Source organism: Mucilaginibacter sp. PAMC 26640, from assembly GCA_001596135.1.
GTDB lineage: Bacteria > Bacteroidota > Bacteroidia > Sphingobacteriales > Sphingobacteriaceae > Mucilaginibacter.
Genome location: CP014773.1, coordinates 57,672 through 173,014 on the forward strand (window position 1 = coordinate 57,672; position 115,343 = coordinate 173,014).

The 115,343-nt window shown below is 43.1% G+C and carries 110 protein-coding genes and 6 pseudogenes (1 of these 116 only partly in view); 34 read left to right on the top strand and 82 right to left on the bottom strand.

Annotation, left to right across the window (positions count from 1 at the left end; all coding sequences use genetic code 11):
* Positions 1–82: 82 nt before the first annotated feature.
* From A0256_00280 to A0256_00350, 15 genes are all read right to left on the bottom strand, one after another.
* A complete protein-coding gene (locus tag A0256_00280; protein ID AMR29961.1) occupies positions 83–847 on the bottom strand; it encodes a hypothetical protein in 765 nt (254 codons plus the stop codon).
* Between the two features lie 54 nt (positions 848–901).
* Positions 902–1,138: a hypothetical protein gene (locus tag A0256_00285; GenBank protein AMR29962.1), complete on the bottom strand. Its 237-nt coding sequence runs from the start codon at positions 1,136–1,138 to the stop codon at positions 902–904.
* A gap of 84 nt (positions 1,139–1,222) precedes the next feature.
* The gene (locus A0256_00290) at positions 1,223–2,326 is read right to left on the bottom strand and encodes a hypothetical protein (GenBank protein ID AMR29963.1); all 1,104 of its coding nucleotides are present in this window, start codon (positions 2,324–2,326) and stop codon (positions 1,223–1,225) included.
* A 7-nt stretch (positions 2,327–2,333) separates the two neighbouring features.
* Complete coding sequence (locus tag A0256_00295; GenBank protein AMR29964.1) at positions 2,334–2,552, bottom strand: hypothetical protein; 219 nt, start codon at positions 2,550–2,552, stop codon at positions 2,334–2,336.
* Positions 2,553–2,654: 102 nt separating this feature from the next.
* Positions 2,655–3,275, bottom strand: coding sequence for a conjugal transfer protein (locus A0256_00300; GenBank protein ID AMR29965.1), 621 nt, complete (start codon positions 3,273–3,275; stop codon positions 2,655–2,657).
* A 21-nt stretch (positions 3,276–3,296) separates the two neighbouring features.
* On the bottom strand, positions 3,297–4,496 hold the full coding sequence (locus tag A0256_00305) for a conjugal transfer protein TraJ (protein AMR29966.1): 1,200 nt from the start codon (positions 4,494–4,496) through the stop codon (positions 3,297–3,299).
* Between the two features lie 9 nt (positions 4,497–4,505).
* Positions 4,506–5,153 carry a hypothetical protein gene (locus A0256_00310; GenBank protein AMR34381.1) on the bottom strand — a complete coding sequence of 216 codons (648 nt, stop codon included), beginning with the start codon at positions 5,151–5,153 and terminating at the stop codon, positions 4,506–4,508.
* Positions 5,154–5,163: 10 nt separating this feature from the next.
* Complete coding sequence (locus tag A0256_00315; GenBank protein AMR29967.1) at positions 5,164–5,856, bottom strand: hypothetical protein; 693 nt, start codon at positions 5,854–5,856, stop codon at positions 5,164–5,166.
* Positions 5,843–6,526: a conjugal transfer protein TraI gene (locus A0256_00320; protein AMR29968.1), complete on the bottom strand. Its 684-nt coding sequence runs from the start codon at positions 6,524–6,526 to the stop codon at positions 5,843–5,845. Before A0256_00320 ends, A0256_00315 begins: the two co-directional genes overlap by 14 nt.
* A gap of 52 nt (positions 6,527–6,578) precedes the next feature.
* Complete coding sequence (locus A0256_00325; GenBank protein AMR29969.1) at positions 6,579–6,950, bottom strand: hypothetical protein; 372 nt, start codon at positions 6,948–6,950, stop codon at positions 6,579–6,581.
* An 11-nt stretch (positions 6,951–6,961) separates the two neighbouring features.
* Positions 6,962–9,415 (bottom strand): conjugal transfer protein TraG, encoded by a 2,454-nt coding sequence (locus A0256_00330; protein ID AMR29970.1) that lies wholly within the window; start codon positions 9,413–9,415, stop codon positions 6,962–6,964.
* Between the two features lie 2 nt (positions 9,416–9,417).
* Positions 9,418–9,732 (bottom strand): hypothetical protein, encoded by a 315-nt coding sequence (locus tag A0256_00335; GenBank protein ID AMR29971.1) that lies wholly within the window; start codon positions 9,730–9,732, stop codon positions 9,418–9,420.
* Entirely contained in the window at positions 9,732–10,148 is a 417-nt protein-coding gene (locus A0256_00340; protein AMR29972.1) for a hypothetical protein, read from the bottom strand. Before A0256_00340 ends, A0256_00335 begins: the two co-directional genes overlap by 1 nt.
* On the bottom strand, positions 10,148–10,492 hold the full coding sequence (locus A0256_00345; GenBank protein ID AMR29973.1) for a carbamoyl phosphate synthetase: 345 nt from the start codon (positions 10,490–10,492) through the stop codon (positions 10,148–10,150). Before A0256_00345 ends, A0256_00340 begins: the two co-directional genes overlap by 1 nt.
* Positions 10,493–10,504: 12 nt before the next feature.
* Entirely contained in the window at positions 10,505–11,071 is a 567-nt protein-coding gene (locus A0256_00350; protein AMR29974.1) for a hypothetical protein, read from the bottom strand.
* 216 nt (positions 11,072–11,287) lie between these two features.
* Here A0256_00350 and A0256_00355 point away from each other — a divergent pair, with 216 nt between their 5' ends.
* Positions 11,288–13,297, top strand: coding sequence for an ATPase (locus A0256_00355; protein AMR34382.1), 2,010 nt, complete (start codon positions 11,288–11,290; stop codon positions 13,295–13,297).
* Positions 13,298–13,348: 51 nt separating this feature from the next.
* Here the strand turns inward: A0256_00355 and A0256_00360 are convergent, their stop codons facing one another.
* The 3 genes from A0256_00360 to A0256_00370 all read right to left on the bottom strand — a co-directional run bounded on the left by A0256_00360 (position 13,349) and on the right by A0256_00370 (position 15,705).
* Positions 13,349–14,182, bottom strand: a complete 834-nt coding sequence (locus A0256_00360; protein AMR29975.1) for a hypothetical protein — start codon at positions 14,180–14,182, stop codon at positions 13,349–13,351.
* Positions 14,183–14,276: 94 nt separating this feature from the next.
* Entirely contained in the window at positions 14,277–15,428 is a 1,152-nt protein-coding gene (locus A0256_00365) for a hypothetical protein (GenBank protein ID AMR29976.1), read from the bottom strand.
* 94 nt (positions 15,429–15,522) lie between these two features.
* The gene (locus A0256_00370; protein AMR29977.1) at positions 15,523–15,705 is read right to left on the bottom strand and encodes a hypothetical protein; all 183 of its coding nucleotides are present in this window, start codon (positions 15,703–15,705) and stop codon (positions 15,523–15,525) included.
* Positions 15,706–15,827: 122 nt separating this feature from the next.
* Here A0256_00370 and A0256_00375 point away from each other — a divergent pair, with 122 nt between their 5' ends.
* Together A0256_00375 and A0256_00380 are read left to right on the top strand one after the other, a co-directional pair.
* On the top strand, positions 15,828–16,886 hold the full coding sequence (locus A0256_00375) for a hypothetical protein (GenBank protein ID AMR29978.1): 1,059 nt from the start codon (positions 15,828–15,830) through the stop codon (positions 16,884–16,886).
* The gene (locus A0256_00380; GenBank protein AMR29979.1) at positions 16,883–17,611 is read left to right on the top strand and encodes a hypothetical protein; all 729 of its coding nucleotides are present in this window, start codon (positions 16,883–16,885) and stop codon (positions 17,609–17,611) included. Before A0256_00375 ends, A0256_00380 begins: the two co-directional genes overlap by 4 nt.
* A 6-nt stretch (positions 17,612–17,617) precedes the next feature.
* On the opposite strand, the gene A0256_00385 is transcribed toward A0256_00380, so the two are convergent.
* Positions 17,618–20,599: a hypothetical protein gene (locus tag A0256_00385; GenBank protein ID AMR29980.1), complete on the bottom strand. Its 2,982-nt coding sequence runs from the start codon at positions 20,597–20,599 to the stop codon at positions 17,618–17,620.
* Between the two features lie 273 nt (positions 20,600–20,872).
* Between A0256_00385 and A0256_00390 the strand changes: the two genes are divergently transcribed.
* Positions 20,873–21,511, top strand: coding sequence for a hypothetical protein (locus tag A0256_00390; GenBank protein ID AMR29981.1), 639 nt, complete (start codon positions 20,873–20,875; stop codon positions 21,509–21,511).
* A complete protein-coding gene (locus A0256_00395; protein AMR29982.1) occupies positions 21,508–22,362 on the top strand; it encodes a hypothetical protein in 855 nt (284 codons plus the stop codon). Before A0256_00390 ends, A0256_00395 begins: the two co-directional genes overlap by 4 nt.
* An 81-nt stretch (positions 22,363–22,443) precedes the next feature.
* Here A0256_00395 and A0256_00400 read toward each other — a convergent pair whose 3' ends face one another.
* Positions 22,444–23,010: a hypothetical protein gene (locus A0256_00400; protein ID AMR29983.1), complete on the bottom strand. Its 567-nt coding sequence runs from the start codon at positions 23,008–23,010 to the stop codon at positions 22,444–22,446.
* A gap of 213 nt (positions 23,011–23,223) precedes the next feature.
* Between A0256_00400 and A0256_00405 the strand changes: the two genes are divergently transcribed.
* Both A0256_00405 and A0256_00410 read left to right on the top strand, forming a co-directional pair.
* The gene (locus A0256_00405; protein AMR29984.1) at positions 23,224–24,066 is read left to right on the top strand and encodes a hypothetical protein; all 843 of its coding nucleotides are present in this window, start codon (positions 23,224–23,226) and stop codon (positions 24,064–24,066) included.
* A 48-nt stretch (positions 24,067–24,114) separates the two neighbouring features.
* Entirely contained in the window at positions 24,115–26,817 is a 2,703-nt protein-coding gene (locus tag A0256_00410; protein AMR29985.1) for an ATPase, read from the top strand.
* On the opposite strand, the pseudogene A0256_00415 reads toward A0256_00410, so the two are convergent.
* Positions 26,809–27,893 (bottom strand): annotated as a pseudogene (locus A0256_00415) (AI-2E family transporter). The gene A0256_00410 and the pseudogene A0256_00415 sit on opposite strands and share 9 nt — an antisense overlap.
* Before the next feature lie 28 nt (positions 27,894–27,921).
* Positions 27,922–28,476, bottom strand: a complete 555-nt coding sequence (locus A0256_00420) for a hypothetical protein (protein AMR29986.1) — start codon at positions 28,474–28,476, stop codon at positions 27,922–27,924.
* A gap of 41 nt (positions 28,477–28,517) precedes the next feature.
* On the opposite strand from A0256_00420, the gene A0256_00425 reads away from it, so the two are divergent.
* From A0256_00425 to A0256_00465, 9 genes and pseudogenes are all read left to right on the top strand, one after another.
* Positions 28,518–29,024 carry a hypothetical protein gene (locus tag A0256_00425; GenBank protein ID AMR29987.1) on the top strand — a complete coding sequence of 169 codons (507 nt, stop codon included), beginning with the start codon at positions 28,518–28,520 and terminating at the stop codon, positions 29,022–29,024.
* A gap of 7 nt (positions 29,025–29,031) precedes the next feature.
* Positions 29,032–30,732, top strand: a complete 1,701-nt coding sequence (locus tag A0256_00430) for a haloacid dehalogenase (GenBank protein AMR29988.1) — start codon at positions 29,032–29,034, stop codon at positions 30,730–30,732.
* A gap of 38 nt (positions 30,733–30,770) precedes the next feature.
* Positions 30,771–33,297, top strand: a pseudogene (locus A0256_00435) (haloacid dehalogenase).
* Complete coding sequence (locus A0256_00440) at positions 33,294–34,406, top strand: nitroreductase (protein ID AMR29989.1); 1,113 nt, start codon at positions 33,294–33,296, stop codon at positions 34,404–34,406. Before A0256_00435 ends, A0256_00440 begins: the two are co-directional and overlap by 4 nt.
* 72 nt (positions 34,407–34,478) lie before the next feature.
* Positions 34,479–35,318: a phosphate ABC transporter substrate-binding protein gene (locus tag A0256_00445; GenBank protein ID AMR34383.1), complete on the top strand. Its 840-nt coding sequence runs from the start codon at positions 34,479–34,481 to the stop codon at positions 35,316–35,318.
* Positions 35,315–36,205 (top strand): phosphate ABC transporter permease subunit PstC, encoded by an 891-nt coding sequence (locus tag A0256_00450; GenBank protein AMR29990.1) that lies wholly within the window; start codon positions 35,315–35,317, stop codon positions 36,203–36,205. The genes A0256_00445 and A0256_00450 overlap by 4 nt, the downstream gene beginning before the upstream one ends.
* Positions 36,202–37,047, top strand: a complete 846-nt coding sequence (locus A0256_00455; protein ID AMR29991.1) for a phosphate ABC transporter, permease protein PstA — start codon at positions 36,202–36,204, stop codon at positions 37,045–37,047. Before A0256_00450 ends, A0256_00455 begins: the two co-directional genes overlap by 4 nt.
* Complete coding sequence (gene pstB / locus A0256_00460; protein ID AMR29992.1) at positions 37,040–37,801, top strand: phosphate ABC transporter ATP-binding protein; 762 nt, start codon at positions 37,040–37,042, stop codon at positions 37,799–37,801. The genes A0256_00455 and pstB overlap by 8 nt, the downstream gene beginning before the upstream one ends.
* A gap of 128 nt (positions 37,802–37,929) precedes the next feature.
* Complete coding sequence (locus tag A0256_00465) at positions 37,930–39,009, top strand: glycosidase (protein AMR29993.1); 1,080 nt, start codon at positions 37,930–37,932, stop codon at positions 39,007–39,009.
* Between the two features lie 6 nt (positions 39,010–39,015).
* Here A0256_00465 and A0256_00470 read toward each other — a convergent pair whose 3' ends face one another.
* From A0256_00470 to A0256_00495, 6 genes are read right to left on the bottom strand one after another with little or no spacing between them, the layout of a single operon-like run.
* Complete coding sequence (locus A0256_00470) at positions 39,016–40,236, bottom strand: multidrug ABC transporter substrate-binding protein (GenBank protein AMR29994.1); 1,221 nt, start codon at positions 40,234–40,236, stop codon at positions 39,016–39,018.
* A gap of 11 nt (positions 40,237–40,247) precedes the next feature.
* Entirely contained in the window at positions 40,248–40,991 is a 744-nt protein-coding gene (locus tag A0256_00475; GenBank protein ID AMR29995.1) for an ABC transporter ATP-binding protein, read from the bottom strand.
* Positions 40,988–42,256: an efflux transporter periplasmic adaptor subunit gene (locus A0256_00480; protein ID AMR29996.1), complete on the bottom strand. Its 1,269-nt coding sequence runs from the start codon at positions 42,254–42,256 to the stop codon at positions 40,988–40,990. The genes A0256_00475 and A0256_00480 overlap by 4 nt, the downstream gene beginning before the upstream one ends.
* Before the next feature lie 12 nt (positions 42,257–42,268).
* Positions 42,269–43,606: a transporter gene (locus A0256_00485; protein ID AMR29997.1), complete on the bottom strand. Its 1,338-nt coding sequence runs from the start codon at positions 43,604–43,606 to the stop codon at positions 42,269–42,271.
* On the bottom strand, positions 43,603–44,364 hold the full coding sequence (locus A0256_00490) for a hypothetical protein (protein ID AMR29998.1): 762 nt from the start codon (positions 44,362–44,364) through the stop codon (positions 43,603–43,605). The genes A0256_00485 and A0256_00490 overlap by 4 nt, the downstream gene beginning before the upstream one ends.
* Positions 44,365–46,065, bottom strand: a complete 1,701-nt coding sequence (locus tag A0256_00495; GenBank protein AMR29999.1) for an alpha-glucan family phosphorylase — start codon at positions 46,063–46,065, stop codon at positions 44,365–44,367. It lies immediately after the preceding gene.
* A gap of 692 nt (positions 46,066–46,757) precedes the next feature.
* Here A0256_00495 and A0256_00500 point away from each other — a divergent pair.
* Positions 46,758–47,725: pseudogene (locus A0256_00500) on the top strand (alcohol dehydrogenase).
* Between the two features lie 26 nt (positions 47,726–47,751).
* Here A0256_00500 and A0256_00505 read toward each other — a convergent pair.
* The 11 genes and pseudogenes from A0256_00505 to A0256_00555 all read right to left on the bottom strand — a co-directional run bounded on the left by A0256_00505 (position 47,752) and on the right by A0256_00555 (position 55,113).
* Positions 47,752–48,732 (bottom strand): annotated as a pseudogene (locus A0256_00505) (TIGR00374 family protein).
* Positions 48,733–49,150: 418 nt separating this feature from the next.
* The gene (locus tag A0256_00510; protein ID AMR30000.1) at positions 49,151–49,603 is read right to left on the bottom strand and encodes a pyridoxamine 5'-phosphate oxidase; all 453 of its coding nucleotides are present in this window, start codon (positions 49,601–49,603) and stop codon (positions 49,151–49,153) included.
* A gap of 36 nt (positions 49,604–49,639) precedes the next feature.
* Complete coding sequence (locus A0256_00515) at positions 49,640–50,161, bottom strand: disulfide bond formation protein DsbA (GenBank protein ID AMR30001.1); 522 nt, start codon at positions 50,159–50,161, stop codon at positions 49,640–49,642.
* 17 nt (positions 50,162–50,178) lie between these two features.
* Complete coding sequence (locus tag A0256_00520; protein AMR30002.1) at positions 50,179–50,598, bottom strand: hypothetical protein; 420 nt, start codon at positions 50,596–50,598, stop codon at positions 50,179–50,181.
* Positions 50,599–50,900: 302 nt separating this feature from the next.
* Entirely contained in the window at positions 50,901–51,284 is a 384-nt protein-coding gene (locus A0256_00525; GenBank protein ID AMR30003.1) for a hypothetical protein, read from the bottom strand.
* A complete protein-coding gene (locus A0256_00530) occupies positions 51,281–52,279 on the bottom strand; it encodes a mammalian cell entry protein (protein ID AMR30004.1) in 999 nt (332 codons plus the stop codon). The genes A0256_00525 and A0256_00530 overlap by 4 nt, the downstream gene beginning before the upstream one ends.
* A gap of 3 nt (positions 52,280–52,282) precedes the next feature.
* Positions 52,283–53,059, bottom strand: a complete 777-nt coding sequence (locus A0256_00535; GenBank protein AMR30005.1) for an ABC transporter ATP-binding protein — start codon at positions 53,057–53,059, stop codon at positions 52,283–52,285.
* A 5-nt stretch (positions 53,060–53,064) separates the two neighbouring features.
* Positions 53,065–53,835, bottom strand: coding sequence for an ABC transporter permease (locus A0256_00540; protein ID AMR30006.1), 771 nt, complete (start codon positions 53,833–53,835; stop codon positions 53,065–53,067).
* A 15-nt stretch (positions 53,836–53,850) separates the two neighbouring features.
* Positions 53,851–54,078 (bottom strand): hypothetical protein, encoded by a 228-nt coding sequence (locus A0256_00545; protein AMR30007.1) that lies wholly within the window; start codon positions 54,076–54,078, stop codon positions 53,851–53,853.
* 44 nt (positions 54,079–54,122) lie between these two features.
* Positions 54,123–54,386 carry a hypothetical protein gene (locus tag A0256_00550; GenBank protein ID AMR30008.1) on the bottom strand — a complete coding sequence of 88 codons (264 nt, stop codon included), beginning with the start codon at positions 54,384–54,386 and terminating at the stop codon, positions 54,123–54,125.
* A 67-nt stretch (positions 54,387–54,453) separates the two neighbouring features.
* Positions 54,454–55,113, bottom strand: a complete 660-nt coding sequence (locus A0256_00555; GenBank protein AMR30009.1) for an ornithine aminotransferase — start codon at positions 55,111–55,113, stop codon at positions 54,454–54,456.
* 237 nt (positions 55,114–55,350) lie between these two features.
* Between A0256_00555 and A0256_00560 the strand changes: the two genes are divergently transcribed.
* The gene (locus tag A0256_00560; protein ID AMR30010.1) at positions 55,351–55,659 is read left to right on the top strand and encodes a hypothetical protein; all 309 of its coding nucleotides are present in this window, start codon (positions 55,351–55,353) and stop codon (positions 55,657–55,659) included.
* A complete protein-coding gene (locus tag A0256_00565; GenBank protein AMR30011.1) occupies positions 55,656–56,054 on the top strand; it encodes a hypothetical protein in 399 nt (132 codons plus the stop codon). The genes A0256_00560 and A0256_00565 overlap by 4 nt, the downstream gene beginning before the upstream one ends.
* A 118-nt stretch (positions 56,055–56,172) precedes the next feature.
* Here A0256_00565 and A0256_00570 read toward each other — a convergent pair whose 3' ends face one another.
* Positions 56,173–56,415 (bottom strand): hypothetical protein, encoded by a 243-nt coding sequence (locus tag A0256_00570; protein ID AMR30012.1) that lies wholly within the window; start codon positions 56,413–56,415, stop codon positions 56,173–56,175.
* A 492-nt stretch (positions 56,416–56,907) separates the two neighbouring features.
* On the opposite strand from A0256_00570, the gene A0256_00575 reads away from it, so the two are divergent.
* Positions 56,908–57,450: an AraC family transcriptional regulator gene (locus A0256_00575; GenBank protein ID AMR30013.1), complete on the top strand. Its 543-nt coding sequence runs from the start codon at positions 56,908–56,910 to the stop codon at positions 57,448–57,450.
* Between the two features lie 274 nt (positions 57,451–57,724).
* Here the strand turns inward: A0256_00575 and A0256_00580 are convergent, their stop codons facing one another.
* The 5 genes from A0256_00580 to A0256_00600 all read right to left on the bottom strand — a co-directional run bounded on the left by A0256_00580 (position 57,725) and on the right by A0256_00600 (position 59,921).
* Entirely contained in the window at positions 57,725–58,102 is a 378-nt protein-coding gene (locus A0256_00580) for a hypothetical protein (protein ID AMR30014.1), read from the bottom strand.
* Between the two features lie 234 nt (positions 58,103–58,336).
* Complete coding sequence (locus A0256_00585; protein AMR30015.1) at positions 58,337–58,627, bottom strand: hypothetical protein; 291 nt, start codon at positions 58,625–58,627, stop codon at positions 58,337–58,339.
* Positions 58,628–58,732: 105 nt separating this feature from the next.
* A complete protein-coding gene (locus A0256_00590) occupies positions 58,733–58,960 on the bottom strand; it encodes a hypothetical protein (GenBank protein AMR30016.1) in 228 nt (75 codons plus the stop codon).
* A gap of 432 nt (positions 58,961–59,392) precedes the next feature.
* Positions 59,393–59,575 carry a hypothetical protein gene (locus A0256_00595; GenBank protein ID AMR30017.1) on the bottom strand — a complete coding sequence of 61 codons (183 nt, stop codon included), beginning with the start codon at positions 59,573–59,575 and terminating at the stop codon, positions 59,393–59,395.
* Positions 59,568–59,921 (bottom strand): cupin, encoded by a 354-nt coding sequence (locus tag A0256_00600; protein ID AMR30018.1) that lies wholly within the window; start codon positions 59,919–59,921, stop codon positions 59,568–59,570. The genes A0256_00595 and A0256_00600 overlap by 8 nt, the downstream gene beginning before the upstream one ends.
* Positions 59,922–60,378: 457 nt before the next feature.
* Between A0256_00600 and A0256_00605 the strand changes: the two genes are divergently transcribed.
* Positions 60,379–60,939, top strand: coding sequence for an AraC family transcriptional regulator (locus tag A0256_00605; protein AMR30019.1), 561 nt, complete (start codon positions 60,379–60,381; stop codon positions 60,937–60,939).
* Between the two features lie 86 nt (positions 60,940–61,025).
* Here A0256_00605 and A0256_00610 read toward each other — a convergent pair whose 3' ends face one another.
* From A0256_00610 to fumC, 20 genes and pseudogenes are all read right to left on the bottom strand, one after another.
* Positions 61,026–61,403, bottom strand: coding sequence for a hypothetical protein (locus A0256_00610; protein AMR30020.1), 378 nt, complete (start codon positions 61,401–61,403; stop codon positions 61,026–61,028).
* A 262-nt stretch (positions 61,404–61,665) separates the two neighbouring features.
* Positions 61,666–61,848, bottom strand: coding sequence for a hypothetical protein (locus A0256_00615; GenBank protein ID AMR30021.1), 183 nt, complete (start codon positions 61,846–61,848; stop codon positions 61,666–61,668).
* Between the two features lie 304 nt (positions 61,849–62,152).
* Positions 62,153–62,737 (bottom strand): hypothetical protein, encoded by a 585-nt coding sequence (locus tag A0256_00620; GenBank protein ID AMR30022.1) that lies wholly within the window; start codon positions 62,735–62,737, stop codon positions 62,153–62,155.
* A gap of 227 nt (positions 62,738–62,964) precedes the next feature.
* Positions 62,965–64,347 (bottom strand): succinate-semialdehyde dehydrogenase, encoded by a 1,383-nt coding sequence (locus A0256_00625; protein ID AMR30023.1) that lies wholly within the window; start codon positions 64,345–64,347, stop codon positions 62,965–62,967.
* Positions 64,348–64,440: 93 nt separating this feature from the next.
* Positions 64,441–64,791 carry a hypothetical protein gene (locus tag A0256_00630; protein AMR30024.1) on the bottom strand — a complete coding sequence of 117 codons (351 nt, stop codon included), beginning with the start codon at positions 64,789–64,791 and terminating at the stop codon, positions 64,441–64,443.
* Positions 64,792–65,177: 386 nt separating this feature from the next.
* Positions 65,178–65,378, bottom strand: a complete 201-nt coding sequence (locus tag A0256_00635; GenBank protein ID AMR34384.1) for a hypothetical protein — start codon at positions 65,376–65,378, stop codon at positions 65,178–65,180.
* A 72-nt stretch (positions 65,379–65,450) separates the two neighbouring features.
* A complete protein-coding gene (locus tag A0256_00640; GenBank protein AMR30025.1) occupies positions 65,451–65,714 on the bottom strand; it encodes a hypothetical protein in 264 nt (87 codons plus the stop codon).
* Positions 65,715–65,781: 67 nt separating this feature from the next.
* Positions 65,782–66,441: an ornithine aminotransferase gene (locus tag A0256_00645; protein ID AMR30026.1), complete on the bottom strand. Its 660-nt coding sequence runs from the start codon at positions 66,439–66,441 to the stop codon at positions 65,782–65,784.
* Positions 66,442–66,599: 158 nt separating this feature from the next.
* Positions 66,600–67,004, bottom strand: coding sequence for a hypothetical protein (locus tag A0256_00650; protein AMR30027.1), 405 nt, complete (start codon positions 67,002–67,004; stop codon positions 66,600–66,602).
* A 2-nt stretch (positions 67,005–67,006) separates the two neighbouring features.
* Complete coding sequence (locus A0256_00655; protein ID AMR30028.1) at positions 67,007–67,666, bottom strand: ornithine aminotransferase; 660 nt, start codon at positions 67,664–67,666, stop codon at positions 67,007–67,009.
* A gap of 13 nt (positions 67,667–67,679) precedes the next feature.
* Positions 67,680–68,075 carry a hypothetical protein gene (locus A0256_00660; protein ID AMR30029.1) on the bottom strand — a complete coding sequence of 132 codons (396 nt, stop codon included), beginning with the start codon at positions 68,073–68,075 and terminating at the stop codon, positions 67,680–67,682.
* Positions 68,076–68,097: 22 nt separating this feature from the next.
* On the bottom strand, positions 68,098–69,750 hold the full coding sequence (locus A0256_00665; GenBank protein AMR30030.1) for a hypothetical protein: 1,653 nt from the start codon (positions 69,748–69,750) through the stop codon (positions 68,098–68,100).
* Positions 69,751–69,755: 5 nt separating this feature from the next.
* A pseudogene (locus A0256_00670) lies at positions 69,756–71,347 on the bottom strand (oleate hydratase).
* A gap of 108 nt (positions 71,348–71,455) precedes the next feature.
* Positions 71,456–72,265, bottom strand: coding sequence for a hypothetical protein (locus A0256_00675; GenBank protein ID AMR30031.1), 810 nt, complete (start codon positions 72,263–72,265; stop codon positions 71,456–71,458).
* A gap of 12 nt (positions 72,266–72,277) precedes the next feature.
* On the bottom strand, positions 72,278–73,027 hold the full coding sequence (locus A0256_00680; protein ID AMR30032.1) for a fumarate reductase: 750 nt from the start codon (positions 73,025–73,027) through the stop codon (positions 72,278–72,280).
* 17 nt (positions 73,028–73,044) lie between these two features.
* Complete coding sequence (gene sdhA, locus A0256_00685) at positions 73,045–74,955, bottom strand: succinate dehydrogenase (GenBank protein ID AMR30033.1); 1,911 nt, start codon at positions 74,953–74,955, stop codon at positions 73,045–73,047.
* Between the two features lie 4 nt (positions 74,956–74,959).
* Positions 74,960–75,619, bottom strand: coding sequence for a succinate dehydrogenase (locus A0256_00690; protein ID AMR34385.1), 660 nt, complete (start codon positions 75,617–75,619; stop codon positions 74,960–74,962).
* Between the two features lie 44 nt (positions 75,620–75,663).
* Positions 75,664–77,094 (bottom strand): anion permease, encoded by a 1,431-nt coding sequence (locus A0256_00695; GenBank protein AMR30034.1) that lies wholly within the window; start codon positions 77,092–77,094, stop codon positions 75,664–75,666.
* A gap of 9 nt (positions 77,095–77,103) precedes the next feature.
* Positions 77,104–78,255, bottom strand: a complete 1,152-nt coding sequence (locus tag A0256_00700; protein AMR30035.1) for a porin — start codon at positions 78,253–78,255, stop codon at positions 77,104–77,106.
* A 33-nt stretch (positions 78,256–78,288) separates the two neighbouring features.
* Complete coding sequence (gene fumC / locus A0256_00705; protein ID AMR34386.1) at positions 78,289–79,683, bottom strand: class II fumarate hydratase; 1,395 nt, start codon at positions 79,681–79,683, stop codon at positions 78,289–78,291.
* Between the two features lie 170 nt (positions 79,684–79,853).
* Here fumC and A0256_00710 point away from each other — a divergent pair, with 170 nt between their 5' ends.
* The gene (locus A0256_00710; protein ID AMR30036.1) at positions 79,854–80,102 is read left to right on the top strand and encodes a hypothetical protein; all 249 of its coding nucleotides are present in this window, start codon (positions 79,854–79,856) and stop codon (positions 80,100–80,102) included.
* Between the two features lie 137 nt (positions 80,103–80,239).
* Positions 80,240–80,551 (top strand): hypothetical protein, encoded by a 312-nt coding sequence (locus tag A0256_00715; GenBank protein ID AMR30037.1) that lies wholly within the window; start codon positions 80,240–80,242, stop codon positions 80,549–80,551.
* 252 nt (positions 80,552–80,803) lie between these two features.
* On the opposite strand, the gene A0256_00720 is transcribed toward A0256_00715, so the two are convergent.
* A complete protein-coding gene (locus A0256_00720) occupies positions 80,804–81,067 on the bottom strand; it encodes a hypothetical protein (protein AMR30038.1) in 264 nt (87 codons plus the stop codon).
* Positions 81,068–81,757: 690 nt separating this feature from the next.
* On the opposite strand from A0256_00720, the gene A0256_00725 reads away from it, so the two are divergent.
* Positions 81,758–82,165: a hypothetical protein gene (locus A0256_00725; GenBank protein ID AMR30039.1), complete on the top strand. Its 408-nt coding sequence runs from the start codon at positions 81,758–81,760 to the stop codon at positions 82,163–82,165.
* 407 nt (positions 82,166–82,572) lie between these two features.
* Here the strand turns inward: A0256_00725 and A0256_00730 are convergent, their stop codons facing one another.
* Positions 82,573–83,097, bottom strand: coding sequence for a hypothetical protein (locus A0256_00730; GenBank protein ID AMR30040.1), 525 nt, complete (start codon positions 83,095–83,097; stop codon positions 82,573–82,575).
* A gap of 19 nt (positions 83,098–83,116) precedes the next feature.
* Positions 83,117–83,461, bottom strand: coding sequence for a hypothetical protein (locus A0256_00735; protein ID AMR30041.1), 345 nt, complete (start codon positions 83,459–83,461; stop codon positions 83,117–83,119).
* Between the two features lie 1,120 nt (positions 83,462–84,581).
* Between A0256_00735 and A0256_00740 the strand changes: the two genes are divergently transcribed.
* Together A0256_00740 and A0256_00745 are read left to right on the top strand one after the other, a co-directional pair.
* Positions 84,582–85,514 (top strand): hypothetical protein, encoded by a 933-nt coding sequence (locus A0256_00740; protein ID AMR30042.1) that lies wholly within the window; start codon positions 84,582–84,584, stop codon positions 85,512–85,514.
* Positions 85,515–86,716: 1,202 nt separating this feature from the next.
* Positions 86,717–87,379 (top strand): hypothetical protein, encoded by a 663-nt coding sequence (locus A0256_00745; protein ID AMR30043.1) that lies wholly within the window; start codon positions 86,717–86,719, stop codon positions 87,377–87,379.
* A gap of 432 nt (positions 87,380–87,811) precedes the next feature.
* Here A0256_00745 and A0256_00750 read toward each other — a convergent pair whose 3' ends face one another.
* A complete protein-coding gene (locus A0256_00750) occupies positions 87,812–88,915 on the bottom strand; it encodes a hypothetical protein (GenBank protein ID AMR30044.1) in 1,104 nt (367 codons plus the stop codon).
* A gap of 339 nt (positions 88,916–89,254) precedes the next feature.
* On the opposite strand from A0256_00750, the gene A0256_00755 reads away from it, so the two are divergent.
* From A0256_00755 to A0256_00770, 4 genes are all read left to right on the top strand, one after another.
* A complete protein-coding gene (locus A0256_00755; protein AMR30045.1) occupies positions 89,255–89,482 on the top strand; it encodes a hypothetical protein in 228 nt (75 codons plus the stop codon).
* 701 nt (positions 89,483–90,183) lie between these two features.
* Positions 90,184–94,359 (top strand): hypothetical protein, encoded by a 4,176-nt coding sequence (locus tag A0256_00760; protein ID AMR30046.1) that lies wholly within the window; start codon positions 90,184–90,186, stop codon positions 94,357–94,359.
* Between the two features lie 100 nt (positions 94,360–94,459).
* Positions 94,460–94,645 (top strand): hypothetical protein, encoded by a 186-nt coding sequence (locus tag A0256_00765; GenBank protein ID AMR30047.1) that lies wholly within the window; start codon positions 94,460–94,462, stop codon positions 94,643–94,645.
* A gap of 483 nt (positions 94,646–95,128) precedes the next feature.
* Positions 95,129–95,320, top strand: a complete 192-nt coding sequence (locus tag A0256_00770; protein ID AMR30048.1) for a hypothetical protein — start codon at positions 95,129–95,131, stop codon at positions 95,318–95,320.
* A gap of 297 nt (positions 95,321–95,617) precedes the next feature.
* Here A0256_00770 and A0256_00775 read toward each other — a convergent pair whose 3' ends face one another.
* Together A0256_00775 and A0256_00780 are read right to left on the bottom strand one after the other, a co-directional pair.
* The gene (locus A0256_00775; protein ID AMR30049.1) at positions 95,618–95,824 is read right to left on the bottom strand and encodes a hypothetical protein; all 207 of its coding nucleotides are present in this window, start codon (positions 95,822–95,824) and stop codon (positions 95,618–95,620) included.
* A 267-nt stretch (positions 95,825–96,091) separates the two neighbouring features.
* A complete protein-coding gene (locus A0256_00780) occupies positions 96,092–96,343 on the bottom strand; it encodes a hypothetical protein (GenBank protein AMR30050.1) in 252 nt (83 codons plus the stop codon).
* 72 nt (positions 96,344–96,415) lie between these two features.
* Here A0256_00780 and A0256_00785 point away from each other — a divergent pair, with 72 nt between their 5' ends.
* Positions 96,416–97,504, top strand: coding sequence for an undecaprenyl-phosphate alpha-N-acetylglucosaminyl 1-phosphate transferase (locus tag A0256_00785; GenBank protein AMR30051.1), 1,089 nt, complete (start codon positions 96,416–96,418; stop codon positions 97,502–97,504).
* A gap of 592 nt (positions 97,505–98,096) precedes the next feature.
* Here A0256_00785 and A0256_00790 read toward each other — a convergent pair.
* Positions 98,097–98,348, bottom strand: a complete 252-nt coding sequence (locus tag A0256_00790) for a hypothetical protein (GenBank protein AMR30052.1) — start codon at positions 98,346–98,348, stop codon at positions 98,097–98,099.
* A 158-nt stretch (positions 98,349–98,506) separates the two neighbouring features.
* Here A0256_00790 and A0256_00795 point away from each other — a divergent pair, with 158 nt between their 5' ends.
* Positions 98,507–99,763 carry a hypothetical protein gene (locus A0256_00795; GenBank protein ID AMR30053.1) on the top strand — a complete coding sequence of 419 codons (1,257 nt, stop codon included), beginning with the start codon at positions 98,507–98,509 and terminating at the stop codon, positions 99,761–99,763.
* Between the two features lie 496 nt (positions 99,764–100,259).
* Here the strand turns inward: A0256_00795 and A0256_00800 are convergent, their stop codons facing one another.
* The 4 genes and pseudogenes from A0256_00800 to A0256_00815 form a co-directional block, all read right to left on the bottom strand.
* Entirely contained in the window at positions 100,260–105,881 is a 5,622-nt protein-coding gene (locus A0256_00800; GenBank protein ID AMR30054.1) for a hypothetical protein, read from the bottom strand.
* A 671-nt stretch (positions 105,882–106,552) separates the two neighbouring features.
* A complete protein-coding gene (locus tag A0256_00805) occupies positions 106,553–107,647 on the bottom strand; it encodes a glycosyl transferase (protein ID AMR30055.1) in 1,095 nt (364 codons plus the stop codon).
* Positions 107,625–108,014: a two-component system response regulator gene (locus tag A0256_00810; protein ID AMR30056.1), complete on the bottom strand. Its 390-nt coding sequence runs from the start codon at positions 108,012–108,014 to the stop codon at positions 107,625–107,627. The genes A0256_00805 and A0256_00810 overlap by 23 nt, the downstream gene beginning before the upstream one ends.
* Positions 108,015–108,647: 633 nt before the next feature.
* Positions 108,648–109,200 (bottom strand): annotated as a pseudogene (locus A0256_00815) (hypothetical protein).
* 51 nt (positions 109,201–109,251) lie between these two features.
* On the opposite strand from A0256_00815, the gene A0256_00820 reads away from it, so the two are divergent.
* A complete protein-coding gene (locus A0256_00820) occupies positions 109,252–109,566 on the top strand; it encodes a hypothetical protein (protein AMR30057.1) in 315 nt (104 codons plus the stop codon).
* Between the two features lie 369 nt (positions 109,567–109,935).
* Here A0256_00820 and A0256_00825 read toward each other — a convergent pair whose 3' ends face one another.
* The 4 genes from A0256_00825 to A0256_00840 all read right to left on the bottom strand — a co-directional run bounded on the left by A0256_00825 (position 109,936) and on the right by A0256_00840 (position 113,951).
* A complete protein-coding gene (locus A0256_00825) occupies positions 109,936–110,850 on the bottom strand; it encodes an AraC family transcriptional regulator (protein ID AMR30058.1) in 915 nt (304 codons plus the stop codon).
* Between the two features lie 73 nt (positions 110,851–110,923).
* Positions 110,924–111,679, bottom strand: coding sequence for a short-chain dehydrogenase (locus tag A0256_00830; GenBank protein ID AMR30059.1), 756 nt, complete (start codon positions 111,677–111,679; stop codon positions 110,924–110,926).
* A gap of 657 nt (positions 111,680–112,336) precedes the next feature.
* On the bottom strand, positions 112,337–112,771 hold the full coding sequence (locus A0256_00835; protein AMR30060.1) for a bile acid 7-alpha-dehydratase: 435 nt from the start codon (positions 112,769–112,771) through the stop codon (positions 112,337–112,339).
* 142 nt (positions 112,772–112,913) lie between these two features.
* On the bottom strand, positions 112,914–113,951 hold the full coding sequence (locus A0256_00840; protein AMR30061.1) for an NADPH:quinone reductase: 1,038 nt from the start codon (positions 113,949–113,951) through the stop codon (positions 112,914–112,916).
* 122 nt (positions 113,952–114,073) lie between these two features.
* On the opposite strand from A0256_00840, the gene A0256_00845 reads away from it, so the two are divergent.
* Complete coding sequence (locus A0256_00845) at positions 114,074–114,415, top strand: HxlR family transcriptional regulator (protein ID AMR30062.1); 342 nt, start codon at positions 114,074–114,076, stop codon at positions 114,413–114,415.
* 125 nt (positions 114,416–114,540) lie between these two features.
* Here A0256_00845 and A0256_00850 read toward each other — a convergent pair whose 3' ends face one another.
* Together A0256_00850 and A0256_00855 are read right to left on the bottom strand one after the other, a co-directional pair.
* The gene (locus tag A0256_00850; GenBank protein AMR30063.1) at positions 114,541–115,113 is read right to left on the bottom strand and encodes a cyclic nucleotide-binding protein; all 573 of its coding nucleotides are present in this window, start codon (positions 115,111–115,113) and stop codon (positions 114,541–114,543) included.
* Between the two features lie 30 nt (positions 115,114–115,143).
* Positions 115,144–115,343, bottom strand: the 3' end of a protein-coding gene (locus tag A0256_00855; protein AMR30064.1) for a hypothetical protein. Its footprint extends 346 nt past the window's final position; 200 of the gene's 546 nt are visible here — the last part of the coding sequence; the start codon falls outside the window, past its right edge — the gene reads right to left on this strand; the stop codon is at positions 115,144–115,146.

Consider the following 115,343-nt stretch of genomic DNA (forward strand, 5'->3'; position numbering starts at 1 on the left):
ATTTCGAACAGTAGATAACTATTTATTATCTAATAGTCGATTAAGTAAAAAGGAGCCTGATCCGAGGCTCCTTTATCGCTTGTTAAACGCTGATTTTACGCTTGCTTACTTGCTTTTTTGCAGGAGCATCCTCCTTTTGCTGCTCGCCTTGCTTTTTACTGGTTGTTTGCTTCTGTTCAGGTTTTAACAATTCCTCGCGTTTGATCTTTTTCATTTGGTGGTCGTAGAGATCAACGGTTTTGAATTGCGGACTGGCGGCAATAAAATACTTTTTGTCTTCGCCGTTGCGCTCTACAGTGACCTGCTGGGCGTTGCCCTTTTTAAGGGAACGGAACAAGTTCTCAGTTCCTTCAGGGGTATTCAGCTCTTTAATGCCTTTGTCCTTGAGTACAGCATTCAGATCAAAGCCGTAGTTTTCATTGAAGCGCTTGATCTCTTTATTGCCGTTTTGCGTTTGGTTACCGTTATCGAGTTGCAACCAGGCATGGTAGCCTTCACCTTCTTTGGTATATAACTGTTTGTAAACGGCACGGCCTTCCATCAGGTTAAAGGCTTCTTTCGCGGTAACGCCATTGCCTTTATTGATATAGAATGTTTGGCTTTCTTCGTTCTCTTTACCTTTTTTCAGGGTAGAATCAAACTTGTTGAAGAAGTAGTTATCCAGGTTTTCGCCGCCTTTAAAGTGGAGTGTATAGTCCACCTTCTGCTGGTTAAACTCATGCTTGGCAGCCAGGGTAAACTCCGGAATTTTTTTGTTGATGTTCTTCTCTAAATCTGCGTTTACCTGTTCACCGAATCCAAGGTTCAACAAGGCTTTCTTTAAGAATTCTAAATTTTGCGTGTTCATGTTATTGAAATTTAATTGATTGAAAAAATTGATCTGTTTAGGATTGTCTTTGGCTTAGCAGGCCATAGCCGATTCATTATTAACCGTACATGGTACCGCCATGCTGCTGGGTAGTTGCTGGGCCAGCTGTTTAGCCAGGACCTGGCAAGCCATTTCTTTGGAAACATCCGCGTCAAATGCCCGGTAACTAATGTTCATCGTTCCTTGTTGATAAATGGCAGTATCATAATGGTGTAGCACTACCGGCGCTTTAGGCGCATTACGGTATAGAAAAAACCAGCAGTCAAGCACCAGTCCTTTAAAGCATTCCCGGCGTTAAATAGAGCACAGTGACCGGTCACTAACACCTTCCCGCAGGCGGTCTACCAGCTGTATTTATTTGTTGATCTTTAGCAGGACCGGGTATTGGTCGCTGAGCTTCACTTTTATTTTCTTGATCTTTTTGCTGAATAACCCTTTAGCAGCATTGACGCCGCCAGCCGCCGCCTGTGCGCCAAGGCTTTGATCCATACTTAGGAATTGCATACTCTGAATAGCATTGTCTGCACCGGAAGAAGCTGCATTACCCAATTCCGCCTCCGGGGCTGGGATGCCTGGCATGCCGTCGAGGCTGAACACCGTAAGATTGACCGGAATGATCTGTTTATCCAACCGAATATTTTGAACGATCAGTAACAGGCGCTGGTTGGAGACCTGACACACACCAAATAGCTCATGGCCTTTGGGCAGGAATTGATTTTTGAGGGTAACACTGTCGGTTAATTTTAATCGAACAGCTGCGCCGTCCTTAACTTTTTGCTTGCCGTCCACAATCGCTGGGATCGCCCGAAAAGCACTTTCGCTTTCTTTTTTTTGAGTGGCTTGGGCTTTAGCGATCTCTGGATTTTGGATAGCCTGGATCTTGGTCAGCATATTGGTCAATTGTCGCATCTCCGGATCTTCGCCGCTGGAGGATTTCATAGATCGCATCATTTTATGCAGTTTTTTAACCTCCGGGTCAGGGCCCTGGCTGGAATAGCTTGCCGTTTGCGGCTCGTTAAGTTGCCGGTTGAGCTGGGCCAGTTTTTCCTGGATCTTTGCGGACTGCTGATCGGCGTCAGTTACCGGCGCTATTAATTGGGCTACTTTGTTAGCCGTGTCGGTTTGTGCTATGGATTTCGGATCAAAGCCCATAGCCTGTACAAAGCTTTTACTGACCCCATCTTTGGTGACGGAAGTGTCTTTACCTGCTGATTGGTAAATATCCATCTTATCCTTTTGCTTTTTATCCGTGAACTGAGCCGATGGAAGTGCCATATCAATGCCGTGGTCGGCAATGGGAGTTGCTGATCTTCCTGCGTCTTTACCGCCACCCAGCGCCCAGAATGCCATCGTCAGGAACGGCAGGATCAATAAAGGTACCGCCAGGTAAAACTTGCGTTTCTTCAAGAACGCTTCGGTGTGTACCGGGGTAAGCCCGGTTTGCTGTTGATTTTCCATAATGAAATTATTTTAGGGTTATAGAATCTGTTTGCTGTAGTGGTTTCGGCTTTTCAGAAGGCGAACCGATATGGGTTGGCGGGTAATTTCTGCCGGGATCACTCATCGCCAATTTACCATAAGGCGCGATCAGGCAAACGATCAAGCCAGCGACTGTTAGGATGCAGAATACCGCCAGCAACCATTGTTGCTGTTTTTTTGAAAGATGGTTGATCCATTTGTTCAACACGGTAGCGAGCCCTGACTGCCAAATAATGATCTTAGAGGCAATTACATCGGCTAACGCATCCTTGACCGGGTCTGGTTTTTGCTGTGTTCCTGGACATGACTATTGATTTTGAATGGTGGTGTCACGATTAGCCATGATCTGCCAATGCTGGATCAGGAAGCCGTGAGGATTGTTGTCTGTCTGTAATTGAATATCCCTCACCTCGCCCTGGGTAACCAGTTTACGGTAAACGGTACCGCTGGATCGCACCAGTTTCTCGGTAGCATAGCAGGTAAATAAATAAGGGAATTGCTTTCCTTCCAAAGCGGTGCTGTCCACCTTGATCTCCTGCGATATATTAGCAGATATCAGGTTATTATAATAGCCGGATTCCTGGAGGTTATCGTATTGTCTTTTGGCAGATTCATCAGCCAAATAAAGTGCCTTGGATATATTGGCGTGTATAGCTTTATCGTCAGGGCTGAGGTCGAAGAAGTACTGATGAAAGGTTTTGATGTGATCACGTAATTCCACCGGTAAGTTACTGCTGCGGTCAGACGCCACGGCTTCTAATACTTTTCCATTATACAGGATATGAACACGGCTTTGCGCCTGGTTGATCACCTGATTGCTTTTGTAAATGCAGAAACACATCGTGAGCACGTTGCCGATGATCAGGAAAATACTGAATTGCCTGATATGCTTGAAGGCGGTGTCGATATTTTTGAGATGAGTAAACATGATTTTTGATTTTAGGGTGTTCTATTTGCCAGCCAGCTTTTGCTCCTGGTAATTATTTGATTTTGTATTATCACTTGCGCTGTTATAGCCTTCTTTGAAATTTGCAGGTGCGTTGAATATGTTCGCAACACCCTGCTGCATCCGACCGGCCGCAGAAGAACCAACCTGCATCGTTGAACTGGAAGCAGAGCTGACCATGGTATTAACCTTTTGAAGCAAGCCATTGCCGCCACCGGCATTAACGATATAGTTTGCCACACTTGGTACGGTGAAATACCCGATGATGCCGATAATCAGGAAGATCAAATAGGCGGTATCCGTTGAACTGAAGAAAGTATCTCCGGCATTTTGGACCTGAGAGATATCCAGCTTCAGCATGTTCTCCTGTACTTTTCCAATGATGGACCCGAATATATTCCCAACCGGAAGCCAGAGAAAAACATTGATGTATTTAGCCAGCCAGGTGGTCAGCGTATGCTGAAAGCCGTCGAAGACAGACAGGCCTAAAACGATCGGTCCGAGTATGGCCAGTACGATCAGGTAAAAAGTGCGGATAGTGTTGATACATAATGCCGCTGCTTCGTAACAGACCTGCAGGATCTCTGACATCCATTGTTTAATGCTGTTTCTGAAATTATAGGATTGCTTATCCATCCAAAACTTCATGCCTTGGTCAACGCTATCAAATATGCCCGTGTTTCCGCTGCCATCCGTGTCAAGAGGATGCGTGTATTTATACCAGCGTTCCTGGTCACCACTACCGCTTTCACCCACATACATTTGCCATGTTTCCGTCTTTTTTACCGCGTCTTCTTTGGCTTTTAAAAGTTTGACAATAGCGGCATCCGAGTTTTTGACCATCCCACCGGTCGCGCTTACGGTCGGCGACATCACGCCGTTGATGACCGCGATCACCGTCGGGAAAAGCATTATGCAAAGCCCTAAGGCGAATGGCCTGAGCAGCGGGTAAAAGTCTATGGCCTCAGCACTGGCGATCTGACGGTAGACCCTTGCCGCAATATACCATAGCGCTCCGAACCCGGCTATCGCCTGGCCTACACCGATCATTTGAGAACACATTGGCAGCATATCATTGTATACGCTGTCCAGTGTCCCTTGCAGGCCGTGAATATCGGTCGCGAAACCCTGGGCCCTGGAAAATAAAGGGAAAAGCATCCCTGTTACCGCGAGTGTCGCGGTGGTTATCATCGTCTTTTTCATAAAATTGAATTAGTTAGTTAGACCATAGAGCTGCTTAAGTGTTCGCGTGTCAGCGATAGATTTGCTTCGCTGTAGCGAAAGGGAAATACCCTGGTTGTTGAATGACCGTATAAATTGGAATTTATCTAAACTGGCGGCATAAATGCGGTCAATGGCTTTGATCCGGTCAGCATCAGACATCCGCAGTTTACCAGCAGTAATAATACTGGTCAGTTCTTCGATATGATCCAAACATTCCGACACTAATTTGCTGTATACATTACCCATGTAATTGAGCTCGCTGGTGCTGAAACTTCCGCTTTGCCTGAATTGGCTGTAGTTTCTTTTGTATTCTTCAAGCAGGCTCGCCTGAATAGAAATGATCTCCGCTACGCGACTATACTGCCTGATGCCAGGGCTAACGGCCATCAGCCCGTTCAGGTAAACACTGTGCAGATCGAAGTTGCCTTTAGAGATTGACGATATGGCACCATACCCTTGCTGATAGATCTGGTATCCTGTTTTCATATCTGATAATATGCTTTTCATCTGGGTCAGTTTTTCTATGTTCAGGAGCAGCTGCTGCAGTTCCTGTCCCTGTGCCCGGCAAATGGTTGGCCTGAAGGCCAATAAACCAATAAGACTGAAAATGATGATGATGCCCCAATGCTTTGTCATAAATGCTACATTAATAGATACCATAGATTCGTTTGGAAACCAGCGCCTGGTCCTTTTCCTGCTGACGGCTCAATGCCAGTACCTTTACCTGAGATGCAAAACGCGAGGCAAACTGGTAATTGGCCTTCATGGAAGCATGGATCTTCGTGATCAATGCTAACCGGTCCGCATCACTCATTTGCATTTTATGGTCGCTGATGATATTTTGCAGGGTGTTCAATTGCTGGTCGCAATCTTTTAAAATGGCGTTTCCAACAACTGACAGGTAGTTTTGCTCTGCCGGGGTTATCCCGTTTACCTGCTTAATTTCACTCGTTCTCTTCAAAATATCCTGCTGCCAGGCCAGGATGTCTTTGACCATCGGGTTGTTTTTCACTACTGGATCGGCAGTGCTCAAGCGGTCATAATAAGTGGTATGCAATCCGTTCTCTGACTTCAGATAACCGGAAATAGACCCTAACCCATTCGTTGCAATTCCGTAGCCTTTTTTAAGGTATCCCGAATAAACCTGCAAGGCAGCGATCTGTTGCAACAGGTATTTCTTCTGCGTTTTTTTCTGGGAGAACCATTCCGAGAAAGTTTGCGCATGGGCATCAACAGCCATACCTGAGCTGATCGCGGTAAAGAGAGAGAATACTAACAACGACCTGGCCCGTTGCCGGATGCCGGCAGCCCGCGCCTGTATATCTTTAATTGATCCCATAAAGCAATTGTGTTATTTTGGTATCGCCCAGATCTTTGCTTCGTTGCAGGCTGAGCATTTGGTTTTGGGTATTGAAGCGATGCAGGTCACTGAAGTTCTCATCCAGGTGATTCCCTGCCTTATTGATCAGTTCCAGTCGTTGTTCATCGGTCATTTGGGTTTTGCCCGGGTTGACCACCAACAAGATCTGGTCGAGATTCTCTACGCTGGCGGAAAGTATCCCCGAATAAACTTTTTGCATTTCCGACAGTTCAGCAGGGTTAAAATGTTTGTCCTGTTTGAGCAAGCTCCAAGCCCGGTTGTATTCTGCGACCAGGGCAATTTGTTTTACAGTAAGGTCTTTGATCCGCTGGTAATAAGTGATGGTGGCTTTTACCTTCCAAAGTTCATCATAGTAGCCACTGTACAGTTGCCGCTGTTGGCTGGTCCAGTCAGAGATCTCGGTCAGTCTTAAACGAGACAATTGGTTTTCCAAAACTTTCTGGGCATTTTGCAGCCAGATAGTTTGGTTCTGCATGCGCTGTACTTTCAGGTCGATCGCTTTAATGACCTTGGTTACGGTCATCTTGATCACTTCGCCGACAACGAACTGAGCATTTGCTTTTTCCGCGTTGAATGAAACCAGCACAATGGCCAGGCTCACTGGTAATGTTACTTTTAAAATTTTCATAGCATCTCCCTTTCCGCTATTAGCAGATTAATTTTTAATGGGTGAGTAATCTTTACTTAATTTTCCGGTACGTACCACCAAACGATATTGTACCTGCATCCGTGTTCAAATAGATTTGCTTTCCAAATTCGGATTCGGAAAGAAGCTGTTTCTCCTTATCGAAGGTGGCGGTCCAGGTCGTCTGCCCGAATTTTTTTGGTAGTATCTTGCCTTTCCTGATTAAATGGTAGCCAGACCGTTTTTCGATGTGGTAAATGCCGGCGCTCAGGTTATACGCTTCGATGATCAGCGTATCGCTGAGAATAGTGAATTCGTTTTTCGAGTCGGCTACGTAGACGCCCGAAACGGCAGTATCCGTCCGGTTGTTACACGCGATCGCCGAAAATGCTGCGGCAATCAGGAACAAGATCTTTATCGTTTTCATAATTCTCCGTTTTAGTTATTACTCTTTTGATTTTTGTGGACCAGAGCTGAAATTCCCTTTTCAATACTGCCATGTTGCTCGGTATATTCCTGCACCTGTACCCGTTCTTTCCCCTCGGTCGTGTAGGCGTAATATTCTTCCGGCGAGAGTTCGTTCTTAAACACTTTCATGACCTGGCCACCCAGGTCAATGTAAATCTCCCGGTTATCTTTATTCACCGACAATACCTGCTGTTTTCCCTTGTCTGACATGCCCAGCGTGTCCTGTAGCTTATCGAACTTGTTCATGTACTTGCGCATATCCATAAGGATCTTGATATCAGCGTTGTTAATAATGGCGTCCTTGATGATCGGGGAACTGATCAAATCATCCAGTTCCTGGGTGACCACGTTTGGCACACCATTGAACTTGCGCATCGTTTTAAAGGCATACTGGATAAACCCGGCCATTCCGGAATTGGCAATCGCTTTCCAGGCTTCATCAATGGTTAACACTTTTCTTACCCCTTTGAGCTTGCGCATCTTGGAAAGGAACATTTCCATAATGATCAGCGTGACAACGGGAAATAAGATAGGATGATCCTTGATCGAATCCAGTTCTATGACCACGAAACGCTGATCCAGCAGGTTTAAATTTTCCGAAGCGTTAAGCAGGTAGTCAAATTCTCCTCCTTTGTAGTAGGGACGCAAAACATAGAGAAAGTTATCGATGTCAAAGTCTTTGTCCTTTACGCGCTGTTCCTTCAGAATTTGTACATAGTGGCCCTGCAGGTAGTCATAAAAGGAATTAAAGCCCGGGAATATTTGTTTATTCTTAGCCAAATGCTCATAGTAACCCTGGAGCGCGTTGGACAGCGCTACATATTCACTCCGCATAAAACTTTCATTTTCCTGTTTCCAAAGCGTAACTAATAAGGCTTTAAGGCTTTCCTTTTTCTCAGTATCCAGTAGCTGGCCTTCGGGGAGATAAAAAGGATTGAAACGGATCGGATTGCTTTCCTCATACGTGAAATAATAACCGCCCATCAGGTCACATAAACCCTTATAGCTGCCACCGATATCTACGGTCACGCAATGGGCTCCCTGATCATATAAAGACCTTAAGATATGGTTGACCGTCATTGATTTTCCGCCGCCCGAAGTCCCGCAGACCAGCATACCCATATTAGAGGTGATGCCTTTATTACGCGGCGAATCAAACAGGTCGACAAAGACGGGCTTACCGGTCAAGCGGTCACAAAATCGAATACCTGTAGGTGGCGGATCACTTCGATAATTACTTTCTAAGTTCAAAAAGCAGGTAGCCTGTTCCAAGAACGTATCGAAGGTATCGTTTACTGGGAAGTCTGACGCATTGCCGGGTATGCCGGCCCACCAGATCTGCGCCGCACCGTCAGATTCCTGCTTGCTGCTCGCACCGATCTGCGCCATGGCAGAACCCACCATGTTCCTGATGTCCTGTAAGCTTTCAGCTTTGTCGGTCCAGGCCAGGACATTGAAATGCGCTTTGACCGGTAACCGCTGCTGGCTGATCGCTTCGTTCAGGAAGTCATTGGTGGCATCCCTGCCGATCGCGTTTTCACGACTATAGGCAGACAGAGACTGAAGCCGCAATTTTTTAGCTTCTAGTTCTTTGATCGTTTTGCCGGTATCCCCAATGAAAAAGTACTGGTTATACATATGGTTGCAATCCAGCAGTAAGTTAAGCTGCGCGGCAAAACCTATCGGGAATTTGGTTTTATCCGTGCTGTACTTATCATAAGTGATCCGGCTGCCGCATAGAGCCGGCAGGTCTTCTGCGTCCCCAAGCGTAAATAACTGGGCATGCTGGTCTCCGATCTGAAGCCTGTCTTTCAAATGAATATCCTTAAGCATAGGCTGTTCGCCCGGTTTTTGCAAAAAGCAATATTGTTCCAGTAGTCCGGCTTTATTTGTTGTACCGGACAGTTCGTCATTTCCAAGCTTTCTAAGCTTGATCAATCCGCTATCGCACAGGATGCGCTCGAATTGCCCCGTCTTTTCCATAAATTCCGGCAAAGCCCTTTCATTGGTCGTTTGCTTCGGGGTAACACTTTTGCGCATAATACCTGAAAAGCCGCTGTTGGCCTGCTTACGGTCTTCTGCTTTTTTTGTCAGCATCAGGTAGCAGGTATGATCCAGGTACGGGCGGTCTTTAAAGTGCCGGTCAGCTGCCGTAGTCAAAAAGTTCACCGGCAGTCCCTGCGCACCCGCATAGCTATTGCGGATAAAAATATCCTGCTTATGCACAATGCTGTGCTTAGGAAGCACTTTGGCTGCCCTGACCCAGGACTGGTGATAGGTTTCATAATCCTCATCCGATAAGGTGAATATTTCAGGCAATGAAACTTCGTAGGCAACAGTCAGGTCACCGTGAACCGAGACCATGCAATCGTGCTCCACTTTGTAAATGGGGAAAACCTGTTCCGCTTTGGTGAATACTGGCATAACTACTTTTTTAATCGGATAAATAATTTACGTGAATTGAATTTCAGGTAGCCGGGCAGATAGCGGATCGCCGATCGCTTCATTAAACCATACTGCCCGTACTTATGACTCAGCCTGAATACCTGGTAAAAAAGCCCCCCACCTAAAATAAAGATCACCAGGATACAGATGTAGACAGGGAGGCCGGATATATACATGATCGCGAAAAAGACCAGTAGGCCAACCAATCCTCCGGCCAGGTAACCGATATACTGGGCTTTCAAGCCTTTGAACTCGATGGGTTTATTTATTCCTTTATTGATCTGATAAACTGGCATTACTTAATCCCCTTTCCTTTTTTATGCTGACGGTTGTTTTGCTGTAATCCGATCAGCTGTTCAGATAATACTTGTACTCTTTTTTCTTTGGGAATAAATGTCTCGTCCGCCATATTATAGTGCCGGGCCAGCCCGATAGGGTCTAATTCCGTTAATGGTGGAATCACAACAATTTCAACATGCGTAGGCCGGTCTGAGATGTGGGTAGCACCCGTATAGATGTTTTTATTATGCTTGTCGAAAAGAATGTGGGTAGGTGTCTCTTCCCAAAAATCATCCATTGATATTTTATTCCAGGGTTCGGCTGTTTCGCGGAATTCATAGATCCTGGCATCAACCGTGAAAAGCGTCCCTGCGATTGTGAACTCAGGTAATCTCCTGGCCATGTTTTTTGTATCTCTCATAACGGGATGCATTAAACTCCAAAGAATGATTTAAGTACGGTTGCCACGACTACCAGGAAGATGCAGCTGCCAAACCAACTGGATGCGACCTTACTGGTATCGTGCTCGCCGTCGTTCCATTTTTTAAAAACCTTGATCGCACCGACCAGGCCGACGATTGCCCCGATAGCATACATGAGATTAGTGCCGGTATCGAAATAGCTTTTTACTTGGCTGGTGGCCTGATTAATGCCCGCATTACCGTCCTGGGCCATCGCTGCCTGCAAGGAAATTAATATCAGGGTAATTGAGGCGCTGATCATTCTTACCGCGGCAACTGCACGGTATTTTGCTGATTTAAAAAGTGTAGTTTTCATAGCTGTTTTTTTTTAATTTTCGTCTGTCCAATAGTTTGTTAAGTCAGTTTCATTAAGGGAAAAAGGAAATTCCGGCGCACCCTCAGTCATAAGGAAGTCATTGATCTGCTGCTGATAAGGTGTGCCACGCAAGGCAGAATACTTTTGTACGATGAGCCGAAAAAGCATCTCAAAATTCTCTTTGCTTTCACTGGATTCATTGATGACCCGGATCAGCGTTTTTACTTCTGAAACCATCTCGGAGAAGTTTCCGATCAGTCGGCTGTTCGTTTCCAGCGGAACTATCTTTTCTGTTGCTTGGTCGTCGAAATCTTCAGCAGGGCCAAAGTTCAGTTCTTCCTGTTTGATAAATTCCACAGCCTCTGGCTGCGCTTTGCCCATGATGTCGTAATCAGGGATTTGCAGATCTCCATTACTGGTGGCTTTTAATGCCGGTTGCTTTCCGGTGAGTTTGTAGATCGCGGTTTGAAATTCCGATCGGTAAAAGGTCAACCCTACATACAGGTAGTAAAGAATAACTAATGTTATGATGCTGACCGCGTAGGTGAACCAGGAAATTTGGTGAAGCATAATATTCAAGTTTTATCGGCAGCCCCATTGCTACCGGCGACAGGACAAAATTCAGGAAAGAGCTCCCCGAAATGCTCCGATATTATCCGACTCGGAGTGCAACTATTTTCATTTTTATTCTCATTAGTGATTTTTATCACTAATTATTATGCTGTTGATCAAGACATTAAAAGTCCTATTTCTCAATTTTGTCAAATTGAATCAGCGAATATGGATATGAGCACAATGCCCGAAGAAATGGGTGAAACTATGCACAAAGGAACAGATGCGCACATGGGAATGTCAGAGCACGACCACCATGCCATGATGATCAATGATTTTAAAAAGCGGTTTTATGTGGTACTGTCGTTAACAATTCCGATTATGCTACTATCAACGATGATACAGCATTTTATGGGGGTTAACTGGCAGTTTGAAGGCTCCTCTTATTTACTGTTTGTTTTATCTTCTATAGTTTTTGTTTATGGCGGCTGGCCGTTTTTAACGGGATTGGTTAGTGAAGTGAAGTCGGGAAATCCGGGAATGATGTTCCTGATCGGATTTGCTATAACTGTAGCCTACAGCTATAGCGTTGCGATCGTTTTTGGTCTGAAAGGGATGGATTTCTTTTGGGAACTGGCTACGCTTATCCTCATTATGCTTTTAGGCCATTGGATCGAAATGAGGTCCGTGATGGGCGCGTCAAATGAACTGGAATTATTGGTGAAATTAATGCCCGCTGATGCGCACCTGGTCATGCAGGACATGGTTCATGATGTAAAAACAGATACCCTAAAAGCAAATGACATCATTTTGATCAAGCCTGGCGAAAAGGTTGCAGCGGACGGTATTATCTTGGAAGGCGAGAGTTATTTGAATGAATCTATGCTTACGGGTGAGTCTAAGCCTGTACAGAAAGGGACTGGAGATAAAGTGATCGCCGGATCGATCAATGGAAACGGGTCTTTCAAAGTTACTGTAACACACGCGGCTAATGACTCTTATCTGGCACAGGTGGTTAAATTGGTAGATGATGCACAAAAGTCGAAATCTCCAACGCAGTTATTGGCTGATACCGCCGCTAAATGGTTAACTGTCATTGCGCTTGTAACCGGCATCGGCACATTTTTGTATTGGTATTTTACAGGTCAATCCTTAGCATTTGCCATGGAAAGAATGGTAACAGTAATTGTGATATGCTGCCCGCATGCGTTAGGTTTAGCGGTCCCCTTAGTGGTCGCCAAGTCAACTGCGTTGTCGGCTAAGCATGGCTTACTGATCAAAAACAGGACGGCATTTGAAAATTCAAGAAAGATAACAACAGTCGTATTTGATAAAACCGGTACGCTGACGGTTGGTAAATTTGAGGTGTCAAGAGTAGAATCCCTGCTTAAAGACTTTACCGAAAAGGATTTGATCCGCCTTGCTTCAGCATTGGAGCAAGCATCAGAGCATCCTATAGCGACAGGCATCCTGCAAAAAGCAAAAGACCTTAAACTCTCCATTCCGCCGGGAGAAAACTTTAAGGCGATAACCGGAAAAGGCGTTCAAGCGATAGTAGAAAGTAAAAATGTATCAGTAGTCAGTCCGGGTTATTTAAAAGAAAATAAGCTAATCTTGCCGGAAGGGTTTACTAATGATGACACAGAGACGGTAGTGTTTGTGCTGATAGATCAAAAACTGGCGGGATATATCGCCCTATCGGATGAGATCCGCCCTGAGTCAGCAGCAGCTATTGAAACTTTAAAAGAAATACATATCAAATCTATTCTGCTTACCGGTGATAATAACAAGGTAGCGGCCAGTGTATGTAAAACACTGGGTATGGATAGTTATATGGCCGAAGTATTGCCCCACCAAAAATTAGAAAAAATTAAAGCATTGCAAGCTCAAGGAGAGTTTGTAGCGATGACCGGGGACGGTGTCAATGATGCCCCCGCGCTGGCTCAGGCGGATATCGGCATTGCGGTGGGTTCAGGCAGTGATATCGCTGCCGAAACAGCCGGAATTGTCTTGGTAAATAGTAATCCCAAAGATATTGTTAGCCTCATCTTGTTTGGTAAAGCCACTCACCGTAAAATGGTTCAAAACCTTATTTGGGCTACAGGTTATAATGTGATAGCGCTGCCGTTAGCAGCGGGTGTTTTGTATAATCAGGGCATTGTTTTGAGCCCAGCTGTTGGAGCTGTGCTAATGACCGTAAGTACGGTAGTCGTCGCGATTAATGCTAGTTTTTTAAAAATCAAAACGATCTAACATTAAAGTCTTCGATTATTCCAAAGACTTTAATGTTCATGTAAACCCGGATCATTTCAACTTTTTTTGTATCCGTAACATAAGGGCTTCCTTCATTTCATCAATATAAACCGTTGGACTTGGACGCCCGCATAACCAATCATAAGTATCATAGAAATTGCCTAGGGATATGTTGAATGATCTTTCAATAAACTTCACTATGCTTTTCAGGTTCTTTTTACCGAACGCCTCTGTGGCATGCCAGCTATAGATCAGTTCGATAAGCGCGCACTTGGTCTGTTTCCAGTCAAAGTCCCGGAATTCTGAATCTATTTGCATGATCACATCTTTTTGATTGACTTTTTGAATAGATTGCTCCAAAAATTCCTGTAAAAGTTCACTGGCCAAGACTTGCGCCAGCTTATGGTCATGAGTAGTACTAAAGGTCGGGTCAAAGTCGATCACGCATTGATCCGGGTCAAGATGGACATCATAATTCCCACGTACAAAGTAATACTCATCCAGGTAGGTTGCTTGTGTTCGTACATACTGGTAGAACGATAGATTACTTTCAAAAAAATGGTGAAGTATCTTGATCTCGTTCGCAAAGTAATCTGTTACCACTTTACTGTCGCCGATCGGTTTCCTGATCTCAATATTGAGCAACGACTGGAAAAAGATCAGCTGTGATTTGAATTTGGGTTTGATTTGCTTGAAAAACAAAATCTCCTCAGCGGACGTACCCGGGTCGTTCAATTTACAATAGTCTTTTAATTTTCGGAGATACTTCAGGCAAACATGAATAGACCTTTCCAGTCTTTTGATCAAATGATCTTCTTCCAGTACCAATTCGTTAAGGTCTCTATTCAGGTCTGCATAAAGCCGGTCACTAAATTTAGTTATCATCGTATTCGTATTTGGTTATGAGCTTTGCCACCTGTTAGCCGAAACGGGTGTTGCAAACAAAGCCTGATGCGTATTATTTTTTCATAGTCGTCTATTAAGGAAAATAATTTTTATTTAAGTAATTGAGCATCTTTTGCAGGAAGTCGCGAACAACAGCAGCGGCAGACTGGTCAAGGCTATAGAATGCGCGTCCAAAGCTTTTATGAGAGATATGCTGCTGCTTCTTTGTGGTAAAATGTTCCGTAAAGAAGCGGGTGATCATCGCTACATTCTCCACCGGGAAGCAACCCGTCTTGGAAAATATCCTTATGAATAAAGCAAATTGAGGAACCGATAAATTAAGCGGGAATTTTACGGTTGTAGGTTTAGTTCTTTTTGCTTTGTTACCTGTCTGCTCCTGAAGCCAGGGTAAAATAAATATATCAGTTGAAGGTAGTTCTGGTTGTAATGCTTTTTCAGGACTGACAAAGATGCCTGAAAGCTCCCTGATCAGTCCATCAACATAAGTTTGCTTTTCTTGCTGACCAAACTGTTCGATCTTAGTTAAGACATGTTCCTGGAACCAATTATAGAAATGAAAGGAATTGAAGTTTTGCTGGTATAGCGCACGGGTGAGTCTTTCTGTAGTTGTAGCAGCGCCGAATAGCAACAATTGGTGCGTCATCCGTGTCAGATTCAGCGCTTGTTCAATTTGACGGTAAGAGATACCAGAAAATGATCCTTCTGCTATCACCTCATCAACAGACACTTCCACAACTTCAACCAATGATTTATCGGTAGCTTTATTATAGTTGCTCTGCAGGTCTGATTGAAATGTCTTTATATCCACAGCTAAAAGCTGACAGTGATAAACAGTAGCCTTGTGATCAACATCAAAATATTGATAAAACTGGCTACGGAGAAACTCCAGCACGTTTTCCATTGCTGCATTAACCTGACCGTAAGCATCCGTCAGAGCAGTTCTTAAATCTTCAGAAAGTAATGAGGCTTGCACATGCCTGCTCACCATATCGGAAAGCTGGATGATACCGGCCTGATGATACTGCACATATCGTTTGATGACCTGTTCTTTCGCGCTGCTTAATAATTCATGTGTCCACTTTTTCTTTAGGTCAGCGCATAAAATTTTGATATAAGCAACCTGTCCAGTTATTAGTTTTTGATAACTGGTTTCATCGGTTATACTACTTTCGGTAAGGATAGCAGCAACTGATTTTTCAAGTTCGATGATTTCGGATCTAAGCAAAACGCAAACAACTTGGTTAACAAATAGTTAATAATAAATCGCTGATTTCGGCATTAGTTGCGCGATTTTTTCGAAAATTCGTTAGTAGATATTTCTACGCGGTTAACTTTTGTGCAGTTAAATGCGTAACAGTTGTAAGTACTGTTATTGTAGTGTTTGTGGGATCTGTGCCAGTGGGTGGATCAGTTTCTCCATAGTAGTTTTTTGAGTTAGTTGAATCAAAATCACAAATAGTGGCGATATTTTTATTCAACTTTTTTGATTTCGGTGTTTTCATAACTAATGATTTTTGCTCAAAAATATTTCGGTATAAAAACATAAGGAACTTTGTTACGCTGAGACTGATTTGCTATATGTAGAAAGATGTGAATGATATTTATTTGACATTCTTAAAGTATAATGTTTAAAAAAAAGTCTATCGTTATAAGACATATACTCGTTTGGATATTATTTATAACCTACGAAGTTATATATGTAAAATTCGCTGCTGGGGTGACAGCAAGTGTCTTTCATGTCCTTATATTTTATATTTTAAATATTGGTCTTTTCTATTTTAACGCGAATGTTGTTCTTGATTTTGCATTTTTCAAAACGGCCAAGCCGTATTTAATATCAATATCCCTTACTTTATTGGAACTCTTTGGTTACCTCTTTTTTAAATTTATTTTAGATTATGTGGTATCATCCTCAACTGAATCCCTTCTGATGCAACTGAAAGAAGATGAGAAGTATGTACTAATCAATGTATGGAGAGGTATATATTTTATCGGGTTCAGTATCGCTTATTGGTCTATGCGTTACATGGTTCGCTTCAAAGAACGCAATCATCAGATGGAAAAGGAACAGTTGAAAAACACTGCTAGCACCTTAGAACTAGAAAATAAATTTATGTCGGTTGAAAATGCCTATCTGCAGAATCAGATCAGTCCGCATCTGTTATTCAATTCATTAAACTTTATTTATAACAAAGTTTATAAAGAATCTGCGGATGCGGGTAACAGCGTTGCGCGCTTAGCTGATCTGATGCGCTATTCGCTGGTGAGCGCTGACGATACACGAACCGTTTTATTAAGCAAGGAAGTCAAACAAATGGAGAATCTCATCGAACTTTGCCGCATGCGTTACAATAATCAGTTTTATCTGCGGTTGAAAAAAAAGGGAAAGCTTTCAACAGTGAGTATTATTCCATTGGTGCTGATCACACTGGTGGAAAACATCATGAAACACGGCGACCTGGGTGATAAAAAGCAGGCGGCATCTATTTCGCTGGAACTAGAGGAATCACGTTTACGCTTTCTTACATGCAATAAGATTCGCGATACCAACCTATATCCTAACACAGGCCTCGGGCTTAAAAATATTGAAAAGAGACTGAGCAACTATTACCCGGGCAGGTATAGTTTGTACACAAGTAAGAATGATGAAATATTTACGGTTAACTTAACTATTGATCTATGAATATCAGCTGCTATGTGATAGATGATGAGGCGGGGGCCATCGCGCTGCTATCCGATTATATTGAACGAACGCCGGGACTGGAACTGGTCGGTTCTTCACTTGACCCCTTGATTGCACTCGATGAACTGACCAGCGATAACGCGCCGGACATCACATTCATTGATGTAGACATGCGCTTGCTTTCCGGCCTTGATCTGGCGGGTATGGTAAACTTATATACTACAGTAGTTTTTACCACCGCCTTTCCGGAGTATGCCTTACAGGCTTTTGAAAAAGAGGCATTTGATTATTTATTAAAGCCGATCACCTATGACCGCTTTGCCAAATGTACGCAACATGCCAAACGGAAAATGAAACTTCCGGCTAAGCACGTATACCCTATACGGGAGGATTTTTTTACTATCAAAAGTGAGATCAAAGGGCGCATGGTCAAAGTTAAATTTGATGAGGTCCTTTATATTGAAGGCGCAGTAAACTATATCCAGATCCACACAACGGAAGGTAAGCACATGACCTACCTGACCATGAAAGAGATCGAGCATTATTTGCCAAAGCCTCTTTTTGTCCGTATCCACCGCTCTTTTTTGATTAACGTCAATTACGTGAAGGTCATCGAACGCAGCCAGGTAAAGATGGAAAATGGGGACTCGCTGATCATGGGCGACTATTACAAAAAGCGCTTTCTCGATCTGATGGATCATCATCTGGTTAAAACAGAACGTTGACCCATTTTAGGTTGATCGTTTATTCCGGCCTTTTACGGAAAGCAGGTATTTATGCAGCAGGTAATTACAGATCATTTCCTGCTTGCGTGACTCGTCGGTAAATATTCGGTTTAGGTGCATATGAATGATGCCGCGCAGGTAATCTAAATTTGTGTTATTTCCCATGTATCCCTTAAGGTTGCGTAAACTCTTGATAAAAGCGCTGGCCGCTTTTTTTGATCCACTGTAAAGTGTGTGATCATCCTGTTGAAAAGCAGCCATTATGCCGGAACTTAGTTCGCGGTACTTTTTATCAAGCTCTATTTTAAAGGGTTTATCACTGAATTCAGGTAAGAATTGCTGAAAGCTATTCCATGTAAAATTCATCTGTCCATCCAGGTCGGAGATAAACTGTTTAATGATTTCCTGAGTTGTATAAAGTGCGAAAGCGTGTGTGCTTAATACCGGTTTTATTTTCGCTTGCTTTAGATAATTAAGTACCAATTCGCTGCTGGCTCCAAAAAATGCCTCTGTGTTTTCAATGCCTCCCGCAACGTATCGTTCCAGCTCGCGGCTATAAACGTCTATTTGGAATTCCCGGATCACATGCTGCTGGATTCGGTCTTCCAGTTTTGTTTTAAAAGCCAGCAAAACATCGTTGAAGATGCCCGGATTCAGCTTCAGCCGCAAGCGGATATGTGGGGCATGATCTTCATAGCGGATAAAGAACCATTGCCTGATCCTGTCTTCACCATATCGCCTGTTTAGTAACGGCCTTAACCGTAATAAAAGGCGGTTAATACCGATTTTCGGTGCATATATTTTCAGATAAAGCCATTCGGAACCGGGCACATATTTGCGTTGCGTTTTAATCGTTGATCTCCGCTCAAAAGCTAATTTGGGTAACACTAGTGGCCTGTCGGGTAATAGGTAAGCATTGTATTGCTGAACAGCTGGCTGAACCAGGTACTCTTTAATAACCACCTCTTTTTTCTGCCGGATACAGGCGCAGAAAAACTCGATATCCCGCCGGCTTTCACTGTCGAATATCAATTCCTGATCACCTTCGGTAAGCGAGAAGTAACGGGGCAACCTGATCGTGTCTTTTAGTTTATTGAAAGCATTGGTCACCTGATTTTGATCGTTTTGCTGCAAGTCGCTTAGCCGGTTTTCGGAGATGATCCAGTTTGCCAGGCTCAATATGCTGTCCTTATATTCTACTCTCGGGTAAAAGTGAAGGTTCGGGAACAATTGCCGCAGGTCCAGTCCAAGACCTGACCGGCCATACTGATAAGACAGATCGGCTAAAAAGCGGAACAGCGGCAATTTGTTTAGTCCATGATTATAAGCTGAGGTCAAACGTGGTATAACGATCTTTCGATGCTTTTCAGAAAACAGGATCACCTGATGATCGACTATCCGTAAATACAGATCGGAAAGCCGGACCTGCTGCGCTTCAGGCAGGGTTGATGCTGCGGTGATCGGCATTTCATAATGGTAGAGATGTTCTCTACGATTGACATTATCAGTATGCGGATCGGCCAGGTGCAAAAGTTCTGCGAAGATCGCCTCGGGGTTCAGGTCTTCCAAATAGCGGGCCATTGATCTCGCAGCACCCGCTATTTTTTTATCAGCCACCGTGAACCGGCCCAATAAGGCCGGCGCGTTGATGCCGCCCGCATTTTCGATAAACACTTTATTTTCGGCCACACGAAACAGTACGGACATACCCAGCATTTGCTCTGGATCAGCCATACTTTTCAACCTATGCAGGTCAGTGTCCAGCAGGTTGATCACGGGAACATTTGATTTATCTCGCAGCCAGCATTCCATCAGTATGCCGTGCGCCGCAGACCAGGTTCCGCCTTCCCTTGGTTGACTTCTGTAGGGAATATGCAAGGTTTCCAGTAGCGGATTGTTTTTCTCGGTTTCCGGGAGCTGATATCCGATACCGGCTTCCGGGTCCAATGCCTGCAAAAGCGGCAGTGTCTGTCCCTCAAAATGCTGTTGGAAACTTTTGATAAATTGCGATATCGTTGCGGGTTGTAACGTTGTTGTTAAGCACGCCAGCGCAGCTATACCATCCCGAATCTTTTCCTGGCAATTTATGTCCGGGCCTTCACCAATTGCATCCTGCGTTAAAATAATACTGAGTTTGTCATTCGTGCTTACATTTTCTGGAAGCAGGGCGTTTATGTTTTGTTCTAAAAGAGCTATAGCGGATGGATCGATAGCCGCGTTGCGTTGATCTGTTTTAAGGTTCAACAAACTTGTTTTTGCAGGCCCGTCATCGAGCGCCGCTGTTAAGGTTATCAGGTGATCCTTTCCGGTAATTGGCAGTCGCCGGCAGTTAACCATTAATTGCGAATCGATCAGGAAAACGGCATAATCTTCGGCCTCTGCCGTTGTACATTCAGCCGACCGCATAATTTGTTCAACAATTTTTTGCCTTGTGCAGCCTGTATCGCTTATGGTAAGAAGGTCTTTCAGGACTTTTGAAAAGGCGATTGATTGTAATTGGAAATCCCGTTGCCTGCCTGTTTCATCCGGGCTGGTACGAAAGAATCGGTATTCGTCCAATATCCGATAGATGGAGGGATTAGCCTCATACTCCGCGTCTTTGTTGAGTTCGTTGTCCAGCAGGTGCTTTCCCAGCAAATGTTGAACTGTCATCGCCGGCCGGATATCAGCCTTAAATTTTGGAACTGACCGTTGCGTTTCGGCTTTAGCCGTCCATTCTACAAGGCTTATGGATGAAAACAAGCCGAACGGCGTTGGCCTAAAGCAATAGCGATTAATATATTTCTGTAAAGTATTGGCTTCTTTTGGTGATAGGCTTTCTGTTAGGAAATGCTGTTTTTCTAAGTTTGCATAAAATACAGGGGTAGCCACCCGTATCGCCGCCCTGAAAAAAATATCATCAAGAAAACTTTGTGGATCAGCCAAATAATCTGCCGGGCTTTTAACTGGCCTGCGTAAAAGTATTTGTTGAGCAAATGAATATACCATAATAAAATTTAGAATTGTAATGCAGTTAATTTTCGGTAATTTAGATGGAGGTAAACCAGTTAACCCATACTTAAAGTTTCATCCAGGTTTGTATTTTTTGATATAGTTAATCTATCAAAAACCGATTATCTATATTATATTTTACGAAAATTGCTTATGTTTTGTTGCTTTTGGAGAAACATATTATATTTTAAATTTTAGTATATTGTAAAATTATGAATAGATAATCGGATATATTCCGATTATCGTATTAAAGTTTTACATTTGATTATCATGGATATATTGCAATCATTAATGGATTCTTCTAATCAACCCATCACACATCAGTTACTGATGTCCTGGTTAAAAGATTACAAGCGTCCCAACGATAAGATTAACGCATTGAAGTCGGAAGGCATGATCTCCTCAATTAAGAAGGGGCTGTATATCGCCGGTCCTAAAGTGCGCGCTTCTCGTCCTGAAAGCGGCCTGCTTGCAAATCACATTTATGGGCCGAGTTATATCTCGCTGGAAACCGCATTATCTTATTATGGACTGATCCCTGAACGGGTATACGAGATCAGTTCCATGACTACCAAAGTTTCCCGTGAGTTTACTACCAACGTGGGCATTTTCACCTACACACATTTACCTTTACCGTATTACGCATTCGGACTGCGAATAGTTAAACTAGGCGAAAAGCAGAACGCGATGATCGCCTCGCCGGAAAAAGCACTTTGTGATAAGATCATCAGCACCTCTGGTTTACTGATCAGAAGTACGGTACAGGCGGGCATTTACCTGACACAAGACCTCCGGATGGAGGAATCAGCGCTGAAAGAGCTGGATACCAAAATAATGTCCGGCTGGCTGGATGCCGCGCCAAAAAAAGAAAGTTTAATAATGGTCATTAAAATGATGGAGAACTTATGATCAAGGAATGGTTAGAAGATTACAAACCGGCCAATCAACAGGAAGCCAAAGACGCCCTGCGGGAGATCATGCAGGATATCGCCTTGGCTGGGCTTTCCCGTACCGGCTTTTTTGAAAAGGCCGCTTTCTATGGTGGCACGGCGCTCCGGATATTTTATGGGCTTGACCGCTTTTCGGAAGACCTCGATTTTTCGCTGTTAGCAATAGACCCGGAATTTTCCCTAACCAAATACCAGGATGCCATTTTAAATGAGTTCAATGCTCTGGGTATGCAGGTAGCCATCCGGGAAAAGCAGAAAACAAATAAGGCAAGTATCGATTCTGCATTCCTGAAATCGGAAACCGTTTGGAAGGAATTGATCCTGGAGGGCATCGTACCGCAGAACGGCATGGGCCAGGTCGCCAATATTACCATCAAGATCGAAGTTGACCGTGAACCGCCATTAGGCTTTGAAACCGAAGAAAAGCTACTATTAAAGCCCTTTTCTTTTTACGTTAAATGTTTGACGCTGCCTAATCTCTTTGCAGGGAAAATGCATGCGCTCCTGTTCCGTAAATGGGGAACAAATGTAAAAGGCCGCGACTGGTATGATATGGAATGGTATATCCGCAAAGGTATACCGCTAAACCTGGCACATTTCGTAATCCGGGCGAAAGATAGCGGCGATTGGGATAATGATACGATCGATGAAGCGGAGTTCAGGCAATTGTTGAAGGAAAAAATTGATAAAGTAAAAATGGACTATGTTATCGCTGATATTCGCCGTTTTATCCGTGACCCGAAGGTCCTGGAAATTTGGTCTCCGCAGTATTTCCACGAACTGGTCAGCAAATTGAAGGTTACAGGTTAAGATCAGATCTCCAGGAAATCCACAAGAAAACTGAATAACAGGTCTGTGATCTCCGGCTTGATCTCTTTTCTGGCATTAGGATTAATGGTGACGTATATTTGACGCGCTGCATACGATGGTATACATGACCGGCAACGTTATCTTTCTTACCCTAATGCCGTAGGTATCTGCCTTGCTGTCAATTTCAAGCACAAAATCTTTATCGACCTTTTTTAAAGTCTCTTCAAAAGTGGACTTTAATTGTTCCTCAAATGAAGAGTAGACTTTGTTTTTTAAATTAGGTAACCTGAATTTGAAAGTGCTCATGGTTACGAACATCTTCTCCGGCAGGTTAAGTTCGATCCAGAAACTATCATAAAGCGAAGCGATATTCACCCAAACACCATTAAGTCCTTGTCCAAAACGATAGTTTTGGGTGATGTCCTTATAAATTCTAAACCAGGCCTTTTTACCGTTATCATAAAAGTTCTCGAGGTCATTAAAGGCCTGCTCCAGTTTATCCAACTGGTACTCTTCCAGGCCCGCTTTACCAAAGTTATAATCCTGGCTGTTTTTAAGGTTTTGCCGGTATGACTCGATATCCGCCATGATCAGGTCGACTTTACTTTTATAGGCGTTTATTTCAAGTTCCGTGAATCTATCTTCCATACACAAATCTATATTATTAAAGCTGAGGTCAGAGTGATAATGATGGAGCAAAAGCAGGAATTTGTGCTAATTCATCAAACTTTGACCAGCGTCACTAAATAGGATAACCGCCATCATTCTATGGTTCATAAATTTAAGAAATCTTTGTATCGGCATTTAGTCCGCCTACGGCAGATGTTACTATCAAGAAACTTAGAATAGAAAGAACCTACTATGGAAAAGATACTCGTTACCACCGATCAATCCGTCAATTCAAAAGCGGCTATCCGATTTGCCATTAAACTAGCTAAACAGCGGAAAGCGGAGCTCATTATAGTTTATGTCTATCACCTTTTAAAACCCTTTAACTGGACAGATCGCGCTTTTGAAAAGCATGGAGATAGCTTTAGGGAAAAAACCATGGCAGAGTTAACTTCCTTTATCGCCGACATTTATCATGAGATCCATGAAACCGAAATTCATCATCAGTTGGTATTGATCTCCAACATGGATGTGGTAGATGGCATCATGGAGTACGCAAATAAACATGCTTGCTCTTATATCTGTATCGCGACCCGCGGGGCAGGCATGTTAACCAAAATATTCGGCACACATACCGCTAAACTGATTACTCATTCTCCTATACCGGTGCTCTGCATACCAAGTGCATATCATTTAAAAGAAATAAAGCATGTTCTTTATGCCTCTGATCTGACGGACTACGAAAGCGAGTTGGCCAAAGTAGTTGCATTTGCAAGGCCGATCCATGCGAGCGTAGACCTGATGCATATATCTTATCCCTTTGAGTTTGCCTTTGATAAAGAATTGATGGAGGCGACATTAAAGAAAAAAGCAGACTACGATGTTACAATTGTTAAAAGGCAGAGAGATATTACCAACGCGTTGCTGGAGGATATAGATGATGCCATTAAAGTGAGTAAACCCTCTTTGTTAGTCTTATTTACCCACCAGTCAAGGTCTATGTTTGAAAAACTGTTTTATCCTTCAAATGCGGAGGAATATTCCTTTTATGGCAAAATACCGCTCCTTACCTTCAATAAAAATGAAAGTAATTAAATACGCCTCCTTGCAATCTCTTCATCTTTAGTAATAACACCCTTTCTAATGCTAATGAAATATCCGTTAGACCATCCTTATTCATTAGCGCCCGAAGCAGTAATCGCGCAGGTTCAATCCGACGCCGTTAAAGGCATCACCCAAAATGAAGCTGGAAAGCGCTCCAAAACCTATGGCCTCAATGCTTATAAGGTGCAAAAGCAAAAAAGTATTTGGTGGATCATGGTGATTCAGTTCAAAAGCCCTATCGTTTATTTACTGGTATTTGGCGCAGCTGTATCTCTTTATTTTAAAGATGTATTAGAGACTGTAGCCATACTGGTCGTCATTGTGATCAACGCTTTTATTGGCTTTTTCATGGAAATGCAAGCCAGGAGTTCCATGAATGCGTTAAAAAAAATGGATGTCATTCTGGCTGAAGTGATCCGCGATGGTAAAACAAGATCTGTCCCTTCCGAACAATTGGTGCCTGGCGATCTTGTACCGCTGGAAGCCGGAGATATTATCCCTGCTGATGGCCGTTTGGTAGCAGTGAACCGTTTGCAATGCGATGAGTCTTCCCTAACGGGAGAATCTCTCCCTTCCGATAAAACTATCGGGGAGTTGAGCGCAGATACGGTTGTTGGAGACCAGCACAATATGGTTTTCAAGGGAACTTCTGTTATCAACGGAAACGGAAAGATGGTGATCACCGGCATAGCAGCGCAGACTGAATTAGGCACGATCACTACCCTGGTGGAAAGTGCAGCTGATACCATTACTCCGTTGGATAAGAAGTTAAACAAATTAAGCCGTAAACTAATTTGGATCACATTAGGTATGACCGCCATCTTCGCGGTATCAGGTTTTATTCAGGATAAGCCACTTTTGACGATCATTGAAACCTCTATTGCCCTTGCCGTGGCTGCCATACCAGAGGGCTTGCCAATCGTGGCCACGGTAGCTTTATCTTATGGTATGTTATTAATGGCGCGACGAAACGCCATCGTGAAGAAACTTTCGGCAGTAGAAACACTGGGAAGTACGGGTGTGATCCTAACGGATAAAACCGGCACCTTGACAGAGAATAAAATTTTAGCGGACACTTTCGCTTTTCCCGATGAAAGTGTGAAAGTTCATATAGAAGATCATGAACTGAAATTTCCGGACGGGGCGATCAAATCAAGCGCTGAAAACTTTGATAAACTCTTATTGACAGGCATCTTATGTAATAATGCCGTGGTCAATGTCAATGAAACAAATAAAAGCAAACTAAAACTTTCGGGGGATCCGGTTGAAGTGGCCTTGCTCCAGCTTGGTATGGCCGCAGGGTTAGACACTTCAGCACTCCTGAAAAAGTATGTACGTATCGGCGAAGTACCCTTTAGTTCGGAGAGCATGATGATGGGCACGTTAAACCGAACACCTGACGAGGATTTTGTAGCCGCCAAAGGATCGGTGGAACATTTGCTGGAAAAATGCGGCAGGATACAATCCGGCGAACATATCAGGGAGATGGATAGCCATTCGAAAGAAGAGATATTACTCAAGTCAGAGCAAATGGCAGCTTCAGGATTGCGCATATTGGGGTTTGCTTACCGGTTGGAAAAAAAGCTGGATCAACGAGATTTTATGACTGATCTCATCTATATCGGTATGGCCGGATTCCTTGACCCGCCACGCATGGATATCAAAGGGGCGATTTTAGACTGCCGTAATGCTGGGATCAAAGTGGTCATGATCACGGGCGATCACCCACAAACAGCGTTGAACATTGCCCGAAAAGTTGGACTGATCGAACAAGATAACAAAAACGTGATCACCGGTATGGAGTTGCCGAAAAGCGGTCTGTTAACTAAAGCATGGCGGCAACGCATCCTGGATACCGCTGTCTTTGCGCGCGCATCACCCAAGCAAAAGCTGGAAATTGCAGATGTGTTCCAGCAGGACGGCTCCATCGTTGCCATGACCGGTGACGGGGTCAACGATGCACCGGCGTTAAAAAAAGCGGATGTGGGGATCGCGATGGGTATACGAGGAACCCAGGTAGCCAAGGAAACTGCCAGTATTATTTTAAAGGATGATTCATTTACTTCAATTGCCGAAGCCGTTGCGCATGGCCGAGAGATCTTTCAAAACATTCAAAAGTTTGTGGTTTACCTGGTATCCTGTAACCTGAGCGAGATCTTTATTGTAACTTTATTAGGCGTCGTCACACCTGCCGCTACTTTACTTCCCCTGCAAATCCTATTCCTGAATATGGTGACCGATATCTTCCCCGCGTTGGCGTTGGGCTTGGGGTCCGGCGATGATACCGTGATGCAGCGACCGCCCCGCGACCCTAACAAGAATATTATCACCAACGAGAATTGGCTGGTCATCGCGCTATATTCAACAGCCATGACGTCAGCAGTAATCCTTGCGGTGGTTTATTGTCGCGAGGTACTGCACACGGATGACCGGGTAAGTAACAATGTGGCTTTTATTACACTCACCTTCACGCAGCTGTTTCATGTATTTAACATGTCTTCTTCGGGGTCGGCTTTCTTTAAAAATGAGATCACCCGGAACAAATTTGTCTGGATCGCGCTATTTATTTGTAGCGGACTGACTTTAATGGTGTTTGCTGTTCCCGGGATGCGGCTTGTGTTGGGATTAGCGGTACTTCCAATCAAATTATGGATAACCGCAATAACCGTCAGTTTGTTTCCGTTATTCGTTATTCAGTGCTGGAAAGCTTTTCAAAAATATAGGCTGCATAAATCACTTTAAAACATCAAGCCGGTTTTTTGATGGTCGGTCATCTCCCAGCAATACGCCCCATTGTTGGTAACGTTTGGTATGATCAAACAATATTTTTAATAAAGATAGTACCGGCATAGCCAGGAACATGCCTGATATACCGGCCATGGTTCCGGCAACAATGATCCCGACGATAGAGACCAGTGGATTGATCTTGATCTGCGACCCAACGATACGTGGCATCAGGATATTGTTATCTAATAACTGTACAAAAGTGATTGCTGCCAATACGATCAGCACGTCGGTAATGCTTTCTGACGAGGCAAGCGTTAATAAGATACCGAGAATATTGCCGATCAACGCACCGAGGTATGGAATAAGGTTAAGGAAAGCAAAAATAATCCCGATCAGTAAAGCGTTTTGGATACCAAATACCCATAGAGACCCTGCAAGTAAAACGATGATATACGTAATCTGGATCAGCAAGCCAACCAGGTAGCTTTTAACCATTTTTTCGGTCTGCCGGACAGCTTCCTCTACATTTTGATACTCATCTTTTTTAAACCACATCAGCACGAATTTTAAAAAGAGGTTCCTGTAAAGCAGGATCAGGTAGATATAGATGGGCAATAAACCAATAAATATTACGATTCCGGACAATGAGCCCACTGCGCCGCTTAACAAGCCGCCAAGGGAACTGAATAATTTTTTGCTTTGTGTGTTGATAAATTTGAGCTGTTCCGCCGGTGAATAGCCAAATGAATTACTGATCCAGATACTTAAATTATCAAAATGCTTGGTTACAGTCCGCTGTATTTGCGGAAAATCAGCTATCAGTGCGCCTACCTGGCTGGAGAACAGCCAGATGATCAGTGCCAAAACAATGGTTAGCAATAGGATCGGCAACATAACGGCAATTGCTTCCGGAAATTTTAGCTTCCTAAAAAACCGAAAAACCGGTAATAGCATAAGGCTAAAAAAAATGCCATTAAAAGGGGCATAATGATTGTATTGCCGGTGACAATGATCGTACCTAAAACAAAAAGCCCCACTAATTCTATAGCACGTTTTACAGTTACAGGCAGGCGTTTAATTTCTGTGTTCATAATAAAATAGCCTCGTAGTTATATGAGCTTAATCGTTGTCTTTGCCATTTCCACCATTTGCAGGTAACACCGAGTTGTTTCCAATCTCGGTATGCCTGATCTGTCCTCCCAAATAACCTGTTCTGGCAATAAGTCCAAATCCTATGAGAGAAGCAACCAATGCGATTAAAGCAAGCGGCCTCACCAGCGAAGGGCTTTTCCAGGTCACAAAAATCCCGGCCATTGATATTACTCCGACGACGATCAAACCGACCAAAGATGTCAGCGCAGATTCAGCATGTTCTTCGATGGTATTTTTAGAAATTCCTTGTAAATGCTCGACGGTCTCTTCTGCGCCTTCACCGGTTGCATAAGCGATAACGGCTCCAATGGCAGAGATGATCAGAACATTATAAGCGGCGATTAATGTAGTGTTGTTTTTCTCCATATTCCATGGATCAAAACGAACCCTCCTAAAATAGAACCGAATATCGGCAGATGGGTGATCAGTAAATGGATGTGTGTTTGACTCATGATTTTTTATATCCAAGGTAGGTGCAAATAGCTGCACAAATGTGATGTAGATCAGGCATCTTAATGACATTGATCACTACATAGAACTCATAAAAGGTCGAGCTTTATAATATGAAAAACTCCCGTTATTTACTTGCCTTATTCGCCTTGTCCGTTATTATTAGTTGTAACCAGGGCAAAAAAGATCAAACCAAAATGATAGATAGTTTGACCTCGATGTCAGGTACCCGAAGACCAGATAAACAGTGTTTTGTCGCCCTTTTTGAAAAGGACAGTGCAAGCCTGACGCTTCATAATGCCCCGGGAGGGAAAGTCACCGGAGAATTGTATATCAAATACCATGACATCAAAGAAATGGCCCTGGAAAGCGATCTTAATATTGGCAAGATAGAGGGGGAGTTTAAAGGCGACACTTTATTTGCCAATTACAGGTTCACCAGCGGGACGATGAATAAAACAGTCTATTCTAACCCGATTGCGCTGCTCGCCGAAGGCGATTCCCTGACATTGGGTACAGGTGTGATTGTAAGCTATATGGGACGGTCCTCATTTGATAAAAAGGCACCGCTCGTATTTAGCAAAAGCAAGTTTCATTTTAAACCGGTTAGTTGCAAATAATTGGCTAATGAGATACCATACATTTGTGACAGACTATGACGGAACCATTGCTGAAAATGAACGGGTTTCCATAGCAACGATAGAAGCATTGAGCAGACTGAAAGCCACCGGCCGCAAGTTGATACTGGTGACCGGTCGCGAACTGGATCAACTCCAGTATGTATTTCCTGAGTTCGGAATATTCGATATGATCGTCGCGGAGAACGGGGCTTTGATCTACAGCCCGGCCAGTAAAAAGACGGCATTATTGGGAAACAGGCCTCCGGAGGCTTTCATTCGGTTATTACAGGATAAAAATATTCCTTTATCGGTCGGTCAGGTGATCGTAGCGACCTGGGAACCACACCAGGAAGTAGTGCTGGAAGCGATCAGAAATTTCGGCTTGGAATACCAGCTGATCTTTAACAAAGGTGCGATCATGATCCTGCCGCCGGGTATTAATAAGGCAACAGGTCTGCATGCGGCGCTTATTGAACTTAACCTTTCGGAACATAATACCGTAGCCGTGGGCGATGCGGAGAATGACAATGCTTTGCTCGAAGCGGCGGAATGCGCAGTGGCGGTAAACAACGCTTTACCGCTATTAAAGGAAAACGCGGATTGGGTCACCAATAACTCGCGCGGTGCGGGTGTAGTAGAACTGGTCGAAGAATTGTTAGCCGACGACCTGCTATCGTTGGATCCCAAATTAGCCCGCCATTTCCTGCCATTAGGTAAGAAATCCGACGGCACTGCATATGCAATTAGCCCTTACGGAAAAAATATTCTACTGGCAGGCACATCGGGTTGTGGTAAAACAACTTTTACCGCGGCGTTTGTGGAGCAGCTGATACTGAAGCAATATCAATTCTGCCTGATTGACCCAGAAGGCGACTACCAGGACCTGCCCGGCGCACTCACTATTGGTGACGGTAGCCAGCCGCCGCTAACAGATCATGTGATCAAGGTACTATCACAAACATCTGAAAACGCGATCGTTTGCTTTTTAGCGATACCATTGGGTGAACGTCCTGCCCATTTTAAAAGATTGTTAACCGAACTGGTCCAATTGCGCGAGTCGACAGGCCATCCGCATTTTATCATTATTGATGAAGCGCATCATTTGCTGCCAAAAGAAGATCGGGAGATCGTTAGTGCATTACCGGAAAAGGTTACCAATATCATGGCTATAACGACCAAGCCGGAACTACTTTCCAATGCTTTCCTGCAGCGCATTAATCTGGTTATAGCAATGGGAGATTGCCCGGAGCAAACGATGGAATCTTTTTCAGAGCTCACGAGTGCCGCTATTCAAATTTCGGATAACTTAATCCATCAAAGAAACGGTGCTTTGGTATGGCAAAAAGAACAAAAGCTGTCTTTTCCTATAACGGGCAATATACCGGCGAAATTTCTGATGCGCCATAAACGTAAATACGCGAGCGGTGATATGTATGCGAATAGCTTCTTTTTTACAGGGCCGAACCATAAACTCAATCTTAAGGCCAATAATCTGATGGTTTTTATACAAATGGCCACCGGCGTAGATGATGACACCTGGCTATATCATTTGCATCGCCACGATTATTCTAACTGGTTCCGCAATTCTATTAAAGACCCGCAGCTTTCCGACCATTCAAAATTGATCGAAAACGCTGGAAATGATCCTGGTTCATCGCGCAGGCATATATTCAAGCTGATCATGAATACTTACACTTCGCCGGCCTGATCTTTTCGTTCAATAATTAAACATATAATTTGAGATCCATGACCTTAGATAAATTAAATATAACAGGTCTCACCGATCTCGAAGTGAACGCGGCCAGGTTAAAATATGGCCCGAACAGCCTTTCGTTCAAAAAAGAAAATGGGTATATTGACGCCGTTAAAGGCCTGGCCAAAGAGCCGATGGTTCTTTTATTGTTGGTTACCTCGGGCATTTACTTTATCAGCGGAAAAACCGGCGACGGAATTTTTCTGGCTTCAGCTATCGTTGGTGGCCGGCATTTCCTTGTTCCAGGATTCCCGCAGCCGCAATGCCCTCGAAAAATTAAAAGATCTTAGTCAGCCTAATTGTAAGGTGATCAGGAACGGTGCCGTCAAAGAGATAAAAAGTGAAGAGATCGTAATTGGCGATAGCCTGTTGGTTGACGAAGGATCTTCTAATGCTGCCGATGGTACGATCATACATTCCAATGATTTCTCGGTCAATGAAAGTATTCTCACCGGCGAATCATTAGCAGTGTATAAAGACCTCTCGGTTGCCGAGCCTTTCGTATTTCATGGCACAACAGTTTCCAGCGGCTCAGCCGTAATCAGTGTAACAGCCATTGGCAACGGAACCCGACTGGGTAAGATTGGCAAAAGCCTGGAGTCAATCGTTGCCGAGCAAACCCCGCTGGAAAAACAGATCAACAATTTTGTAAAAAAAATGGTGATCGCCGGTGTGATCGTTTTTTTAATCGTTTGGGGTATCAATTACTTTCGCTCGTCAGATATTTTAGATAGCCTGATCAAAGCGCTTACGCTGGCCATGAGCATCCTGCCGGAAGAGATCCCGGTGGCGTTCACCACCTTTATGGCGCTCGGGGCCTGGCGGCTGATGAAGATGGGGATCGTGGTCAAACAGATGAAGACCGTTGAAACGTTAGGTAGCGCTTCGGTGATCTGTACGGATAAAACCGGTACGATCACGCAAAATAAGATGAGCCTGGCCAAAATTTACACCCTCCGGGATCATATTATAAGGGACGCTGCCGAAGAACTAGACAAATCCGAAAAGGAATTGATCAGCCTGGCCATGTGGGCAAGTGAGCCCATGCCGTTTGACCCAATGGAGATTGCGCTGCACAAGGCATACGCTAAGGCCGCTGCGGTAGATAAAAGACCTGATTATGAATTGATCCATGAATATCCCTTGAATGGACAGCCGCCAATGATGACCCATATTTTTGAAGATAAGTCAGGCCTGCGAATTATTGCAGCGAAGGGAGCCCCGGAAGCGCTGATAAAGGTTAGTGATCTTTATGGTATTGAAAAAGACCGCATAGAGACTGCACTCAAACAACTGGCTGAAGCCGGATACCGTATTTTAGCGGTTGGGCAGGCCATTTTTGAAGGAAATGATTTTCCGGCCACTCAACAGCAGTTCAAGTTTATGTTTAAGGGCCTGGTAGCCTTTTACGACCCGCCTAAAAAAAATATCTCTGCAGTTTTGAATGGGTTTTATCAAGCAGGCATCGCCGTGAAGGTTATTACGGGTGATAATGCGGAAACCACCAGGGCTATCGCCGGGGAAATTGGCCTGCATGGTTCCGGAGATGGAATAACCGGCGATGAACTGATGAAGTTGAGTGAACACGAACTGGGAGAAAAAGTAAAATCTGCCAGTATTTTCAGTCGTATGTTCCCGGATGCCAAGCTAAAGATCATCAATGCCTTAAAAGCTAAAAACGAGATTGTTGCCATGATTGGCGACGGGGTCAACGATGGCCCGGCATTAAAGGCAGCACATATCGGCATTGCCATGGGTCAGAAAGGCACCGAGATCGCTAAACAAGCGGCGTCATTGATCCTGTTGAAAGACGATCTTTCTACATTGGTAGATGCTGTAGCCATGGGCCGCCGGATCTATGCCAATCTTAAAAAAGCCATTCAATATATTATATCCATTCACATACCTATCGTATTAACCGTATTTCTTCCCCTCGCATTAGGCTGGATTTACCCCAATATCTTTTCGCCGGTGCATATCATTTTCCTGGAACTGATCATGGGGCCTACCTGTTCCATCATCTACGAGAATGAGCCTATGGAAAGGAACACGATGTTGCAAAAACCCCGCCCGTTCAGTTCTACTTTCTTTAACTGGAAGGAATTAACCACCAGTATCATCCAGGGATTAGTCATTACGGCCGGAACGCTGCTCACTTATCAATATGCTGTCGCCAAGGGCGCTGATGAGCAACTTACCCGCACAATGGTGTTTACCTGCCTGATCGCCGCCAATATTCTGCTTACGCTGGTGAACCGCTCGTTTTATTACTCACTTTTGACCACCATCAGGTATAAAAACAACCTGGTTTTATTGATCATAGGCATTACCGTGCTGATCTTAATATCGCTTATCTACTTCAAGACTTTAGCAAAGTTCTTTGGCTTCGAACAGTTGAGCATAATAGAACTGTCGTTAAGTGTCGGCGCTGGCTTCCTGTCGGTAATATGGTTTGAACTTTTTAAATGGAAGAAACGGTTCTCCGCCGGCCAGGCTAATAAAAATAAAACCACATCATGACCAGAAGAAAATTTTTTTATGTATTGGGAGGATCGGTAATTACATCAGGTGTGACGTATTATGCCTTCAGCGACAGGAGCAACTATGTGAGAGCTGATTTAAAGCCATTAACCGCTTTCACCAAGCGCTTAATGGCTGACGAGCGGCAGATATTACACCTTGCTTCCCTTGCACCAAGCGGCCATAACACACAGCCCTGGCTGATCAAATATCTGGAACCCTTTCATTGGATCATCTGCAATGATAAAAGCAAATGGTTGCCGGCCGTTGATCCAACGCAGCGGGAAACGATGTTATCTATCGGCGCATTTATTCAAAATTTAGAGTATGCTGCGGGCGACCTTGGCTATAAATGCCGATTCGATTTAATAGCCAATACCAATCAGGACGAAAAAGTAATGGAAATTAAACTGTTGCAGGCCGGAAAGCCAGTCAGGTACGAGTCCAAAAATATGATACACCGGCGTACAGTAAGATCAAATATACTTTCCGATGCATTAAAAACGGATCATATCAAACTATTGATCGATAACGAACCGGATCGTATTCACTTTATACCACGGACAACTAAAAATTATCAGTACCTGAACGAACAGACTATTGAAGCTAACAAGATCCAATCCTACCGTAACACCGCTCAAAAGGAACTGGCGGATTGGATCAGGTTTGCTAATAAAGATGCAGAAAAATACCGTGACGGCTTAACCCCTGGTAGTATGGAAATTGATGGCTTATCCGGTTGGGTGGTCCGAAATTTTTATGGCAGATCTAACGTAATGAACAAAAGTTTCAGAGATCAGACTATCGGCCAGGCAGAAAATCAGGTAGCCTCCTCTGCGGGCTGGTTCTTAATAACTAGTAAAGATGCTTCTGTCACCAATCTGATTGAAACAGGGAAGCGGATGCAAAGGCTCTTCCTCAAAGTTCGGGATAAGAATATTGCAATACACCCCATGACCCAGATACTGGAGGAGCCTGTTATTCAGCATAACCTAAATGCATCTATAGGTTTAACAGATCCGGTGCAATTTATATTACGAGCAGGGTATGTGAAGGATTACCCCGAACCTGTGTCTTTAAGGCGGCCGGTGGACTGGCTGATATATTAGGTGCATTGGCATTCAATAATTAACATCAAAAACATATAGCGATCCTATCTTAGCAAAATGATTAAATTCATAATGAAATACTTAACGTGTTTCTTTGTAGTCCTGATGGCTTCTTGTAGCAATGCCGGAAAATCAATTAAAGTTAAGGGCTCGGATACCGAGGTTAACTTAGCCGTAAGCCTTGCCGAAAATTTTTACAAGGTACATCAGGATTTCAGCGTGGCAATTTCCGGGGGCGGGTCTGGCTTAGGTATTGCATCGCTGCTCAACGGGCAAACCGATATTGCCAATTCATCGCGACCATTAAATGCCGAAGAGCTATCTCTGCTAAAGGTTAAAGGTGTACCTATCCGGACGATAATTTTTGCAGAAGACGCTACAGCCTTTATTGTTCACCGGGATTTTCCGCTGGATGTTATTGATATCGCAACGCTAACCAAAATTTTAAGCGGACAATTTAAATCCTGGAAACCGCTTACGGGGCAGGATATTCCTATCAGTATTTATGGGCGGCAAAGCAATTCAGGAACCCATTCTTTTATCAGCAAAAAGTTAAACATTCAATTTAGCCGGGATGCCAAGGAAATGAACGGTAATGCCCAGATCGTAGAAGGCATAAAGCACGACCGATCGGGCATTGGGTATGTTGGCGCGGGGTATATACTACACAATGCAAGGGAACAGCCTGTCAAAGTATTAAAGATCATGGTCAAAACCGGAAGTACTGCGATATCGCCTTTAGATGTAAAAGCAATTGCAGCGGGACTGTACTATTTTCAGCGGCCGCTTTACCAGTTCATTCCGGTTGCATCCTGGAACAAGGTGGCAGCATTTATTGCGTTTGAAAAAAGCCCGGCGGGGCAAAAGATCATCACTACAGCAGGTTACTACCTTATCCCTACAAAGCCATGAAGTTAGCATTCAGAGAGAAAACGGATCAGTTTGCCAGGTTACTTTTCGGGATGACCGGCCTCATGGTGATCGCAATACTGGCCGGGATATTCTTAATGCTGCTGTGGAATACGGTGGCGTTCTTTTTAAAAATAACACCCTGGGATTTTATCACTGGCACCCAGTGGGCTCCATCGGAAAACCCTGCTAACTATGGTATGCTGCCATTGCTGGTAAGTACCACGCTGGTCACTTTCGGGGCAATGTGCATTGCTATTCCTTTGGGTATTGGCACTGCCGCTTTCCTGTCAGACTATGCCGGCAATAAGCTGAAAAGCATTTTAAAACCGGCCATAGAGATGCTGGCATCCGTACCCTCTGTGGCAATAGGGTTTTTAGGTATTGTTGTGCTTGGGCCTGGTATTGCGGGCATAACCAGCCAGTCCAACGGACTAAACGCATTAAACGGGGCTGTTTTACTAGCCATTATGTCGCTGCCCACAATCATCACCATTACCCAGGACGCGCTGCAGGGAGTACCCAACGCTTATAAAGAAGCCAGCTACAGCGTTGGCGCCAACCGCTGGCAAACTTTGGTGCAGGTAACTATACCTGCTGCGGCCCCGGGCATACTTGCCGCTGTGATGCTGGGAGTTGGCCGTGCCATTGGTGAAACCATGACCGTGCTGATGGCCACGGGCAATGCCTCTGCATTTCCAAAAGGATTTTTCCATTCGGTACGTACCATGACGGCTACTATAGCGATAGAAATGGGTGAAGTACCCTATCAAACAACCCACTATTACGCACTGTTCGCTATTGCTGCCGTACTGTTTTTAATGACGCTGGTAGTTAATGTTGTAGGCGAACATTTTGTTAATAAATACCGCAAATACCAGGCTGTATGATCAAGAAAATAACACCGTTTGTGGAATGGGGTACGCTGTTGGTGAGTACAGGCCTGGTGTGCTTTTTTCTCGTGGCTATCCTGTGGGATCTGATCAGCAAAGGGGCCTCCTCTTTGTCCTGGGGATTCATCAGCACGTCACCTACCGATGGTATGACTAAAGGCGGCATTCTCCCTGCCATCATCGGCACTGTTCTACTTACTTTGATCACGGCGCTGATGGCAGCACCCTTTGGTATTTGCTGTGCCGTTTACCTGAATGAGTATGCTGCAGACAATTGGCTCACCCGGATCATCAGGGCTTCCATTCGTAATTTGGCCGGTGTACCATCAATTATATACGGCCTGTTCGGGTTAGCATTATTTGTACAGGGCCTGCATATGGGCACCTCGCTCCTCGCCGCAGGCTTAACGCTGGGTTTACTTTCACTGCCCTATATTATCATTACTACAGAAGAAGCTCTGCGTCGTATACCCAACCGCATGAGGGAGGCCGCTTTGGCAGTTGGGGCTACCAAATTTGAATCTATACGGGATGTGGTGCTGCCCTCTGCCGTACCTGGTATGCTAACCGGCCTGGTATTGACGCTCTCCCGGGCTGCCGGAGAAACTGCGCCTATACTTTTTACAGGCGTTGCTTTTTATATCAATAAGCCCGCGGGCTATTTAAACCAGGAGTTTATGACACTTCCTTATCACCTTTATATGCTATCCACTCAGCACCAGGCTATTGAGCAGGTAAGGCCTTTAGCTTATGGCACGGCGCTGGTATTGATCATCGTAGTGTTCTTTTTAAACCTAACCGCTTTTTACATCCGTTATCAGCATAGTAAGCATGAATAATGAAAATATCAAATTATCGGCAATAGAAGCAAACCTGTGGTTTGGCAGCAAGCAGGTACTAAAAAACGTTAACGTGGATTTCCCGGAAAAAAGAATTACCGCACTTATTGGCCCGTCGGGTTGTGGCAAAAGCACCCTGCTCAGATGCTTTAACCGGATGCACGATCTTGCGAACGAGGTTAGGATAACGGGGAAATTTCTATTAGGAGACCAGGATCTTTACAAGGGCCAGCTCTCTGCTACGGAAGTTCGCAGACGTATCGGCATGGTGTTTCAACAGGCTAATCCTTTCCCCAAAAGTATTTACGATAATATAAACTATGGTTTAAGGATCAACGATATCCCGAATGCAGAACGTGCTGAGATTATCGAAAATGCATTAAAGGAAAGTTATATCTGGGATGAGGTGAAAGATGACCTCCAAAAGCCAGCTACCAGGTTATCCGGGGGGCAGCAGCAGCGATTGTGTATTGCCCGGGCTGTAGCGCTGCGGCCCGATGTGATACTGATGGATGAACCATGTTCTGCGTTAGACCCCATCAGCACCGCAAAGATCGAAGAACTGATCCTAAAGCTCAAAAAAGACTACACCATCGTGATCGTTACCCACAATATGCAACAGGCGCAGCGCATTGCAGATAAAACTATTTTTATGTACCTGGGAGAAATTATTGAGACGGGTGATACGCGGCAAGTTTTTAACTCACCTGATCATGAACTAACAAAAAACTATGTGAAGGGGCATTTTGGATAACTTATCATTTGCCGTAATCAAGTACGCCATCCGAAACTTTGCTAACCTATTAGGGGGGCAAACTAATTTACTTAAATAACACTAATATACTGCACGCCATTCTTACTTTATATAGCCAACAATTCAGCATGACTGATTTTAAATTGCATCGCCTTGGAATCATCATGGCATCGGAGCCCGGAAACGAAATGGAAGCAGAAGGAGTTTTAAATCCGGCAGCTGTTCGCGGTCCGGATGGCGAATTATATTTATTTCCCAGGATGGTTGCGAAAGGGAACTATTCAAGGATCGGCATTTCAAAAGTGATATTTAATGAACTTGGCGATCCTATCGGTGTCAAAAGGCTGGGGCTTGCTTTAGAACCCCAGGCTGAATACGAGATGAGGCCCGGAGGTGGCGGCTGCGAAGATCCGCGGATCACCTATTTCGAGCCGTTGAAAGAGTATGTTATGACCTACACCGCTTTTTCCGCCAACGGCCCAAGAATTGCGCTGGCCACCTCTAAAGACCTTTTCCATTGGACACGTTTAGGCCTTGCTGATTTTGCCGACTACAAATACATTCAATTTAACAACGTCAACAATAAAGATGCCTGTATCTTCCCTAAAGCTATGATCAGTCCTCATGGTCATCCATCTATGATCATGCTGCACCGGCCACTTTTCCCTGGTACATCGCCGGAGGATATTATGCATGACCCTGTAGACAGGCGAATAAGGGATCATCATGAGTGTATATGGATCTCCTACAGCCATTTGCATAAAAAAGAAAATCGGGTACAAGGTCAATTAGAAGAGTTTGAATCTAATAGTCCGCTGGCATTACCAGAGGCGCCATGGGAAAAAATAAAAATAGGTGCCGGCACCCCTCCGGTTTTAACGAAATTTGGCTGGCTGCTGATCTACCACGGTGTTCACGTGACCCGAACGCTGTCCGACGATCCGCGTAACCTGGTATATTCGGCCGGCCTCATGATCCTTGATGTAGATCATCCCCAGCGGATACTTTACCGGTCTGCGCATCCGATCATCAGTCCCGAAACAGCTGACGAGCGTACCGGGCAGGTCGCCAACGTTATATTTCCTACGGGGATTGACAGGAGAGATGATCTGGGCATGCCGAACAGGTTTGATATTTACTACGGGATGGCCGATAATTGTATTGGCGTAGCCAGATTAACGCTCCCTGATGAACTTCCGAAAAGCTGACGTTTTTTATTCAAACCGTAACGCCTCGATAGGATCTAATCTTGAAGCCTTTAAGGCTGGGTAATACCCGAAAAATATCCCGGTGAGCGCACATACCAAAAAGGAAAGTATCACTGAGGATTGTGATACGACTGTGGGCCATTTGAGCGTCAGGCTTACCAGCCAGGTGGATAAAAAACCAAGCGCGACTCCAATAAAACCACCGGTAACACTGATCAGGATCGCTTCGATCAAAAATTGGAGCAATATATCTTTACCCCTGGCGCCAATAGACATGCGCAGGCCTATTTCGCGTGTACGCTCTGTTACGGATACATACATGATATTCATAATACCTATACCGCCGATTACAAGTGAAATACCTGCTACCACTGTCAGCAGTATGGTCAATAGGCCACTCGTTGAACTGAGCAGGTTGATGAGTTCAGCCTGGGTATGTACCACAAAGTCATTTTCCTCTGACGGTCTTAAACGATGAGATGCACGGATGGCCCGGGTGATCTGTGCTGTTGCGGAATCAGTCACCCCTTCGTTGGCCGCTGAAGCATAAATGCTCTGAAAGTAGATGGAGGCCAAGATCCTTTTTTGCACAGTGGTATAGGGCGAGAGCAGGATATCATCCTGGTCCTGCCCGAAAGTGTTCTGTCCCTTAGGGTTGAGTATGCCGATAACCTTGAAGGGTATTTTATGAAACCTGATAATTTTGCCGATCGGATTTTCGTCTTTTTGGAAAAGGTTATCGATGACGGTCTGGCCGATCAAACAAACTTTGGCAGCGGCCCTTACATCCTGCTCCGTGAATGTGATACCGTCTTTTATTGTCAGCATCCGTATATTCAGGTATTCGGGACTAACGCCCTGCATGGTCGTCGGCCAGTTGAGCGCTCCATTGATTGCCTGAGATTTTGAACTAACCCCGGGAGATATGGCGGTGATATAACTATCATTTCTGGACATGGCTGTAATATCCTTGGCGGTTAAGGTCTGATAGGTGGAACCAGCTATCCTAACCCCGCCCTGTAGGTTACTGGTGGGCAAAACGATGATCATGTTGGAGCCCATGCCTGATAATTGATCGTGTATGCTTTGTTTGGACCCCTCGCCAATCGCCACCATCGCGATAACGGAGGCCACACCGATGATGATACCCAGCATGGTTAAAAACGCCCGGAGCTTGTTTCTAAGCAAGGCCAAATAGGCTATCCGTAAGAGGTTAATTATATTCACTGTTTAAGCTGTTATTGGTTGGTGACCGGCAATGCCGCTAAAGTCTCTTTAGCCGACTCAGGCTTATCAATTTTTTTATCGCTCAATATGCTGCCATCCCGCAGCGTTATCGTGCGGCTGCTGAATGCCGCGATGTCAGGTTCGTGCGTAACAAAAACAATAGTCTTTCCCTGCTGGTTCAGATCCTGCATCAATGCCATAATCTCATAGGAGGTCCGGCTGTCCAGGTTACCCGTAGCCTCGTCGGCCAGGATCATGACCGGTTCATTGATCAGCGCCCTGGCGATCGCTACGCGCTGCTGCTGCCCCCCCGATAACTGGTTTGGGGTATGGTCAAACCTGTCGGCCAGCTTTACCGCTTCGAGGGCATGCATGGCTCTTTCGCGCCGGTCGCTGCTGTTTACCGAACTATTATATAAAAGCGGAAGCTCTACATTTTCTATTGCCGAAGTTCTGGGTAGGAGGTTATAGGATTGAAAGACAAAACCGATCTTACGGTTGCGCAATTGCGCCAGTTCATCACGGCTTTGCTGACTGATATCCACGCCATCCAGTAGATATGATCCGCGGGTCGATTGATCCAGGCAGCCTAAAATATTTAATAAAGTGGTTTTACCCGATCCGCTGGCGCCCATGATCGTCACAAACTCGCCCGCCTGAATATCGAACGTGATCCCCCGGAGCGCATGGACCGTTTCACTGCCCATCAAAAAATCCCGCTTGAGGTCTTTTATTTCTATTATTTTTTTGCTCATCTCGCCCGTCCCCCGCGTGCCGGCTGTTTAGGAAGGAAAGGGCTGCCACTGGTGGTCGTAGCTTTTGCCGCAGGCAATGCCCCGGAGGCTACAACACCGGTAACGACCAGATCGGCCAGGGTAAGTCCTGACAACACCTCCACCTGTGTGTTGTCATTTAAGCCGATTTTTATGTGTTTCAGCACCAGCTTTTTGCCCTTTAGAAGCCAGACTATTGCGGATGAGCCGGTAGTATCTGTGCCGACCTTAACCGCCGTTATGGCTGACGTTTTTGCACTACTGCTTTGCTGCCTGGCCTTGCTTTGATAACCCTCACTTCCGGTTAGCTGGTACTGTACTTTTAAAGCGGAGTCCGGCGTAAACATTAATGCTTTTGCAGGTATCAAAAGTGCGTGTTCCACTTCTTTGGTATAGATCACAATATTGGCCGTCATGCCCGGTTTCAGTTTCCGGTCATCATTAGCCGCGTTAATGATCGTGGTGTAAGTGACCACGTTTGCCGAAACCGAGGGCCGAAGCCGGATATCCTTAACGGTGCCGATAAACTGATCGTTGATAAATGCATCTACCGTAAATATGGACCTTTCTCCCGCTCTTACCTCTCCGATATCCGCTTCATCCACGTTCGCGTCTACTTCCATCTTGGTGATATCTTTGGCAATCACAAAAAGTGTCGGTGTACTAAAGCTTGCCGCAACCGTTTGGCCTATGTTCACATTCCGGTTCAGTACCACCCCGTCAATGGGTGAATAAATAGCCGTGTAGGAAAGGTTTTTTTTCGCCGACCGTACCTGGGCGGCTACGCTTTTAACCGCAGCTTTGGCCGAATTCAGGGTATTGAGCGCAATATCATGCTCCGCTTTACTGATGGCATCGGCTTTAAAAAGCTCATCTTGCCTGGCAAAATTATTTTCTGCATAGAGGCGCTGGCTTAAAGCACTCTGCAAATTGCCGTTGAACTGGTCTAAGGTGGCCTGTAATAGGGACCTGTCAAGTTCAGCCAATAACTCGCCTTTCCTGACCTGTGAATTAAAATCAACATACAGGGACTTGATGATCCCGGATACCTGTGAGCCCACTGTAACGGTATCGACCGGCTCTATTTTTCCCGTCGCGGTCACGCTTTGGGCGATATAACCATACACGGGATGTTCAGATTGGATTATGGCCGGTTTAACCGTTGTCCGGAGGAAAAAATACCAAACCAGCAAACCAGCCAGTAAGGCACATACGACGATCCCCCATATTTTATAATAACTTTTCATAGCTATAAATGCTTATAATGTAATAGGGATACCCCTGTAAAAATCATAAATCTTGCGGCTGAGTAACTGATTATACCTGGCCTGAATGAATGCCTGCTGGGCTTGTACAAATAGATTTTTTTGTAAAAGAAAATCGACCGTGTTAGTTGTACCCACTTTCAGCAACTCAGCGGCGATACGGTAGCTTTCCTTACCATACCGGTATTCTTCCTGTGCGGCGGTATACTGGCTGACGGCGTTCTGCATATTAATATGAGCGCGCTCCACGGACTGGGAGAGGACGATCTGCGTATTCGTCAGGTCGAGCCGGGCCTGGGCCACTGCGATCTTAGCCTCTTCTACCTGGGTTTTAACCATTCTTTTTGTAAATAGCGGTACGGTCAGTGTTAGTGCTGCCTGCTGGTTGAAATTATTATTGAGCTGTCCGGGAAATGCAGCTGCAGACCCGCTGTTAAAACCGGTACTAAGGGCAGCACCTGCGCTTAAGGATGGCCAGTAACCCGCCCTGGCTTTGGCTGTTTCTAGCTCGGCCACCTGTACATTCAACAGGCTGCTTTCAATTTCGGGCCGATTCTTTAGCGCAAATTGCTCTGCGTCATGAAAGGACGCTATACTGTCGCTGAACAGTACCACCTCCGGCTTTACGATATCGAACACGACACCGCTGGTCAACAGCAGTAACTGTTTAAGGGTAAGCAGGTCGCTCTGCTCCGCATTAACGGAACTAACCAAAGTGTATTGGTCAGCCGCTTGCTGTGCCTGCAATTGGACCAGGTCTTTGCGGGCTATACTGCCCGCGTTATATTTTTTTTGCAGGAGCGCCACCTGCGCTCTGGAAGTATTTAAGAGATCCGTATTATAAATAATATTTTCTTTATCCAGCAACACGGTGAGATAGGCCTGTGTGATTTGCAAGGAGATGTCATTTTCCTGCTGAATAATATTCAAATTAGCAGATTTGACGGAAAGATCTTTTTGACGGATATTATTGTTGATATAGTTGCCATTGTATAAAGTGACCGAGGAACTCAATCCATAACTGCCGGCAGCCGTAAAGCCCGGACCACCGGTGCCATTGCTGCTGTAATTATTACCATGGGCTAAGTTTTGTGAGGCCGAACCAGATAGGTTTGGCAAACGTGCAGCTCTGGCCAGAAGATATTCCTGCTGACTGATTTGTTGTGAAAGCCGCAGGCTATTGATCTGTATATTATTCTTTTTAGCATAAGCGATACAGGTCTGCAGATCCCATTTAACCGCCCCGGTAATTCTAACGCAGTCCTGAGCTTTTAAAGGGGTAACCCAAACACTCAAAAAGCTAAGCGTTAAAATTATTTTTAGCCTGATCATGATATTAATGATAAAAGACGGTTCTTTTCAGCCAACGCGGCCCGATGCCCGATCTCAAAAATTTCGTCGGCATACTTCATTTCAAACATATTGTATTGACCAAGCAGGGGTTCGATCAAAACATCACAAAGTCTGGCTTGTGACGCGACCTTTTCTGCGATCGCCAGGTGGAAACATCTTTCCAAGACCTGTACCTTAGACAAGGACGCGCCATGATTATTCCAAAGTTTATTGACGTTCGATCCGATGACCTTATCACATTTTCCTTCCAGGCGATCAACCGGAAAGTTATCGAGCACACCGCCGTCTACCAGGAGCATATCCTTATACGGAATAGGATCGAATAAAGCAGGGGTCGCGGTTGAGCCGACCAGTACATCATATAATGGCCCTTCAGCGAATGTTACACTAACGCACTTTCCGATATCGGTTGCGGTAACTAATAAGGGCATTTTCAAAAATTCGAAACCGTTTTGAGGTATGGCCTCCACCAGTAAATTTTTTAAAACTTCCGGCGAAAAGAGGCCTCCCGAAGTCATCACCGCAGCCATAATACTCATCGGTGAATGATCTTTGGCGATACGCAGTATTTGTTTAGGGGTATAGCCGGCTGCATAAAATGCACCTATTACCGCCCCCGCACTAACGCCGGAGATAATCTTCGGCTTAATACCCAATTCCTCCAACCCCAGTAACAGGCCAAGGTGAGCTATTCCTCTTGCGCCGCCCCCTGAAAGCACTAATCCGATATCAGCCATTTATTCAAATGATAATTGCAAGCGTTCTTTAGTCGCTTCCGGTAGTGAAACTTGATACATTAATTCATAATATTGCCGGGCCAGCCTGGCCGATTCAAATTCCGGATCAACATCATCAGCTGCTTGTTTAATGATGTTAAACCATTTTTTACGGTTTTGATAATACGTGGGTAATACCGTGCTTTCCAATAAGGTCATGAGATCGCTGTTTTCAATGCGGTCGATCTGATCAGCCGGTAGATCCTGGTCTGCGGGCGTGATCAGAAAACAATTCTGACCATCTTTGGCAAATTCCGGTACCCAGCCGTCCGGCATGGATAGGTTTACCGCGCCGTTCATTGCAGCGGTCATCCCGCTGGTACCCGAAGCTTCATGGTACATTCTGGGATTGTTAAGCCACAGATCGGCCCCTTTTTTCAAGCAGGCCGATAAATCCAGTTCGTAACCGGTCAGTACGGCACAATTGGCAAACCGCTTGGTTTTACTAATGATTTGATTGAAAAGGTCAATGCTTTCCCGGTCCTCGGGATAGGGTTTGCCCGCCCAGATCAGCTGAACAGGATAGTTAATGTTATTGATCAGCTTTAGAAACCGCTCCCAATCCTGCAAGATGAAGTCGGCCCGTTTATAGCCGGCGAATCGCCTGGCCCACACAATAGTTAACTTATTTTCGTCAAAAATTTTACCACACTGATCAGCAACCGTATTAAAAAGCTGTTTTTTAAGCGCGGATTTACGGGCGCGGAAGGCCGGTTCATCATTATTCCCGATTGCCTGACCAATTGGTGCATCCACCCAGTAATGTTTATTTTGAGCATTCGTAATGGATATGATGTCACATACCCCTGGCCGGCCGCCCCACATTTTTCTGGCTACTTCGCCGTGCAGCTCAGATACGCCATTTGCTTTACGCGCAAATTTCAAAGCGACCAGTGTATAATTAAGATCAGCGCCCTCGATCGCTAAAAGCGACCGGACTTCCTGCTGCGTCAACTGGTAAAAGAAGGACATTTCTTCCAGTAGGTCAAAGCGATGCGCTTCGTTGCCTGCTTGCTCAGGTGTATGCGTGGTAAAAACCACCCGTCTGCGGACTTCGTCCAGCGTTTTAAATTTCTCGTATAAGTAAAAATTCAAAGCTACGCCATGGCCTTCGTTCAAATGATAAATTTCAGGAGTGAGGCCCAACAGATCAAGTAACATGCCGCCTCCAATACCTAAAACGATACTTTGTGCGATACGCGTGGCCTCGTTCGGATCGTAGAGACAATGTGTGATGGACCGCGATTCTTCATCGTTTTCTGGCAAGTCAGTACTTAGTAAAAATAATGGTGCGGAGCCGAAGAGCTCAGGCCTGAGCAGGAAGGCGCGGACATGAACCGGGGCATCATGGACACGTACCGTAAACTTCAGTCCCATATCCTGCAAAAATGAATAGTCTTTTTCGATGAAGCTGCTTTTCATAAAAGCCATGCCGTCTCTTTCCTGGTCGTAATAACCATACTTCCATAAGATGCCGACACCCAACAGGTTTTGCTTTAACTCGTAGGCACTTCTTAGGTGTGAACCGGATAGGAACCCAAGCCCCCCGCTATAGTTTTTAAGTGCCTGATGAATGGCGAATTCCATTGAAAAGTAGGCCACTGGCAAAGTATACGCCGGATCCGGTTCATAGCCGAACAAATCTTTTCTGTTAATGATCATAGGTCAAACCTACCCCTTTAGTTTTCTAACTTATTGACGACGGACAGCCGCGCCGGTGATGTATATCACTTTCAACAGTTTCCCGACCTAGGTGTGAATTATGTAACTTAAACAGACAATTACGTAACAACTAACCTTTTATATATCCTGAATTTTACCGTTCATCAACTTCAATTGACTTCATGAAAAATGACCGCGATCTGCAGAAGGACATTCAGGATGCCCTGAAATGGGATCCTTTATTAAAAAGTGCGAAAGTTGATATTACAGCTAATGAAGGTTTAGTGACTTTATCAGGGGAAGTTAATAGCTACCTGGATAAATTACGTGTGGAATCGGTCGCTAAAAGCATTGATGGCGTTAAAGCAATAATCGAACACACGACAGTTAATTTAATTGGCCTGGACCAGATCAGTGATGAAGCGATCGCTAAAGCGATACTGGATACTCTGCAATTAAATTGGGTGCCCGTTGATCGTTTAATGGTCAAGGTAGAAGACGGACATGTCACGCTTGATGGTCAGGTAACCTATAATTTTCAAAAGGAGGCCGCAAAAAAAGCGACAGGTAGCGTTCAGGGCATTAAGGTTTTTACCAACAACCTCACCCTGATGCCGGAAACTGGGGACGAACTGGAAAAGAAAACGGTAGAACACGCGCTGCTTCGGTATGCCGCAACTGTTGATCAGAACATTCGAGTTAAAGTGGTCAAAAACGCGATAACGCTTAAAGGTAATGTTCAGTCATTTTATCAAAAAGAAGAAGCGGAAAAGATAGCCTGGAACGCGCCGGGTGTATTGCACATAATGGACAGTCAACTGGCCAGCCCCAAACTCCCGCTGATACTGGGACATGAAATAATTGGAATTGTTGAAGGCCTCGGCAGTGAGGTGACCTCGTTGAAAATGGGTGACCTGGTTGGCGTCCCCTGGTTAGGCTACACTTGCGGACATTGTAAATATTGCCTGAAAGATCAGGAGAACCTTTGTGAAAATGCGCTGTTTACTGGCTATACCATGGATGGCGGTTATGCAGAATATACCGTCGCCTACCGAAAATACTGCTTTCATCTTACCCCGCAATTTGGTCACCCATCGTCCGCACCACTACTTTGTGCCGGCTTGATCGGATATCGTTCCTATCAAATGATCGGGACCGTAGCCAAAAAAATTGGATTTTATGGTTTCGGAGCGGCGGCGCATATACTCGTACAGATCGCCAAACATCAGGGTAAGGAAATTTATGCCTTTACCGGGATGGCGATCTCGAAGCACAGTCATTTGCCAAAAGAATGGGTGCGATATGGGCGGGTAGTTCGAGCGATCTTTCTCCCGTGTTGCTGGACGGAGCCATTATATTTGCCCCTGCCGGCCAGCTCGTTCCAAAAGCATTAAAAGATATTGATAAAGGCTGCTCTGTAATCTGTGGCGGAATACATATGAGTGACATCCCGTCATTCGCCTATTCCCTACTTTGGGAAGAAAGGACCGTCCGTTCTGTTGCCAACCTGACCCGTAAAGACGGCGAGGATTTCTTTACACTTGCTGATAAAATTAAAATAAAAACCGAAACCAGGCTGTACCCATTGCAACAGGCTAACGAGGCACTAGCCGCTGTTCGCAATGGCGATATTAGCGGCGCTGCTGTTTTAGTAATGTAAAATGAACGCCGCCCTCATAGTGGTGATCATGTTTGTTCGGGAGTCCGGGCCCCCTCCAGGTTCTGGTATAGCATAAGTCCTATCGGGATGGGCAGCCAAAAGGTAAAAAAACGATATAGGAGCGTAATGATCAATGCCGCGTGTACCGGCGCTCCCAGTGTCGTGAAAAAGTAGGTCATTGCGCTTTCATAAATGATCAGGGAACCCGGCGATATGGGCAGAGCGCCAATGATCAGCGATAATAAAAGAGCCAAAGCGATCAGGACGAAAGACATATGGATATGAAAGCCTTCCGCCAGCGCAAACACGGTGACCACAACGCAAAGTATGATCATAAGGTGCAATAGAATAGTATTAATGATGGTATCCCTGTTTTTTCGGAGCATTTCCGAATTTCCTTCTTGCTCATGATGCATCGAAATCAACCCTGCCTTTTTGATATATCTTTTGAGCCAGCCATGTTTACTAAATTTTCGCAGTACAAAGAAAACGGTCCGCCGGTTGCTCAATACAAGAACAACGATCGTAAGCGTTATATAAAACACAAATCCGAGAACGACCACATAGCTGATCACAGGCTTGATGTGGATCTACAATAAGTAATAACAGCCATAAAACAGGGAAATAAGCAATAGGATAGCCACATAATAACTTACTGTTTCCAGTATCAAGGCAGTAAAAGCGGTTTGCCTGGTAACATTTCTTTTGGTCAGCTGTGTAAAAAGATAGCCATTGCCGCTTAATCCCCCGGTAGGCAAAGCCTGATTGACAAACATGATAACTATGGACATCTTAAATAGGTAAGTTAAACTGGTGGAACCGGGATTCCTGTGGATCAAACCTTTCATGATATAAGCATTGAGCAGATAAGTGCCGATCTGTGCGCCGATAGTTAAGAGCAGCCAGAAAGGGCTCATCTGTAACATCAGATCTTTGATGTCCTTCAATTTACCGATATAATGCACAGCGAGATAAAATATGAAAATCGCGATCAGATAAAAAATGATACGTGCAGGCGTAAAGCTTAACTTTTACCAATGACCGGCCTTTTAAAGGTTTCATGAGATGTAGTTGACCGCCTTTTTGTAAAACAACCTTTTAGTTAGCTCCGCCGCAAACATATATCCGGCAATGATGAACAACATCCAGCAGTAATAAGCCAAGGAGAGGCGCGTAAAGGCGAACCAGCCCGCCAAGGGGGAGATGGGCAACACAAGCACTAAGAGGAGAATGAATATAGTCGTGATGGAATTGTACTACAGCGTAAATTTGCTGCGCTCGTGAAATATCATGGAATTGCAGGCATTATGATATCTATGTTGTTGATGTTAACCCATTCGCCTAACGCCAACTTGATCTGGCAAATATTATATCAAAACTTTAAAAAGTCTGCTTTACGCGAGATCAGAACCTCATCCTTCTGATTTACCTGTCCTCAAACCGCCCGGTTTTTTTATGGACTATGATCTTATATATGATCAATTCAATGGTTGTACCGATATCGCTTTCTTCATCCGCAAAACCATGTTCGCGGGTAACCGAATCATCGATGATGTAGGGCGTGATTCTGTCAGTTAATTGTTGCAGTACTTTTTGCTTTTCCGCCATGTCTATGATTTCTTCAAATCTTCCCCAGGCTATGACAGTCTGCCAATTCGTTAAATCCTTGATATTTTCTACTTCGAAACATATTTCGGGATTTTTTCTCATCATGTCGATCTTCATCCCTTTAGCGGAATGGCAATAGATGTTTGTACCATCATAAATATAATTTACTGGAACTATGTAGACGACTCCATCTGATTGACAGCCGATCCTACCGATCATTTCGCTTTTCAGTAAAGATTCTATTTGTTTATCGTTGAGTTCTCTTAACATTTTCTTGATTTTTTATTCCTTTAAATAGCTTATGGCTTATCCTAATAGCTCTTTCAAATGGTTGATCAGTCCGTCATCCTCCCAATCGCCATCGTATTTTTTTCCATTGATATAGAATGTGGGGGTTCCGGTCACGCCGCTTTTCAACCCGCTTTCATAATCGGCTTCAATTATGGCCCGTAGTGCTCGGCTTTGCATATTCTGCTCGAACTGCCGTATGTTTAATCCCAGATCGCCGGCATAAATGAACAGATCTTCATTACTTAGGTTATCCTGATTGATGAATAGCAGCTCATACATTTCCCAGAACTTGTTTTGTAAACCAGCAGATTCCGCAGCCATCGCCGCGTTAAAAGCATCAGGGTGTTGCTCCATTAAGGGGAAATTTCTGAATTCAAAACTCAGTTCTTTGCCTAGTTTCTCTTGTGCGGCTTTAATAATAAGATAGGATTCACCGCAGGATGAACATTGGTAGTCCCCATACTCGACTAATTCCAGCATGGCTTTGATACTTCCCTGTATATGTTCGTGACCAGAAACCGGCCTTTGCAGTTGCATAATATTTGATCTTTAAATTAAGCCAGCAAGAATTTATTTTCACGCATCACGCCTTCCGCCAGTTTGAAGAGTTCCTTTTTCACATCATAATAATCCACGGTAAGCATGCTGATCAGGTCGGATAAGGCATTGTTTTCGATCGCTAAGTAAGAGATGTCCTCGGTAGCTTCATTTTCAGCAATTAGGCTTAAACGGTCCAGTTGCATACTGCACTTCATATGGGCCTCTGTCATGTCTAATTGCATTTTCAAGAGTTTAATCCCCACATCTTTTAACCTGGCAACATCAGTAGGCTCAAATAAGCGTATAAAATAATCCTGCTCTAAATGGCGCAGGAAGTCGGTTTCAATTTGAAAGAATTCCAGGTCGGACACCCAGCGTTTGGTGCTGATGTAATATTGTTCTGCACGGTCGGACATTTCAGTTACGTTTTCCATTTGATTTGTTTGATTAGAGTTTTCGCAGTGTTTGGCGGTACCCGGTTTATAATGGTGTAAATTTCAGGAAAAGCCCTGGAAGCGTTAATGATGCCGGTCAAGGCGAAAAGTGATATGCGACATAATATATAATTTGCGCCTATGTCGGGTGTTAAAAAAGATCGGAGACAACCGATGCAGCCTCCGATCTGGTAATTTATAGCTTATCCGTTGGATTTAGAACGGGTCTGCATATTCACTGAACCTGATCACGATTCTGTATGCAAAATTGCCGATAACAGAAGCAGGGACGATGATGCCAGTCACCCGGTAACCTGATCTTCATCAGCTTTTTGGTTTTGTTCTATAAGTAAGTAATTATTCAGAATCACAACGAAATCGCTCGCCGCGTCTTTTATTTTGCCTAAATGGCCGAATATCTTCTCTTCATTCATGCGCTGGTAATAATGCTCGATCAGAGACGCGGAGAGCTGGATATTGGTTAAGGGGGAGCGCAGCTCATGCGACACTTTGGCCAGGAAAGTGGTTTTTGATTGATTAATATCGATCTGTTTTTGCAGCATTCCATTTAACAGGGCGTTTTCCATTTCCAGCTGATCGATCCGCTCAGCTGACTGGGCTTTTTTTTTCTCAATCAAAATACGCGGTTCCATAATGAAGAGGTTAGGTTTATCATTCATCATCATTTGCCAATGCGTGCCAGGCTGTCTTTTTTATGCTGCTTAGCCAGGTTTTTGAAATAGCCTTTAAAGAAGAAGTTGTGTTTTAGAGCTTCCATATTCTGGTTAAACCCATTGGTGCCTTTCTGTACGTTATCCAGGCTCAGGCTGATTTTTTTGGTCAACGTCGAGTCCTTTAGCAAGCCATGTAGTGGTCCTTTGCCATTAGAAAGGTCATGATTAATATTTTTGACTATCTCTTGGAGCTGCCCCGTCATTTGATCGGCGTTTTCAGTTGCCGAACGGATATTGCATACGGAACTTTTAAGATCGCCCGCAACATCCGGATCTGAAATCAGTACACCCGCCGCGCCCTTCCCTTGTTTGATCTGCACGATCATTTCATTCAGCCCCCGTGTCAGGTTATTGGCGTTTAAACTGGCATGATTTATACCTTTTAAGGAAGATCTCAAGCTCACCCCGATGGTCTGATCGTTCAATAATTTGAACAGTGCGCTGCTGTCAATGCCCAGCACTGCATTTTTCAAACTTTCGGATATCGTGGCGATATTGTTATTGGTCTTGGACAGGGTGAGCAACATCTCATCGGTACTGGTCATTTTCTGTGCGGCAAGAATATCTCCGGTTCCGACCATCGGACTGCTTCCTTTGTTTGCCTGTATGTTCACCACTTTATTGCCCATTAATCCTTCCGTACCTATAGCGGCCAAAGCATTTTTGTGAATGAAAGCACTTGTTTTATTGTCTATGGCTAAGGTCACTTCGATCAGTGTATCGTTAATCATAGTAATCTTTTTGACCGTTCCTGCCTGGATACCTGAGAAGAGTACATTGTTTCCTTCCATCAACCCGTTAAGGTTATTAAAGCGGGCCTTTAGTTCAAAGCCGCTGCCGAAAATGTTCCGGTTCTTGCCGATCATATAAAAAGAGGCCATCAACACCAGCAGACCTGCCAGCACAAACATACCCAGTTTAATATTATTCTCGCCTTTATTTGCCATGATCTATGATTCAAAAAATTGTTTGATGTTTTTGTCAGCGGATTTTTCCAGTGACTGATAAGTGCCGTCCGCATAGCATTTGCCGTCAAATAACAGCACTACCCGGTCAGATATATTTTTCACGCAATTCATATCATGCGAAATGATGATGGATGACGTATGGTATTTTCTTTGTAGGGTTAATATCAGCTGATCGATCTCCCGGGCCGTAACCGGGTCAAGCCCGGTCGTCGGCTCATCATATAAAATGATCTCCGGCTTGAGGATCATCGTCCGGGCCAGGGCGATCCTTTTAAGCATGCCACCGGACAATTCTTCCGGCATCATCTCGGTGGTATGGGCCAGGCCTACATTTCTAAGCACTTCCTTTACCATCGAATTCACTTTTGATTGTGTAAGGTCAGTCCAGTGCCGGCGTAAAGGAAACTCCAGGTTCTCCCTGACGGTCATCGAGTCGTATAGGGCATTTCCCTGGAACAGGAAGCCGATCTTTGCTCTTACTCTGTTCAGTTCATCATCACTTAGTTTAGTAACATCGTCGCCCAAAACGTCGATGATGCCTTTATCAGCTTTCAAAAGGCCGATTATACATTTGATCAGCACGGATTTCCCAGAACCTGATTTACCCAGGATCACTACGTTCTCTTCTTTATTGACGACCAGGTTAAAATCCTTCAGTACCACATTAGGGCCAAAGCGTTTGTAAACATGCGCGATCGTAATGACCCGAACTTTCGGCTCTTCTTTCTTGACCGTTAATGTCTTTTGGGGCGTGCTCATCTTTTTTAATTTAAGCCTAATAAGTTGGTGGACTGCACCGCTAAAAGGTCGATCACAAAAATGAGCACAGAGGCCAGCACTACGGCGGAATTGGCTGAGCTACCTACGCCCCGCGTTCCCTTGGTAGAGTTAAAACCTTTATAACAGCCGATAATGCCCACAGCAAATCCGAAAAAGATCGTTTTAATCACTGCGGGGAGCACATCGCTATAGCCAATGCTTTGAAACACCTGATTAAAAAAGAATTTGATGCTCGTTACCGAATTGATATTCACGCCGATGTAGGCGCCGAATAAAGAGATCGCATCTCCCAGGATGGTTAATATGGGAAGCATTAAGGTAGTAGCAATGACGCGGGTAGCCACCAGATACTTAATCGGGTTAGTTCCGCTTACTTCCATCGCATCGATCTGCTCGGTCACTTTCATCGAACCGAGTTCGGCACCAATACTGCTGCCGATCTTTCCGGCAAAGATAAGTGCCGTGATCACCGGGCCTATTTCGCGAACAATGGCGATTCCTACCATTACCGGCAACTGGGATTCAACACCATAACTGACCAGCGAAGGTCTCAATTGCATGGTCAACACCAGTCCCATAATAAATCCCGTCAGGCCCACCAGCGGCAAAGACTTGTAGCCAATGATATAGCATTGCGCCCTCAATTCCTTCAGTTCGAACTTTGGTTTCATCCCGTGTGAAAAGAAGCGCCCGGTAAATTTGGTAATGCTGCCGGTCTCGTCAAAGAACTCCCGCGTATTTGTCAATAATGGCATAGTTGTGTTTTTAACTTAGGTTGCTTTGATCATCTCTATTTCGATGATCTTTTTCCGTTCGTGGTATTCTTCTTTGCCGATCTCTCCGGCAGCAAACCGCTTGAGTAAAACATCCAACGGGCCGTCTTTTTTATTGCGCTGACCCGGAATATTATAAGGAAGTATGAAGATCCAGACCAGCATAATAAACCAGGCTGACCACCAGAGCGGGTCCATGCCCCAGAAACTATAGTTATAAAACATCTTGTTTGATTTTAAAATGGGTAAATGATAGCTGAAATCAAGCTTTATAATAGCGCGATCTCCCGGTAACTTTGCGCCAGTAGGGAATCGATCTCTGCCTTGATCAGCACGGAAAGCTGGTCGGTGCGATTAGGTAACTCATCAGCAACCTTGGCCAGTGAAGCTACTTTTTGATAGTAGCTTTTATTTTCCCACGTTTCCAATCTCTCTTCAGCCAGCGCTAATTCCGCATCAACTAATACTGCCGGGATCTCCTGGCAGCCTTTAATCTCGAATACATTGTGATATAATGGTGTTTGCAGCAACATGCCTGAGTTTAATTAAAAGGTGAGTGATGAATAATTAAAGCGGGAGGCTATCCTCCCGCTTTAGGTTTTAGTTTTCGTAATAGTCGATATACAACTCGTTATCAACTTCGCAAACACCGGGAGCGTTCCAGGCAATACGGTCCGCTTCGTCTTTCTGATAAAGTGAATGTACCGAGCCTGTTAAAGTAACGCGGCTGCCATTGACCTTAACCTCTATACCCTGATCACTAACAGACCAGTTACGCGCAAGCGCTTCTTCGATCTCTTTCGTTTCGATCTCGTCATGGCTTTCGGCCTGGATCTTGATCTCATTGGTAACCCCAATCACACCCATTAATGGTTTAACCGCATTCTTAGCTGCATCCTTTTGAAAGTTCCAGTGCACTGCACCTTCCAATTTCACCCAGCCGTTTTCAACGAATGCTTTTACCTTGCCATCCGGAATCCAGTTAGCTTTCAAAGCGTCGATAACCTCTTTGGCAATTTCTGTATCGCTTTTTCTGAAGTCGCTTGGAAATTTAATCGTAATGTCTTCAGCTACGGCCTTTACACCGGCAACACTTTTGGCAGCATTTTCTGCTTCCTGTTTTTTGAGGTAATTGTCTACGGTGCCTGTCAGCGTGATAACGCCATCTTTGGCGGTTACGCCAATTTCAGCGGCATTTAATAACGGTTCCCATTTGATCGCGTTTTCAACGTCTTGTTGTAATTCTTCATTTGTTCTCATTTTCGATGTTCTCAGGAGTTTTAATTTAATTGACTTCCTGATAGATCGAAGATGCGAACAATCAGTTGCCGGGGGAATGACGTCCGTCACCTTGTAATATGTTTGAGGACAGTTATATTTTACAGACCAAGCGATTCCGACACATTCGCCTACCATATTTCAACTATTAACAGTTGATTTTAATTTTTCTATTTCTTCGTTAAGGCCCACCAAAGCTTCCGTGAATTTACAACCCACGTGGGCATTTTCACCTACACAAATTTACCTCTACCGTATTACGCATTCGGACTGCGAATAGTTAAACTAGGCGAAAAGCAGAACGCGATGATCGCCTCGCCGGAAAAAGCACTTTGTGATAAGATCATCAGCACCTCTGGTTTACTGATCAGAAGTACGGTACAGGCGGGCATTTACCTGACACAAGACCTCCGAATGGAGGAATCAGCGCTGAAAGAGCTGGATACCAAAATAATGTCCGGCTGGCTGGATGCCGCTCCAAAAAAAGAAAGTTTAATAATGGTCATTAAAATGATGGAGAACTTATGATCAAAGAATGGTTAGAAGATTACAAACCGGCCAATCAACAGGAAGCCAAAGACGCCCTGCGGGAGATCATGCAGGATATCGCCTTGGCCGGGCTTTCCCGTACCGGCTTTTTTGAAAAGGCCGCTTTCTATGGTGGCACGGCGCTCCGGATTTTTACGGGCTTGACCACTTTTCGGAATCTCTTTGCCGGGAAAATGCATGCGCTCCTGTTCCGTAAATGGGGAACGAATGTAAAAGGTCGCGACTGGTATGATATGGAATGGTATATCCGCAAAGGTATACCGCTAAACCTGGCACATTTCGTCATCCGGGCGAAAGATAGCGGAGATTGGGATAGCGATATGATCGACGAAGCGAAGTTCAGGCAGTTGTTGAAGGAAAAATTGATAACGTAAAAATGGATTATGTGATCGCTGATATTCGCCGATTTATCCGTGACCCGAACGTCCTGAAGATTTGGTCTCCGCAGTATTTCCACGAACTGGTCAGCAAATTGAAGGTTACAGGTTAAGATTAGATCTCCAGGAAATCCACAAGAAAACTGAATAACAGGTCTGTGATCTCCGGCTTGATCTCTTTTCTGGCATTAGGATTAATGGTGACCTCTATCTTCGACGCGCTGCATAATATGGTATACATGACCGGCAACGTTATCTTTCTTATCCTAATGCCGTAGGTATCTGCCTTGCTGTCAATTTCAAGCACAAAATCTTTATCGACCTTATTTAAAGTCTCTTCAAAAGTGAACTTTATCATATTGCTTATGAACAAATCCTTCCGGAAATATTCAGGGTTACTGAAGGGCTTTTGTACATCGTCGCGACAATTGCACCACCACTTTTCTCACATATTAAAAGGATGTTGATGTTAAGCCTTACGGTTTTTATTTCTTATATCATAACAACCCTGTTTTACGAAAATAATGTCGTCTCTTTATAGTTTTTTTGCGTCAATGGCCAGCTTATCTGTGTATTTCATCATGTGTTAAATATAGAAATCCCATAGTGAGATTTTAAATAAACCACAGAAGCCAGCGTATATCTGATCCAGACGCAAGTAACAGCTTATTGTGATATCGAACATTATCAAATATGACGATAGTCATATCAGTAAGATCAATTATTTCGCAGATTTGATAGATGCCAAAAGGCAACATCACCTGATATGAAACAACTGATCATTCAATACTTCCCCCCCTTTCACCTTCTTATAGATCTCGCCAGGCAACTTTTAAACCAGTAGTCGGAAATGAAGATTTACATCAAGAACATGGTTTGCATTCGCTGCAAAATGTTGGTTAAACAACAGCTTAAAAAACTTTCAATTCCGTTTACGACAGTTGAATTAGGCGAAGTTGAACTACCCGGAGAAATCAATATTAAACAAGTGGCAGATTTTAAAACCGTTTTGCAAAAGTTTGGTCTGGATATTTTGGATGACAGGAAAAGCCTGCTTATAGAAAATATAAAAAAAGTGATCATTGAATTGATCCATTATCAGGAAGAACCCATCAAGCTCAAGTTTTCGGAACATCTCAGTGAAAAACTAAACTACGATTATAACTACATGTCCAATCTATTTTCAGAAATTGAAGGTGTGAATGTTGAGCACTATATGATCACTCATAAAATTGAAAAAGTAAAAGAATTGTTGATTTACGATAAGCTTTCGCTTACAGAAATATCCTATAAAATGCAATACAGTAGTGTGGCTCACCTGTGCAATCAATTCAAAAAAATAACCGGCTTAACACCTACCCATTTTAAAAAGGTCAAAGAGCAATCAAACTGAGTATCATTGTACCATAGTTTTCACCCCGTTATATTTAATATATTAAAATAGACAGTTATTGTTTCGATCACTTTTTTCACTTCTCCAACATCTTTCATTTTGATACAGGCTACTGCGGTTATAGTGGCTGTGTATTCATTACCGCCCTTAAAAATTGCATAACCGATGACTATAGTTTCTTGAATTCTATGCCAAGCGCTTGGTAAAGCTTGTAAATTCAGTAAGCTTTATCTATCCCGGCCTTTGTAATGTCGATAGAAGAGCACTACCAATTTTATAGAAAAATCGGGAAGTGATATTTCCGATAAATCTTTAAACGCCTTTCTTTTAGCCAATCCGCATCATGATCTTTTTCCACCTCAAGCGGAGCCTCCTGTCCCAATGCGGAAAAAGTGATCTGGCTTCCTCTGTCTTCAATCGGCTCAACCCAGATCTGTTCCCTTTTTAATCCTGATAGATTTACCGCTTCCTTTAAGTTTTCAATAATCGTTTTCTTTTGTTCGACTGTTAAAATTTCAGCGTATAACATTTTCCAACAAGATCTGTTCTGGTAATATTTAGAGCCCCATGTAGGTAGGAGAACGAGATTTTTAACTATTGCGTTTGCGATAAAACAGACAAAATCTGCCTTTGAATTGCAGCCAGTCTCCAACTGAATAGCAACTTAAGCAAGCTGATGTAAATGATTTAAGAGCTCACCCTTTCAGCATCAATCGCTGCTTTAATTTCTGCCAGTGAACCGTTCAGGTCAAAAACGATCAGTTTGTTTAATATGATAAAAACTATATTTTATTTTTTTCTAGTGCACTATCATAATCGCTCCTTCACGCACCTTGATTGCAGACAACACGGTAAAGCAACGCCCTTTGCGCGGCCTGCACAATAGCTACTTTTCCTTTCCAAATTTCCAAAGCAGGCTACTGCCCCCCCATGCAAAAGTAAAAGCTACAGCCCAAGGCAATTTGTCTTTAAACCGAACAGGCATCGCGTTTAAATGCTGTATGGCCACTACTGCATCCTTGCCTACGGACAGAAAGGCGATCCCCGAAACAGCCGCTGGAACGAAACGTATCAGGGATATTATGATGGCATACGCCACTTCACGAACCGTTCCCTGCATGGCACATTCTAATCCGGGCTCGAACATGGTTGGTTTCAGTAGCATTCCTTCCAGCATTACATTTTGTAAATCCAATGCTTCAAAAACCGCGCAATACCTGCTTCTTAACTTCTCCACAACGTTGCAGGGTATATTTTCCGTCAATTAATACTTCCGGCTCCACTAAACGTAACAATCACGCTTCCTGGCACAATGCAACGTGGCGGGCAAGCACCTGTGCATTTGCACTAACACATCCCTTTGCAGGCAGGCTACCGCCGGATCAAGATCACCCGTACGGCTGCCCATCGGTATAACTGAAGCGTTCGAAAACCTCATGCTGGTATCGATACACTGATTACCTTCTACCGCCGCCAGGCTTGCGCCGTTGCCCAAATGGGCCAGGATCACCCAGTCGGTATTGGTAACGTTCTACTCATCTAAGTTGCTCCATCAGGTATGCCTACGAAAGGGCGTGAAAGGCATATCGCCTGATTCCGGGCTTTTGATATTTCCGGGAAATTTCCAATAATTTTGCAACCTGGGGCATTGCTGCATGGAAAGAATTATCAAAGCATGCTACCTGACCTACTGCAGGATAACGGGCTTAAATAATCGTATCATTTTTATCTCCTGCGGCAGATGTTCAGGGTTATAGCTACTGATCTTTTGAGATCGTCAAGCAAATCCGGTGTAACCTTTTAAGGCTTTGAAGGTTCTCTGCAATTCACAACCCGGTGGACGATCGCGACAACTAACGAAAAATCTAACTACTTTACCAGCCAATCCATCAGCCGTTGCATTACCGCATACTGCGCGCATGCGAAAATTAACCTTGCAATGTTATCGGTTGGTACTGATCTGAAAATTCAAGTTGATTTGCTTTCTTGCGATATCCGCTATCTCACCAGAAAAAGATAACGTTAAAGTAGTAGCATCAATTTTAAAGAACGCGAACTTTACATTTGATGAACCGCCATTGACCGTTAAAGCACAATTTTTATTTTTAATCACCGGCTCATTCATATCCGCTTTTTATAATGGTTTGGATCATTTTAAAACGGCCGTTTGGTTTAATGTAATTTGGCAGGTGAGCAGGTATAACGATACCCATGCCCGTTTCTAAATGACTGGAAACGTCATCTATAACGATCTCGGCTTTGCCTTCGATAATTTGAGCAAAAGTATCAAACGGACTGGTCTTTTCTGTCGACCCCTGGCCGCTATCAAAAGACATAATACTGATATTGCCGGTGGACTTTTTAATAATGGTTTTGATGACCACCGCGTTAGGCACATATTCAATGATCTTTACAATAATATGTGCCTTGGCGGTTTCAAGTTCGGCGTGATCTGTTTGCTTATTTTCCATAGTTCAAATTCTTATTACCGCTGATAAAAGCATAAATTCATTTTCAAACCTGCCCTCCCCTGTTAATTATTGGGAATTCGATCTGCTATTTATTAGCATATAAAGATGCGCACCCGAAAGGTCTCATCTGTTACATAACTCTATTATTAAGTTACATTATTCACACACTAACTATAATCGCCAGTAACCCTGATTCTCGTTTATGAAATTAAAAAACAGTCATTTACCGTCCAACAAATCTCTGATGATCAAAGGGTCATTTATTGTAATTGGGAATTAAAACTATAAGCTTTTTTATTCCTTGTCCTTGCAACTAATCCCGTCTAAAGGACTAAAGCATCAACTTTGGAAGTTGAATAAACCTTTTTAGTCAGGAATCGTTCACTACAGCGCGTCTTCAAGGTAATCATGAGTTTTCAACAGTCAATCCTATTTAACAAGCCGATCCTATTTGAACATGAAACTTTACATCAAGAACATGGTATGCATCCGTTGCAAAATGATCGTTAAGCAGGAACTAAAAAGGCTTTCATGTCATTATGTAACGGTAGAATTAGGTCATGTCGAGATCATAGAGGATTTTTCAGCGGCTCAATTGAACCTCTTTAAAACAAACCTGCTTAAATATGGCCTGGAGTTGTTGGACGACAAAAAGAGTATTCTGATCGAGAAAATCAAGAAGGTGATCATTGAACTCGTCCACTATGCGGATAAACCAGCTAAAATTAATTTTTCTGACTATTTAAGCGAAAAGCTAAACCATGACTACACTTATATGGCTAACCTATTTTCTGATATAGTGGGAGTTAATATTGAGCATTACCTGATTATTCACAAAATTGAAAGGGTGAAGGAACTACTTGTTTACGATGAGCTTTCGCTTACTCAAATAGCTTACAAGTTACAGTACAGCAGTGTAGCTCATTTGTCTAACCAATTTAAAAAGATCACAGGCCTGACCCCCTCACATTTTAAAAAGTTCAAAGACAACCGGCAAAAAGGTCTGGTCAATCCTTAATATCGGTTTATAATTAGGCCGATCCATATCAAACCTGCTCAGGAAATGCCGCTAAACAGGGTTTAATAGCTAGTGCAAAACTTAGGTTAATTACCTATAGTAAACTTTATATTACCCCTTAGTTCAATCTCGTTACTCACTCCACTGGAGAGCAGAGCACCGCCTAAACCAAAATCAAGCCGGTTGATCTTTTCGGTAATGGTAAAACCGGCAGTGGGATTTTTAATGGCGGTTACCGCCTTGCAATTAGTTATAGCATTGACTATGATAGGCTTAGTAATACCATGGGTAGTGATATTACCCATGAGTTGATATGTTTTTTCGCCCAGCTTTTTGAAAGAAGTACTTTTAAAACTCAGCGTAGGGAATTTTTCCGCATCAAAATAACCCGCGCTTTTAAATTCATTATCACGGTACTCGACTTCCGTATTGATTGAATTTACTTCTGCTGAGAAAGTGATCACCGCATCGGTCAGATCTTTTCGATTGGCGTGAGCGTCGCGTCGATCGTTTTATAATTACCCTCTACATGGAAAATCCCGAAGTGCGTTGCACTGAAGACCACTCGAGCGTGATCCTTGTCAAGTAAGTAATTATGCTAACTAATAGCTGAAAAGCGCATAATAGGGTTATTCCTGATAATATGTATTTTTTTATCTGTTTATTTTACATGTACACTTATTTTCTCCGGCAACATGAACCTGTTGACGTAAACTTATGATTATATTATCTGTCTTCGAACCAACCGATTTTCTTATGATCACTAATCTTATACATAATGAGCTTATTGGTTGTACCGATATCGCTTTCTTCATCCGCAAAACCATGTTCACTGGTAACCGAATCAACGATGATGTAGGGCATGATCCTGTCCAATAACTGTTGCGATACTTTTTGCTTTTCGGCCATGTCTGTGATTTTTTCAAATCTTCTACAGGCTATGACAGTCTACCTATTCCTTACATCCTTGATATTTTCTACTTCGAAACATATTTCGGGATTTCCCTGATTTTGTGTATATCCATCCCTTTAGCAGAATGAAAGTAGATGTTTGTACCGTCTTAAATATAAATTACCGGAACGATGTAATCCACTCCGTCTGATTGACAGCCGATTCTACCTATCAATTCGTTTTTCAATAAACCTTCTGTTTTTACATCTTTGAGTTCTCTTAACATTTTCTTGGTTTTTATTTCAAGAATAACTTGAAGGCTTATCCTAATAGCTGTTTTAAATGGTTGATCAGTCCGTCATTCTCCCAATCGCCATAGTACTTTTTTCCATCGATATAGAATGTAGGGGTTGCGGTCACGCCGCTTTTCAACCCGCTTTCATAATCCGCTTCAATTATGGCCCGTAGTGCTCGGCTTTGCATATCCTGCTCGAACTGCCGTATATTTTCACGCATCACGCCTTCCGCCAGTTTGAACAGTTCTTTTTTTACATCGTAATACTCCGTTGTAAGCGTACTAATCAGGTCAGATAAAGTATTATTTTCTATCGCTAAATAAGAGATGTCTTCGGTAACTTCATTTTCAGCGATCAGACTTAAACGGTCCAGTTGCATACTACACTGCATATGGGCATCTTTCATGTCTAATTGCAGCTTTAAGAGTTTAATACCCACATCTTTTAATTTGGCAACATCATTCGGCTCAAATAAGCGTATAAAATAATCCTGCTCTAAGTGGCGCAGAAAATCTGTTTCAGTTTGAAAGAATTCAAGGTCGGACACCCAGCGTTTGGTGCTGATATAATATTGTTCTGCGCGGTCGGACATTTCAGTTACGTTTTCCATTTGATCTGTTTGATTTTGGTTATCGCCTGCTTGGCGGTACCTGGTATATTTATGGTGTAAATTTCAGGAAATACGATGGATGCACTGATGACAGCCGGCAGTGGAAAAAGTGATACGCAACACAATATGAGCTGATTGGACTTAAACCGCTTATAACTAAAAGATGGGAGACTACTCCTGTAGCCTCCCATCTGATAAAGGTTTGCTTATCCGTATACAGCTATCAACTAAAATGGGTCTGCATATTCACTAAACCTGATCAGCTTTTTATTGACAAATTCTTCTACGCCCAAAGAAGATAGCTCACGGCCGTAGCCGGAACGTTTAGTGCCGCCGAAAGGAAGATCTGGCTGTGTCCAGGTAGGGTGATTGATAAATACCATACCAGTATCGATCATCGCCGCTACATTTTCACCTCTTTTTTTATTGGCGGTAAATACAGTACCACCCAGGCCAAATGGCGAGTCATTAGCCAGCCTGATGGCATGTGCCTCATCTTTAACACGATAAAATGATGCTACCGGTCCGAACAATTCTTCATGATAAGCGGCCATACCCGGTTCAATATCCGTCAATATGGTAACTTCCATAAAAGCACCCGCGCGATCTATGCGTTTGCCGCCAAGGATCACCTTAGCCCCGGCATCAACTGAACGCTGGACTTGGTCTGCAAGCTGTACGGCAGCACCTTCACTACTTAAAGGGCCAAGTTCTGTTTTGCTGTCCATAGGGTCACCAACTTTCAATCCTGTTAGTTTTGCTTTGAATTTACTCAAAAACTCATCTGCGACTGCTTCTACGACGATGAACCTCTTTGCCGCGACGCAGCACTGGCCGGTATTATTCATTCGGCCGATGACTGCCCAGGCCACGGCCTGATCGATATCTGCGTCTTCCAAAACGATGAAGGCATCACTGCCCCCTAATTCCAGAACGGATTTCTTTAATGCCTTGCCGGCGGCGGCGGCCAGGCTCGCACCTGCCAGTTCGCTACCGGTAAGAGAAACGCCTTTGATACGTTCATCGGCGATATAACCAGAAACATGCGCGCCGGAGATAAAAAGGTTCGTGTATAACCCTTTTGGCGCACCTGCTTCTAAAAATATGTCTTCAATCGCTTGTGCGCATTGGGGTACGTTGGAAGCATGTTTAACCAAAACGACGTTGCCAATCATAATATTGGGCGCGGCAAAACGGGCAACCTGATAGAACGGAAAATTCCATGGCTCTACACCAAGCAGTACACCAATAGGGCTTTTTTTGATATATGCCTCGCCAAATTCGGGCTTTAAATGCTCGTCAGCCAAAAACTGCTCACCATTGGTCGCGTAATAGTCGATAATATCTGCGCTTAACGCGATCTCACCCTGGCTCTGCGCGAATAATTTACCCATTTCCAAAGTGATCAGCTTTGAAAGCTGGTCAGATCTTTCACGCATGATCTGAGCGACACGGTGCAGTACCTCCGCTTTGCGGGAAAAGGGCATGGTCCGCCAGGTCTTAAAAGTATCTTCGGCCTGAGATATGGCGGCATTGACAGTTTCCGGCCTCATCTCTTGAAAGGTTTTGACAACTTTGTTGTCAAAGGGATTAATGGTTGCTATAGACATGATTAGTTTTTATATAATTGGACCGCTAATATTAGGGTCACGATTTCTGTTTGCAAAATTGCCTATTACAGTTCGCAGGGACGATGACAACGGTCACACCGTAAACTGATCTTCATCAGCTTTCTGGTTTTGTTCTGTAAGCAGATATTTATTCAGGATCACAACGAAATCGCTCACCGCGTCTTTTATTTTTTCTAAATGGCCGCATATTTTCTCTTTATTCATACGCTGGTAATAATGCTCGATTAGAGAGGCAGAGAGCTGGATATTAGTTAACGGAGAACGCAGTTCATGCGACACTTTGGCCAGGAAACTGGTTTTCGATTGGTTAATATCGATCTGTTTTTGCAGCATTCCATGTAGTAGCGCGTTTTCCATTTCCAACTGATCGATGCGCTTAAGTGATAAGTTATGTTTTTTCTCTATCGAAATTCGCGGTTCCATGATGAGCAGATTTGATTTTTTGTTCATAATCACTTGCCGGTTCGGGCCAGGCTGTCCTTTTTTGCTGTTTAGCTAGGTTTTTAAAATAATCTTTAAAAAAGAAATTAGGTTTTTAGGCCTCCATATTCTGATTCCCGCTACACAATTCACCTGATGCTCAAATTATTATAGTATCAAGTGTTGTCGACTCTATGACTACCAAAGCAGATCCTAAATAACCTTAGGGCGATTAATAATGATCTGTTGCAAAAGCTGTAGGGAAATACGACCGGATTTTTCAGTAATTGCACATCCTTAAATAAGAGTAATCAGACCGTACAATTCCTTGCGGTCTCGTTAAGAAATTCGCGCGTATCTGTCAGTAAAGCCACAATTTATATTTTTACTTAGTTTGCTTTGATCATTTCTATTTCAATGATCTTTTTCCGTTCGTGGTATTCTTCTTCACCGATCTCGCCAGCGGCATAACGCTTAAGTAAAACATCCAACAGGCCTTCTTTTTTATTGCGCTGACCCGGAATATTATAAGGAAGTATGAAGATCCAGACCAGCATAATAAACCAGGCTGACCACCAGAGCGGGTCCATGCCCCAGAAACTATAGTTATATAATATCTTGCTTGATTTTAAAATTGGGTAAATGATATCCGAAATCAAGCTTTATAATAGCGCGATCTCCCGGTAACTTTGCGCCAGCAGGGAATCGATCTCTGCCTTGATCAGCACGGAAAGCTGGTCGGTGCGATTAGGTAACTCCTCAGCAACCTTGGCCAGTGAAGCTACTTTTTGATAGAAGCTTTTATTTTCCCACGTTTCCAATCTCTCTTCAGCCAGCGCTAATTCCGCATCAACTAATACTGCCGGGATCTCCTGGCAGCCTTTAATCTCGAATACATTGTGATATAATGGTGTTTGCAGCAACATGCCTGAGTTTAATTAAAAGGTGAGTGATGAATAATTAAAGCGGGAGGCTTTCCTCCCGCTTTAGGTTTTAGTTTTCGTAATAGTCGATATACAACTCGTTATCAACTTCGCAAACACCGGGAGCGTTCCAGGCAATACGGTCCGCTTCGTCTTTCTGATAAAGCGAATGTACCGAGCCTGTTAAAGTAACGCGGCTGCCATTGACCTTAACCTCTATACCCTGATCACTAACAGACCAGTTACGCGCAAGCGCTTCTTCGATCTCTTTCGTTTCGATCTCATCATGGCTTTCGGCCTGGATTTTGATATCATTGGTAACGCCGATCACACCCATTAATGGTTTAACCGCATTTTTAGCCGCATCTTTTTGGAAATTCCAATTCAAGGCACCTTCCAATTTCACCCAGCCGTTTTCAACCAGAACCTTAACTTTGCCTTCCGGTATCCAGTTAGCTTCCAAAGCAACAATCACTTCGTTGGCAATTTCCGTATCGCTTTTTTTGAAGTCACTTGGGAATTTAATAAGAATGTCCTCAGCTACTGCTTTAACACCGGCAACGCTTTTAGCCGCGGCTTCGGCTTCCCTTTTCTTAAGGTAGCTGTCAACAGTTCCGGTTAAAGTAATCACACCATCTTTAGCGGTTACGCCGATTTCGGCTGCGTTCAATAGCGGCTCCCATTTGATCGCGTTTTCAACGTCTTGTTGTAATTCTTCATTTGTTCTCATTTTCGATCTCTCAGGAGTTTTAATTTAATTGGCTTCCTGATAGATCAAAGGTGCGGACAATCAGTTGCCGGGGGAATGACGTTCGTCACTTTGTAATATGTTTGAGGACAGTTACATTTTACAGACCAGGCGATTCCGACAGATTCGTCTGCCATATTTTAACTGTTTACAGTTGATTTTAATTTTTCTATTTCTTCGTTAAGGCATTTGATCTCTGCTTTCTCTTTCATGATATCCTGACGGATCAGCCCGAAAAGGCTCATATAAGCGTTTGCTACATAAACCAGCGCAAAACCGGCGATCAGGTAGCCGCGCCAGTCGGCCATCAGCAAATGATAGCCGGTCAATAAAATGAAAATGATCGTTACGTAATGACTGAAGCAGTATTCACAGGTAAACAGGTAGAAGAATTTACGCACGATCAATGTTTTTCCTTCGTTGCTTCGTCGTACGCAGTACTCACGGGGTTCGCGGAAAACTTCTTCATGCGTTACCGTCCAGGCAACGCAGGCGATCGGTATAGCGAGTAATAAAAGCCATACGATCTGGGTGGTCAGGGTCATCATCAATCCCGGAAATCAATAGCCAGTTCATTATCTACCGTTGTTACGCCCGGGGCTTTCCAGGCGATCCTACTGGCCTCGTCCTGCTGGTAAAGGGAGTTGACCACACCATTGAGCGTGACCTTATTACCGGTTACATACACCTGGATATCCTGATCTTCCATAGCCGCGCTACGGCGCAGCGCGCGCTGGATAGCTTCCTGCTCCAGTTCATCCTCGTTCTCCGGTTGTATCCGAATATCATTGGTAAATACTTTGACGCCGGGCAAATGCCTCACGACATCCCTGGCCGCATCTTTTTGATAATTCCAGGGTAGGTTGCCTTCCAACGTAACCCAGCCGTTCTCTACTTTTACTTTTATCCGGTCCTGCGGGATCTGCCCGTTGTTCTTCAAGGCGTTGATGGCTTCAACGGCAATTTCACCGTCGGTCTTATTGCCGGCATTTTGAAAGATAATCTCGATCTCTTCCACCACAGCTTTCACACCGGTCACCCCTTTTGCTGTTTCTTCTGCTTTTGATTTTTTGAGATAGCCGTCAACGTTTCCGGTCAGTGTGATCACCCCGTCAAAAGCGGTTGCGCCGATTTTTGTATGTTTAAGTAAAGGCTCCCATTGAATGGCATCCTGAACATCTTTTGCTAATTCCTGGTTGGTTTTCATGTGTTTTTGATTTTTATATTAATGACAGACGGTTTGAAAAATAAGCTTTCACGAATGCGTGTTGCTGGTTAATGGTCATCTTATCTGCCGGCTCGGTTGCTATTTGAATGCTTGCAAATCGGTGATCCTTTCTTAAGTAGTTAAGCAATTCTGTTTTGGCTTCGGTAGGACCGAAAAAAATAACGTGGTCGTAGTCACGGATGATCTCTCCCAATTCTTTATAGTATGCAATCGTTTCGTGCTGTTCTTTCTGGTGCATCGTGCCTTCGCCTTTATGCATCACCGCTTCTTTCACTTCATGGTTGAAATGATTCTCGATCGTTTGGGTGCCAATAGGATCAGCGGTAAACTCCATCAGGTGGGCATTTTGATGGTCCATCCAAATACCCAGGTTTCTCTCTGTTTTCATAATTTTTTTGTTAATGTGGTTTTTAATACGCTCCGGTGCCAGACAAGATGATTTCCGCCAGGCGCGCATCGAGCTGATAGATATCTTTTCGGAAGTTCAGCCGGTTATCCCGATCGGTAAATGCGGTGAAGTACGCGATGAAAACCGGCACTTTGTGTGTCAGGTTGATATAGCGTTCTTTACCGCCGTGCATCGCGCCGTCAATCTTTTCGCTGTTCCAGCCCCCATTGCTTTTCAGCAGGAAATCCGCCAGCTTGGCCGGTTCACTTACCCGGATACATCCATGACTAAATCCCCGGCTCGTTTCACCGAAGAGCGATTTGGAGGGTGTATCATGCAGGTAAATACTATAACTGTTAGGGAAAAGAAATTTAACCAGTCCCAGTGAGTTTTCAGGTCCGGGCTTTTGCCGGATCACCGGCAGGCCATCTTGTTGCCCTATGATCTCCATGCGATGCTCGGCAATATATTGCGGGTTTCTTTTGATGCCCGGGAGCACCTCGTTCCGGATGATACCTTGCGGTAAATTCCAGTAAGGGCTAAAAACAACCTGTTTCACTTCCCCGTAAAAAACGGTAGTCGGATGTACGGTCTGGCCTACCACCACCTTACAACTCCATAACAGGCTATCCGCATGGTAAACATGCAATTGATATTCAGGTATATTGACCGCCAGGTAATCGCCCTTTAGTTTTACCGGCAACCAGCGGCTGCGCTCCATATTTACCAGGATCTGTTTGATCCGGGAAGCTAAGGGTACATTTAATCCGGCCAGCGTGGCCTTATCCGGCCGGCCGGTAACACGGTAGCCGTGCCGCTCCTGGAAGACCTTAAATGCCGTTACTAATTCCTCGGTATACACGGTACTCAACGTGTCGCCGTGGTAATCTTCCAACTTAAATAAGCGGGCTTTCAATTGCCGGATGACTTCAGATGAATCACCTGTCTTTAGGTTTTTAGGTGTTAGTTTGATGGAGAGCCACTGATCCTTTTGATCCAATGTTCGGTATTTTCGTAAAAACCCGCGCAATAATTCATATTGGCGATAAACCGGTTCGCTGGCAGTGCGCTGATCTGGCTGTTCGTTCAGCAAACTATCCAAATATTGCGGGTAAGCGATTTTTTTTCTCGGCAAAAACCAGCCGGATGACTTACTGGCAGCCGTACTCATTCCGCGCCAGACAAGTTTTTCAAACACGAAATATTGGGTGGTCAACATTAATTCGGTCACCACATCCTGCTGACCTTCTTTTGCGTTGCCAGCCTGGTTATGAAGCAAAGAGTCCAGCGCCTGCTGGTAAGGCACCGCTTTGTAAATGCCATCATTCTCTAAGTTCATAACCCGGTTAGTCAGGTTGCTGGCTTGTTCAATGAGCCTGCCGTCATCAAACCAGGCATAGGCATAATTCCTCTGCCTGTAAAACGACCGGAGTTCCGGCTCATAAGTTTTTACAGCCGGGTAACGTTTAAAGAAAGAAGCGATCCGGGTACTGTCAAATACGGTTTTAGATTGCCCGCTGAAATTGCCCGGGATCGTTTTATCCCAGTCATTTTTCAGGCTGTCGGTCTTTGTCGCTTTTTTAACCTCCTGGCCGCAGCCGCTGAATGATGTGCTGCATATTAAAGCCAGGGTCAGCCATATTTGCCTGTTCAAATGGGATTTTAAATTTGTCATCTTGATTATCTGAACATGGTTTCCGTGGCTTCGAATAGTATGCCCGGATGATGATCGCCATGGTACATCTCCGTAGGTTTCTTTTCCAGCTTTAATAATTCATAAACGGCAATCTGCGCTGTCCTTACAGAATATTCAACCGTGAACACCACGTCCTCAGGTACTTCTGAGAACTGTCCGATAAATGCGAGGTTTTTGGCACCCTTTGGTACAACCTGCGGCCGGTCACCTTCAGCACGGGTCAGGAACTGGCTGGTAATATAGGGCAGCATGCAGGGAATACAATTGGCGTTTTCCAATAATTGATCCAACACAGCATCAAATCGCAGGTGATGCACCAGTTCCGTCAGGATATCTTCACCGGTACAATCGGCCATTCGCTTTTTAACAAAATTGCCTTCCCGGTCGGGGAACAGGCCATAGCCCCAAAAAACGGTCACATCATCCGGCTGCCCGATAAAGTGCGGCTGATATGCCAGTACGATAGACATCAGCCAGTTGGAATCTTTTAAAGTTACCAGGCCGCCCGTTCCGGCAGCATTGCCCGAAAATTCTTCCATCAGTTCAAAGAGAGATGCCCTTTACTGGTCACCGTAAAAGATTCCCATTTGGACTCGTCCACCCGGTTATCAAAAACGAAAGGCCTACCGAATTCCGGACTTTGTTTGGCAATAGCTTCCCATAACAACCAGCTGCCGTCGCGTTTATCGGTAATGAGTTCGGGTGCTTTGTGCATCGCGCCCAGGGAAGAATCAGCGGTCATAGAACCGATGGTCACCAGCAGCAGGTCCTCGATATTTAAGTCCAGTTCCTGCGTCTGGTCATTTTTGAGCATGTGCATCCGTGCCGCGACCTTTTGTTCGCCGATGGTTTTGAAATCGATTTTGGTTACTCTGGTGTCCATTTCAAAATGGACACCCTGCGCTTTCAGCCATTTGATCAGCGGCATTGCCAGGGAGTCGAATTGATTATAAGGGGTACGGTCAACGCCTTCCAGCGTATTGATCCGCTCGAATTCGTGTAAAAAGCGGTGCAGGTAGCGTTTAAATTCTACCGCGCTGTGCCAGGGTTGGAAAGCGAACATGGTGTCCCACATGTACCAGAAATTGGTTTCAAAGAATTCCGGTGCGAACCATTCATTAACCCGTTTAATCCCCAAATGGCTTTCGCTTACTGCCATCATTTTAATCAGGTCAAGCCGGTCACGGTTACTGAAACCCATGAAAGAAACATCTAAGATTTTACCATCTTCCACCACACGGGCGTGGGAATGCGTTTTTATTTTCTCGTTAAAAGCTTTGATCTCCTCTAGTACCGTAATGTCCAGGTTGGTCAATGAAGGAATAAAAGAAAGCAGGTCATTAGTACACAGGTAGCTGAAATTTAGCATCCGGCCGCCACGCATCACGTAACCTTCTTTCGCCGATCCGGCACTGTCCAGGCTACCACCCGCAACAGGTAATTCTTCGTAGATAGTGATCTGGTCACCGGCGATATGGCCGTCCCGGATAAAGTAGGCGGCGCTGGCTAAAGAGGCAATACCCGCCCCCACTAAATGGATCTGACGGTGCGGATTGGTTGGAACCGAGTTTTTCATAGGACAGCTTTTAGTTGGTGAGCAAACCTACGCCGGGATAGCCCCTGAATAAATGATGTCCGTCAGTAAATTGGGTGCGGTTGATTATATAAGCAGCGTTGGAGTTGCTTAAAACTTTTGAGGTAGTTCATAATCAATTCGCAGGACGTTGAATTTGGCATAACTGAAATCTCCTTTGGCTAGCCGCCAGACCGCTTCAATTTTGGTGGGCACCATGATTTCATTGATCTTTTGATAAGCCCCCAATTTTCCGATCCAGGTTTCCAGCTTCTCGTCACCCATATAACGGGTCGTTTCAAACTGAATGATTTCGCCGTTCCGGAAGCTTACTTTATAGGACAACGACATTCCTTTATAGGTAAAGAGCAGTTTCGCTGTTTGGGTATCTACGGGCTGCCATTGCAAATGCTCACTGGGCAACAGGTTAGTTGGGAACCAGACACTTTCGGCAAGCCACCTTAAGAGTTCACCCTGATTGAATTTTTTGCCTTTCGCGTTTACAATATTATAAAGTGAAAAGAGTGATACCACCAGCCGCCCTTTATCGGAGATGTACATATCACGGGCTGTGAATAGTCTGGTAGTTCCTTTCCAGATAAAACCAGGTTTTTTGACGGTAAAGTATTGTTCGCCTTTAATATCAACCCATTTTTTATTCAAACCCGTTTTGAACTGCCCGTTGTGTTTCAACCGAACATAGTTTATATAAGGTTCACCCTCTTTGAGCACATGTCGAAAATAAGCTTGTACAGGTTCGGGCAGATCAACCAGTTGTCCGTAACTGAAAGCCTGGTTGGATAGACCATCCGGCAGGGCGAACAGTTCGGTGACCTCCTGCTCAAACTCTTTGGCGGAACAGATTCGTTTAATAAAAATGATTAGCAGACAAAAACCTGCAACTGCCAGCGCATACCACATCAGGCGTATCGTTTAGCTTCGTTTAAGTAATAATGCCTTACTGTATTCATAATTCATCCGGGCAATATGCAGCACGGAAATCTCCTGCGGGCACTCCACTTCGCAGGCCTCGGTATTGGTACAATGCCCGAATCCCTCGGCATCCATCTGGTCTACCATCGCAAGCACCCTTTCTGTCCTTTCAATATTTCCCTGTGGTAATAAGGCAAACTGGGTGATCTTGGCAGAAGTGAACAGGTCGGCGCTTGAGTTTTTGCAGGTAGCGACACAGGCACCGCAGCCGATGCAGGAACCGGCATCAAAAGCAGCTTCCGCTACCGGGTGCGAGATCAATAAGCCGTTCGCTTCGGGTGCTTCGCCGGTCGAAGCAGATATAAATCCACCCGACTGGATGATCTTGTCAAGTGAATGACGGTCAATCTTCAGGTCCCGCACCACCGGGAAAGCGGCCGCGCGGAACGGTTCAATATGGATAGTTTCACCATCTTTAAAACTGCGCATATGCAGCTGGCAGGTGGTGGTATGCGCCAGCGGGCCGTGTGCCCGGCCATTAATCATAACGCCGCACTGCCCGCAGATACCTTCCCGGCAATCATGATCGAATTCGATCACGCGTTCACTTTTTTGGATCAGCGATTCATTTAACAGGTCTATCATTTCCAGGAAGGACATATCAGATGACACCTCGTCTAACTGATACGCAACCATTTCGCCCGCTGTAGCCGGGCTGTCCTGCCGCCAGATTTTCAGATATATTTTCATTTGATGTTGCTTTGTGATTATTTATAACTTCTTACCGTTAGGGATACATTCTCAAACACAAGCGGCTCTTTATGTAATTCGTGGGGCTCCTGCTCGCCCTTCCATTCCCAGGCAGACACGTAGCAATAGTCTTTATCGTTACGTAAAGCTTCGCCGTCAGGGGTTTGATACTCTTCGCGGAAATGCGCGCCGCAGGACTCTTTCCTGCTTAAAGCATCTTCGCACATCAGCAGGCCCAGGTCAAGATAGTCGGCCACACGACCGGCCTTCTCCAGTTCGCTGTTTACTCTTTCATCCCCGGTGATCTTCAGTTCCTGGTAAAACTGCGTTCTTAATGCGGTGATCTCAGCTATTGCTTTGGTTAAACTTTCCTTGCTTCGCGCTAGCCCACAGCCGTTATAAAGGACCTGACCTAAGGTTTTATGAAAGTGATCGGCCGAAAGGTGACCGTTAATATTTAAAAAGTGGCGTAGCTGTTCTCTAACAGTTTTTTCTGCATCAGCAAACGCAGGATGATCGATAGTTATCTTTTCCGCTTTTAGCTCCCCCGCTAAATAATTCGGGATACTATATGGCGCGATAAAGTAACCGTCAACAGATGCCTGCAATAAAGAATTTGCGCCTAAGCGGTTAGCGCCGTGATCCGCGAAATTCGCTTCACCTAAAGCAAACAGGCCCGGTATGGTCGTCATTAGCTCATAGTCCACCCAAAGGCCGCCCATAGTAAAATGTGCTGCCGGTGAGATCAGCATGGGTTGCTCGTAGGCATTGACAGCGTTAATCTTGTCATACATCTTAAAAAGGTTGCTGTACTTTTCTTTGATCTTTTCCTTTCCCTGCTCTTTAATGGCTTTGGAAAAATCAAGGAAAACCGCATTCTTCATCACGCCTACGCCACAGCCCGCGTCAATGCGTTCTTTGGCAGCGCGGGAGGCGATATCCCTGGGTGCTAGATTTCCGAAGGTGGGGTAACGGCGTTCCAAATAATAATCGCGTTCAGCTTCCGGTATATCGTTTGCCTTACGGTCATCATGTGGTTTTAGGGGCACCCAGATCCGGCCGTCATTACGCAGTGATTCGGACATCAACGTCAACTTGGACTGATGCTCACCTGATTGCGGCAAACAGGTGGGGTGAAACTGGATCCAGCTTACGCCCGACATGTATGCGCCTTTTTTGTGCGCCCGCCAGATAGCGGATGAATTGCAGCCCATGGCCAGCGTAGAAAGGTAATAGACCTTGCCATAACCGCCGGTACCTAATACCACCGCGTTGGCTGCATGGCGTTCGATCTCACCGGTCACCAAATCGCGTGTGATAATGCCTTTGGCCTTACCGTCGATAACGACCAGCTCCAGCATCTCATGACGGGTAAAGGCTTTTACTTTACCGGCACCGACCTGACGCATCAGCGCCTGGTAAGCACCTAGCAATAGTTGTTGGCCGGTTTGCCCGCGGGCATAAAAGGTACGCGAAACCTGCACACCACCGAACGAACGGTTATTTAGGTAACCGCCATATTCACGGGCAAAGGGTACGCCCTGCGCCACAGCCTGGTCAATCAGGTTGGCCGAGCATTCCGCCAGCCGGTAAACGTTTGCTTCACGCGAACGAAAATCCCCGCCCTTGATCGTATCCGAGAACATACGGAATACGCTGTCCCCATCATTCTTATAATTTTTGGCGGCGTTCACGCCGCCTTGTGCAGCAACACTATGTGCCCTGCGGGGCGAATCCTGGAAACAAAAGGATTTAACATTGTAGCCCAGCTCCGCCAAAGAGGCAGCACAGGAAGCACCGGCCAGGCCGGTACCAACAACTATCACATCCAGTTTTTTACGGTTCCCCGGATTGACCAGTTTAACGTGTTCTTTATAGTTATCCCATTTGTCAGCCAAAGGGCCATCGGGTATTTTTGAATCTAACATGAGGTCAATTGTTAAAGTAGATGTAGATAGGAATAAGCATAAAGCCACCGGTAATTAAGGCGGTATATACCCAGCCGGTATAGCGCACCAGGTTCACATATTTGGGATGATAGATCCCCAGCGTCCGTGCGGCGCTGAAAAAGCCGTGCAGCAGGTGAAAACCCAGGGCAATAAATGAGATCTCGTAGATCAGCACGTACCACCATTGGTGAAAGGTTAGTACTACTACGGAGTACATGTCTTTGTTGCCCTGTTTATCTAAATTCATAGTCGTAAAATCAGACACATACCAGAAATCTTTCAGGTGGATCACCAGGAAAACAAGGATCACGGTACCAAGCAAACCCATATTGCGGCTGTTCCAGGTACTGGAGGCACCACGCTTGTCGTAGACGTATTTGGTGCCGTTAGCCTTGTTGCTTTTACGGGTGATGATTAGCGCATATACCGCATGAGCGATGATAGATAGTAATAGTACCCAGGAAACGATCTTGATGAATAGATTCCCGGCCAGTAAATGCGAGTACCAGTTAAACTGCTCTTTAGCTTCTGCCGCCGGTAGTAGTAATTGCAGGTTGCCCAGCAAATGGATCACCAGGAAGAAGCACAGGAACAGTCCTGTACCGGCCATGATGAGTTTATATTGAATGCTGCTTGTTTTCATAAATGTTGTTTGTTTGGTAGTTTTGGAGTTGATTATTTGCAGGACTACCACAAGCCGATTACCTTCCACCACATCCCGCCGATAATAAACCACACAAGCAGGAACAGCACACTCATAAAAAACCCCTGTTTCCACCAGTCTTTCATATCCACATAGGTGCTGCCAAAGAATATAGGTGCAGGCCCATGGGCGTAATGGGTTAATGAACCCATCAGGGTAGCACAGGCGCCCAGGAATATAGCCAGCATAGTGCCGGGGATGCCAACCGCGATGCCTACTGTAAGAAATACGGAGAACATGGCCGCGCATTGCGCTGTGGCACTGGCGAACATATAGTGGCAATAAGAATAAACAATAATGATCAGCGGGAATGCAATCTGCCAGCTTAAATGGCCCAGCTGCGCACCCACCAGGTGACCGAACCAGCCAATGAGGCCCAAAGAGTTCAGATATGAACCCATCATGACCAGGGAGGAAAACCAAACAATGGTATCCCAGGCACCTTTTTCAGATTTGACATCATCCCAGGTGAGCACGCCACAAAGCAGCAGGATACATAGGCCAATCAGCGCCCCGGTTGTCGCGTCGATAGACATCAGGTTACCGAAAATCCAAAGTACCAGTAGAATGATAAAGGTGGCTACCATCAGCCATTCCTGGATACTTACCGAGCCCATCTTTTTCAACTCTTCTGCTGCAATTGCAGGGGCTTCCGGGGTCTTTTTAAGTTCTGGCGGATAGACCTTATATAAAAACAACGGGATCAGTAAAAAGCAAACCAATCCGGGAACGGCTGCGGCCAATGCCCAGCCTCCCCAGGTAATGGTAACGCCCAAATCCTTAGCAAATTTCTGCGCCATAGGGTTACTGGCAGTAGCCGTCAGGAACATCACCGAGGTAATCATATTTGCGTTGTAACTGCTCAGGGTCAGGAACGCGCCGATCTTGCGGTGGGTTTCCGGTTTTTCGGGTGTTGAGCCCATATTGACGGCGACCGATTTCATGATCGGGAAGATGACGCCGCCGGCACGGGCGGTATTGCTCGGAATGGCCGGGGCAAGGATCAGGTCGGCGGTGTTCAAACCATACGCTAAACCTAAAGTACTTTTACCGAACAGCCTAATGAAGTTGTAGGCCAGCCTGGTCCCCAGCCCCGTTTTGATAAATCCGCGGGCAATAAAGAAGGCTAAACCAATCAGCCAGATGGTAGAATTACCAAAGCCGCTTAAGGCATTTTTAATAGAAGCCACCGGGTCACCCGGAGCCAATACCTGTGTGCCTGCGCAAACAGTAATACCCAGCATAGCCATAGTTCCCATTGGTGCTGCCTTTAAAATGATACCGATAATGGTGGCGACGAAAATTGCCAGCAGGTGCCAGGCATTGGGTTTTACGCCGTCAGGTACCGGAATGAACCAGATGACCAGCCCGAGTACTAACGTTACGGCCAGCGTTTTTAAGTTAATATCTTTCATGACTTAATGTTAAAAGCGAACCTGCAATTGCAGGTAAGCCAGGTTATGGTTATTGGCAGTAGTTAAAGGGATGGTGTGCTGGTACATATCTATCGATACACCTAATTGAAGGGCGGCATAAAAATCGTCGGCGAAAATCAGCGAGACGTTGGGGATAATAGTCTGCCTGGAATTATGGTTAAGTTTATAATTCTCATTAAAATATTCATAGCGCGAGGAAAACTCAACACCTCGTACCCTTCGCATATTGGTGTTGTAGCGCACTATAGGGAAAATATAAAACCCTTGCATCCGCACATTCTTTAATGTGGGTTTTACCGTTAGCATGTTGTATAGGGCAAAGTTTGTCCCGGACTTATACTCTCCGCCTAAGGATATTTCCCATCGTTCATTAAGGGTTACTCCGCCTTTCACATCAATGCCGAGGGCATTACCTGTCCCGGCACCAAAACTGCCCTGCGCGGCATTAATCCCCAATGTCAAACCTTTGAATACATCAGCTTCCAGCCGGCCGTAAACATTCTTGGTATTGTCGTTATCACTTGCCTGATTGCGGTTGTTGCCATTATAAGCGCCCGCATAATATCGGAACTGGCCACCCGGGTTGATATTGCCAAAGACAGCAACACCTGTCTGAAAACTTTGCCACCCGCTTGCACCGAAGGCATAATACTGGTTGGAATAATCAAGTGTGCGGATAATATCATTAGGCACTACATCTTCGATCCCAAAAAACGGCCGAAACTGTCCCGCCTGTACGTTTAAATATTTACTCAGCGTATATTTTACATAAGCATTCTCCAGAACTTTATTTGCCGGGTCACTGTTAAACTCCGCAAAGTTCACTAAAAGGTTGGCTGAGAAGTGATCGTTCACTGTGCCCTTTACTACAAAACGAACACGTTTAAGCATAAAGGTATTGGTAATTTTTCCGGTAGCGGCGGCTGGATCAAAATTCTTACCGTTTACATCTACATTTTTAGTTAGCGAGCCAAGGAATCTTGTTTGTAAAAGCCCTGCAAAGGTGATCGACCTTTTATAAGTGGAGAAATTTTTGATAGTATCAGTATTGACCTGTGGTGTTGCCGCCGGTTGTTGGGCGGCAGCTTGTAAGCAAGCAAATAGCACCACTATGTTGAGAGGTATATGTAATTTTTTCACAGGGGACTGTTAAATTGAATTATAAGTGGGCGACTAAAGGCTACCTACCATATTTGCCGGGTTTACCCAAAGGTCAAATTGCTCATTAGTGACCAATTTCAAACCGATAGCCGATTCTCGCAGCGAAAGATTCTCGTTCATCGCTTTTTGAGCGATCTTAGCGGAGTTTTCATAACCGATATGCGGGTTAAGCGCGGTCACCAGCATTAAGGAGGCTTCCAAGTGCTTTTTGATGCCATCGTAATTAGGTTCAATGCCACGGGCGCAATGTTCTTCAAATGATGTGCAGGCTTCGCCAATCAAGCGGGCCGACTGCAGGAAATTTGCCGCCATGACAGGTTTAAATACATTGAGCTGGAATTGCCCGTTGGAGCCCGCTATAGAAATAGTGACATCGTTTCCCATAACTTGGGCAGCAACCATCGTTACCGCTTCATTTTGTGTGGGATTGATCTTACCAGGCATAATGGACGACCCGGGTTCATTTTCAGGTAAATGCAGTTCGCCGATACTGCAGCGCGGGCCGGAGGCCAGCATGCGGATATTATTGGCGATCATCATCAACGATACGGCGATCTGTTTCAATGCGCCATGGCTTTCCACAATAGCATCGTGGGCAGACAGCGCTTCATACTTATTATCAGCCGTGCGCAATGGCAGGCCGGTGAATTGTGCGATGTATGCTGCAACCTTCACATCGTATCCTTTGGGCGTATTCATACCTGTTCCTACCGCCGATCCGCCTAGTGCCAGTTCGGAAAGGTGGTCTAAAGTGTTTTTTAAGGCCCTCAGGCCATGGTCCAGTTGGGAAACATAACCGGACATTTCCTGTCCGAGGGTAAGTGGAGTAGCGTCCATCAGATGCGTGCGGCCGATCTTTACAACATCTTTAAAAGCAATGGATTTCGTTTTTAAAGTTGCCCTTAATTTTTCTATGCCGGGAATCGTTACATTGATCAACATCTTATAGGCTGCGATATGCATAGCAGTAGGGAAGGTATCATTCGATGATTGTGATTTGTTTACATCATCGTTTGGATGGATCTCTGTTTTACCTTCTCCTAATGCATGTCCTGCCAATACGTGGGCACGGTTGGCGATTACTTCATTCACATTCATGTTAGATTGTGTGCCTGAACCGGTTTGCCAGATTACTAATGGAAATTCATCGGGTAGTTGGCCTGCCAGGATCTCATCGCAAACACCGGCGATCTCATCGCGTTTTTCAACGGTTAATACACCTAGGTCGGTATTCGCATAAGCAGCCGCCTTTTTCAGTTGCGCAAAGGCACTGATGATCTCTGCCGGCATCGAAGCATTCGGCCCGATCCTGAAATTGTTGCGGGAGCGTTCTGTTTGAGCACCCCAGTAACTGTTTTTAGGAACCTGGACATCGCCCATGCTATCATGTTCGGTCCTGAAATCCATTGTTGCGACCGGAATTATTGTTATTGCTGACATACACTGCTGGTGTTTAATTGGTATGTCGTAAAGGTGGACTAATGCTTTCCGCCAGAGATGACAGGGGACACTACAATAAATGACCCTCATCATAATATGCTATTAATTGAATTTTAACTGATTTATCGTGGTGCTGCATGTATCATATGATTTCCAATCCCGGAACCAAGGGAGAGATGGGCTTAAGATTAGGACTGTCGATTGCCTTTAATATGTTAAAACGCAGCAAAGGCACACTGGAAATTACTAGCGAAGTGAATACAGGCAGTTCTTTCACTGCAATTATCCAAAGGCAGAAGCCGTTTAAGTTTTTACAAGCTGGAAATTTGGAGGTCATTGACCACGTTATTCCGAGAATACAATTAATTAATTCCTTAATACTTTGACCACGCTTATTTATTGACTGAAATGACTTGGAAAATTCTACTACACATATCGGTGCTCTAAAGCCTACGGAATTGCATGGTTAAGCCCTCCAGAATCTCCACTCTTACTTATCGATATGCTGCCAATCAATAGTATTATGCTTTCCAAAGTAGATGGCAACCTTATTGATAAGATGCAGTTTGGGATCATGCTCAAAGCCAATCAAGTTTATAAAATCTTGATAAGCAAGGTGAGTAGCAAAACCCTTCTCAATGTGTTTGTCCGGTATAAGTACAAACCAACCTCTTTCGCATCTTGTCCGCTTGATAAAGTTTTTGTACAGTGTAGGAAGATGACACGATGTATAACATTCAACTTTCTTATATTTGGCGCAGAGAAAAACCAGTCTACGTTAAGGGTTGTCGGTACAATCCAGTCAAGAATACCATTGAGAACGATAGCTTCATAAGGCTTAACTAAAGGCAACCTTACATCGTCTCAGTCACCATGGCTGGTATAATAGAGGTCTTCATAGGTCTGGTTGTGACTGCATGACAAATTTACCAAAGTCAAGATTGCTGTAATTAAGCTAAAGTATAGAAACTTCATAGGGTAATTAATTAAGTAAAGCTAATCAAAGTGATGCAAAAGGCAAACCTCTAATAGAGGCTACCCTGAACGACATTGATAGGTTGTGTAGGATAGAAAGCCAATCTCATTACTACTTCCTTCTTATTAGGATACCACTGTTGGGATAAGTTAAATCGACAGCAAACTCCTGATCATCCATTTTGTACCAGCGCTTGTACTGTTTATCACTGAAAGCATAGAAGTTTATGACTAGATAGCACTTGTTGACGAGTTCCGGTGAGAAGGCCACTTCTAAATTGTCCTTGGTCTGCTTTCCTTTTGGATAAGCGTAGTGGTTAAACGCCAATGCCACTTTAGATGCATTAAGCACACTTTCAGTATCCGTTTCGTTCACTATTAACCGGCCCGGAGCATATTCAGCATAAATAACCTTAATGGAGTCGCCATTCTGAATGATTAACTTCAGGGATGTTGTTTACAACTGTTTCCTAATAGGATAATGATGATACCCAAAAGCAAAACCTCGCTTGGCTAGAGAACTGTTTGATCAATTGGATAACAGTGACTTTACCCTCTTGTTAATTCAATAATAGACTCAATGCTGAACAGCAGAATTAAAGTAATTGGGGAGATATAAAGTTGGGGTAACTCAAGATAGGCGTACACTTTTTTTATAATCTACTTTGGAGCTAAATTGTTGTATGATATTTTATCGGCTGCCTTTGCTTGCCAGCATTAATTGTTTCATGTGTGTTTCGGCGGTAATAAGTTGCACATTTTCATTCCAGTCGATATGAGCAAATGAACATTGCGAAATAAATGTACGACAAAGAACAGAATCAAAAAGATTGATTGCGCAAGACAACTGCAATTCAATTATCACCATGACCTAATGCTTAACAGAAATTAATTATAAATATTATTAACTACCTGAATTCTAAATTTTTATCTGGAAATTAATTCTTGTTTTAGAATATTTATTTAACTTTAAAATCGGTTAATTAACTGATTCAGTCTTTATAGAACATTATGCCTAAGCGACTCAATAATTAAAAAATATCCTAAACCTAAAATCTTTTATCATATGAATAGTCATGACGGACAAATTATAGAGTTTGTTGTAAGAAAGGAAGGTTACAATTTAACGGACCTTGCCAAAGAAATAAATGTCAACAGACGAACTATTTATAATTGGTTTCAGTCCAAGAGTCTTAAAGATAATATTATTAAAACCATAGGCTTGACTATAAGACACGATTTTTCTTCAGAGTTTTCAGAACGTTTTACACCAAATGATTTTGATTTTAAGATTTTGAGTAGGAAAGCTGGTGTTGTCACGTTCAGTATCGTAGACAATGATTCAGATAAGTGGAAGGATAAATATATCATTCTATTGGAAAAATACAATGAATTGCTTCTTAATGAAACTCGTCTTCAAGAGATTCTCAATGATGAAATTAACGAATTGGCGATCAGGAATAAAATTATATAAATCGTGCTAAGCCGCATGAAAGATTTTTTAATCAGTTTAGGAGTAATCGGTGGACATTCCGGAGCCATTGACCACCTCATTCCGAAAACGCAATAAATCGATTCCGCAACACTTTGATCAGGCTAATTAATTGACTTAAAGAAACGATTTGTAATAACCGACTACACAAATCGGTGCTCTAGAGCCTACGGAATTGCATGGTCAAGCCTTCCAGAATCTCCACTTATACTTTTCTCTCAATCGCCAACCGCTTTGATAAGATGTGGCTTACAGTAAAATCCATGTTTACAATAGTGGCTTCAATGTTTGCAATTGTTGTGGTGTTGCCAACAGCTCGCCTTGCCAATAGCCACTGGTCCTACTTTGCTAGAACGTTAACCATAAGCTTATAATTAATTGATGAATATTTAACTAGTGATGTATTTAGTAGTGATCAATAACAACAATGTACGGTCAGCTTTGGCTTCATTGAAATTTTCGAATAATAGCTGATTAATTTGCTTGTTTTTAAACTTTACAGCGGCGATTTGCAGGATCTGAAAGGATGCCATTTCAACAGTTTCAATATTCTGCATATAAAATAAGATAGAGAGATCGCGTAATTCCGGGTCGGCGCTTTCCTCATGGATCGCTTCATAAGCATCTTCCACCATACCAATCAATCCGCTGCAATTGCCAGTAGATGGTTCTTCATCTAGTAAAATATATATCTCCTCCATTCTCGTGATCTGCTTGCCTACATCTTCTAATGTTTTACCTATGGCATTCTTCAGGTCAGAAAAGTGCGATTGTTCCTGTATCTCCGACAAGCGTTCGTGCAAATGAGTTTTGGCACAATAAATTTTATTCAAATAGGTGATAAAAAAAGATCTTAATTTTTCAGGGCCCAAATTTATTGGTGTAAAGGGTGATTTGTCTGCTGGATCTTTCATTTTTTGATGTTTAAGTCGATTACTTTAGTTGACAGATAAGCTTGTCAAATGGTTTATGGTTATAAGCGTCAGCACAGAATTCTTTCCTTAAAAACGGTAGGTTAGCCTCCGCAGACAGTAAAGTTACGGGAAGCTTTTTGATGTTTGGCTTAGACTTTAGCGTTGAGCAAATTCTTATTCCATTTCGACCGGGATTTTTCAGTAGGATATCAAGTAATATCGGGTGTTGCTTAATTTCATTCACAGCTGACATTTCGCTGCCGTAATCCGATAAAAACACTTCATAACCGTCGTCCTTAATCATTATGCTGAGTATCCCTAAAATATCCGGGGCGTCTTCAATAACTAAATTCCTATTCGGCATAATCTATTATTATAAGTATAAACCGTTGGAAAACTCATTCAAAAGCAGCGTGCTTAGCAATGCTCTCAAAAGTATTATAGAATAAATACAGAAGTGATTGATCCCTGATGGCCTGGTTTGCCTTATGGGTTTAAGCGTTAATGCAACTGCGCCTTCAACTTTTAGCTTGTAACAAATTAATTTACAACAGCAGGTGCTTTTATTAAAACACAATAATTTTAATGTGAAGTTAACCTAATAAACGGCATTCTGGGTTCTAATTATTTAAATTTTTAACATGACCTAAATTCGCAACCTTTTTGGAACTTAACTTGATAAAAGTGTTGAATAATTATATTCTAATGGCGCAGTCAAATGTTTTATGAAAAAACATAGTGTCGGTCGTCGTCCATTCCGATGCAAAAAACTTTATTCTTTTAATATAAGAATACTTCCCATTTCAATCTAATAACTAACCTGGGATAGTCCCATCGACTTTAGAATTGGCACGTTAAACTGGATTTAAGCAGATATCATTGATTTAAGTGAGTACGTAGCACAATTAAAAAAAACCTTTGTTAGTTTTTTGCCATCGTGGGTGTCGTTGGGCTACTCGTCTGTAGAGCAAACAAAGAATGATTATAGCGATAAATGGAAAAATGCAAGGATGTTACCGATCTATTTTCAAAAAAAGTGAAATACTTACTGCTGTAAGAGGACCTTAATCGGATGCTAGCATATATCGAAGATGTCGTAAGACATAAGTCATTTCAGGACGGACGCACTGCTAAGATCATTATACACAGGATTGGCTAATACCATACCGAATATTGCTTGTCATTGAAGCTTTGCTTTGTAGAACCACTAAATATTTATGTTTATTTATAAATATAGGAATCAGACTTCATTGCTTTATGAATGTTGAGTAAAAATTGTATGATTGGGTCATTCCAATATAATTGTCCGGTACAATATTGAGAATATTTATTGCTCATTTACAAGTTGTTATACAAATTCTGATTTAAAATAAACCTTATAGAATTTGATTGTAACTTTAGACTAACCTAAACGACCGCGTTCCCTCCCCCGGAATCGGTAATTAATTAGTACTCTTTATTTCTAACTTTTTAAAAACTTTATTATGAAAAAATCCCTACTGTTATTCGGCTTATTTCTTTTAACCATTGCCTCATGTAAAACTAATGATGATGTGAAGCCAGCAAATTTGGCCGTAAACAAAGATGATAAAGTTATCTTGGTGGCTGCAGCATATAAAACTTATAAGGTTATTGCTGGCAGCACCAATATGCCAGGATTCACTAATGGCAATGGGAGCAAGGCCCGATTTAATTACCCTATTGGAATTTGGGTAAATCCCGACGGATCTTTATTAGTCTCTGACAGGGGCAATAACGTAATAAGAAAAATTAAAGCAGACAGTATAGTAACAACGCTAAATTTCCCCAAAACTAGTAATAACAGAACTTTAACCCAACCGGGAAATTTAGCTGTTACAGCAGATGGGACAATTGGAATTGCCAATGGAGATGGTATATGGTTTTACAAAGCCAATAATACGCTTACTTTTTATCAAACCAATTTTCATGAAACGATTGGAACAATTGATGCTGATCCAACCGGACGATACTTTTGGTTTACCAATAATTACCAATTAGGGTATACAGCAGGTGATGACGTGTACGAAGGCAAAAAAGATCTTGGGATAGCGTCCGACGAATCTTTGGGAAGTGTTGATGCGTGCCCAAATGGAAAAAAATATGTTACGACCTACCGCAATATCTATACCTTAAATGCTGACGGAACCTCATCGCATATTTTAGCTAGCATAAAATTCCAAAGCTTGTACGATTTATCTGTAAACAACGATGGTTCTATCATTTACGTTATTGACAATGGGGATATAAAAAAGATCACCAACTGTAGCGGCTGTCTAAGAACTATTTCAACACTCGCAACTGGAACTAAAGCTTCAAACTTAGCGCTTTCAAACAGTGAGCAATATCTGTATTTTACAAGTTCAGTCAATCACACTATTAATAAACTAAAGTTGTAAAGTAGATTGACACTAGTTCATCGATAAAATCGTAGCAATTTGGCATTTAAAATTAGTTGAAAAACAACTTATTATAGGTATTGTCTTAATGCTCATTTTAAGATTCCATTTTCCAAAGAACGTAAATTGTGGTCGATTTAAGAGTTTTACAAAAACTCAATATTTTCTGGAAGTGTTGATTATATGGCATTATATAGTTATCCCTGATGTTATGGGCAGGAATTGGGTATTGCAATTTTATTTGTTGCATTAAAGGTAGACCGTACTTGGCCAGTTTAAAGAATTATTAATCATTTCCCTTTGACCTTATTAAAAACTGTGTTGTAATTTAAACTACAAACGAACTGCGATTGTTGGCTAAGTTTTGTAGCGGATCTAATAAAATAGCAAGCACCGCTAAAACAAAAAATGCGTCGGTTGTATATCTTTACTTTTCATCTGATGGTTAATAACTTTGCCAGATGCTGTGAAATGGGTTTATCAATTGAATGTGTTTAGTAGGTGTGTTATGAAAAGAATTTCACTTCTGCAGCGGCGGAAAGGCTGATGACGCAATTAACCAGAAGCTATAGGCGAGGCGTACGAAGCCGCCTGCCGAAGCTGCTTTGTCCTATCTCGTGTAAATATAGTTTAGCCTTTCGAGCGCAAGATCTGACGATTCAAATAATCCGTCCGAGATGCTACTTTGGCCGCTAGGTGGTGCTATCGCTAATTTATGATACTCTTCAGCAGCAAGGCCGGACAATTGGAATCAACCTCCCGACAAGCAACTTAGGGTTCTGCTAAAAATTCCGAGGCCACTAAATACCTCATCCGGAAATGCAATAATTCGAGCCCCAACATGGAAATTCCGGAGCCATTGACCACATCATTCGGGGAATCTAGTAAATTAATTCCTTAACACTCATATCTTTGATATAATATTAACAATGGAGCAAATGGCAGCAAGTTGACGTAACACTAAACACATTTGAAATGATGCTGTGTCAAAGGAATAACCTGCCTTTTGATTTCTCTTTCAGAGCCACTATAGTACTTAAGTATATCTGCATAGACCAGATAATGCTGTATAAAACCATGAGAAAAGGCGGTAAGGGAGTACCATATTAAAATCAGAAGTGTATGCTGAAGTATTGTGTAGGGATCGATGTATCCAAAAACGATTTACATTGTTGCATAGCAGTTATTGACCAGTACAGAAAGTGACTATAAAAGCCTCAAAACACTTTATTAATAGCAAGACTGGATTTACAGGACTGTCCGACTGGATCAATAAACAACACAAAGACAGATCTGTCCCCCTTGCTATGGTAATGGAAGCTACCGGTGTTTATTATGAGCAACTCGCTTTGTACCTGTTTAAACACCAATATGCGATAAGTGTTGTACTACCGAATAAAGCTAAAAGGTACTTGCAGTCTACAGGCCTGAAATCAAAGAATGACAAGATAGATGCGCAAGGTCTTGCCCGTATGGGATCTGAGCAGTCGTTATCGTTATGGCATCCGTTGGACACGTTCTTTTATGAGCTTAGAGAGCTGACCCGTCAGCACCAAAGCCTCCAGGAGCTAAAGACAAGTATTGGTAATCAACTACATGCATCAGAACTGGGCATGTATCAGATTAAGCTAGTTATCAAGCAACAGAAAAACCTTATTGCCTCTATTGAGAAACAGATAACAGTATTGGAAGATGCTATTGAACAACATCCTCAGCGTGACACTACGGTAAAAGAAAAAGTAGCAGGCATCTGTAAGATAAAAGGGCTGGGGTTAACCGACTACCAAATCGGTGCTCTAGAGCCTGCGGAATTGCATGGTCAAGCCTTCCGGAATCTCCAGCCAGAGGATAGCGGCCAGCTTTAAAAGTGACAGAATTTACAAAATTGGCTGCTTTAAAAACTCGCAATAATAAAAATCGGAATAAATTAATAGGCTAGCAACAAAATATAGTAGGTCCCTTAAGGCAAATCGCACTTTTTTTGTGAGATAGCATCCGTTTAAAATCTTCCAAATACATAGTTCGATCTGATCAAACGCACGAAGATATCTCATCCATTAGCATTTTCTAGGCCTGATAGACCATACCAGCCATCACATTCAAATAAATATTAAGCGCTTTGGTATCCTCTTTTAAGCCGGTCGCTCAGCCCGCCGAAGCATTCAGGCACAGATTGTCCAATTGCCAATAAGTGGCGACGTCTGTTCATATCCCATCAATTGTTAAACCCCGGTAAATGTATCGGTCGTTTTCATTTTTTGGTCTTCTTTAGGAAGAAGAATATCCAAAACTTTTAATTATCCAATAAGCATTAATACGATGTTTTTTTGCGCAGCATTGCTGCTTATTTTGGGTAAAACTCTGTTCACTAGTGATAATTGCAGAAAGCAACACATTACCGAAGCTGCGTAAACAAAAACATAACTGACGAACAAGTTGGAGAAGTGACTAGTGATATGGCTTTTTATAAAAATAATGTGATAAAAATAAATCCATACTGTATTTGAAGAAACAAAAACGACAAAGTTTTTAAGCCAAAATCGTTTGTACATGAACTTGATAACCGCCGGGCTCGAGACATAGCAAATAAGACAAAGCACCAAACTGTAACTTAAATAGTATGCCCGAGGTGGAAATTTAAACTGCTGGGTTGGAGGAATAGTATTTATATTGATAAGGAAATATACGGCAAATCCCAAGACCGAAGTTACACATATAGATAATAAGAATGATATCTGCCGCCTACTAAAAGATGATAATCTGGTTCCCAAACTAAACACTAAAATATAAAAGACACCAAATAGAATGACCGCCTCGAAGTAAGTATATACACTATTACCAAGTAAACCTTTCCAATTGTACATAAAAAGCATTTCATAGGCAAAAAAACTGCTGACTAAGATTATTAAAAAATGGTTGTTACTAGGAATTATAGCATTAAAGCGCTCAATGAACGGAGCACATAAGGCGGTGATTAAGAACACTCTGAAAATCCAAACATAGCCAATGCCGGCCATAAAAGTATAGCTATGAAAAACCTTTCCAAAAGTTAAGTGATCAAAGGGATGAGCCATCAACAAGTTGGCTGTAAAATATATTGTTAAAAATGTCCATGCAGGATAAACAAGCCTCTTAATGCGCTTATTAACATATTCCTTATAACTATAAATTGAGGGATAAATTGAATAGGTTAGGCCGGAAACCAATACCATAAGAGGAACATCGAAATTTCGTAGTTGAAATAACCATGCAGGTGGGGATAAGTGAGCAAGAATAATAAGAGATAGTCCTAAAAATCTTAAAAAATCAACAGTTTTGTTACGTGAATTTGACATTGTGAAATGGAGTAGTTCATTCAAAGTTATCGTAAAAAGACGTCTATTAAATTTATTAAAAAACATGTTGCAAAAAGCGTGTAAGAATTGTAAAATGCTCATAATAGGATCAATATAGCTGACTTCTAACTTTCAAAATTACTGACCAAAGCATTGCGTTATCTTGTTGGAACCTACAATCATTGTTGAGTGCGGCTTATTTTAATTTTCAATTAAATAGTGAAATAAACAGCATAGTAAAGAAACTACGAAATTGCCCGTAACGAGATTTAAGCTTACTTAAGATCTTCCGCCGTTAGTAAAACCTTAACTGACCGCTTTACCCGCTACCAGCAACAGAGTAATCTGTGAGCTAAACTATTTCCATGAGTTGTTTCTAAAACACCTTTTAATGCACCTCCCCGCTTGCATGTAGGAACATACGAAAGCAATGCACCGGATGTGATTGTTTATATTCTTTTCATAATGGTTAAATCTTTAGAATTGACTAGCAAATATAACCCGATAAGCCACCGCCCATTTATAATGTTTTTATCAATATTAAAACAACAAATTGGTTTAAGATTAGAACGGCAATTCGCAGATATTTTGAGATATATTAACAGAAAAAAGAATTTGCAAGTAAAATTTTAGGAGCAAAACAAAATAGTAATCCACGGGTGGCTCAAATAATTCTAAAAAAGATGTGCTGAACAAGCTATCAATAGTGTTTAAATTAATGACTTTAGCTTTAAATATAACTAATGTGCCAGGCGTTCTGAGTGTTCAACCCTGCCATTGCAGTTGCTTTGACTTTTCCTTTACAACTCTCTGTATATTGGTTTTAAGTAAGTCCTGCTCAGGTATCCTGCCATTATTGTTTAAAAGTATTACACATTTTTTACTCAATTTTATCACAACAGCAACTAATCACTTCTGCTCTTATACAATAATCCATACTTTTAGTTAAACCGTTGATCGAATATCTTTTAAGTTAATTTGATTGATCATCAGCCTTGTCCGAAGTTAAGTTACAAAATAGGAATAGAATTAAATAAATCATGAGAAAAATTACCTTCCTATTGACTGTGTTATATTTGATTAGTACGAGCATTTCTATAAGTACATTTGGAAAGCCTCACACCTCCGGTCAGATTAACGGTAGTAGAACGGTGGTTAGTGATCATCATCCTATGAGTTCGGATCTACTGACTACTCTCCCTTACAATCTGTCGTTTTCTAATGCTGTTGCAGGAACACTTATCGATAAAAATGGAGTCGCAAGTGGATTCACATCTGCTGTGCCTTATTCTGGCATACGCTTATCTGCAGACGGTATACCATCCATTCCTTCGATGCCGAGTTACGAACCTACTAAGTTTAATATTTCGGGTGGCCTGCTAAAATTAACAACCAATAAAGGTATTGATTACGCAACCAACAATAATCAAATCAATCTTTTAGGGATAAAAGTTGCTCAGCGCAATAAAGTCGTTGTGGAAGTTTCGTTAAAAAATCCTATTAATGGCACACAATCCCAGCAAGCAGGTGTATGGTTTGGTTTAAATGATAAATATTCGTTAAAGCTAATTGTCAGAGCTGGTAAAATTGAATTACACCGAGAAATAAACGATGTATCAGTTTCCCAGACTGGCACAAATACTCCGGACCAAAGAATTTCTCCAACTATTTCAAATTTAAGTACCTCAACCGTTCGGCTTAGGCTTACAATTGATTCATTGAACCAAACTGCAGAGGGATTTTACTCTATGGACGGCGGTGTATCTTACAAGAATGTTGCTGTTGGCTATTTAACAACTACAATAAGTATTGCCGGAATGGGCTTGACAGATAATCCCTGCTATGCTACGATTTACGCAACCCACCGAAATGCAACGACCGCGTCAACGTATTATTTTGATGATTTTAAGGTATATAACCCTCTGCAAGTTGTACCTGCCGCCTTAACGTTTTCTAAAGATAGTTTAACTTATACGGTTTACGAGGGTGGAAGAGCCGACTCCTTAGCCGTAAATCTTTCCGCCGGTGCAGCCGCGGCAAACGTAAAATTTAGTACAACAGCGCCCTGGCTTAAAATAAATCCCGCCCGCATCGGTACAGTAATGTTTGGTGGTAGTGATATCAATACGATGATGTCTCCAGGCACTTACCGCGCAATAGTCACTGCAACTGCAAGTAATTATCAGCCAGCAACGCTCGTGATTCGGATCCTCATTGTAGATGGCGTTAGCACCAAACCTATCAATATGAATTTTCAGGATAGAAATACCGTGCCGCCTACTGGTTATAATCGTGATATTGGCCAACCTTACGCTGCGAGGACTGGCTTATATCAATCCTCAGGCTTAAGTTATGGCTGGCGCAGGTCATCAAATTCAGCTACTGTCGATATATCTTTAAATGGTTTTAACCGTAATACCCCCGAAGATTTATTGAATGCAACCTTAATATACATGCAAGCCAATAATCTTACCGGTACGTTTTCGGGTACAAAAGTTCAATCATACTGGGAAATAAGAGTTCCTAACGGTATTTATGACGTCACGGTTGGTGTCGGTGATGGTAAACCAGACACCGCAACTGAAATCGACGCTATTAATATAGAGGGCATGAGCGCTATATCTGGTTTTGTGCCATCAGGCATCGCTGGAAGCATAACACGGTTTAAACAAATAACCCGGCGGGTATCGGTAACAGACGAACATCTAACTATAGATGCCAATGGCGGAACCAATACGAAAATAGACTTTACCCAAATAGTTCCTGTTAGTATAGCGCCCTACATTGGTATGTCCGCAACGACTCTTAATTTGATAATCGACAGCGGATCAACCGCTGCCAAAACTTTTAACTTATTCTTAGGCAATTCGGCAAACACATCGATTAATTATACGACCACAGTCAGCTACGCAGCGGGTGCTACCGGATGGTTGGCTTTTGTACCCAATAAGACAGGTGAAATGCCAGCATCGAGCTTTGATTATTCTGCAGGAGCAAAATTACCTGCAGGCACCTACACCGCTACCATTAAAATAAGTGCTATGGGCTACACTAGCACGACTGCCAGTGTCCAGCTAAGAGTTGTAAATGGTAATCATCCTTATGTGATTTCCTCTTCCCCTGCCAATAACGCCATCATGGTAGATCCCGGTACGGTAAGCATCGCAGCGAACAACCTTCACGTACCAGTGGTTGCGGGGTTTAAAGGCGGTGTAGACAATAGCACTATCACCGGCATTAGTGTACAGTTGTATTCGGTACGTGATGGTGTGTCAAAACTAATTCCTGGGGTGGTTCAGGGAACAGGCGGTGGAGACGCCATCAGTTTCTCGCCGTCAGCCGCATTAGTACCTAATACTACCTATAAATTTTTGATTACAAGTGCAGTTAAATCTTATAGCGGCAGCTCTTTTAGCCCTTTCTCCATGATGTTTACAACGGGCGATGAAGTAGCAAATCCATTAAACAATTTAGATGTGCATTTTTCTAAATCGGCTATGCCGAACACCCAAAATAAAAAATATACTACGTTAAAATTTGGCCCTGATGGTAAATTGTATGCTTTAAGATTAGATGGGGTGATTGAACGATTCAATGTGGACCACGTTACAGGTTTGATAAGCAACTTACAACCAATTAATACATTAGTAACAAAATATGGGGAGCGATCAGCTATCGGCTTGGCTTTTACACCAGAATCCACTGCTACCAATCTTAGCTGCTATGTTACGCATTCTTCGTCGGGACTGGTTAATTCGCCAATGTTTGATGGCAATATATCAAAACTTACTGGCGCTGATCTGGAAACAGAAACTTTAGTAGTTGCTAAACTCCCTCGGTCAACCCGCGATCATATGGCTAATGGGCTTGCTTTCGGCCCGGACGGGGCCTTATATATATCGCAGGGAAGTAACAGCTCTGCCGGCGCTTATGATAACGACTGGCAGAGGGCAGAAAGCTTGCTGGCTGGCTGTATCTTGAGGCTGGATTTGTCTAAACTAAATGGACATGAACTGCCGCTCATCGTACAAACCACATCAACCCAAAGTATAATTAACGCTGCGCCGGTAAGTTCCAGCTTCATGGACGATGGAACTTACAATCCTTACAGCACTACAAGTCCGCTAACAATTTATGCATCCGGTGTAAGAAATGCTTATAGCTTAGTATGGCATAGTAATGGCCAGCTTTATATTCCGACAAATGGCTCGGGTGGTGGTGGCAACTCGCCAGCTTCTGTCGCAGGCGCACGACGGCCAGATGGCAGCGCATATAACGGACCAACTATTCAGGCAACAACAGGTGTGCAGGTACAGAATGACTGGCTGTTTCGCGTTAATCCTTTAAAGCCGGTCGCTTATTTTGGACACCCCAACCCCTTAAGAGGAGAATTTGTGGAGAACCGGGGTTATGTAGATAATCCATTATATCCTGTTAACATAGGAGCGGACGCCAGATATTTCGGTGCTGCTTATAACTTTGGTTTGAACCATTCACCAAACGGTGCAATAGAATACAAAAGCAACAATTTTAATGGTCTTTTAAAAAATAAATTACTGATATGCCGCTTTAGCGGGGGAGGCGATTTAGTTGTCCTGAAGCCCGGATCAATGGTGAAAGATCCGACCGTAACAATCGATAATGATCATATATATGATATAACACAAGTGTCCACCGGGTCTGGAAACGACGGTTTAGTAGGGATGTCCGGGTTTGTAAATCCATTAAATTTAGTTGAGGATGAGGTAAATGGAAATCTGTATGTTGTGGAGTATAATTGGAATGCGCTACCTAGCTTTACCTCGCAGATAACACTCCTGAAAGCATATGATTCAAATACCAATGCACGGGTTGCTGCATTAATGAATCTTTCTGTCAGTAAAGACAACAATACAGAAGGTTTACTAAGTTACAAAAACAATGAGGGGACTATTGTAAATCAGGGCGATGCTGAGATAAAGATTAAAAGCTTAAAGGTGATAGGGGCTGACGCCACCATTATTAATATTAAAGGTGTGCCGCAGCCTGAAGTCAACAACCCACTAATCATAAAGAAAAATTCATCATTATCTTTCACGCTTGTAGCACCTGCAAACTATAATTTTAAAAGCCCCTTAAAACTAAGGGTTACTACGGTACAAGATACTATTAAAGAGGCTCCTTTGAATTTTTATGCTGACGATAAAGGAAATGCTTCTGGAGAATTAATTGGATTAATAAATACTAATCCAACAAGACGCTCACTGGAGCCAGCGCTTATTGTATACCCTAATCCCAATCCAGGCGAGCAGATCAATATCAAGTTAGAGCATTTTAAAATTAATGAAGATGTAAATCTCGGGGTTTTTGATATGGTTGGTAATCAAATAAGGTCGATGAAAATTCAAACCGACGCAGAAGGCAGTTATATGAGTAAGATAGCGGTACCAAAAACAGGTCCTCTACAGTTTTTTATAATAAGAGCTGTAGCACAATCACATGTAAAAGAGGTGAAAGTGATCTGTCAATGACGTGTGTTAGCAAAATGGACCATCTATAGCCCTTTTGGCGGCAATTAATATCTCGTCTCGAAATTTAGCATTTAGTTCAGCAACGCTTTGCAACGACGCGGTGGATGCGCTGTTTATCAGGTACGGGCATTTGGATGCAGAAGGGAATACAGAAATGAGACCTAAAGTGGGTATAGTAATCCAGAAGCACAGCTTTGGTGATCTCATTACCTTCAACTGGAGCAACGCACCCTTCTTTATCGAAGTAAACAACGACCTTAAGTTAAATATGTCCGTAACAGCTTAAGAACGTAGTTGAAACCAGATGCATAATTATACGATAACCAGTTTAAAAAATGCTGTAACTGATTATTTCGATGGGCGCTTTGGAGAAACTAAGATTCATCAAAATTCAACAGAAGTAATATTAGAAGGCTTGGCAGATAATAATGTTTTACATGGGTTTTTCAGTTAGACGAAATCAACGTCCTTGAGATCGCGTTTGTTTACTATTTGGAAAACGTAAGGCGAACGTTTGTTGAGCAAGAATTTAAAAGTCAAAGTACGTTTAAAAGCGAAATATTATTTTAATCCAGTTGGACGCAATAGAACACGGCATTAAAGGGGTTTAGGATGATGAAGCATCAGCCGAAAGGCAAAGGGAATACTATACTTTTTTGTTCCCGCACCAGAGTTCGTAATCATAAAAGCGGTTAGATACAGGGATTACAGATTGAAAGTCTCTCAAATAAAATACTTAAGTTAGCAATTCAAAATTAACTTAAACGACATGCAAAAAGTAGTGACTGTGCACACTACCATAAATAACATAAACAAGGAAAAGTATTTTACAGAGATGGAGTTTCCTTTACTTAATCAATATCTTAATGAAGGATACTCGGTATCGCAAATACTGCCCGTTACGGCAGATTCGAGCAGTTATAGGTATGCTTTGACATTCGTACTTAATAAAAACGATTAGCAAAATTATTAAAACAAGGAAGCAGCTTATTGCAGCGAAGCCAAAAGTTTAAAAGAATTTACAATTAACCTTTGTAATGATGAGCCCTATATTGTATCGGGCTCATTCCTTTTAGATTAAGTTTTAACTGCTTCTTGCCATACACATACAATTGAGCAGTACTGCCAAATCATATCTATTCCTTAGCTCCATTATTGCTATATTTTTTTCTTGGTTTAAGTTAAGACTTGAAGCTTTTTAGCAGTTCATTTTCTGCTCTCAGGTACTCGTTTTCGTTTAGCAGCTCCTCTTCCAGGGTCAAGGGTTTGGCTGGCTTCTTTGATTGCGTTTGATTGGTAGTTTCATCTTTGCACGGCCGCCTGTTGGTTTCGCGGCCAGGCCGGGTTCACCCATTGATTCATAAGCATTGCGCCAACTTAAGTTCGCTGATTCGCTCGGTATATTAAACCGGACACAGGCTGCACGTAAATATAATAGTTCCTTATCTAAAGCCTTCAAAACCATAAGCTAAAAATTTACAGCGTAACGCTGCTTCGCTCTTGGCTTCAGCCCTTGCTTGCCGTAAGCCTCATAAAAGCCCAGCCATCGCCGCAGATTCGAGTGTTAATGAAGTTTTGCTTCGCTACTGCCTTTACAGATCCATTCCCTTTTAATACAGCTTCTACACATTGAAGCCGAAAATCATAATCATACTTTTTTACTTTTAAGCATAAAATGCCCCCAATCAGTGTCTAAAGTTTTGGGGGCAGTGCAATAAGCGGCTTTTTTGTTTTATCTCTGCACGTCCAACTCCATATCCGGCCTCGCTATGGTTTGTGCCGGTACCGCCATTGCGGTGCTATCTCTAATTCCGAAGGCATAACGCAGTACGCGCACATAGATATTAAACTGCCGTTTCTCCTTTTGGCTGCTGCTGTAGGCCCATCCGGGGTTTATTTTGAAAAACCAAGGATTTTGAAACATACTGGGGCGCAATTGCGTAAAATGACGCGGCAGTATCTTCGCAATCATATTATCAGCCACTAAGATTTCTTACAGTTAAGTTAGTATAAGTCAAATTCACCTCATAATGAGGTTCAATTAAAGTTCCTTCATATGAGCTATTTTTACTGGTATTATATTGTAATATTCATGTTTTCGGCGCTACTCACTTGGTTATGTATTCCGTCAATTCTGCATGTGGCCCGCGCCCGCCATTTGTATGATGATGTCGGTCACTTCCGTAAACAGCACGACCACGGTATTCCCCGCCTGGGAGGAATAGCCATATTTGCCAGCTTTAATATTACGTTACTACTTTTAAGTATGGTGGACAAGAGCCTTCCGATCACTCACCTCTTGACCGCCGGTACTATCCTTTTCGCCATGGGCCTGAAAGATGACCTTTCTGGGGTTAATTCGAGCACGAAATTCCTGATCCAGTTTTTTGTCGCTGCCATCCTCGTTATTCCTGGCAATATCCGGTTAACCAGTCTATACGGCATATTTGGTATCTACGAGATCAGCTATATCATTAGTGTTATACTTTCCCATTTATTTGTTGTATTGATCGTCAATTCCTTTAACCTTATCGACGGTGTTGACGGTCTTGCTGCCGTCACGTGTGTGGTCGTGAACGGTAGTTTCACCATATTGTTTATTTATACCGGCCAGTTGGAGCTGGCCGCGATAGCTTTAATCATTACCGGAGCCGTTGTCGGATTTTTGCGTTTTAATCTAACGCCTGCTAAGATATTTATGGGTGATACCGGTTCCTTGCTGCTTGGTCTGATTTCAGCGTTCATGGCCATGAAATTCTTAGAGATCAGTAAATCTTCGCCCACCGGTGGACCTTTTAACTTTTCCGCACCGGCGCTGACGCTGGCTATTTTAATCGGACCGATCTTTGATACCCTTCGGGTCTTTACACTTCGTATAATTAGAGGTGTTTCTCCTTTCACTGCCGACAGGAACCACATCCATCACCAAGTACTTCGTTTGGGTCTCAGCCATCTGCAAACAACCGTTCTATTGGCGGCTATTAATATTCTATGTATTGTTATGGTCATTCTTTTCAGTAAAGTGAGTAATCTTACGTTGATCACGATGATTTTGGCTAATTCACTCTTATTCAATTTGCTGATCACTTACCTTGTCAGGTGCAGAAGCCGGGAAACCTATGATCTCCGGAATCTTTTTGTTTGACATTACTATTGCATGGCGACCAAGCTTTTCGTCCAAATTAAGCACTCCTACAGCATTACATGCCCTAAACATACCGTCTTTAATTATCCAACTAACGCAACGTAGTTGGCACTGCAAGTGACTCTTCCGAACATCCATCATTTTCTGCAATCCTGAATCTAGAAGTTAGTTGGAGATTCCGGAGGCTTGATTATCCAATTACGTAGGTTTTAGAGCACCGATTTGTGTGGTCGGTTTTTCCAAGTCATTTCTTCAGTCATTAAATTAGCCTAGTCAAAGTGTGGTCGGTTCTTCCAAGTCATTTCTTTCAGTCAATAAATTAGCCTGGTCAAAGTGTGGTGGTTGTTCCAAGTCATTCCTTTCAGTCAATAAATTAGCCTGGTCAAGTGTTGCGCAATCGAATTATCATTTTCGGCTTGAGGTGGTCAATTGCCTCGGAATTTCCGTTCAACTGACTCGTACTGATTTTATTTGTTGTTTTTAAGTAGTAAAACAGGAATCAGTTTACACAAATATTCCTCAGTCCTGATTTTACTTTACTAGGCTACGATTTTTATTTTCTTAGTAGCGGGATGATCCGGCGTATAATAATTCAAACTGGCGTGAGTGCGCCGTTCGTTGTAATGGCCAATGATCTCTGCGATGCTTTTCTTTGCCTCCTTATGGTTCTGTTAAACCTTTTTAGTAAGAACTCAGTCTCGGTAATTCCTTTAATGCGCTCGGCAAGTGCATTCTCATATGGACTGCCGCTTTGAGTCATATTAATCGCGATCCTATCTTCCTTTGACAGGGCTGTATAATTCTGAGAGCAAAATTGTAGTCCACGATCAGAATGATGTATCATTTACTTTTAACTAATAATAATTTATTTATTTTAGTGCGTTAGACAATTTTAAGCGTAAATCAACACTACAAGCTGAACGCGTTAATTGAAGCATAGCCATTCCGTTTCAGTAAGTTAAGTTTACGAAAAATCAATACGGATTAATTGTCGATCTAAATATGGAAAGTCAGAAAGAAATATTGAATAAGGTACATTTAACATGCGGGCCGATCTGTAAACAGAAAAGCATTGCACACAATTTGGGAACTGAATCAATCGCCAGTCAGGTCAAAACCTTTTTTACTAAAATATTTGAAATGGCTGATTGGCCTGCAAGGTGGCATTGCGGTAACTGGAGCGATTTCCACGGCTGGCTTTACATTTGCTCAGATCTTGCTATCTGGACCTCTTATTTTGCCATACCGATACTACTCTTTCGTATTATCAAAAATCGAAAGGACATTCCGTTCCCTAAGATTCTGTGGCTGTTTATTGCCTTCATTATTTTATGTGGCACTACGCATTTTATAGATGCCATCATCTTCTGGTGGCCGGCTTATCGTTTAAGCGCTATAATCCGTTTTCTGACCGGCATCGTGTCTTTATTCACGGTATATACCTTATACAAGTTGTTACCCAAGATTTATCGGTTAAGGACATTGGATGAGCTGGAGGCGGAAATCGTAGAACGAAAAAAAGCGGAGGAAGAAATCCGTCATCAACAGATCTTAATGAAAGCGACGGAGAATTTGATGGCAAAGAAGGATGAATTTATAACTATCGCCAGCCACGAACTCAAAACACCCTTGACCAGTATAAAATCTTACGTCCAGATTCTCTTAGCGAAGGCCCGTACCGAAGAAGATCATTTCAGGACTGAAGCGTTGACAAGGGTCGAAAAGCAGGCTAATAAAATGTCAACGCTTATCAAAAACTTCCTGAATAACGCCAAACTATTGGAGGGAAAATTTGAATTGAATATTGAAAGCTTTAGAATGCATGAATTATTAACCGAAGTGGTCGATGACTCAAAAATACATTCGAAAACGCACGAAATTACTTTGAAAGATTGTGAGGATGTATTTGTAATGGCTGATCGTGAAAAAATTAGTCAGGTTATGGAAAACCTGATCAGTAACGCCATTAAATATTCACCAGCTGGAAGTACGATTGCACTTGGCTGTAAAGTGATTGGTAACCAAGCCCAGATATCCGTGTCTGACACAGGCATTGGGATAGAACAAAAAGATCAGTCTAAATTATTTGATAGGTTTTACCGCGTCGAAAATGAAAAACTTAAAAATGTGGCTGGGTTTGGGATAGGGCTTTTCTTGGTCGCAGAAATACTCCGATTTCATGAAAGCAGGATATTTGTGGAAAGTTTTCCAAACGTAGGTTCAAAATTTTTTTTTAATCTTCATATATCTGATAATTAAGATTTAATATGCCGATTCCAGGTACTTGCACCCGGGAACAAATGCGAGTGCCTGGCTGCTTTCGGTTATAATAATGATCATGGCTGCAATTGCCGCACCGGTAGCTACTCCCCAGTTTTATGCAGCCAGATAATCACGGTACTTCACTTTCGTTGCAAATCTCTCAGTAATTTCCGGCATATTCAATTCCTGTATATCTTTTTAAATCGTAATATTGCCAGAAAGTACTAATAATTTAAAAATATTAGTACAACCAAACGCCTTAATCTTATAAAATATGAGAATTACTACTTTTCAACAATCCATAGCTTTCAGACACTCACGGCAGCTTGCGCGGTTTATTAAGATCCAAATAGTTCCAATTCCTGCTGAGCAACCTTCCTAAATAAAAATCTAAGGCTATAAAGGAACCTTGATAGGCTCTAGGGGCTATACACTTGTAACTGCATTTATACGACCGAGAAAGGAGCAGCGTTCGCCCCTTCCTGAAATAATGTTATTGAATTTTTAGAAATTTTGCAGTAGCCAGCTTCTTTCTTGAACTTGTCTCAAACATATCTATGATGTATGCACCAGGCATCAAATCGGATATATTTTGTTCAAAATGTTGAGATGCTGGAAAATTAAGTCTTTTTAACAATTTACCGTTAGAATTTATAATCTGAAATTCCACCGATCGGCTGATCTTTTGCGCAATATTAACATTAATGATCTCCCTCGCTGGGTTAGGATAAAGCAGTATTGTATTAGGCATTATCCCGGTTGAGATTTCGTCATTAATAGTAACCAAGGAAGAGTAACTTATTGCGTCATTAACATCTGCTTGTTTTAGCCGGTAGATGCTTTCTGTCTGGCTAACAGGCGCGTTATCTGTAAACGTATATGTGCCTTTTGCGGCTGATTGAATCATGCCGAGATCAATAAACGTTTTGCCGCCATCCACACTTCTTTGTACGTTAAACGTTATCACGTTATGTTCGTTTTTAGTTTCCCACGCAAGTTTAACATAATCGGCTTTAGCGGGCTTATCACCTGTAAATTTTACCAGCTGATAGGCACCCGGAATACTGCGGTGCATAATAAGGCTAAAGCGGTTGGCCCCATAAGTAGCTGCATTTGCCCTGTCGATATTAAAATTGTAAGTGCTGTTAGCAGTTATTTCCAATGAATCCTTTCTAAAAGCATCTTTTAGAAATAACCGATAATAGGAGTCTATACTGTTTACCCCGGTGAACTCCAAGGAGTAAAGCCCTGTAGTTGGTCCCTCTGCGTATAATTTAATAGGCTCGGTCAAGTGCTCCAGGGTATTCATCTGGTTATAGATTAGCGGATACTTTTCGCTGGCAATACTGTAAAGGTATACCGTTTGGCTTGGGCCGCTTAAATAAGGTATATCCTCTTTTTCATCGTATGCATTGGTGCTGGCACCTCCAAAGGTTATGATTGTTTCATTGGTATAAAGGCTGTCCTGGATAAGTTTTACGCGCAGCAGCGGTTTGTTGTTCTGCAGGCTAAACACAGTTGGCACACCGTTTAATCCGGATCCTACAGGATAGGTGGTTTTAGAAGATTCCTTAAAAGTAACACCCGCAGCGGGAGAGATGCATTTCACAAAGAAGCCTTCGCCCGATAACACATAACGCGACCCCCCGTTGGCACTGGTACCAGTATTGGTGCCGACAGCGTTTGCCACCGCATTACGCAGGTATAAACTATACGAGCCACTTTTGTTAAGCGTGTAAATAGGAATTGCCGAGGGGTAGGCAGAAGACCCGGTAAACGCTACCTGCTCCAGGTCGACAGTTGATGGATAAGGATTGCCTACCAGGTTCATCCCATTCTTGTTCCCTGCATTGGCGCCTGTATAGGACAATGCGGTTGTAAAAGGTGTGGCACTTAACGTGGTTGAGCCTGCACTGGTACCGGTGGCCGTTCCTAATTTGTTGTAGTAAGCGGCAGATGTTTTAAAGCTGGGGAGGTAAACCTGTACATCTCCGCTTATTACCTTGCCTACAAATTTTAAAGTAGATGCATTTGGAATGGGATACGGCGCAACAAAAGCGTTACCACTTGTTGCACCCGCCTGTGCCAGGGTTCTGTCGCCCCTGTAAAAATAAAGAATGCCGTTGCCCATTGGCACGTATTCGTTTATACTGGCATAACCTTTATAGTCACTTACATTGACGTTTCGGGTTGCAGGGTCTGCGTCAGATTCTTTATAAACAAAAATAGATGGATTGTTATTCGGGGAGTAATCGAAGCCGTTGCTGTTTACAGATGTACCCAGTGTAGTACCTGAAGGTGTGCCCGGCCCGCTTATGTAGGAGTTTTTAATGATTTCCTTCATGTCAAAGCTATTTATTCCTACCGAAGGGGTGTTAAGCAGAGCGGTGGTAGCTACGGGTGCAGATATTAGCCGGTAACCCCGGATGCCTCCCGACATAAAACGTTCCGCGTTAACAGTGCCCGTAATGGTGTAGCCAACACCAATTGTTGGTACGGATGCGGTTAGCGAAGCTGTACTCTTCAATGTTAAGGTTGATAATGGCAAGATCACTAAATTGCCTTTGGTTATATTTAAGACGTTATATATATCCACAGGCCCCCCGCTCATAGTTACCGTCCCGCCTGCGGAATTGTTAATGGTAATAATGCCAAAGGAAGCCCTATTGGTAGCCGCTGCCGCCGTATAAGTTTGCGTAGCCGCCGACCCGTTAAAGGTAATGCTAGATGAAGTGGTTCCATAGGTGATAGTGCCGTTATTAAGTACATTACAAGCAACATTAATTGTTTGCCCGTTTACTGCAAGAGTGGCGCCGTTATTAACAGTGAGTCCGTAAACAGTGCTGGTTGCAGCAATTGTAGCTGATGAAGAAAAGACAAAACTTTCATTACCGGAAAAAGTTGGAGTGGCTGACACGCCAACAACATTTGGGGAATAGGCACCTCCTGAATAAGTATATATAACGCCCCCAGGGATAGTTAATACATTGGTTGCATCCGTTGCCACCGCACCTGATGTTGTAAAGGTTGATGGGGTATTTTGGTTAATGTATTCAAATTTGATCCAATCGTCAGATCTGTTTGTGCTGGAAACTCTTGGCTCATCAATCACGCCGTTAAAGTATAAACTCCCTCCGCCTTCGCCAACACCTATATAAAGTGGGGTTGTTGCCGATGGAGTCATACTGATCGAAGCTGTTTTATATGCTGTACCATTTACGTAGGTGCTTAGCGTTGTACCAGTATATACGGCCTGAACATAGTACCATGTTCCTGTTGAAAACGCTGTGGGGTTGGGGGTAGTTGAGCGGTTGTTGGCTGTGCCAGACTCCGACTCGGGAATATTGTCGCTGTAAACCCCTAATTTATACCCTCCGGAAGCGCCACCTGAGCTGCCTTGGTTGGTCATTAATTTTTGATCAATACCAATTCCACTTAATTTGACCCATGCAGACAGGGTAAAGGGTCCATTAATATTTACCGGGTTAGAAGTGATCTTTTTTGTGGATCCGTCGAAATTGTAGCCGGTGCCTATTTTACCAGCTACTAGATCAGCAGCTGAAATGCCGGTAGTGATACCGTTATGCGTGGCTCCTATCGTGCCATCTATTACTGTGCCTGTGAATGCTGATTCATTGAAATGGAAAACAGCCTTGTAATTACTGTCCCAGGTAGTTTGAAAAAATGCACTATTGTGATTGGCCGGCGCGTTAGCACAGCCAAAATAAAAGTATAAATTATTGTTATTTTGATAGGTCAAGGAGGGTACTTGTACCCAAACCAGTAATACGCCGTTTACCTGGTCGTAGCTTTCTACCTGGTAATTTAACTCACTTGCGGACCCGGTCTTGGTAAATGCGAAATCATAGGCAGGGCCGTTCGGAAATTGCACTTTGTTAGAACAGCTACCAGGGACATAAACTAACGACGGATCAGAAACCCTTACAAGCACCGGAAAGTTACTTTGGTTGGATGTAATCCCCATGGTTGTCGCAGCGCTAACGGTATTTAAAGTTAATGGTATCCTGTAAGCGTATGGGGAGATGTAGGCTGTACTGGTAATATTTACAGTTAGTGTTTGCGCATCAGTTAGTGCTCCATCAGATGCGGTAACAACAACAACATATGCATTAGTTCCCGCAGCTGAGCCTAAAGCTGCAAAACTTGGTGGTGTAGTAAAGGTAAGCACCCCTGTTGTAGCATTAATGCCGAACTTAATCGCATCTGCTCCGCCTGTTATACTGTAAGTTTGCGTACTACCTGCATCAACATCGGTAGCAGATACTGTTGTAACAATCGCAGTATGCTCTGCTAATGAAACGGAACCGGTAGCGCCACCACCATTAGACGTAATCACTGGAGCTTCATTAACATTGGTAACCGCAATTGCAAATGTTTGGCTGGAACTTAATGTAGCAGCTGTATTTGCAGCTTGTACGGTAACGTTGTGGATTGTATTTGTTTCAAAATCCAGCAAGGCGCCATTGGCTACGGTTACTAAACCAGTTAAACTGTTGATGGTAAAACGGCCACCAGCATTGTCAGTTAAAGTATATGCTATATCCGTTGAATATACTTCCATATCTATAATAGAGTAACCATAGCCGCCAACACGCTTTGTTCCGTAGATGCGCAGGTATCTGCCTACACTGCTAATGCCGCCAGACAAGCCTGTATTATCATTTATGGTAGTTGCATTTCCGTAAATGCTTCTTAATGTTGTAAAAGTTGTATTATCTGTTGAGATTTGGATCTGGTAATTTACAGCGTAGGCGTTCTCCCAGGTAATTTTTACCCGGCTAATGTTATAGTTGGCTCCAAGGTCTACAGTAATGAATTGCGGATCTGAAAAAGCGCTGGACCAACGTGTTGCCGGGTTATTGTCAACTGCGCCTGACGCAGGGAACTGAGCGCCATTCTCCAGTGATGAAGTGGTAGCAGTTTTGTTTAAGGCAATGTTGGTTGTGTTGTTGCTGGCCGGTATGTTGGAGTAAGCCGTCAGCCCTACTGTTGTGCCGTTGGAAGAGTTCTCGGCGATGGTGTTAATGACTGCATTATTGTCAACAGGTGTGGTCGGGTTTGGACTTACCACACCTATGGTAACTACGGAGTTGGCACTTCCTGATATGTTATAGCCTGTTACCGTATAATTGGTGGCCGCCGTTGTCGCCGTTGGAGTACCCGATATTTGGCCGGTGTTTGGGTCAAAAGTTAAGCCAGGAGGCAGCGGAGCATTAATGGCATACCCGCCGGTAGGTGGATAACGATACACCTTGTCTGCAGTATAAGCCCCGGCGAAAAGATAGCCTGATGCAGTTGAAATGGTGCCCTCGGAGTCTGTTACAGCTATCGAATTTAATAACGTCCCTGTTGCACTAAAAATCTTTACCTGGCTATTACCAGAGTCTCCTACGTAAATATTTCCTGCGGCATCTATAGATAAAGCAAGCGGACCATTAAATCCGGAAGCAAATACGCCCAAATATGTGCCAGTAGAGTTGTACTTGGTTAAATTGTTACCGGTTCTGTTAATTACAAAAATATTGCCGTTACCATCTACAACCACACCGTCAGGATAACTCAGATTTGCGGTTGGGAGAGAAAGTAACAGTGTGCCTGCAGTATTGTATTTTTTTACAGAGTTATTGCCGTTAGATACATTACGATCAGCGATATACAAATTGTCGTTCAAATCAATATTAAAACCAAGCGCATGAAAAAGGCCGGTAATAATTGTTGTTTGAAAAACCCCCGCTGAGTTGTACTTATCCACGCGGCCGTTGCCATTAGTTGACGTGGTATTCAGCACGTAACCATTGCCTTGAGAATCAAAAACGATCCCTACCGGATTTAAGAAACTATAGCCTGTGCCCCATGTACCCTGGTACACGTTGGCGGAATTGAATTTACTGACGGTATTGTTAAGGTAATTTGTTATGTACAAATTGCCTGATGCATCTATAGCCATGCCGCTCGGGCCGTCAAATGTTGCCCCGGTTAATTGAACAGGTGTGCCAAAGTTTACAGTAGTGACAGCGCCACCAGTATTATAAGGCAATAAAGGGGCAATTGCACTACCGACTGTATAACTTTCTGGCGTAGAATAATTCAGCATAGGAACCTGGCCAAATATTAAGCTAGCATTAGTTGCTAATATAGCGTAGGTCAATAAGAATTTAACACTCCTTCTCACTTATACCTCCTTAATAGATCATTTTGTTGTGTGTAGAAATTGACTGTACCAAGCAGTTAGGCCATCTATTGCGTTTTGGAAAAAGATGTTTTAATGACTTACCTGTTTAAAGTAATTATACGGCCATTTCCAAAAAAGGTTATTAATTCATTTGATGGTTTGTTTACTGAAGTAAAGGGCGTTCTCGATGAGCATATATTACAACAATTATGTAACAGTCTGCCAGTCGTTTAATATAAGAGAAAGACAATAAACTATTATAGGTGAGTAGACCGTCCCTATTAATCAGAGGATCAAAGAACCAAATTAAAAAAATTGGACTTAAAATAGAAAACGGCAACCTTTCAAAATCTGATATAGTTTGACCTTAACGCCCAATTTTTGACTGTTAAAAATCTAAAGCAGCTAACAGAAACAATCAGAAATATTAAACTTCAAAATAATTTGAGAGATTTTCATCTTGAAATTGAATTACAATTTATCTAGATTTATTCTAGAAATAAATTCAAATTATTTGTTGGGGATAAAAATAATCAACAAAGCAACTTATTATAAAATTTCCCTCAGGTATACCGTTTTGTAAATGATTCTTTTTAGACTTTTTCTTTTTGAAACAGAGCAGGTACAGTCCCGATTATAATTTTGAGATCCAGCCAAAAAGAATACTTCTGCGCGTAAAAGTTATCCAGTTTTTTGCGCTCTCGTTCGGACATATCCTCTTTACCGCGTTTGCTTATCTGCCATAGCCCGGTTAACCCCGCAGGTCCTAAAAAGCGCATCGACCACTCGTTTGATGTAAGCATCTCTGCCTCATAAACTGGTAACGGCCTGTTTCCTACTACAGACATATCTCCTCTAAGAATATTAAATAACTGCGGTAGTTCATCTATGCTGGAATTGCGTAAAAAGTTCCCTAACTTCGTAATTCGAGGGTCGTTTTTAATTTTTACAAAAGCTGATTTTGCCGCACCTTCATCTTCTAAAGTATATTGATTATTTGTTACCGCCATTTGTGCTAACATTTGGTCTGCATCAGTGCGCATAGATCTGAATTTGTAAAAATCGAATAATTTATACCCTGTACCCACACGTTTACTTTTATAAAATATTGGACCTTTAGAATCAAATTTGATTAGAATAGACACCGCCACTAATAAAGGAAACAAACATATAAGCATACCGGTTGATATAAACAAATCGAGCAGGCGTTTTCCTAATGGCATTTTATATCTGGTATCTACTTCTTCAAAAAGGCCAACCAATCTAGGCCTGACAAGCTTAAATTTAACTAGAAAGTTTAAACGCTCGCGCAGGTCTGAAGTAGTGAACGGATAAGTGTAAAAATCATGAATTTTCATTTGCATGGCTTTTTCCATCATTTTTTTATTCCTACTTGTTGAAATCATAACAATTATAAGCCCGTTAAGCAAAAAGTTTTTCCTTAAGCGCTCAACCAATAAAAAACAGTTCTCATCGATATCAACCTCAATTAATATTATGTCAGGGATTGATAAGATGGATTGATTGCCCAAGTAATCCTCAAGGTCCTGTAAGGTATCATTAAAAATTATGCGGAATTTCTCACTAAGTTCTTTAGATATCAATTCCTGCATTTCAAGGCCAGCATAAGCGAGGCTAATCTGTAAGCCCCAATTCACGTTCCAATCATTTGGTATCGAATGCGTCATAAGCTTTTAAAGCTTGATTAATTTCTAATTTTAAGGAAGTTGGACTGAATGGCTTGTGGATGTAAGCTTCCACTTTGAAAGGCATATTGGCAACCTGTTCTTTCAGGTCATGCGCTGCCGAAAGTAATATAACTGGAATTTCACGGTAAAAACCACTGATCTTCAAATTTTTCACAAATGATTGTCCATCAAAATAAGGCATCTGTAAGTCAGAAATAATGAGCTTAGGTATATTACCATCCTCAAGCCACTTAAAAGCGTCAATGCCATTATTCTTTACAACAATGTCAAATTCTTTAGATAAGATAAAATTAAGTAATTTTAAAATACTTAAATCGTCATCAACAACTAGTATTTTTTTTTTCATTTAATAATATATTCATCTAATATATGAATCTGTCTGTTATTGCCATATATCCCAAAATAAAAAACGGTCATTTTAGCTATTATAAATATCCCTAGGGTTTTAAATAACAGCAGATGATAATTATTAATTTAAACCATATTATTGTCCTAATGACGTCAATCCGGTTTGGTTTATCCGATTTATATATTTCAAAGACTACAATCACAATATAACCGATCCCTTCCTAATCTTCACCGAACATTAACAGCAAGAAGGCTTTTTTGGTAGTCCTCAGTAAATCCTTCAAAATTTCCAGTAAAATTCTGAAAATAGAAATATTAAGTTTTTTTGTATCCAAAGAGGTTGCGAAAACCTATTGTGAGGTTGCTTTAAAATCTAATCGGCTTCTGTCTTCGGGATAATTACAATGAAAGAACTGCCGGTAGGCACTTCGTCCGTAATTTCCAATGTGCTTTTGTTTCGTTTTAACATATCAAAGGCAATCAAAACTCTTAATCCTGAGCCCATCTCCCCCCTTGGTTCCGGGAGTGGAGTTTATCTAACAATTTTCAAAAATCAGCGCTATTTGTTCTTCCGTCATGCCTTTACCCGTGTCCCTAATCTTAATGTAAATATAGTTTTCTCTAACCAAATTCACAATATCAATCCGGCCGCCAGAAGGCGTAAATTTGATCGCATTACTGTAATTAATAAAAGTAACATACGGTCTGCCTTGGCTTCATCGAAGTTTTCCTTAAGTAATTGACTTACTTGTTTATTTTTTTAATTTAACAGCGGCCATTTGCAACACCTGGAAAGATGCCGTTTCCGTGCTGTCAATTTTGGTGAGGTAAAATAAAATAGTCAGGTCACGTTACTCTGAATTTTCGCTTTGCTGATGTATCGCTGTAAATGCATCTTAAAGCACTCCGATCAATCCCTCGCAACTTTCCACTGATGAATCTGCATTTAGCAGACTATAGATGGCTTCCATTCTAATGATTTGTTTTTCGATGTGGTCCATTGTTTCGGTTATGGCGTGTTTCAAATCATTAAAATGCGCATGATCTCTAATTTCTGGCAGCTTTTCTATTAAGTGCGATTTTGCGCAATAAATCCGGTCTAAATGGCCGATAAAATATGTTTTAAGATGTTCCGGCCCGATGGGAAGAGGTGACAATTGGCTATTTTCGGTTTTATCAATCATTGCTTTGGAGGAAATAGTAAAGTTTGCTTAAGCTATTAGCTAACGAGTTTGTTGAAATATCCGGTTGATAACGCTGTAGGCTATACAAGGGTAAATATAGTCGGTTCCGGATTAGAATCAATTATTGAAGAAGATGAAGCCGATGCTATCGCTAAAGTGCCGGCTATTCCGGTCGTCAACAACAGCGACCGCCCACTTTCGGGCTGGTGGATTTTGATTTTATTCCAAACTTTTAGAAAGGTTTTTTCAAGAACCAGTTTTGCCCTTGCATCGTTGGTCACCCTCCAGCAAATGTTTTATAGAGAGATGAAGCGTATTGATTATAAAACGATTCTGCTTTGCCCCGGAATGGGGTGGTCAATTTAACGCGGAATCAGTGGTCACATTCCACCGGAATCAGGTGGTCAATATCAGCGGTATATCCAGATACCTGTCGATATAGTCCGTTTTTAGTCGTTTCAAACTTGCTTCCACCTGTTGAATAATATGTTTGCGGGAAAGCCCCCGGTCGTTAACACCGCTGCCCATGCCACCTCTGACTTTTGTTGCAATCACCAGATCATCCCGGTTGATTGACAGGTTTTTTCTATCGACACCTTAAGTTGTTCGTCTACTGCCGCCTGATCCAAAGTTCCCATAACCTTAAAAAAACCTTACCACCATAATTCATGGTGCCTAAACTGATCACGGATACCTTTAAACCTGTGTTAACTAACATTTTATAGTGCATGTTTGTTAATTGAAAGATTGCCTGTACTCCAGCGGAGACATATTGGTTTTATTTTTAAAAAGCTTATTAAATGATTGCGGAAACTCAAAGCCTAAACTGAAAGCAATTTCACTGACAGACAAATGCGTACTGGCCAGGATATCCTTTGCTTTATTTATAAGTTTATTGTGGATGTGTTGCTGCGTATTCTGCCCAGTTGTTGCGCGCAGCATATCACTAAAATAACTGGCAGATACATTCAATTCCTCTGCTAAATTGTTAACTGTAATTGAACCTGTTACTGAATCTTTGTCAAAATGATCTGCAAACTTTTTCTCAAATTTTGAAAGCAGGTCATTATTGGCCATTTTCCTGGTTACGAACTGCCTATTATAAAACCTGTTACAGTAATTCAACAGCAGATCCAAGTTTGATACGATGACATCCGCGCTAAAATTGTCAATCCTGGATTCGTATTCATTTTGAATATTCCGGACTAAGCTCTCGATCAGTTTTTCCTCTTCGTCAGAGAGGTGAAGCGCCTCATTAACATCGTAGGAAAAGAAACCATAATTTTTAATAGACTTACCTAAAGGATAGTTCCTGATCAGGTCGGGATGAAACATCAGCGACCAGCCGTCATTATCCCTGTCAGCGCCTTGGTCAACGGCAATAATTTGGTTGGGAGCTGCAAAGGTCATTGTTCCATTGTCGAAGTCATAATACTTGCGGCCATACCTTAATTGTCCGCGAAAACTTCGTTTGATGGAAATATTATAGAAATTAAGAACCATGCGATGGATTCCCGCTCCCGATACAGGTCGCTCATCTGCATGATTGATTAACGTGATCAGCGGGTTTTTTGGTGCTGGCAATGATAGTAACCGGTGCACTTCTGAAACGGAATTGATGGTTTTAACAGTTACCTCTTGTTTACTCAAGATAATTAATTGATTAATCAGAAAAGCCTAAAAAGGCTCTTGTGATTGAAGGTTTTAACTGTGGAATTGTTTCTCACTTAAAGCCCCCGGACACTTCAATGAATTGACCGGTAATGATGTATGAATCATCAGAGGCAAGGAAAACCGCCATTTTCCCGATATCATCAGGGGTAGCCATACGCCCCATTGCGCTTCTGGCAATCATTTGTTTAATGGCATCTGATTCCGCGTCTGCTCCAAGTTTTGCTACACCTTCGGTGAAAACGCCTCCAGGCAGGATGGCATTTACGCGGATCTTTTGCGGAGCTAATTCCTGGGACAAAGCCCTGGTAATAGAATCAACCGCACCTTTAGAGGCTGCATAAGCCACGGAATAAGGTTCAGGCCTTGCACTGGCGAAAGATCTGATGTTAATAATACTCCCCCCTTTACTAATCAAAAACTTTACCGCTTCCTGAGTAGTCAGCAAGATACCTAAAACATTGATATCAAAAATCCTTCGGTACGATTCTTCCGTAAATTGATCTAATAATGCAAACTCGTAAATACCTGCATTGTTTACCGATACATCAAATCCGCCGAATTCTTTTAGAGTTCCCTGGAAAAGCTTTATCACATCCGCATGTTTTGACATATCACCCTGAATCGCAACGGCGTTCCCACCGGTTTTTTTAATTTCAGTTACGACCTTGTCGGCACTTTCTTTACCAGAAGCATAATTCATCACAACTTTTGCACCTGATGCTGCCATTTGTTTTGCAATTCCAGCGCCGATCCCTTTTGCGGCTCCAGTTACAATCACTACTTTATTCTCTAATTTATCGCTCATCTTACTTTGATTTTGTTAACTCAAAGGTCTGATGTAAATGACGGAAGAAAGTATCCAAACCAAAGTTACCTGTGTTCAAAACAGGTGTTAGAATTTGGTAGGTACTAACATTGCACTATAAATAGGCTATTCAATGTTTACTGAAATGCATGTAAAAAAGAAAATCTTGAAACTCAAGTTGAAGGCTTTTTCGCGATTGCTCCATAGCTGGGCATATCTCGAATCAATTCACCTAATAAATGATAAATGCGAGTTATAAGCGAAATGCAGCACTTTCACATCCCCAGGCTGGACTTAATTCGAACTATTTAGTCGCGCAACCCAATACTTTTAATGATTTACATTTCACTAATTAGCGACGCTGCCTGGAAACACAAACGGGTAAAGCAGTTATCGCAACTGAAGACAAGAGCATCAATCCAGTTATTCAGCGCCGTATTTACAAACGTTCGAAATCACATGTCGCTGAAGTAAAAGCCAGCCATGCTGTTTACATTTCACAGCCAGAGCGTGTCGCCGAAGTGATCATTAAAGCTGCCACGAATCCTACTAAGTAACTTTCATATATTAAGGCCTGTTTACCTCATTATAAACAGGCCTTTTTTTTAACGTCCTACTTCCGGATTGTTCAATTACACGACAATTAATTGAATATTATTAAACTTCAGTTTTATCCTGCCAGTCAAAGGTCCCTACCCGCTTCGAGATCAACCACTGGTTACCCATACGGATGTAGTTATCTTTATAAATAGCACCGATAGTGGTCTTTATTTTTTTACCATTCTCTTGGCCAATCAAGGTAACCTGACAATAGCATGTCCCCAAAGCTTCGTCACCATCGATGGTCAACACCTGCTGCCCGTTAAAATGATAAACGGTTTCAAAATCTTTAAGGAAATCGTCGAAGGCTTCCGCCATTTCTTTTCTGCCTTTTAGTTTCAGTATGGACGCCTCCTCAGCAAATGTTTCTGAAACCGCATCTTCAGTAAACAGTTGCACCTGAGCGTTAAAATCTTTTCTATCCCCAAGAATCGATACGGTATCAATAAGTTCCCGAAGAGATACCCTGTCTTGTAATTCATTAATATCCACGTTCGTATATCTTTATAAATAATATTGGCCAATTAATCGGCACTATTATATTAAGTTAAAGCTAAAGGGATGTCTTATTTAAACATCCCCTATTAGCATTTAATGACAGATAATATTTGTTCTTTTTTATTACAACTCCCCTTTAGGCCACAGTAAGTACGATCTTACCCTGGATGTTCCCCTGGGCTGCCCGTTCATGTGCTTTTTGAGCGTCGGCAAGAGGAAATTTGCTGTCTATGGCTACGCGGATCGTTCCGTCATCAAGGAATTCAGCAATTTCCGCAAGTTGAGCACCACTTGAACGTACCTGTGTAGTCGACATGGTAATACCCAGCTTTTCTGCCTCCTCAGCACCCGATGCACCCAGCCCGAAAATCGGGAATAATGCACCGCCGCGTTTCAGTGTCCGTAAAAAACGACTGGTTGCCGGCCCACCAATAGAGTCAACGACAAGATCTGCATCAACTACTACATTCTCGGCCCTGATCTTTGTGTAGTCAATGAACTCGTCAACGCCGAGCTCGCGCAGGAATGCTTCATGCTTACCTGATGCTACGGCGATCACGTAAGCACCTTTCCATTTGGCCAACTGCACGGCAAAGTGTCCGACACCACCGGCTGCTCCATTAATAAGCACCTTTTTACCTTCCAGCGGCACAGGGATGTGCTGATCCGGTTGAAGCGGGTTCTGAACGTTGTGGCCTTGCGCTATTATAAACTGCCATGCGGTAAGCAGCGACATTGGCGCGGCTGCGGCATGCACATGATCGATCCCGGCAGGCTTTTTTGCAACCTGAACTGCCGGGGCAGTGACATATTCCGCATAGGCCTTACTTTCTCCAAAAACCCCTTCCGGAAAGCGGACCATGGAATAAACTTGGTCTCCTGCCGCGAAGTCTTTAACATCATCGGCCACTGCATCAACAACTCCCGAAACGTCCGTACCAAGAATGAGCGGGAAGTTACCCTGAGGTCGCCATTCCGGAGGAAGCGACTTAAAGCCATCACGCAGATACCAGTCCGGCGGATTGAGACCTACTGCATGAACGCGAATGAGAACTTCTCCCGGACTTAGCACAGGCATAGGTGCATCTTCATATCGAAATACTTCAGGACCGCCGAATTCATACTGGCGGATTGCCTTTATTATTGCTGTTTTATCTGTTGATTCTGATTTCATTTTACTTTATTTTCATGCAAAACTAATTCGTTTGTATACCTTTGACAAGTATGTACTTATTTGTATCTTACATACCAAAAAGTATGTAATACTGAATATCAATTAGTTATATCTAAATAAAAATGAAAGTTAAAGCAGAAATTCCGGAATGTATACAAAAATGCGGTGTTGAATATGCTTTTAAGCGAATAGGCGGAAAATATAAGGGCCGCATTCTGTGGCATCTCGGTTTGAAAACCGTATTGCGTTATGGCGAATTGAGCAGGACCCTGCCTGACATTACTACTAAGATGCTGACTCAAACTTTAAGGGAATTGGAAGATGACAAATTGATCATTCGAAAGATGTACCACGAAGTCCCTCCTAAGGTTGAATACTCATTAAGTGAAACCGGGCAGGAGTTAATGCCTTTTATCGAGCATATACACCACTGGGGGAAGAAACAATTAGAAAATGAAATTTAACAATAAGCATAAGTAAAGTCATGGCTTTGATACCTATTGCCGATCACATACAGCATAGTCATTTCAATTTTAAAATGTCGTATTAGTTTGTTCCTGTAAACGCAATAAGGAAATTAAATAGAAGATCAGCTGTTGACAGACCTTCTGATCCTGCTTAATGAGGATTGTGTGATACCCAAATAAGAAGCCAAGTGGGCAAGCGGTATCCGGTTGGCAAGCTTTGGGAAACGGTGAAAAAAATTGAGATACCGCTCGGTAGCATCCTCCGCCATCATCATACTGATCTTGCTGACCTTCTCAACAAGCGCCTTTGATATGATTTTGTTCATGATCTCATCCCAGGTGCTAATTGTCATTGATAGATCTTCTAAGGCTTGGCGGGACAAGGTTATATAAGTACAGTCCGTAACGGCCTGAATGTATTCCGGTGACGGCTTTTTCTGGTTGTAACTGTCCAGGTCAACCACAAAGTGGTTTTCATCCAGAAAATATTTCGTGATGTCATCTCCTTTTTTGTTAAAATAACTTACCCGTAAAACGCCTTGTACAAGAAATGCAAATTCCTTGGGCGTTCTACCCGCCTCCTGGTAGAATTCATCCCTTTTTAATTCATGCTGCACACATTTACTTAGGATCAGTTCGATCTGCTGTTGGTTAAGGTTACCAAAAAGGAGTAAGTAATTTATGAGTTCGTCCATCTGTCTTTGTGATATGTAAATGTAGGTTTTTTATTTAGGCTGTGGCTTCTGCAGATATTGCAACATCTGGTTAGCTTTTAAGTGCTTGCTTAGGTTTGGAAATTGTTCAAGATAGTCCTTCGCTGTAAGCTTCAAATTTCCATAATCCGACAATTGCACCAAGCGGCCACGCCTCTCTATAATTGCTTTTTGCGACACCATTCTCAATATATTGTCCCAATTCGGCATGG

Bases quoted from the DNA above. Each gene is read 5' to 3' on its own strand.
- A0256_00725 (AMR30039.1), top strand. From the start codon at position 81,758: ATGAATAGTCATGACGGACAAATTATAGAGTTTGTTGTAAGAAAGGAA.
- A0256_00290 (AMR29963.1), bottom strand. From the start codon at position 2,326: ATGGAAAATCAACAGCAAACCGGGCTTACCCCGGTACACACCGAAGCG.
- A0256_00400 (AMR29983.1), bottom strand. From the start codon at position 23,010: ATGGAAGATAGATTCACGGAACTTGAAATAAACGCCTATAAAAGTAAA.
- A0256_00770 (AMR30048.1), top strand. From the start codon at position 95,129: ATGCAAAAAGTAGTGACTGTGCACACTACCATAAATAACATAAACAAG.
- A0256_00595 (AMR30017.1), bottom strand. From the start codon at position 59,575: ATGAATGAGCCGGTGATTAAAAATAAAAATTGTGCTTTAACGGTCAAT.
- A0256_00325 (AMR29969.1), bottom strand. From the start codon at position 6,950: ATGAAAACGATAAAGATCTTGTTCCTGATTGCCGCAGCATTTTCGGCG.
- A0256_00620 (AMR30022.1), bottom strand. From the start codon at position 62,737: ATGGAAAACGTAACTGAAATGTCCGACCGCGCAGAACAATATTATATC.
- A0256_00845 (AMR30062.1), top strand. From the start codon at position 114,074: ATGAAAGTTAAAGCAGAAATTCCGGAATGTATACAAAAATGCGGTGTT.
- A0256_00385 (AMR29980.1), bottom strand. From the start codon at position 20,599: ATGGTATATTCATTTGCTCAACAAATACTTTTACGCAGGCCAGTTAAA.
- A0256_00615 (AMR30021.1), bottom strand. From the start codon at position 61,848: ATGGCCGAAAAGCAAAAAGTATCGCAACAGTTATTGGACAGGATCATG.
- A0256_00735 (AMR30041.1), bottom strand. From the start codon at position 83,461: ATGCCGAATAGGAATTTAGTTATTGAAGACGCCCCGGATATTTTAGGG.
- A0256_00370 (AMR29977.1), bottom strand. From the start codon at position 15,705: ATGAAAACACCGAAATCAAAAAAGTTGAATAAAAATATCGCCACTATT.
- A0256_00675 (AMR30031.1), bottom strand. From the start codon at position 72,265: ATGTGGTATGCGCTGGCAGTTGCAGGTTTTTGTCTGCTAATCATTTTT.
- pstB (AMR29992.1), top strand. From the start codon at position 37,040: ATGAATAATGAAAATATCAAATTATCGGCAATAGAAGCAAACCTGTGG.
- A0256_00320 (AMR29968.1), bottom strand. From the start codon at position 6,526: ATGAAAATTTTAAAAGTAACATTACCAGTGAGCCTGGCCATTGTGCTG.
- A0256_00445 (AMR34383.1), top strand. From the start codon at position 34,479: ATGAAATACTTAACGTGTTTCTTTGTAGTCCTGATGGCTTCTTGTAGC.
- A0256_00775 (AMR30049.1), bottom strand. From the start codon at position 95,824: ATGGTTTTGAAGGCTTTAGATAAGGAACTATTATATTTACGTGCAGCC.
- A0256_00345 (AMR29973.1), bottom strand. From the start codon at position 10,492: ATGAAAACTACACTTTTTAAATCAGCAAAATACCGTGCAGTTGCCGCG.
- A0256_00485 (AMR29997.1), bottom strand. From the start codon at position 43,606: ATGATCAGGCTAAAAATAATTTTAACGCTTAGCTTTTTGAGTGTTTGG.
- A0256_00515 (AMR30001.1), bottom strand. From the start codon at position 50,161: ATGCAACTGCAAAGGCCGGTTTCTGGTCACGAACATATACAGGGAAGT.
- A0256_00750 (AMR30044.1), bottom strand. From the start codon at position 88,915: ATGTTTTTTAATAAATTTAATAGACGTCTTTTTACGATAACTTTGAAT.
- A0256_00475 (AMR29995.1), bottom strand. From the start codon at position 40,991: ATGAGCAAAAAAATAATAGAAATAAAAGACCTCAAGCGGGATTTTTTG.
- A0256_00520 (AMR30002.1), bottom strand. From the start codon at position 50,598: ATGGAAAACGTAACTGAAATGTCCGACCGTGCAGAACAATATTACATC.
- A0256_00380 (AMR29979.1), top strand. From the start codon at position 16,883: ATGAATATCAGCTGCTATGTGATAGATGATGAGGCGGGGGCCATCGCG.
- A0256_00305 (AMR29966.1), bottom strand. From the start codon at position 4,496: ATGAAAAAGACGATGATAACCACCGCGACACTCGCGGTAACAGGGATG.
- A0256_00695 (AMR30034.1), bottom strand. From the start codon at position 77,094: ATGAAAGATATTAACTTAAAAACGCTGGCCGTAACGTTAGTACTCGGG.
- A0256_00425 (AMR29987.1), top strand. From the start codon at position 28,518: ATGAAAAACTCCCGTTATTTACTTGCCTTATTCGCCTTGTCCGTTATT.
- A0256_00535 (AMR30005.1), bottom strand. From the start codon at position 53,059: ATGAGCACGCCCCAAAAGACATTAACGGTCAAGAAAGAAGAGCCGAAA.
- sdhA (AMR30033.1), bottom strand. From the start codon at position 74,955: ATGTTAGATTCAAAAATACCCGATGGCCCTTTGGCTGACAAATGGGAT.
- A0256_00840 (AMR30061.1), bottom strand. From the start codon at position 113,951: ATGAAATCAGAATCAACAGATAAAACAGCAATAATAAAGGCAATCCGC.
- A0256_00490 (AMR29998.1), bottom strand. From the start codon at position 44,364: ATGGCTGATATCGGATTAGTGCTTTCAGGGGGCGGCGCAAGAGGAATA.
- A0256_00355 (AMR34382.1), top strand. From the start codon at position 11,288: ATGCCCGAAGAAATGGGTGAAACTATGCACAAAGGAACAGATGCGCAC.
- A0256_00340 (AMR29972.1), bottom strand. From the start codon at position 10,148: ATGCATCCCGTTATGAGAGATACAAAAAACATGGCCAGGAGATTACCT.
- A0256_00805 (AMR30055.1), bottom strand. From the start codon at position 107,647: ATGACGCATTCGATACCAAATGATTGGAACGTGAATTGGGGCTTACAG.
- A0256_00710 (AMR30036.1), top strand. From the start codon at position 79,854: ATGTATCATATGATTTCCAATCCCGGAACCAAGGGAGAGATGGGCTTA.
- A0256_00790 (AMR30052.1), bottom strand. From the start codon at position 98,348: ATGATACATCATTCTGATCGTGGACTACAATTTTGCTCTCAGAATTAT.
- A0256_00565 (AMR30011.1), top strand. From the start codon at position 55,656: ATGATCAAAGAATGGTTAGAAGATTACAAACCGGCCAATCAACAGGAA.
- A0256_00655 (AMR30028.1), bottom strand. From the start codon at position 67,666: ATGAAAACCAACCAGGAATTAGCAAAAGATGTTCAGGATGCCATTCAA.
- A0256_00455 (AMR29991.1), top strand. From the start codon at position 36,202: ATGATCAAGAAAATAACACCGTTTGTGGAATGGGGTACGCTGTTGGTG.
- A0256_00510 (AMR30000.1), bottom strand. From the start codon at position 49,603: ATGTTAAGAGAACTCAACGATAAACAAATAGAATCTTTACTGAAAAGC.
- A0256_00630 (AMR30024.1), bottom strand. From the start codon at position 64,791: ATGGAACCGCGAATTTCGATAGAGAAAAAACATAACTTATCACTTAAG.
- A0256_00680 (AMR30032.1), bottom strand. From the start codon at position 73,027: ATGAAAATATATCTGAAAATCTGGCGGCAGGACAGCCCGGCTACAGCG.
- A0256_00465 (AMR29993.1), top strand. From the start codon at position 37,930: ATGACTGATTTTAAATTGCATCGCCTTGGAATCATCATGGCATCGGAG.
- A0256_00640 (AMR30025.1), bottom strand. From the start codon at position 65,714: ATGTTGCTGCAAACACCATTATATCACAATGTATTCGAGATTAAAGGC.
- A0256_00730 (AMR30040.1), bottom strand. From the start codon at position 83,097: ATGAAAGATCCAGCAGACAAATCACCCTTTACACCAATAAATTTGGGC.
- A0256_00830 (AMR30059.1), bottom strand. From the start codon at position 111,679: ATGAGCGATAAATTAGAGAATAAAGTAGTGATTGTAACTGGAGCCGCA.
- A0256_00495 (AMR29999.1), bottom strand. From the start codon at position 46,065: ATGATCATTAACAGAAAAGATTTGTTCGGCTATGAACCGGATCCGGCG.
- A0256_00645 (AMR30026.1), bottom strand. From the start codon at position 66,441: ATGAGAACAAATGAAGAATTACAACAAGACGTTGAAAACGCGATCAAA.
- A0256_00335 (AMR29971.1), bottom strand. From the start codon at position 9,732: ATGCCAGTTTATCAGATCAATAAAGGAATAAATAAACCCATCGAGTTC.
- A0256_00525 (AMR30003.1), bottom strand. From the start codon at position 51,284: ATGATGATGAATGATAAACCTAACCTCTTCATTATGGAACCGCGTATT.
- A0256_00450 (AMR29990.1), top strand. From the start codon at position 35,315: ATGAAGTTAGCATTCAGAGAGAAAACGGATCAGTTTGCCAGGTTACTT.
- A0256_00430 (AMR29988.1), top strand. From the start codon at position 29,032: ATGAGATACCATACATTTGTGACAGACTATGACGGAACCATTGCTGAA.
- A0256_00550 (AMR30008.1), bottom strand. From the start codon at position 54,386: ATGTTGCTGCAAACACCATTATATCACAATGTATTCGAGATTAAAGGC.
- A0256_00660 (AMR30029.1), bottom strand. From the start codon at position 68,075: ATGAAAACAGAGAGAAACCTGGGTATTTGGATGGACCATCAAAATGCC.
- A0256_00375 (AMR29978.1), top strand. From the start codon at position 15,828: ATGTTTAAAAAAAAGTCTATCGTTATAAGACATATACTCGTTTGGATA.
- A0256_00740 (AMR30042.1), top strand. From the start codon at position 84,582: ATGAAAAAATCCCTACTGTTATTCGGCTTATTTCTTTTAACCATTGCC.
- A0256_00810 (AMR30056.1), bottom strand. From the start codon at position 108,014: ATGAAAAAAAAAATACTAGTTGTTGATGACGATTTAAGTATTTTAAAA.
- A0256_00410 (AMR29985.1), top strand. From the start codon at position 24,115: ATGCTAATGAAATATCCGTTAGACCATCCTTATTCATTAGCGCCCGAA.
- fumC (AMR34386.1), bottom strand. From the start codon at position 79,683: ATGGATTTCAGGACCGAACATGATAGCATGGGCGATGTCCAGGTTCCT.
- A0256_00540 (AMR30006.1), bottom strand. From the start codon at position 53,835: ATGCCATTATTGACAAATACGCGGGAGTTCTTTGACGAGACCGGCAGC.
- A0256_00690 (AMR34385.1), bottom strand. From the start codon at position 75,619: ATGAAAACAAGCAGCATTCAATATAAACTCATCATGGCCGGTACAGGA.
- A0256_00390 (AMR29981.1), top strand. From the start codon at position 20,873: ATGGATATATTGCAATCATTAATGGATTCTTCTAATCAACCCATCACA.
- A0256_00395 (AMR29982.1), top strand. From the start codon at position 21,508: ATGATCAAGGAATGGTTAGAAGATTACAAACCGGCCAATCAACAGGAA.
- A0256_00330 (AMR29970.1), bottom strand. From the start codon at position 9,415: ATGCCAGTATTCACCAAAGCGGAACAGGTTTTCCCCATTTACAAAGTG.
- A0256_00760 (AMR30046.1), top strand. From the start codon at position 90,184: ATGCCGAGTTACGAACCTACTAAGTTTAATATTTCGGGTGGCCTGCTA.
- A0256_00440 (AMR29989.1), top strand. From the start codon at position 33,294: ATGACCAGAAGAAAATTTTTTTATGTATTGGGAGGATCGGTAATTACA.
- A0256_00575 (AMR30013.1), top strand. From the start codon at position 56,908: ATGAAGATTTACATCAAGAACATGGTTTGCATTCGCTGCAAAATGTTG.
- A0256_00850 (AMR30063.1), bottom strand. From the start codon at position 115,113: ATGGACGAACTCATAAATTACTTACTCCTTTTTGGTAACCTTAACCAA.
- A0256_00605 (AMR30019.1), top strand. From the start codon at position 60,379: ATGAAACTTTACATCAAGAACATGGTATGCATCCGTTGCAAAATGATC.
- A0256_00420 (AMR29986.1), bottom strand. From the start codon at position 28,476: ATGTCATTAAGATGCCTGATCTACATCACATTTGTGCAGCTATTTGCA.
- A0256_00360 (AMR29975.1), bottom strand. From the start codon at position 14,182: ATGATAACTAAATTTAGTGACCGGCTTTATGCAGACCTGAATAGAGAC.
- A0256_00300 (AMR29965.1), bottom strand. From the start codon at position 3,275: ATGTTTACTCATCTCAAAAATATCGACACCGCCTTCAAGCATATCAGG.
- A0256_00570 (AMR30012.1), bottom strand. From the start codon at position 56,415: ATGATAAAGTTCACTTTTGAAGAGACTTTAAATAAGGTCGATAAAGAT.
- A0256_00530 (AMR30004.1), bottom strand. From the start codon at position 52,279: ATGGCAAATAAAGGCGAGAATAATATTAAACTGGGTATGTTTGTGCTG.
- A0256_00795 (AMR30053.1), top strand. From the start codon at position 98,507: ATGGAAAGTCAGAAAGAAATATTGAATAAGGTACATTTAACATGCGGG.
- A0256_00310 (AMR34381.1), bottom strand. From the start codon at position 5,153: ATGACAAAGCATTGGGGCATCATCATCATTTTCAGTCTTATTGGTTTA.
- A0256_00625 (AMR30023.1), bottom strand. From the start codon at position 64,347: ATGTCTATAGCAACCATTAATCCCTTTGACAACAAAGTTGTCAAAACC.
- A0256_00650 (AMR30027.1), bottom strand. From the start codon at position 67,004: ATGACCCTGACCACCCAGATCGTATGGCTTTTATTACTCGCTATACCG.
- A0256_00715 (AMR30037.1), top strand. From the start codon at position 80,240: ATGCTTTCCAAAGTAGATGGCAACCTTATTGATAAGATGCAGTTTGGG.
- A0256_00665 (AMR30030.1), bottom strand. From the start codon at position 69,750: ATGACAAATTTAAAATCCCATTTGAACAGGCAAATATGGCTGACCCTG.
- A0256_00405 (AMR29984.1), top strand. From the start codon at position 23,224: ATGGAAAAGATACTCGTTACCACCGATCAATCCGTCAATTCAAAAGCG.
- A0256_00545 (AMR30007.1), bottom strand. From the start codon at position 54,078: ATGTTTTATAACTATAGTTTCTGGGGCATGGACCCGCTCTGGTGGTCA.
- A0256_00785 (AMR30051.1), top strand. From the start codon at position 96,416: ATGAGCTATTTTTACTGGTATTATATTGTAATATTCATGTTTTCGGCG.
- A0256_00280 (AMR29961.1), bottom strand. From the start codon at position 847: ATGAACACGCAAAATTTAGAATTCTTAAAGAAAGCCTTGTTGAACCTT.
- A0256_00315 (AMR29967.1), bottom strand. From the start codon at position 5,856: ATGGGATCAATTAAAGATATACAGGCGCGGGCTGCCGGCATCCGGCAA.
- A0256_00585 (AMR30015.1), bottom strand. From the start codon at position 58,627: ATGCTGGAAGGAATGCTACTGAAACCAACCATGTTCGAGCCCGGATTA.
- A0256_00600 (AMR30018.1), bottom strand. From the start codon at position 59,921: ATGGAAAATAAGCAAACAGATCACGCCGAACTTGAAACCGCCAAGGCA.
- A0256_00480 (AMR29996.1), bottom strand. From the start codon at position 42,256: ATGAAAAGTTATTATAAAATATGGGGGATCGTCGTATGTGCCTTACTG.
- A0256_00800 (AMR30054.1), bottom strand. From the start codon at position 105,881: ATGCTGAATTATTCTACGCCAGAAAGTTATACAGTCGGTAGTGCAATT.
- A0256_00635 (AMR34384.1), bottom strand. From the start codon at position 65,378: ATGGACCCGCTCTGGTGGTCAGCCTGGTTTATTATGCTGGTCTGGATC.
- A0256_00555 (AMR30009.1), bottom strand. From the start codon at position 55,113: ATGAGAACAAATGAAGAATTACAACAAGACGTTGAAAACGCGATCAAA.